Origin of the sequence: Gluconobacter sp. R75690 (assembly GCF_015244525.1) — a bacterium.
GTDB classification, from domain to species: domain Bacteria; phylum Pseudomonadota; class Alphaproteobacteria; order Acetobacterales; family Acetobacteraceae; genus Gluconobacter; species Gluconobacter potus.
This window is the reverse complement of record NZ_JABCQB010000003.1, coordinates 230,687-346,029: the sequence shown is the minus strand read 5'-3', so window position 1 is coordinate 346,029 and position 115,343 is coordinate 230,687. Positions and strand designations below refer to the sequence as shown.

Sequence of the window (115,343 nt, the reverse complement as noted above, 5' to 3'; positions counted from 1 at the left end):
GGCCCCGCCATAGTGCCGCTAGACATGGCCGGAACGGCAGGTGACTCACCCGGTGCCTGAGCAAATCCCTCTGACATGCTGATGAGCAGTGTCATGATCACGACACTCCCGCTCAAAAAGACGCGCCTCATGCTTTCTCCAACACGCCATCATCCTCGGCAAAGTTCATACCGGCCCGTTTTCCGGATGTCGTCAGGACACCACTTGTTACTATACGGGGGTATGGCATATTTTCCTTGATCTCGATCAATTATCCCAGCGGCATCTACTGTCGCGGCATCGGCATATCCATGTCGTGATGCATATGATGCCCGCCGGCTGCTTCTGCCCGAGCGACCAGCGCCTGGTAGGTGGAACTGTTCATTCCCGGAAGTTTCTCGAGAAACGCCACAATGTTCCAGAGATCGTCATCACCATGATCCGCCCAGGACGGCATGCCCGACATCTTGATGCCATGCTTGAGAATCCAGAACAGTTCGCCCGGCGTATAACGTTGCGCTACATCATTCAGAACCGGTGGCTTCGGATACATCCCCTCCGCCATATCCTCGGCCTCGACGCCCGGCGCCGAATGACATGAGGCGCAATGCATCGAAAAATGCGATGCACCACCGACGAGCCGTGCCTGCGTCTCAAGATCGACAGGTGCGGTAATGCCCTCGGCGTGATGCCGGATTGAATGGAGGCGTGCCGTTTCCAGAACACGATAGGTCAGCCGCCAATGCGGCGAGGTGGCGCCCACATCATACAGACCACCGAAAGCGACGGCCGTTCCCGCGCCGATCCCGACCAGCAGAATACCGGCGAGACTCCAGGCTAATCTTTTCATGCGTGCCTCCCTGGGCATCTCCAAGGGCGACGCTTATGGCGCCGCCCCGCTCCATCAGGAATCGATCAGCGCTGATGAACCGCGTCGGGCATGCTCTGCGGCCCCATCGGCATCTTCATGCCGCTTTCCTTGTCACCGCAGCCCATCTTCATCTTGTGATCTGACGGCGCCATGGCGTGGCCGTTCGACATATCCATGCCCTTCATCTTCATACAGCCTCCCATCTTTCCTTTCATTTTCATGCCCTTCTCCATGCCCTCCATGCCGGAACCGGACATGCCGTCCATTTTCATCTTGTCGTGGTCCATCCCCGACATACCGGACATGCCCTGCATCCCGGACATATCCTGACCCTGCGGCTGGGCCGGTGCCGGAGCGGGTGTCTGGGCATGCGCAACCGAGGCTGTGGCCAGAAGTGCTACCAGAGCGGCCGAGATCCTGAAATTGACAGTTAGCATTTGTAAGTTCCTTATCTTTTTTTATCTGAATCGGGACCGCACGGTGCGCCCCGCAACGACTTCACATCGGGCAGGAGCGGTCAGAACCACGTCCTGATCCCGAAGGTGAAATTCAGGTCCTGGACACGCTCATGCCTTGAACGTGCCATGTCGGCGGCCTGACCGAACGTGCCGGAATAACTCACGCCGATATAGGGCGCGAATTTCCGATGCCATTCGTAGCGAAGCCGCAATCCCGTATCGATATCGGACAGCCCGGTTCCGACGCCGCGCGCACGATCGGACGCGGAATAGAAGTTCATCTCGACCTGGGGTTGGAGAATCAGGCGATTGGTCAGCAGGATATCGTAGGAACCTTGCAGACGCCCCGCCGCGCCTCGGTCACTGAAATATGCCGTGGCCTCCACATTGAAGAAATATAGCGCCAGTCCCTCGACCCCGATCGCGCCCCAGGCCCGTGTGGGGCCGTTGTCAATATCGAGACGCACGCCAGTCTGGACATCGAAATACCGGGAGATGGCACGATCATAGAGGGCCTCATGATCTCCATCACCGAACTTGCCGTTTGTGCCGACCGTGCCTTCGGATTTCAGCCAGAGCTTGTCGTAGTCAGTGCCGAACCAAGCCTGCCCATCGTAACGGAACTGCCCGCCATCGGCACCAAAGCGCGCCTCGAACTGGTCGAGCAGCGCATGCATATAGATGTTATGGTCCATGACCGGCTGGATGCCGTTGACATAGACCACGGGCGCGGGAGCCGAGGCGGTCTGCGCTTCCTGGGTTCCTTCGCTCTGGCGTGCCGGGACTGACTGGGCGCGTCCCGTGCCAGGTACCGCGGTAGCCAGTCCAGCGGCAAGGACCGTGCCACCTATCAGACCCCGGATCACGACACCACCACCGTGCGGAACATGCCCACCTCCATGTGGTAGAGCAGGTGGCAGTGATATGCCCACAGCCCGGGTTCGTCCGCCGTGACCAAGTAACTCAGCCGCTCACCCGGCTTGACGGTAATCGTGTGCTTGTAGGGTCGGCAGTCACCCTGCCCATTTTCCAGTTCGCTCCACAATCCATGCAGATGGATTGGATGCTCCATCATCGTGTCGTTGATCAGGACGAAGCGCACCCGCTCGCCCAAAGTCAGACGAATCGGTTCCGCTTCCGAGAACTTCTTGCCGTCGAATCCCCAGATGAAGCGTTCCATGCTGCCGGTCAGGTGCAGGGTGATCTCGCGCGACGGCGGGCGTGGGTCCGCGCCCGGGATCGTGGCCCGCAGATCGGCATAGGTCAGAACGCGGCGACCATTATTCTCCAGCCCGTCGCCCGGCTCCGCCAGCCGGTTGATCGGCATCATGGCGACACTCTGCACCGCGACGCCGGGTTTCAACTCTGTTTTATGCCGCGACGCAGCCGCCATGCCCGGCATATCCATCGCAGCGGCTCCGGGTCTGTTAGCCTCCTTCATGTCCATGTGATCCATGTCCATGCCGCCGCCGGCAGGGGCATCACCGGGCTTCCCCGGCGAACTCCCCATCTCCATGCCCGCCATGCCGCCCTTCATGTCCATATTCCCCATACCCATGTCGGTCATGGTGCGCAGAGGGCGCGGGTCCATGGGGGGAACCGGCCCGGCAAGGCCCGAACGGGTGGCGAGCGTGCCGCGCGCGTATCCGGTACGATCCTCGGCCTGGGCAAAGACTGTGTACGGTCCATCGGCGGTGGGGCTGACAATTACATCGTAGGTTTCCGCTGGCCCGATGCGGAATTCATCGACCGGGATGGGCTCCACGTCATTACCGTCGGCCTGAACAACGGTCATCGTCAGGCCGGGAACCCGCACGTCGAACAGCGTCATCGCCGATGCATTGATGAAGCGCAGGCGAATGCGCTCGCCCGGTCGGAACAGGCCCGTCCAGTTCGCCCCGGGAGACTGGCCGTTGATCAGGTAGGTGTAGATGATGCCCGAAACATCCAGAATATCGGTCGGTGCCATGTTCATGGCACCCCATTGCAGACGATCCCGGATGGTCGCACCCAGCCCCTGTCGATGCGCGTCACGGAAGAACGTGCCCACCGTACGCTGGCGGAAATTGTAGTAATCGCTCTGGAATTTGAGGTTGGAGACGATGTCCTCGGGATCGACGTCGGTCCAGTCGGACAGGACCATCACATAGTCACGGTCGAAATGCTGCGCGTAACCATCCTTCGGATCGATGATCAGAGCCCCATACAGGCCCGTCTGCTCCTGGAAGCCGGAATGGCTGTGATACCAGTAGGTGCCGCTCTGATGCAGCGGGAAGCGATAGGTGAACGTCTCGCCGGGCGCGATGCCGCCGAAGCTGAGGCCGGGCACGCCATCCATGTGGGCCGGCACCCGGAGGCCGTGCCAGTGGATCGACGTGGGCTCATCCAACCGGTTGGTGACGTTCAGTTCGACCGTGTCACCCTGACGCCAGCGCAGGATCGGCGCGGGCGTGGAGCCGTTCACACCCACCGCGTGCATGCGCGCACCGGTGATATTGATCGGTACAGAACCGATCGTAAGGTCGAAACGGGTGCCAGGCAGCGGGTCGGGCCGACCCGACGCCGGCGCATAGACCGGAGCGTAGGCGCCCGCGCTGCCCTGCGGGACGGCCAGCGCCGCCCCCCACAGGCCCGTCCCGACGACGAAACGGCGGCGCGTGATCGCGCTCCGTCCCGCAAGGGATCGTATTGACATGAATAATAGTCCGCAAAAGAGAGAAGGCGGAACCGGTCATAGGTCAATGACCAGTCCTGAGACTGTCAGAACAGAATCAGGCCATCTGTCTGGGCGGTGGCAGCGCCGGCGCGAACCCATGACCGACGATGCGATCTGAGCGAGACAAGCCGAAAGGTGCCGTAACACCTGAGTAATCAAACGCCCTGGTCACGGAGGGCGGCATCAGCCAATTGGCGACGCAGGCACCCTGGGCGCAGCAATCGCCGCAATGATGACATGGATGATGGTCGTGGCACGGTTCATGATTGCAATGTGCGGTCGTCGTATCCGCACGGGATGGCATCTGCATCCCTGGCATGTCGGCCATCGGCTGGGTAACCACAGCAACTGTAGAGGGCAACGTGGCGGCATGACCCGGCATGACGGATGCCAGCATCAGCCCCACCTGCAGAAGCAGGCAGGCCAGCAACCGTCCCAACCGTATCGCGCCGATCTCTTGCACGTCTACCCCGTCATCTTGCTGACCGTTTCGATCAGTTCCCCGATTTTTTCCTGACGCTCCACCGGATCGCCGGATTCGATCGCCTCTACAACGCAGCCCGCGATATGTTCGCGCAGAACAAGCCCCTCGAGCCGATGCAACGCCGCCTTGGCGGCCCGAAGCTGAAGCAGAACATCCACGCAATAGCGGTCTTCGTCCACCATTTTCTGGATGCCACGCACCTGACCTTCGACCCGTTTCAGGCCCTGCGAAATCTTTACCCGTGACTGCCTCATTGCACTATACCCTACAGGGGCATACCTTGAAGTGCAAGCGATTATGGCATACTTCGACGCCGCGGCTGGCGGCCACAAGCAAGGGGGCTTCATGACGAACGACAATACAGCAGCTTGCGCGTCCCATCTCCATGGAGAGGGTCCCACCCCGGCAGCGACCGGAGTTGACGCGCACCTGGTCAAGGATCCTGTGTGTGGCATGACGGTCGATCCCGCGACGGCGACGCATCATGCCGACCATGATGGCCGGACCTGGTATTTTTGCAGCGCGCACTGCCAGACAAAGTTCGAGGCCGCCCCCTGTCATTACCTGCACAAGGCGGACACGACGCCCATCAAGCCTCAGCCCAGGCGGGCCGGGATGATCTGGACCTGCCCGATGCACCCCCAGATCCGACAGGATCACCCCGGCTCCTGCCCCATCTGCGGCATGGCGCTGGAACCGGAGGAGCCATCCGACGCCGACATGCCCAACCCGGAACTCGTGGATTTCAGCCGGCGCCTGTGGGGAGCGAGCATATTGGCGGTCCCGCTCGTCGTCATCGCCATGGCGGCGGATATGGGAGGGCTGGCATTTTTCGATGGCGGCCTGACGAACTGGATTCAGTTGGCGCTTACGGCACCAATCGTGCTGTGGGCCGGCTGGCCGTTCCTCGAACGCGGCTGGATGTCTCTCCGCACCCGGCATCTGAACATGTTTACGTTGATCATGCTGGGCGTCGGCGCGGGCTTTCTCTACAGCATCGCCGCGACAGTAGCCCCTGGCCTGTTCCCTGCTGCCTTCCGCATGCATGACGGGTCGGTCCCGGTCTATTACGAAGCCGCAGGTGTTATCGTGGCCCTGGTGTTGGCCGGGCAGGTCCTGGAACTGCGCGCCCGCGCCCGTACCAGTCGCGCCATTCGCGCCCTGCTGGATCTCGCACCGAAAATCGCACACCGGGTCGGCGCGCAGGATCGCGAGGACGACGTACCGCTGGCCCAGATCGTGCCCGGCAATCGGCTCCGCATCCGGCCGGGGGAAAGCATCCCGGTGGACGGCACCGTCATGGACGGGCGCTCCAGCGTGGACGAAGCCATGCTGACAGGAGAGCCAGCACCTGTCGCCAAGGGCCCGGGTGACAAGGTGACGGGCGGAACCATCAACGGCACCGGCAGCCTGCTGATGACGGCCGAGGCCGTCGGCTCGGACACAATGCTGGCCCGGATCGTCAGCATGGTAGCGGCCGCCCAGCGTACGCGCGCACCGATCCAGGCGGTGGCGGACCGGGTCTCCGGCTGGTTCGTGCCGCTGGTCGTGCTTGTGTCCCTGCTGACCTTCGTTGTCTGGCTTCTGGTCGGTCCGCAACCGCGCTTCGGACACGCACTGCTGAACGCCATTGCGGTCCTGGTGATCGCCTGTCCGTGCGCGCTGGGCCTGGCCACTCCGATGTCGATCATGGTCGGCATGGGACGCGGGGCGCGAGCTGGCGTGCTGGTTCGCAACGCCGAGGCCCTGCAGGCACTGGATACGGTCGATACGCTGGTGATCGACAAGACCGGCACCGTAACGGAAGGCAAGCCCCGGCTGATCGCGACCGAAACATCAGGTGCATGGGATTCCAGCATCGTCCTGCGACTGGCGGCATCACTGGAAACACAATCCGAGCATCCGCTGGCCCAGGCGCTGGTCGCCGCGATGACGGAGCAGGGCCTTCAGGCCGCGCCGGTCGGGGATTTCGCGTCTCAGACCGGCCTGGGCGTGACCGGCACCGTGGACGGGCATGCCGTCGTCGTCGGAAACCAGGCCCAGATGCGGCAGCAGGGCATCGATGCGTCGGCATTGATCCCTGTCGCGGACACCCACCGGGCGGAGGGCGCGGGCGTCATGTTCGTCGGCATCGACGGACAGGCCGCTGGGTTGCTGGTCGTGGCCGATCCGCTGAAGACCGACGCGAAGGAGACCATCGCGGCACTGCACGCAGCCGGCATGCGGATCGTGATGCTGACGGGTGACAATGCCCGGACTGCGGAAGTCGTGGCCCGGCAGGCGGGAATCGACGAGGTACATGCCGACCTCAAACCCGAGGATAAGGCCGCGATCATTCGTGACATGCAACAGAAGGGAGCCCGTGTCGCCATGGCGGGCGACGGCGTCAACGACGCGCCGGCCCTGGCCACCGCCGATATCGGAATCGCCATGGGCACAGGCACCGATGTCGCCATCGAAAGCGCCGGGATGACACTGGCACAAGGCAGCCTCGCCGGACTGGTACGCGCCCGCCGCCTGGCACAGGCGACGATGCGCAACATCCGGCAGAATCTGGCATTTTCTTTCCTGTTCAATGGGATCGGCATCCCACTTGCCGCAGGCGTACTGTATCCCGTCTTTGGCCTTACGCTGTCGCCCATGTTCGCGGGAGGCGCGATGGCCCTGTCATCCCTGGCCGTCGTGACAAACGCACTGCGGCTCAATGCCCTGAGACTTCGGTGAAAGCAGATTGCCTATTTCGTTCAGAAGGCAATGCCTATCCGGGGCCCGCTTGCAGAGGTCGACCAGGAAGACATCCGGTGACTGCTGCGCCAAGCTATGCTCTCTTAATTCGGCAACAGGAAAGTCGTCTAGGTTCCATGTGACGATTATCGGCGCGTCTGCCTCGATCGCGGTCGCGGCGACGGGACGGTCATCAGGATCGAGCAACGTATATGGTCGGAATTGCTGTTCGTAAGTAAGCTTCCGGTGTGAGACGCCTTGTGGATTTTATGGTGTGGTGATGTGTTCTGTTCATGACAGAGCGATCAGAACAGAATGATGCTTGTGTCGCAGCGACATTCGCTGCGACACAAGCATCGCGAGCCCTTCATCCGGTTATTGAAATTGTTGGCGAACGGCGCCGGGCCTATGATGACGCGTTCAGACGTCGGGTTGTGCTGGCTTCTTATGAAACTGGTCAGTCAGTCCGTGCTGTTGCGCGCCAGTTTGGTGTCCACGTCAGCGTCGTTTACCGATGGCGTCAGAGACTGGATTTCGTAAACCCGTCTGCGAAAGAGCAGCTTTCTTTTGTGCCGGTTCATATGACATCCCCTGTTGAAGGGCTGGGAGGAGACCAGTCCTGCGGGAGTGGACATGAAGCCAGCATTCTTTTTCCTGGTGGCGAGAAGCTGATGGTTGACAGCCGGATCGCGATTGAAGATCTGAGGAAACTCCTTCAGGTTTTACGCTCATGATCCCTCTTCCCTCTGGTCTGAAGATATGGCTGGCGGCAGGTGCGACAGACATGCGCCTTGGCATGCCCGGTCTGGCGCTGAGGGTTCAACAGTTTCTGGGGAGAGACCCCTATGCTGGTGATGTTTTTGTCTTTCGTGGCCGACGCGGCGATCTGGTGAAACTGATCTGGCATGACGGGATTGGAGTGTCCCTCTATGCAAAACGGATTGAACGTGGGTATTTCATCTGGCCCTCGGCAAAGGACGGGGCCATCCATCTGAGTGCGTCACAATTAAGTTGTCTGCTCGAAGGGATCGACTGGCGTAATCCGCAGAAAACATGGCGACCTGAACTGGCGGGGTAACAAAAAGGGGATCGTGATCCATAGTCCTGTACCCTTTTGAACGGTTTTGTGCTGAACTGTTTTTCATGACGGGAAGCATGGATGACATAACGGCCTTACGTGCGGCACTTGCCGCCGCCGAGACGCGTGCCCGTGCTGCCGAAACCCGGGCCACAGACGCTGAAGCCCGAGCAGTCAGCGCTGAAGCGCAGATTACCCATCTTAAACATCTTATTGCACGGATGCGTCAGGACCGCTTCGGGACGTCATCGGAACGGGGACGGCGCCTGCTGGACCAGCTGGAACTTGAGCTGGAGGAGCTGGAAACAACGCAAGCCGAAGACACGTTCGAAAATGCGGCGGACCTCGCTGTCCGTGCAACAGCACCGCGGAATAACCGGGGGCGGCAGCCCTTACCCGCCGACCTGCCACGCGAACGGATGGTTCTTCCTGCGCCAACACAGTGTCCGTGCTGTGGCGGGATGCGCCTGAGCAAACTGGGCGAAAGTATCACTGAGACGCTGGAAGTGATCCCACGCCAGTTCAAAGTCATCCAGACGGTGCGGGAGAAGTTCACCTGTCGGGATTGCGAGAGCATTACCCAGCCACCAGCGCCTTTCTACCCGATCTCACGGGGGCGTGCAGGGCCAGAACTGCTGGCGGGCATTCTGTGCGACAAGTATCTCCAGCATCTGCCGCTGAACAGGCAGAGTGATGCCTTTGCACGCGAAGGGATTGATCTCGACACGTCAACGTTAGCCGACTGGGTGGGAGCCTGCACAGCGACCCTGGCCCCTCTGAACGCGCTGATCCGGGTCCATGTGCTGGCAGCTGGTCGTCTGCATGCGGATGACACCACCGTGCCCGTGCTGGCGAAGGGCCGAACACGCACCGGTCGATTGTGGAATTATGTGCGCGACGATCACCCCTTTGGAGGCACAGCACCGCCAGCCGTGTGGTTCCGTTATTCACGGGACCGCAAGGGCGAACATCCTGTCGATCATCTTTCGGGCTGGACGGGGATCGTGCAATCCGATGCCTATGCCGGATATAACGCTCTGACAAAACCGGGCCGTCAGCCTGCACCTGTCGTGTCTGCAGGATGCTGGGCGCACGGACGAAGGGGGCTGTTCAAAATCGCGGAGAAGGACAAGGCCCCGCTGGCGATAGAGGCAGTGCGCCGCATCGACGCCATCTTCGAGGCTGAACGTGTGATAAACGGCACCCCAGACCAGCATCGGCTCGCGGTCCGTCAGGAAAGCAGTGCTCCCATGGTAGAGGACCTGTTCATGTGGATGCGTGACACGTGCCAACGCATGTCATCAAAAAATCCCATTGCACAGGCCATGAGCTATTTTCTCAGACGACCTGATATGTTCACACGGTTTCTACATGATGGGCGCATCTGTCTCACAAATAACGCCGCAGAGCGTGCGCTCCGTGGGATAGCCCTCGGCAGAAAAGCCTGGTTATTCGCCGGGTCAGACCGGGGCGGAGAACGCGCTGCCGCCATGTATTCCCTGATCGTCACCGCCCGTCTGAACCTTGTCGATCCCAAAGCATGACTCGCAGATGTCCTCGCCCGTATCAACGATATGCCAAATCCACGCCTCCATGAACTCCTGCCATGGCACTGGAAAACCCTTCACCACAGCAATAATACCATCAAAGCCTGATTACGCCCGCGGCTCTCTCCGGATGCTTACGTTCGTAACCGGTTACTGTCGCCTTCGGCAGCGCGGCGTTCATGAGTTGCTTCGTAGTCGCCAAGCGTTCGGCCGAAAGGTCCGGCGTGTTGGCCAGAAGGTTTCGTATCCACTCGTCATGAATCGCGTCGGTCCACCGCGCATCGACCGTCCGCCGCCGCCTGGACGACGATGTTCCTAAGGTGAAACGGGTAGAGGATACAGGCGTCGTAGATTGCGACAACGGGACTAAATGCCATAATGGAGATGGAGATTCTCGGAGTCGGCGGCCAAATCCTCCATGGCCTTCTGCCGAACATCGAGTTCCGTATTCAACGCCAGCACGTCCTTGAGCGACGCGCGGCGGTGCTTGCCGATATAGCGGAACGGAAGGTCGCCGCGATCCATCCGCAGTACGACGAGCGGTCGGGAGATACCGAGGATGGTGGACGCCTCGGTGGGGCTTAATTCCTGATCTTCCGAAAGGACCGCCACCCGCTCGCCGTTGAGCAGGTGGTCGATCAATGCCTCGACGGCACTGGCTGCCGCCGGCGGCAAGGACATGGTCTGATCCTGCCCGTTCCGGCGCCGGACATGCAACTCGAAACGATCGCCTTCTACCAGCTTCGGCAGAGGGGCGACCTTCTTGCGGTCCTGGTCGGACAGACCGGCGAACGTGACGACGTGGCTTGCCACGACGGGTTCTCCTACGCATCCAGTCGCGTGCGCCCTTAACTGCAATAACTGAAACCGGTCGGCGAGGTATTCCGGCCGCAAGTGGTCTTTGGTCCCCCCGATGCCGTCACGCTGCCAGCCCCTCAGCCCGGCCCGCCTTCTTCGCTCCATCCAACAGCAAAGCGATCTTGTCGCAGGTGCGGCTAACGGCCAACTTCAGGGCTTCGTCGATATGCACGTAGCCTTGGGTCACGCTTTGCGCGGCGTGGCCGAGAAGCGCCCTGATCGTTAATTCGGAGAAGCCGAGATCACCTGCGACGCTGCCGAAGGTGTGCCGCAGAGTATGTGGCGTGACATCCTCGATGCCGACCGAAGCGCAGAGTCTCTCAAGGCAGGCTTTCGCCGCTGTATAATGTCCTTCACTGATATCGGACGGGAAGACATATGGCGACTCCTTACGGATCGGCTGGTTCTGAAGAACCTGCATTGCGGCCGGTCCGATGGCTCGAATCTGGGCGCCGCTCTTGGTGTCGGCGAAGTCGATATAGCCGCCCTCGGGACGAACCCATGCGCGCCGCATCCCTTGCGCTTCGGAAATTCGGAAGCCGGTCAGTAGCAGGAAGCGTACGATTGCTAGTGCGATCGGGTTTTCACCGTTACGCTCAGCATGTCGCATGGCGTCGCCGAGCTTCCCAATTTCGAGGATATTCAGCCTCCGCTGCTTTTTCTTTCCCGCAAGCCGTCGCGCGCCTTGGCAGGGATGAGTAGCAATCTTATCAAGGCGCGCAGCGTGACCGAGGATACTTTGCAGAGTCGAAACCGCTCGCGAGGCAACACCTGGGCCGCCCGTCGTGGCGCCGCCTCGCTTGGTGCTGCGGGGCTTGGCCGTCTTGCCGGCCACAATGTCGGCCTGCATTCCCTCTATATCAACCACTTTCAGCGAGCGAACGAGCCTCTTGCCGAGAAGCGGTTTGACGTGTGTCTCGATTCGGCTCTTATCCATCGCGAGCGTCGAGGCTTTGATCGGCCGGTTCCGACGTCCGATGATCCGCCCGGCCGCAGCTTCTTGGAGATACCAGTCGCAAAGGGCGGCGACCGTGATTGCCTTATGCACCTCGACCTCTGCTGCCGGGTCTTTTCCGTGAGCGAGCAGGCCCAGCTTGATCTTCGCAAGATCACGGGCTTGTTCGACGGTGATGGCTCCGAATCGACCAAGCGCAATGCGACGGCTGCGATCGTCGGCATTGCGATATTGCAAGATAAAGGTCTTCAAGCCAGAGGGAATGATTCTGGCACCGAATCCTCGCAACTCGCTGTCCCAAAGGAACGCTTGCCCTTGCTTTGGAGCCTTCAGGGCATCGACAGCCCGTTTCGTCAATTTTGCCATGGGGCTTCCCCGTCACCGTGCTTCCTGCTTACATTATCGGGGGTAGCGACAGAATGTAAGCATTTTGTAAGCAGATGGTCGAAAACCGGAGCAAATCCGAGCGCATTACGGAGTAGGAGATTTCATGTAATATGTTGTTTTATAGTAAATTATGGGAGTCAGGCGCACCCCGGCGTATGGTTCTGCCAATTTTGCCAAGGTTGGGGTCGTGGGTTCGAATCCCATCGCCCGCTCCAGAAGATTTCCAGAACATTGAAAATTACGGACTGTTCCCTTCCGGGGCAGGCTTTCTGATGCCCTGTTGAGCGGTTTTCGAGAACGTCTGTTACGAAACGTCCCGCTCAGTTTCCGTTGTTTCAGCCATGCTCCGTTTCGCAGACGATCCTGTGGAGAAAAACGGCAGCATGTCCCCTTCAGACCGGCCTCTCATTGCCATCATCGGGGGCGGGGCCAGCGGAACGCTGCTGGCCTGGAACCTGCGCAGGCTACATGTTCAGGCGCGGATCATCGTAATTGATCCTGCGGAACGCCCTGCGGTCGGGCTGGCCTATTCCACGCTGTCTCCCTGCCATTTCCTCAATGTTCCAGCAGGCGGCATGAGTGCTGATCCCGATGATCCGGAGCATTTCCTGCGCTGGCTCCGCGTGCATCACGATCCGGACGTCACGCCCGGCCAGTTCATGCCGAGGGCCGTGTTCGGGCAGTATCTGTCCAGCCTCTGGGCGGAAGCGCGTCCTGAGTGGCGGCAGACCAGCGTCCTGTCCTGCCAGCGCGTCGCGGGGCGGCTGGAACTGGCGCTCGGTGATGGAGAGAGGCTTCAGGCAGATCAGGTTGTGCTCGCGACCGGCAATTTCGGCCCCGCGCCTGTCGCCCGGGTAGAGCCGAAGCTGGCTTTGAGCGGGCAGTATCATCCTTCGGGCTGGGATAACGGATTCTATGACCGGATTGCGCCCGATGCGGCCGTTGTCCTGATTGGAACGGGGCTGACCTCTCTCGACGTGCTGATGCGCCTGCGGGAGAATGGCCATCGGGGCCGGATTGTGGCCCTGTCCCGTCATGGCTGGTGTCCCGAGCGTCATGCGCCTTCCGCTCCCGCAAAAACGGACATCATCCCTCCGGAAACGCCTGCGACGGCGCGGGCGTATTTCCGGGCGTTCCGGGACAGTCTGTCCGAAGGGACCGGCTGGCGTAGTGCGGTTGATGCGCTGCGTCCGCGGATCAATCCGCTGTGGCAGGCTCTGGATCTGGCGGAGAAAAAGCGCTTTCGGCGACATCTTCAGCGACGCTGGGACATCGTGCGGCATCGCGTCGCGCCGGAGGTGGCGGATTTCATGGTTGCGGAACTGGAAAACGGCACGCTGGACTGTCGGCGCGGGCAGGTGACCCATCTGGGGCCGGAGGCCGGGCAGGTGCTGGTCCAGGCGCGTGACAGGACGGGCCTGTTCACGCTGTCTGCCGATCATGTCGTGAACTGTACGGGACCAAGCCGGGCTTACCGGCAGATGGCGGACACTCTTCCTCACGGGCTTCTGGAGGCCGGGATGGTGCGGGAGACCGCTCTGGGCGGATTGCACTGCTGCGAGAATGGCGCGCTGACCGACGCGGCCGGACGGTGTTCCGGAGATCTGTTTGCGCTGGGGCCGATGCGCTGGGGAACATTGTTCGAGACGACGGCCATTCCGGAAATCCGCAGGCAGGCGGCGGATCTGGCCGCCCTGCTGAAGGAGCGGTGCGGCCGGAACGTCCGGGAAGCATCGTGCGAGACGGTGCTTCCCGGATAGGGACTCAGAAGAACTGGATGTGGCTCTTGAAGCCGAGCATCGCGGCGTCCTTGAGGGCTTTCTGGGCGCCCGGTCGGAAGAAATACTGGAAGTCCGGCGCGAAGGTGACACCGCGCATGACATGGATGCGGTAGGTCGCTTCGAGAACTTCGCCGAATGTCTGAGGTGTCAGGGATCCTGCCATGAGTGGCATGCCGTACAGGGCCTGAAGCCGCTCGGTTTCGGTGGCGCTCTTGGAGACGCGGACGTAGGTAAAGTTGATGCCGATCGTATCCAGCGGGCGCGATGCCCAGAATCCGGTATCGATCAGGCCCGCGAAATACTGCTGTCCACGAAGCTGCGTCCGCGGGCTGTTGGCGTACATGCCCCCCAGCAGGATCAGGCCTGCATCGGGATTGCCCTTGACGTGATGCCGCAGCACCATCTGGTCCGCAAGCGCCCAGGCCGACCATGAATAGTGCAGGATGCGGGCAGGCAGGCCACTGATGACATAGGGCTGCCCGTTGATGTCATAGTAGTTGTCCTTGTGCGGCGCGTTGTCGATGGAATAGCCGAGCTTGTAGTGTCCCGGCAGCTTGTCCTTGCCGAACAGCGGTTCCCAGCCAGCTTCGACGGGGATCGCCTCGCCATGGATATCGGCGCCGTTGAACTTGAAGCCCGTGCGGTACTGCGTGTTGGCGTAAATGCCGGCCTGCGCGAAATATACGCCGGTCTGGATATAGGTGCTGGTGGTCGGACGGGTCCGGACACGGAAGGCCCAGCTTGCATCCGGGTAGGACGAGTGTGTCGTGTTGTCGGAAGATGCTTTCGGGTTTCCGCAGAACGCATTGTTCTGGAAAGTGCAGTAGAGCGGGTTGGACGAGAAATCGTTCAGGAATGGAATACGTCCTCCCGCCAGGTCCACACGGCCCTTGGCGATCGTCTCTTCCGCATAGGCGTAGACGAGATGGACGACCACGTTGCCGCCGGCGCCGTAGATTTCGGAGCTCGGGTTGAGGTTGTCGCCGAACATGCGACTTCCGGGGATGCCGTACCGGCCCACGACGAGCGCATGGGTCGAGAAGCCGCGTACATTGGCGAGCTTTTCCCAGTCGATATCGTTCTCAAGGCTGTACTGGCCGGCATTGCTGCTGCCCTGCTTCAGGCCATAGCCCTTGGTCGGACTGGTGATGGCGCCGGAAAACTCGTTGGTCGTGTCCATCGTCAGGGCGACGCCACGATCGCGCAGCCATGTGTTCCAGCCGAACGGGTTGGTCAGGAGCGCTTCCGGGTTCGGGAGGGGCGGCACCCATTCATTGCCGAAATAGATCTGGTTCAGCGGCGTGTTGACGCGTTCGCTCGGGAGTTCCGAGTTTTCGGACGGCCAGATGACGGGTGGAATGATCTGCTGGGGCGCCGTGACCTGGATCTGGGTCACTTTTGCGTTGGGGCTGTAGCTCTGGACGGTCGATGGCGTTGGGCTTGAAGCTGCTCCCGTGCTGGAGGGGGGAGAGTGCCGTGCAGTGCCATCCTGAGCTGTGGCGCTTGTGGCTCCAAGGCTCTGGGCGATTGCGCAGGACGGAAGAAATGTGACCAGGCAGAAAGCTGCGTGGAGATGGACTCGAGACAAGCCGCTGATTCCTTGGAAAGCAGGTTAGCATTGGCGAGATAACACACATTTACCGCTAAAGATCATAAAATAATGTTACTTGTATCATTAAATAATCACAAATTCATGTGATATTGGGCAAGAAAAAACCCCTGCCTCCGGGGGGAGGCAGGGGTTTTTGCAAAAGCATCAGACAGGGCCGTGAGCGGGGCGTATCCGCCCCGCCTGTGCCTGACTTGCCTGTTTACTTGGCGGCGGCGAGCGCTTCCATGATGACCTTGCCGGCTTCGGCCTTGTCAGCCCAGCCCGTGACCTTGACCCATTTGTTGGGTTCCAGATCCTTGTAGCGCTCGAAGAAATGCGTGATCGCCTTCTTCGTGATTTCCGGCAGGTCGTCCACGGAGTGCACGTTGGTGAACTGGGGATGCACCTTGTCGTGCGGGACGCAGATGATCTTCTCGTCCTGTCCGCTCTCGTCTTCCATCTTCAGCATGCCGATCGGACGGGCGCGGATCACGGAGCCCGGAACAACGGCAGCCGGCGTCAGGACAAGGGCGTCGGCCGGATCGCCGTCGGCGGCCAGTGTGCCCGGAATGAAGCCATAGGCGGCCGGATAGGCCATCGGCGTGAAGAGGAAACGGTCAACGACGAGCGCGCCGCTGTCCTTGTCCACTTCGTACTTCACCTGCGAGCCCTGCGGGATTTCGATAACGACATTGATGTCGTTGGGCAGGTCCTTGCCGGGCGAGATCTTGGAAACGTCCATGATGTCCATGTCCTGAACTGTTTGGAGAGGCGGAGATACTACCGGCGCCCGGAGCCTCTGCCCAGAGTGGAAAGGCAGAAGTCCGGTCCGGTGCGGGGAAGCAGACATAAAAAAGCTCCCCGTGCCGTCGGGCAGGGGAGCTTCTGAAGATACGGTCCTTGCGGAAAGGGCCTCAGAGCATCGGCTGTGCGGCCTTGACGGCGGCGTGACAGGCGGCGCGGCGATCGTCTTCGTTCGTGTAGGCCACGAGGTAGAAGCGCTTGCCGTTGCTGTCGAAATAGCCGGCGGTGCCGAGCGCATAGTCGAAGTTGCCGACCGTCTGTTCGGTGGCCTTGTACTTCTCGCTCAGCCCGTAGAGGACCGGGTTGCCTTCATCGTAGGAGACGTACTGCTGCTCGACGCAGTAGTTCATGATGCCTGCAAGGTTGGAGGGCGAAACGCCCGTGAAGTCCTTGCCAGGCGTACCCTGGACGGCCGGCGGGGGCGGGGGGGACTGTTCCTGTGCCATGGCAGCCTGGGAAGCCAGACCCAGCCCGAGGGCGAGGCCGAGGACGGGCACGATACGACGAAACATCACGGTATCCTTAGTTCTGAAACCCAGTAGGTCTTAAACCTGTCGTCCGCGGTCACCCGCGGTTGAAATCGAACAATTCTCCTGTTTCCCGGAAAAGGGAAGTGTGTTGCAGAACATTTCTTCGTGATCAGTTCGTGAGGTTTGTGTCAGCCGGGGAAATTTTCCGGGATCAGCCGGTGGACTCCAGCTCAGCGGGTGTAAGCGCAGGGTCGAAATACGGGCTCCGGGCATCGAAGAAGATGCGGTTCGTGTCCAGTTCCGTGGCGATGACGTCCAGACTGGTCAGAGCCGCGATCAGGACGAAGCGTTCCCGGGGACGGTCTTCGTTGCGCTCGCAGGTCCGCAGGCGGAGAATCGCGAGCTTGGTCGCCCGCAGGGTGCGACCGTAATGTCCGTGATAGCGGCCACTGAAATGGCTCATGCGTCCCATGACCAGTGCCAGCGCCTGTCCGGCTTCCGGATTCAGGCGCGTGTCACGCCGGATGGCCTGAAGCCGCAGCAGGTTGAGCATGACGCGCATGCCCGACAGGATTCCCGTCAGATAGGCCTGGATGACCGGCGACGGTGTCGAGCCCGAATTGGTCATGAGCCGGACGAAACGGTCCACGTTGCGCGACACCACGCTGTCCACCGTTTCCTGCGCCCGGCCATCGGCGATGCGGTGCAGGTCCCGCAGGATGTGTTCGCGCATGGTCCAGCGCTGGTGTGCGGGATCGTAGGGCAGGAAGACCCTGTACATCCACGAGGCATAGAGCAGCCCCAGCACCAGTGGCAGGGCCGTGTTGAAATAGACGATTTCGTCCGTTTTCGCCTGATTGGACGGCCCGATGAGGATGGGCAGGAACAGGTTGTAGGACACGGCCGGAAGGGTCAGGGGCGGGTAGGCGAAGGCCAGGCCGCCGATCATCATCGCCAGTCCGGACCACATCCCGAGCATCTCGAACGTCGTCGATTTGCCCATCAGCGCGAGATTGAGCACGCCCGCCGCGACGACCGCACAGCATGCGCCCCGCAGGAAGGCCTGTGTGGCCAGCGCAGGGCGTTCCAGCGTGGAGAACAGGCTGCACACGATGCAGACGAACATGATGAAGGTCAGTCCGCTCGGCCAGGCCGTGCAGATCCAGATCAGGCCCGCGCCGAAGACCGTGACGGAGGAGCGCAGGCTGTTGGTGATGGCCTGCTGCCAGTCGCGGTAGGACCGGATGGGCGAATGGAAATGGTCATGGGGCTGTGGATTGCGGCTGGCCTCGAACTGGGTCAGCGCCATGCGCAGCGCATCGATCAGCTCCACGAGGGCCTGCTGGAGCATGCCGTGGCGCAGGACGGCCTCACGGGCCGCATCGTCCGGCTGTGCGGTGCTGAAATCCGAGACGACCTTCTGGCGGCACTGACGGCGCAGGGTCAGCAGGTCGGCCAGGATGGAGGCCATGCTCTCCGTCCCTTCGAGCCGCGCGGGCAGCTTCAGGAACATGTCGCGGATGGCTTCGGCTTCCTGGCGGAACATGTCGTCCTGACTGAGCGGCAGGCGCATGAGGGTCGCAAGATCGAGCGCGCGGGCAAGAAGCACCGCGATGTCGGCCAGGGCCGCGCGGGCGTGGTCTCCGGCGTGGTCGTGACGGCCGAGCTCGACCTCCGCGAACTCCACCTGATCGCCGAGCGTCGTGATCTGGGTGAAGATGGCCTGCACGTTCTGCATGGCCCCTTTATTGCCGACCAGAATGCCTGCAATGGCGGTCAGGGCGGGCTTGAGCGTGTCCTCGAACGTGCTGGCGAGCTGGTGGCGCGTGCGTTTGGTCAGGCCGAGCTGGAACAGGCCCGAAATCGAGGCTTCGAGCACGATCCCCAGCAGGATGTAGGTGGCGCGCGACATCGAGATGGCGAAAATGTGGTGCGGGTCCGCGATGCCGTCGAGCGAGACGATGGCGTAGGTGAAGCCCGAGGCGCGCATGCCGTGGATGCGGTAGTTCGTCATCGATGCCGGACCGGGCATGAATGTGCCGATCATGCAGAACGTGCCGATCCCGACCGCCAGCAGGAGGATGAACATCAGCGGCGCCTGTGGGAAGGCCGCGACCAGCGTAATACCGCTGATGACGCCGACCACCATGCCGAACAGATGCCACTTGGCCTTTGCAAGGCTGCGTCCGCGCGTGCCCTGTGCGACCATCCAGACGGTCAGGGCGGCCCATTGCGGGCTGCCGAGCTCCATCCACAGGGCGATGCCGAGGGCGAGCAGGGACGTGCAGGTGGTCCGGAGCGCATATCCGGCCATGACCGGATCGGGGGCGTAAAGCCATCGCAGTTTGCGGATGAGCGCGACCGGCCCGGCCTGTATCATGTCAGATGGGCACCGCTGTGCAGTTTTGCAGTATGTGCAGGCATCGGACATTCCTTCGGGCAATACGGACCACTGGCGCCATCTCGCAACGGCAGCAAAGGTCGCCTGAACGGCCTTTCAGGAACGGGAAGGCGTGACACACTAACTTAAAAAGACATGTTCCACCATGTCGGCCCTTGCAAAAAGACCCGAGTTGGGCGATTTCGGACTGCACCCGCGCGCCTGTAGCTCAATTGGTTAGAGCCGGCCGCTCATAACGGCTTGGTTGGGGGTTCGAGTCCCTCCGGGCGCACGGTGTGTCGACCTGATTCATGCGGGACGGATGTTCCGCTTCTTCCCCGCCCATCCACCGATTGAGGAGACCTCCCATGGCCGCCTACCAGTACGTCTATGTCATGAAGGACCTCACCAAGTCCTATCCGGGTGGGCGTGAAGTCTTCAAGGGCATTACCCTGTCCTTCCTGCCGGGCGTGAAGATCGGTGTCCTTGGTGTGAACGGCGCGGGTAAGTCCACGCTGCTCAAGATCATGGCCGGCATCGAGAAGGAATATGGCGGTGAAGCCTGGGCCGCCGAGGGCGCGCGCATCGGCTATCTGGAGCAGGAGCCGAAGCTCGACGAGAGCCTGACGGTTGGCGAGAACGTCGCCCTGGGTTTCGGTGAGCTGAAGAAGGCCGTGGACCGCTTCAACGAGATCTCGATGAAGTTCGCCGAGCCGATGTCCGACGATGAGATGACGGCACTTCTGGCCGAGCAGGCCGATCTTCAGGAGAAGATCGACGCCGGCGATGGCTGGGAGCTGGACCGCAAGCTCGAGATCGCGCTCGACGCCCTGCGCTGCCCGTCCGCCGACAGCCCGGTGACGAACCTCTCCGGCGGTGAGAAGCGCCGCGTGGCGCTGTGCCGCCTGCTGCTCGAAAAGCCCGACATCCTGCTGCTCGATGAGCCGACCAACCATCTCGACGCCGAGAGCGTGAGCTGGCTCGAAAAGACGCTGCGTGACTATCAGGGCACCGTCATGGTCATCACCCATGACCGTTACTTCCTCGACAACGTCACCAACTGGATCCTCGAAATCGAGCGTGGCCGCGGCTATCCGTTCGAAGGTAACTACTCCTCCTGGCTGACCCAGAAGCGCAAGCGTCTGGCCCAGGAAGAAAAGGAAGAAAGCTCCCGCCAGCGTGCCCTTGCCGCTGAGCAGGAGTGGATTTCCAGCTCGCCCAAGGCGCGTCAGGCCAAGAGCAAGGCCCGTATCACGAAGTACGAGGAAATGCTGGCCGCCAATGCCGAGAAGGCTGGTGGTACGGCAGACATCGTCATCACGCCGGGCCCGCGCCTGGGTGGTACGGTCATCGAGGCCGAGAACCTCACGAAGGGCTTCGGCGACCGTCTGCTGATCGACAATCTCAGCTTCAAGCTGCCGCCGGGCGGCATCGTGGGTGTGATCGGGCCGAACGGCGCGGGCAAGTCCACGCTGTTCAAGATGATCACCGGCGACGACAAGCCCGACAGCGGCTCGCTGAAGATCGGCGAGACGGTGAAGCTGGGTTACGTCGACCAGTCCCGCAACACGCTCGATGACAGCAAGACGGTCTGGGAAGAAATTTCCGGCGGTACGGACGTCATCCAGCTTGGCAAGCGTACGGTTCCGTCCCGCGCCTATGTGGGGGCCTTCAACTTCAAGGGGGCCGACCAGCAGAAGCGCGTGGGCGTCCTGTCCGGTGGTGAGCGCAACCGCGTCCATCTCGCCAAGATGCTCAAGCAGGACAGCAACGTCATCCTGCTCGATGAGCCGACCAACGATCTTGACGTCGATACGCTGCGCGCCCTCGAAGACGCTCTGGCGGAATTCGCAGGCTGTGCCGTGATCATCACCCATGACCGCTGGTTCCTCGACCGTCTGGCCACGCATATCCTCGCTTTCGAGGGTGACAGCCATGTCGAGTGGTTCGAGGGCAACTTCCAGGACTACGAAGCCGACAAGCGTCGCCGTCTGGGTCCGGATGCGACCGAACCCGGCCGTATCAAGTACCGTCCGCTGGCCCGCTGATCCGGCGTTCTCCCCTCGGCGGGCGGGATATCCCGTTCGCTGGGGGTCTATGCTGAAGGCCTGGGGAGAGCTGCGTGCTGGGGCGTGAAATCCGTACCGCCCGGCTTGTCCTGACTCCGGTCAACTGGCCGGACCTCGAAGACATGGTGGCGCTCAAGGGCGATGCCGGTGCCTTCGCCAGGATGCTCGGTGGTGTTCGTAACCGGACCACGACCGAAGAGGAAATGGCGGAGGACGTCAGTTTCTGGGCCAGACGGGGTGTCGGGATCTTTGCCATCCGCGAGAACGGTCGCTTCGTCGGCATTACGGGCGTGCATGAACGCCCTGACGGACGCGGTCTCGGACTGCGCTTTGCCCTGTTCCCCTGGGCCACAGGGCGTGGCATCGCCCGCGAAGCCGCAGCGGCCGCCCTGCGCTATGTGCTCGACTGTGGCGAGAAACGGATCGTGGCGGTTGCGCGGGAAGACAATCTCGCGTCCCGCACGGTTCTGGGCAGTCTCGGCCTGCACCACACCCAGACCTTCGATCGCAACGGCGACACCATGCTGCTGTACGAAATCACGGCGGACTGACGCGTGGGCGCCCTATCGGGGGCGCAGGACGTGCAGGGACGGGAACCCCTCGACCGGCATGTAAAGGCTGGCCAGTCTTTCTCTGACACAGGCGAAAAACGGCCGGACGGTCAGCGACGCGGGATCGGTCTCGGGTGTGTAGACGATCAGGGGCGGCGGGTCCTTCAGCAGGCTCTGGCACAGATCATGCGGATAGCCCGGGATGGAGTGTTGGGCATAAACCCAGTCCCAGGGCAGATATTCGTAATAGCCATAAGGCGGCCGCCGGTCGGCCATCCAGTAGAATTCGGGCATGTAGGGCAGCATCAGGATGGGCTGTCCCGGTGGGACGAGGGCGCGGACCTTCTGGCTGATGGCATCATTGAGCGGCTGATAGAGCGTGTAAGGGGGCCTGTGGGTGGTGTCCCGGTAGGTCCAGCCGAAGGGAGTGTTGGTGGCCAGGTGGCTGCTGCCCCAGAACGCCAGCACCATTAGAATGGCGCAGGGTAAAGCCTTGCTGACCGTCTTGCCCGGCTCTCCCCGCTGTTCGAAAAACGCCATGAGCCCCAGTCCTGCCAGCGCAAACGCCACGATCAGGGTCTGCCCGTCCTTGAAGCCCACGGCGGCACGGGCATTGAGAAGGATAATGCCCACGAAGCCGATCAGGATGGCGATCCTGTTGCGTCCCGGCCGCCGGTAGAGCAGCAGGGGAAGCGAGCCGATGAGCAGGATATGGGCGAGGGTGGGGTAAAACGCCTCCCCCTGAAAAGAGGGCAGCAGCGAGAGCAGGAAGGTGCCCGGTCCGAAATGGATGAACGGGGCATAAGCGATCTGGTTGAAGAAGATATGGAAGACCACGAAACTTCCGAGATCCGCATATCTCAGGAACCACAGACCCAGCAGGAACACGCCAAGAAGGACACCCCCTGCGAAGGCCCGGATGGCCCGGTAGTTCTTCTGTCCGGCCAGAAGCCAGATGGCGGACGCCACGATCAGGAGCGCCCCCGGTCCATAGGCGTAGGCGCATGCCAAAATCAGGATCAGGCAGAAACCCGCAAGGGCTGAGGACAGGGAGGGCGGGCTTTTGCCGAACCATGCAGGGACGACGAACAGGGCCAGCAGTCCCACGGTCAGAAACCCGGCCACGGCGTAGAAACTGACCATGTAGAACGCGTCCATCAGCCAGTAGGACGCAAGCCCACCGACGAAGACCAGACTGGCGAGAAGACGCTGGCGGCGGCCGGGCAGGGCGGATGTGGCGCAGAGGGACGCGGTCGCCATGAGTGCCAGAACAGGCAGGAACAGCCGGGCACCCTGTGGGAAATGCCATCCGAAGAGGGCGCCATAGAGCTGGGACAGCATGAAGATGACCGGCCCGTGCGTGTCTACATAGGACACATACAGCCTGCCGCCCTCGTTCAGCATCCGGCCGCCCAGAAGATGTTCGCCCTCGTCGCAGAACGAGAGGAACCACAGACCTTTCCAGCAGGCCCACCCGAAAAACGTCAGACAGGCGAGCGTGAAGACCGCCAGAAGTCCGCCCTGAAGCCCAAAACCGGGAAAACCCTTTCTCCGTGCGGTTTGTCCAGCTTCTGGAAACGTCGGGTCTGTCATCCGGTCTTGTCTCATGGGGCGCTGGATAGCAGAACGGACGGCCTCCCGCTGGAAAGCCGTCCGTTTCAGGAGTTCACAACCGCCGAAGCAGTGCCTGGAGCGGTATCTTACTGGTGATGGATCAGCTGGCGCTCAAGGGCGGCGTTCAGCGCATCGACGTCGCCGTTATGGCGGGCCAGATAGGAGCTGTAATCGCCGCGCTGGTTCATGCGCAGGCTGGCACCTTCGCCATACATGTCCACGACCTTGGGCGGGTTGCCGCCGATGATGAGCTGCATGTTGACTTCCGGCTGGCCCGGACGGTCGATCAGCGCGTTGACGCGCTCGCCTTCCGGTGTCGTGCTGGTCGTCGTGACGCGGAAGCTCACGCCCTGATAGTTGCCGATCTGGTCCGTGATGGTGTTGACCAGCACCTGATCGAACAGGGAGATGTACTTGTCACGCTGGGCGGGAGTGGCAGTCCGCCAGTATTTGCCGAGGCAGTAGCGGCCGATCCCGGTGATGTCGACGTTCTCCTTGAGCAGCGGGAGAACTTCTTTTTTCTTCTCGTCCAGTGACTTGCCCGAATTGACCACAGCAGCCAGACGGCCACCGAAGGAGTTCACGAAATCCGTCGCCGTGCTGGCATGAGCGGCCCCCGTTGCAACGGCGAGGGAGACGACGGCACCAAGGATAGTGCGGCGCGAAAATACGTTGAACATGTCGTTCTCCTCAGTTGTACCAGTCAGGGGTTGTTGCGCGATCGTCGCCCTTGATGGTGTCGATCTGGCTCTGACGGTTCTGCTGCCAGGCACTCCGGATATAGGAGTACGGGTCCAGGCTGTCCTGTTCGAGATGGTCGATCTGGTCGATGGAGCTGGCATAGCCTTCCATCGTCCCGGCCACGTTGTAAGCCCAGTTGAAGGTTAGCAGATCATAGCCGCGAGGCACATAGTTGATCGGCGTGAGGCCCTGGCTGATGCCGTAGCCGATGCCGTCGCGGATGTTGGTCGGGCCGACAAACGGAACGAACAGGTATGGCCCGCTGGCCACGCCCCAGGTTCCCAGCGTCAGGCCGGGATCGGTCTCATGCTGTTTGTAGCCGACGAGACCAGCGACGTCGAAGAAGCCGGCCACACCGGCACTCATATTGATGGCAAAGCGCATGAAGGCGTCTCCGGCGCGGCGCGGCTTGCCTGCGCCGACGTCGGAGAAGAACACTGCAGGCTCGCGCCAGGTTTCATTCACGTTTGCAATGGAATGACGCACGGGTTTGGGAACCGCCCAGATCCAGGCCTTGCCCACCGGACGCAGGACCTTGTGGTAGGCCCACATCTGGAGGTTATACATCTTGCGGTTTGCAGGTTCGTAGGGGTCGTTGGCGGCCTTGTAGTCCGCCAGGTCGTCCGGATCCTTCGGCGGCGGGTTGCGCAGCGAGCCACAGGCTCCGAGCGTCAGCAGGGCGAGGGCCCCTGCGAGCGCCCTGCCGCGGCGTGACACACGACGTGACACACGACGTGAGCGCGTCTCCCGGATTTCGTTTTCGTCCTGCCGAAAGTCCATAACCATCCCCAAAATGCCCTTCCCGGCCCTGTGCTCACGAAGAAGTCACAGGAAAACGGAAATTTTCATAATCCGTTCCCTGCAGGACTCCATGAACCCCCATGGGCCACACGCCATCCGTCGCGGAAAACTGCGGAGGGGCGTAGTCATAACGTATCTTCCGATAGCGTGCATCCCTGTATGTCTGCAAATGCTGGTCGTTTGAAGAGGGGATCTGCTTTAACGATCCAGATGCTCTTCCGCCACTTTCCGGGCTTTGACCCCTCAGGGTTTTTGGGACCACTGTGGCCCCAACTCAACACCCGGGAGGTTTTCAATGTCCAGATTCTTCGGCTCCAGAAGCGCGCTTCTCGCGACAGTCGCGGCCCTCTCCGTGGGCGCCGGCGTGGCGCAGGCGCATCCTACCGTTGCAAGCCAGCCCTGGGGCAGCACGCCGGACGGCAAGCCTGTGCGGATCGTGACCCTCAAGAACGGTCTCGGCACGACGGCCCGCGTCATCACCTATGGCGGTATCATCCAGTCCGTCGAGACGCCGGATCGCGAGGGGCATGTCCAGGACGTGGTTCTCGGGTTCGACAACCTGAAGGGTTACACGGTCGACAGCGCGAAGGGCGGCCTGTTCTTCGGCGCCATCATCGGTCGCTACGCCAACCGTCTGGCTGGCGGCAATTTCCCTGTCGAAGGCAAGGTCTACCACACCGACATCACGGCTCCGCCCAATGCGCTGCATGGTGGCAAGAAGGGTTTCGACAAGAACGTCTGGACGATTGAAAAGACCGGCACCAATGCCAGTGGCGCGTATCTGACGCTCAAGCTCGTCAGCCATGACGGCGATCAGGGCTTCCCCGGCACGCTGACGACGCATGTGACCTATACGCTCGGCACGGATAATGCCCTGTCGCTGCATTATGTCGCGACGACCGATGCGCCGACGGTTCTGAACCTGACGAACCACAGCTACTGGAACCTGAACGGCGAAGGCTCGGGCTCCATCGAGCCGGAAGTGCTTCAGATCAACGCCGATGGCTTCACGCCGACGGGCGCAACGTCCATCCCGACCGGCCAGATCGCGCCTGTTGCCGGCACGCCGCTCGACTTCAGCAAGCCGACCGTCATCGGGGACCGTCTGCGCAGCAATGATCCGCAGATGATGTATGCCCGCGGCTATGACATGAACTGGGTCGTCAACGGGCCTTATGGTCAGGCACCGCGTCTGGCCGGCAAGATCTATGATCCGCGTTCGGGCCGCAGCATGGAAATCCTGACGAACCAGCCGGGACTTCAGGTCTACACGTCCAACTCGTTGGATGGCGGTTATGCCGGTGTGTCCGGTCATGCCTATCGTCAGGGTGATGCGATCGCCTTCGAGGCCGAGCACTATCCCGACAGCCCGAACCACCCGTCTTTCCCGACGACCGAACTGAAGCCGGGCCAGACCTTCGATTACACGACGACGTTCAAATTCTCGAACAAGTAACAGCCCTCAGGGTCCGGGGCGCTGGCTCCGGACCCTGAAATGCACATCAGGCCGGCCGGGGCACGGTTCCCACGATCCGGGCCGGGTTGCCGACCGCGGTGGAATAGGCCGGGATGTCTTCCAGCACCACGGACGCCGCGCCGATCCGGGCATATTCCCCGATGACGAGACGGCCCAGGACCTTGGCCCCCGATCCGATCATGACGCCGCGGCGCACGATGGGATGACGGTTGCCGGTCAGCTTGCCGGTTCCGCCCAGCGTGACTTCCTGGAACAGCGAGACGTCGTCCTCGACGATGCTGGTCTCGCCAATGACGATCCCCGTTCCATGATCGATGCTCAGCCGCCGTCCGAGACGGGCAGCGGGGTGGATGTCGATGGCGAAGAGTTCGTTGATCCGGCTCTGGAAATGATGCGCCAGATGCTGTCGCCCCTTCGTCCAGAGATGGTGCGAAATCCGGTAGGCCTGAAGCGCCTGCCATCCCTTGAAGAACAGGAAAGGCGTGACGAGGTCCGGGCAGGCCGGGTCGCGGTCATAGGTCGCGAGAATATCTGCCGCCGCTGCTTCCGCGATGTCGGGCTCGGCGCTCAGGATCGAGGCGACGAGGCGTGTGATCGTCGTCGCCGGGATGGAGCGGTCCGCAAGCTTCGTGCCCAGCAGGGAGGCCAGTGCAGACGCAAAATCCGGATGGTCGCCGATATTGGTGGAAAAAACATCCTGGATCAGCGGGTCATGGCAGCTGCATGCCTGGGACTGCATGTCCTTCCAGAAGGCCACGAGGTCCGATGATCTGTCGGTAATGGAGGTCTCCCCGGCCGCTCCCGTCATACGCCCATGGCCTTTCGCACGAAGGCCCGGCGCAGGGCGGGAAAGCGCTGGACGCCCGCGATGCCGATATCGCGCAGACGGCGCAGGACGGGGTTATCGTTGCCGAACAGGCGCTCAAGTGCATCCGTTGCGGCGAGCATGGCCATGTTGCCGGGGCGGGTGTTGCGCTGATAGCGGACCAACAGTTCGCGGCTTCCCATGTCCTTGCGGTTCCGGTGGGCCTCGATCAGCAGGTCTGCCAGCGAAATCACGTCCCGGAAGCCGATGTTCAGGCCTTGCCCTGCGATCGGATGGATGCCGTGCGCGGCGTCACCGGCCAGTGCCAGACGGGGGCCGATATAGCTCTGGGCGTACTGGGCGGAGAGCGGATAAATCCAGCGGCGTCCGACGGGCGTGATCTCGCCCAGATCCTCATCTGCCATGCGGGCCTTGATCTCGCGTCCGAAGATTTCGTCCGGCAGGGCATGGAAACGCTGGGCGCGGCCTTCGCCTTCGGCCCAGACAATGGCGGAGCGGTGCGGATGTTCGGCCGTGCCGGGCATGGGCAGACGCGCGAACGGACCTTCCGGCAGGAAATGTTCGAGCGCCACGCCGTGATGCGGCTTTTCATGGGCGATCGTCGCGACGATTCCATACTCATTATAGGGGATCTTTGTCAGCCCGATCCGCGCCTGACGACGTAGCGGGGAGCGCCGACCTTCCGCCGCCACGGCGAGCTTTGCCGTCACGGTTCTGCCCGAAGCCAGACGGATGGAGACATGATCCGGATGGAAGGTGAAGCTCCCCAGATCCGGCGCATGGACATCGAGGCTGTCATACTGTTTGAGCGTCCGGTTGATCGCCAGTCGTAGATCCCGCGCCTCGACCATCCAGCCGAAGCTCTGGCCTTCGGGTGCGTCTTCGGGGCCGAAATGCAGCGTCAGCGGGGACGGTGCCTCATGCGGGCGCCCGTCCGCCACAAGGATCTCATGGATCGGCTGGGCCACGTTGGGCAGATTGTCCCAGATCCCGGCATCGGCCAGCATCCGGCGGGAGCCTTCCGCGATGGCATAGGCCCGGCCGTCCAGCGCAGGGTCTTCCATGCCGGGCAGGGCGCTACGGTCGATGAGCAGGACGCGCACGCCCTCTGCCGCCAGACGACACGCCAGCGTGGCACCCACAGGTCCGGCGCCGTTGATGCAGAGGTCGTAATGGGTTTTTTTCATCGTACTCATCTCCCTGCCCCTGTCCTACTCCTGCGGCGGTTTGAGCGGAAGGGGGCGTGCGTTACGACCCGCAGCGCGCCAGCCGTAACTGCAGTAGTGCCAGAGCGGCCCGATGAAACAGCCGGTCCGGATGCTCCTGACAGTATTGCGCGAGAAAAATCTGATCTTCCCTGATGAATTCGGGTGTCAGGGGAAACGTCATGACCGATTTGCCGTCCTCGTATCGCATGGCATTCACGGCTGTGATCAGACCAAGATACCACTGGTAGAACATGAGACCGTCCAGTGTTTTGGAAGCTGCCACGGCCTTTGTGAATTTTTCGCAGGGATTGCAGCCAATGCCATAAGTGACCGGTCTCGGAGACGGAGGAGGGACGCTTTCGTCATGGACGACCAGCTTCCCGTTTTCATCCAGATCATAGCGTTCGCCGTTGTCGCCTATGACGATCGCGTTCAGCTTGCGGCTGATCCGGACCATTTTGATCATCTGGTGTTCGTCCGGATATTTGCAGATGACGTCGCCTCCGCCCCACACGAAAAACGTACCATGCGGTGCCTCTTCAGGTTTGGGGTGGGCAAGCCACTCGGCATCACAGGAGGGGTACTTCCGGGGTTCCGAGGAGAGGGCGAAGCAGAGTTCGTCATCGCGCTGGATGACGTTAAACCATTCTTCCAGTGTCAGGCTGTGGCCCGGGCGTCCTGTCCAGATGGGGTCGCGGGTAATACTGCGGTCATAACCCATGAGTGTTCCTGAAATCCGCAAACTATAGCGTTAAAGAGGGGCGACGGGATGCATAATTTTCGAAGTCAATCATGATGCCGAGAGCGTCTACGCTGAGAAAATTTCACTCAGGCTGCCATTGCTGTGCTTCACTGTCATCCTGTGGGAGAGATTTTTCTTCCGATAATTTTGCATAATGGCCGGATGGCAGGGAACAATTCATTCCCGCTGATGTTCTGTCCTGCGTCATCATGACTATTCGCGGAAGAAGGGCCTGAGCCTCTGCCGCACATCTCCCTTTCCTGACAGCGTACCGGGAAGGGACAGATTTTGAATATGCAGAGGAAAGGGAACCGCACAGCGCATGATCGAACATTCCTACGTCAATTCCATGAGCCGGGTCGGGCATCTTCTGAGCTGGCTTCCCGCTCCGCTGGGTTCGATCCTGCTGCTGCTTCTGGCGGCGGGAATTGCGCTGCTGTTCAGCCGCGTCATTACGGAGGCCCTGCCTCGGCTGCCGGGCCTGCGTCGCATCCAGTTCATTCATGCGATCATCGCGCGCCTGCGGACGACCATCCGCAACTTCCTGATGATCATCGCGGCCAGTGCCGCTCTTCAGGCCACGACCGGATTCACGTCCTCGACGATGACCTTTCTGGAACAGGCGTTCCTGTGCCTGTTCATTCTCAATCTTGGCTTCGGCATCATCAAGACGTTCCGCCTGCTGACGGATCAGTATCTCAACCGCATCACGGCCAAGGAGCACACGGACGACATCACCGCGCGCTCGCACCAGACGCAGATCCGCGTCCTGCGTCGCCTCATCGAAATCTCGTTCGGCGTGCTGACGGTCGCGTCCTCGCTGATGGTGTTCCACTCGGTGCAGAAATTCGGCGTGTCGCTGTTTGCCTCTGCTGGTGCTGCCTCCCTGATCGTCGGTCTGTCTGCCCGTCCGGCCCTGTCGAACCTGATTGCCGGTATCCAGATCGCCGTCACCCAGCCGATCCGCATGGAGGACATGCTGATCCTGAACGGGGACTGGGCCTGGGTTGAGGAAATCAACGCGACCTATGTCGTCCTGCGCACCTGGGACCGCCGCCGCTATATCGTGCCGATCTCGTACTTCCTTGAAAATCCGTTCCAGAACTGGACGCACAGCTCGCCTTCTCTGATCTGTTCGCTGTTCCTGTGGCTGGACTACCAGACCCCGGTCGAGCGCCTGCGGGAGATCTATTTTGAAGAACTCGCCAAATGCCCGGACTGGGATCAGGACAAGACCTCCATCGGCTGTCAGATTGCAGATACTAATGCGCAGGTCATTTCCATCCGCCTGATCGCGGGTGCGGCCGATGCGAACGGGATGTGGAACCTGGGCTGCGATATCCGCGAACGTCTGCTGCGTCGCCTGCGGACGGAAATGCCGGAATGTCTGCCGCGTGGTCGCACCGCCATTGTCTCCGGGACGCCGGACCAGAGCCCCTGGCCGGACAATCTGGTCGCCCCGCCGGTCAATCGCCCGCAGGATGGCCCCTATCGCGGCCCGGACATGCCGGCTTCTCCGCCCGCAGCGATGCCCGGACGGTCCTGAGGAGAAGCGTTTGGGCAACAGGCTCATTCGTTCAGGGAAAATTCACTGAAAACGGCACGGGCGGACTGCCAATATCATTATGAGACTGGCATGATCTGGGGCATACTCTGATACAGATTGCCAGACCGCAACGAGGATATGCCGTTCGTGAAGCTCGTTACTGCCATCATCAAACCGTTCAAGCTTGATGACGTCCGCGAAGCCCTGACCCCGCTTGGGGTGCAGGGTCTCACTGTTACCGAGGTCAAGGGTTTTGGCCGCCAGAAAGGCCAGACGGAGATCTATCGCGGCGCCGAGTATCACGTCAGCTTCCTGCCCAAGCTCAAGATCGAGGTCGCCGTTTCCGACACGATCGCCGAGGACGTGATTGAGGCTATCATGACCGCAGCCCGCACCGGCAAGATCGGTGACGGCAAGATCATGGTCTCCAGCCTCGACCAGCTCATCCGCATCCGTACGGGAGAAACCGGCGAGGGCGCTCTCTGATGGCCGCCCCTGCGCTGAGGCGCTCCGTACTTTCCCTCGCAGCCGGTGCCGTTGCGCTGCCCGCCATCGCCCATGCCGCTCCGGCTTCTGCCCCCATTGATACGGGTGACACGGCCTGGATGCTCGTCAGCACGGCCTTTGTCCTGATGATGACCATCCCCGGCCTGGCGCTGTTCTATGGCGGCATGGTCCGCAAGAAGAATGTGCTGGCGACGCTGATCCAGTCCTTCATGATCTGCTGCATCGGCAGTCTGGTCTGGATGGTCGCCGGGTACAGTCTGGCGTTCTCGACCGGTTCGCCCTGGATCGGGGATTTGTCGCGCGTCCTGCTGCGGGGGGTAGCGGACAACTTCCATGAGGGTGTTGATTCCGCCTTCACGCTTGGCGCCGGGACGCCTGCCGCCGTCACGATGACGATCCCCGAGAGCGTCTTCATGATGTTCCAGATGACGTTCGCCGTCATCACTCCGGCTCTCATCACGGGTGCCTATGCCGAGCGCATGAAATTCTCTTCCATGTGCCTCTTTACGGTGGCCTGGCTTCTGATGGTCTACGCGCCGGTCGCGCACTGGGTCTGGAGCCCGACCGGCTGGGTCGCGGGGCTGGGCGCCGTGGACTTCGCTGGCGGCACGGTCGTGCACATCAATTCCGGTGTGGCCGGTCTGGTCTGTGCGATCATTCTGGGACGCCGCAAGGGGTTTGGTACGGAAGACCTGTCTCCGTTCAACCTGACCTACGCTATCATCGGCGCATCTCTGCTCTGGGTCGGCTGGTTCGGCTTTAACGCTGGTTCTGCGCTGGGTGCCAATGGCCGCGCGGGCATGGCCATGCTGACGACGCAGGTCGCTGCCGCTGCGGGCGGTGTGGCCTGGATGGTCGTCGAATGGGCGCGTACGGGCAAGCCAACGGCCCTGGGGATCATCTCGGGGGCGGTGGCCGGTCTGGTCGCCATCACGCCGGCCGCAGGGTTCGTCCTGCCGGGCAGCGCGGTCCTCATTGGTCTAATCGCTGGTGCTGGATGCTTCTGGAGCGCCACCTGGCTCAAGCACCGCTTCAATTATGACGACAGCCTCGATGCGTTCGGCGTCCACGGCACCGGCGGCATCATCGGCGCCATCCTGACAGGCGCGTTTGCCTATGGCCCGCTTTCGGCCACGGCGTCCAACCCGGAAGGGACGGTCGCCAGTGTCCATCAGGTCGTGGCGCAGGCCGAGGCCGTGGGTGTGACGGTGGTCTGGTGTGTTATCATGACGACGCTGATCCTGAAGGTTCTGGATCTGGTGATGGGCCTGCGGGTCTCGCCGGAAGAGGAGCTTGAAGGTCTCGACATGGTTCTGCATGGTGAGCGCATCAACTGACTGCGCCCATCCGGCGGTTATGCTGCGGGGGCTGTTTTCTCCCGCCGATTTCAGAATGAAGGTTCTTTCTGCATGACGTTTACAAAAGCCTTTTCCGGCCTCTCCCTCGCGGCGCTTCTGGCCGGCGGTCTGAGCGCTGCCCCCGCGCATGCCATGACCGCCAAGGAATGCCACGCTGCATTCAAGACGGCCAAGCAGAACGGTTCCCTGAACGGCCAGTCCTACAAGGCCTTCAAGGCCGCCAGCTGTGGTGAAACGACCAAGGCTGCCGCTGCTCCGGCCGCCGCGGCTGAAACTGCCCCGACCGCTGCTGCAACCCCCACTGCCCCGGCCACGGCTGCAACTCCGGCCAGCACGGCTGCGCCGGTTGCTACGAAGGCTCCGGTTGCTGCGGTGGCCTCATCGGGCAATGTCGTGTTCCCGACCGCCATTTCTCCCGAGTTCAGTAAGCTTTCGGCTGGCCGCGCCCGTCAGAAGACCTGTGTGGCCCAGTACAACGCCAACAAGGCGAATGGCGGCAACGGTTCGCTGAAATGGATCCAGAAGGGCGGTGGCTACTGGTCGCAGTGCAATTCACGCCTCAAGGGTGAATGATCTTCCACATCATTCGTGTTTTATCGTTTCGAAAGCTCCTCCCTTACCGGAGGAGCTTTTTTGTTTCGGAGGATGCGGTTAGGTCCGGCTGGGCAATGTGTCGTGCCTCAGCAGGATTTTCCGGCTTTATTTGCAATGGTTTCAGAGTGTAACGTCCTGTCTGGTGATAGACAGCGAAGGGACGGGAACATGACATTGCGGTTCTGCAGAAAGATCGGAACGATCCCGTTTCTGGCCGCCCTTCTGTGCTGTGTTCCAGCGTCCGGCCGTGATCTGAATGCCGCGAGTGCAGTCGGCCTGTTCAGTCAAAGCTGTCTTGTCTTTACGGGTAATCCTTCCGGTTTGCGGGAATGGGCTGCACGGTATCATCTGCCTGAAGGGCCGCCTTCCAGCCGTGAAGGGTTTCTGCATGACAATGCGGGACGTGTTTATGTGGCCAGTACGGTCTATGGCCAGATGGTCCTCGTCTCACTGGACAAAGGGTATTGTCAGGTCGTGATGCGGCAGGGGAATATCGGGAATGTCCAGACGGAATTCCGGGATCAGCTTCTGGCCCGTCATGCCAGGCTTGAACTTCTCCTGCAGCAGCAGGATCAGAAGCGTGGTGCGGCCTAGAAAATTTTTTCCTATGAACAGGGTGCCCTGCATCTTCAGCTTTCAATCACGGCGCATAAGATTTCCGGACCTTTGGCGGAAGTGACCCTGACATCGACATTTCCCCCTCAGGGTTCGGCAGTGCCGGCCCGCTCTCCGGTGCCGTCTGGTAACGGATCGTAGCGTCATTAGCGATATTTACCGGAAGAAGAGCTGCTGTGTGGCGTAGGACAGCCAGATCTCGTGATGGGCGAACCAGTCCGAGCCCAGCAGCATGTCTGCCTGATCGTGAACCGGGGCGACTGTCAGGACCGGTCGCGTCCAGACGGTGCCTCCCAGTTCAAGGCGCCCGAAATGGTGCCAGTGGTACTCGCGCTCCTTCATGTCCACGCCCGCTGTCAGGCCACCCGGGTCGAGCGCGAGCTGGTCGTCGGTCAGGCCCAGGCGATGGGCGAAATCCGTACTCACGATATGTGAGCGTGCGCCGCTGTCCAGAAGAGCCGTGCCACTCAGGCCGTCCAGCGCGAAGGCCACGGTCAGACGTCCGGATTGCCGGTGTACGGGCGTGGTCGTCCAGTGTCCGGTCCAGGCGGGGGGCTGCTGACACAGGCGGGAGCCCAGGCGGATGGTCCACAAGGTCAGGAGCTGATGCGGGACATCGAATTCCAGATCGTAATCCGCCAGCACATCCGCGCCGAGCAGGCCCAGAACGGGGGGCGTGATCATGGGCGAACCCGGGAGCATCCCCACGGCCATTGTTCCGGGGCCAAGGGGAAGCTCGGCCGCAGGATGTGTACCAAGCCGGAGATCCTGAATCCGGACGTTCGGTACCAGGCGCGGGCTGCCATTGGGGCCCTGCATCATGGTCCGGTGTTCGGGATCGGTCGGCAGGCGCAGGGCGGCAACTCCGGCCGGCGTTATGAGGCTGCCTTCGGAGCCCGTATCCACGATCATAGAGGCCGCTCGGCCGTTCACCGTCACGGACACGCTCAGATACCCCCCGTCATCGCGAAGCGGCAGCACGACGGCACGGCTCATCTCGCAGACAGGGGCGGCATGAACTGTTGTCGCGTACAGCGCCATGCCCAGGATCAGGGCGGCTGGCAGAAGACGTCTCATGACTCCTGACCTGCCCGCGGGTGGGCTTTGCGCCAGACATCCAGCAGGTGCTTCTCGTCCGCCAGCGTATAGGCCTGCGTGGTGGAGAGGCTGGCATGCCCCATCAGTTCCTGAATGGTGCGCAGGTCGGCCCCGCCTTCCATCAGATGGGTCGCGAAGGAATGGCGAAGAGCATGGGGGGTTGCGGAATCGGGCAGGCCTTCGCCCTTGCGCCACGTCCGCATGGCGCGCTGGGCCACGCCGGGATTGAGCCGTCCGCTGCGCACCCCGCAGAACAGAGGCGCATCAGGTGTCGGAGACGGATGGGCAGCTTTCCAGCTTTCCAGCGCCTTGATTACGGCCGGAAGAAGGGGCACGAGCCGTTCCTTGCCGCCTTTGCCCACCACCCGGAGCATGTTTTGCCCTGCATTGGTCAGATCGCGGATATTGAGCGACAGCGCCTCGCCAATCCGCAGTCCGGTGCCATAGAGCAGCGTGAAAAGCGCGCGGTCCCGCAAGGCCGCCAGACTGGTTTCGGCATCATCGGAAATGCCTTCTGCCGCCGCCCGGGCAGCGTCTTCCCCGAGAGGACGCGGCAGGCGCTTTTTCGTGCGCGGCGTGGCGAGCAGTGAGGGCGCGGGGTTGGAGAGATCGTGCCGCAGTCCCAGATACCGGAAGAACGACCGCAATGCGGAGACATGCCGCGCCCGTGAGCGTGCCCGCGAGTCGGCGCTGGTAGTACGGCGGGTGGGCTGTTCGCTGCGGGCCGTTTCATGGGCGAGCCAGGCGCGCAGGTCCGCGAGTGAGAGTTTCCCCAGGTCCGCCAGCGTCACCTCGGCGCCCAGATGCTGCTGGAAAAACGTCAGCGCCAGCAGGATATCGTGCCGGTAGGCTTCGACCGTGCGTGGGCTCGAACGCCTCTCGTGAGTCAGCCATTCGGTCCAGTCCCGCAGGGCATCGAGCGCCATTAATGTGGCCGTCATGGCATTTCGGAGCGTGGAAGGTTAGATACGGTCATGGCATCCAGCAGCCTATCCAAGCCTGATCCCCGGCGAAAGCCACCTTCCACCGGAACGCGCGTTTCGGTGCTCGTGCCGCTGCCTTTTCCGGGGCCGCTCGATTACCTCGCGCCCATGCCGCTTGAGCCCGGAGACCTCGTCACGGTCCCGCTGGGCCGGCGCGAAACCGTGGGGTGCGTGTGGGAAACCGACCGCACCCTGCCGGCCGATTTTGCGTTGCCGGTCGGTCGTGAAGTTCCGCTTGCGCGTCTGCGTCCCGTGGCGGGAAAGCTGGATGTCCGTCCCCTGCCGCAGAGCCTGCGCCGCTTCATCGACTGGGTCGCGGCCTATACGCTCACCCCGCCGGGTCTGGTGCTGGCGATGGCGACGCGGATTCATCTGAAGGATGCGCCCAAACCCGCTTTGGGCTGGGTACGGACGGAGATGCCTGAGGGCGATCTGCGCATCACGCCGGCCCGTCGCTCCGTCCTCAATTTTGCCTCGTCCGTGCCCATGACGACTGCCGAACTGGGCTCCCAAAGCGGAGCAAGCGCCGCCGTGATCCGCGGCCTTGCTACGGCCGGTCTGCTGCGCGAGGCCGTTATCGCCGTGGCCGCCCCCTTCGCAACGCCGGACCCGAGCCATGGCGCGCCAAAGCTCTCCGAAGAACAGGCCGAGGTCGCGCAGGAACTCTGCGGGCCAGTCGAAGCCGGACGGTTTCAGGTCACGCTGCTGGAAGGCGTGACCGGATCGGGCAAGACGGAGGTCTATTTCGAGGCCGTGGCGGCTTGTCTGGCCAAGGGGAAGCAGGTGCTGGTCCTGCTGCCGGAAATCGCGCTTTCCGCCCAGTGGACGGATCGTTTCATCCGCCGCTTCGGCGCAGAACCCGCTGTCTGGCATTCCGATCTCGGAGCCAAGCGGCGACGCGAGACATGGCGGGCGGTGGCGGAAGGCAGCGCCCGCGTTGTAGTCGGAGCCCGCTCTGCGCTGTTCCTGCCGTTTTCCGATCTGGGCCTCGTCGTAGTGGACGAGGAGCATGAGAGCGCCTTCAAGCAGGAAGAGGGCGTGATGTATCATGGGCGCGACATGGCGGTTGTGCGCGCCCGTCTGGCGGATGCCCCGGCCATTCTCGTCTCCGCGACGCCATCGCTTGAAACGCTCGCGAATGTGGAAAGCGGCCGCTACCGGCATGAACTCCTGACCGCGCGGCATGGCGGCGCGACCCTGCCGGATGTTTCACTCGTGGATATGCGGGCCGATCCGCCGGAACGCGGCCTGTTCCTGTCGCCCAAGCTCTGCACCGCCATTGACGAGACGTTGGAGAAGGGGGAGCAGGCCATGCTGTTCCTCAACCGGCGCGGCTATGCGCCTCTGACGCTGTGTCGGGCGTGCGGACATCGGATGCAGTGTCCGAACTGCTCGGCGTGGCTGGTGGAGCATCGGGCGCGCGGCATCCTGACGTGCCATCACTGTGGCCATACCGAGCGGATTCCGAAGGACTGTCCGGAATGTCACGCCGAGAACTCGCTCGTGCCCATCGGGCCGGGAATCGAGCGCATTACCGAAGAGGCGAAGCTACGCTTTCCGGAAGCGAAACTGCTGGTGATGTCCTCCGATACGCTCGGCTCCCCCGCGGCTACGGCGGAGGCGGTCCGGAAGATTTCGGACGGGGAGGTCAACCTCATCATCGGCACGCAGATCGTCGCCAAGGGCTGGCATTTCCCGAAGCTGACGCTCGTGGGTGTCGTCGATGCCGATCTGGGGCTGGGCGGCGGCGATCTGCGGGCGGCGGAGCGGACCGTGCAGCTTCTGCATCAGGTGGCAGGGCGTGCAGGCCGTGCCGAGCATCGCGGGCGCGTGCTGCTACAGAGCTACGTGGGAGAGCATCCGGTCATGACGGCACTGGTTTCCAACGATTTCCAGACCTTCATGGAACAGGAAGCCGAACAGAGACGCCCGTCCTTCTGGCCGCCTTATGGACGGCTGGCCGCCCTGATCGTGAGCGCGCCGAGTGCCGAAGCTGCGGATGCGCTGGCGCGGGAGATCGCGCTTTCCGCGCCGGAGCGGGAAGGGGTGCAGGTTCTGGGACCGGCTCCGGCACCGCTCGCCGTCCTGCGCGGACGGCATCGCAGGCGCCTGCTGCTGCGGACGATGCGGGGCATCGCCGTGCAGCCGATCCTGCGTCAGTGGCTTGGGGATATCAAACCCACCGGCGGAGCAAAGGTCGATATTGATATCGACCCCATTTCCTTCCTTTAGGGTTGGAAAATCAACCCTTGCGCTTGCGGAAGAACTCGACCGTGGCGGTGACGACCGCAATGACGGCAAGGATCTGCTGGAAGTAGGGGCGGAAGCGCTTGGGCCCGAAGGTTGCCATGGCCGTCATGCCGGCAAGGCCGATTTCGCGAGCGCGCGTGGCCTTCTGACAGCAGGTCTTCATCTTGGAGCAGCAGCTCTTCTTGGCTTCGGCCTGGGGGATGGCGGTTGCATGGGCGGGGGACTGCTTGGTCATATAAAATCTCCTGAAAAAAGGAATCAGGGGATGAACACCCGGCAATACAAGGGGTTGCCAGAGCAACAGGTGGGCAGCACCGCCTGGAGCGTCAGTCCTGCTGGCCGTCCCGGGCCTGTTCCAGCGTCTTGAGCTGCTTGTCGGAATCGGGCGATTTGGGATTCAGCAGCAGCATCTGATGGAAGGCCTTGAGGGCGGCCTCAGGCTCATGCCGCTCATGCTCGGCTTCCGCGAGCATGCTCCAGGCCGTCGGATCACCGGGATCAGCCTGAAGCTCGACGCCCAGATCGGCGATGGCCCCGTTGCTGTCCCCCGCAGCCAGCCGGATGGCGGCGCGCTGGCGGTAAAGCACGGACTGGTCAGGCTGGATCGTGATTGCGGCCGTCAGATCGTCCTGCGCCTGCTGGAAATCATGTTTCTCCAGCGCATCATGCGAATCGCTGATGAGCATCTGCACGCTGCCGGTCAGGGCGCGGCTGCGGAGGGCCTCGGCACGTTCGGAAATTTCGCCGGCCTGCTTTTCATTCCCCGCCATGGCGAGAGCCTTTTCCGCATCCACAAGGCGGTCATGGAGCGTTTTGCGTGGCGGACGGGGGGAGGAAGCAGGGGGCGTGGCCTTTGCGGTTCCTGCCTGGGGGGCGGGAACGGCAGGCTGTGCAGCAGAAGGCACTGCGGGGCCGGACGCGGCAGGATCTGCGGCGCGTGCAGCCTGAACTGGCAGAAAAGTCAGGGCCGGGCTACAAAGCAGAACGGCGCCAGCCATCAGCCAGCGCCGCCCGTCCGTCATCCGGCAGACCAAGGGGTTCAGCCCTGGCGAGCCTTCATGCGCGGGTTCTTCTTGTTGATGATGTAAACGCGGCCGCGGCGGCGGACAACGCGGCAGTCCTTGTCGCGGACCTTGGCGGACTTCAGGCTGTTGCGGATCTTCATGGTGACAGGCTCTCGACGGGTAAGGCCCTTGCGGACCGGACAGCGGGCCGGAACGCCCGCGAAAGAATGGCCCCGATTACCCATCCCGCCCTGCAGAGTCAAGCTGGCAAGCCACGCAGGCGGCGGAATTCCTCGCTGCGGTCTGTTTGCAACAACCTGCAACAGCCTCGTTCTGGGTCTTTGTCCGCTCCGGATTTTCTCCTAACGTAAGAGTCATGATCAAGCGCCATTCCCGTCCCGCCCTGCTGCTGGCTCTTCTTCCTCTCGCTGTCGCCCTTGCCAGCCCTGTCGCGGCCCGGGCCGATGACGACGAGGCCAAGACCAATGACGACGATCCCACGATCAACCAGCAGGGTTTTGCCATCAACAAGATTCTGCGGGTGCTGCAGACCAACCCGGACGCGGCGGGCGATTCCTGCATCAATGCGCTCAAGGAAATGCATCAGGCCCAGACGGCGCTGGGCAAGGAAGAGGGCGTCGATCCGGAACACAATCAGGATATCGGCGTCGCGCGTGATGTTCTTTCCTCGGAAATGGAGGATGTCACGAATATGTGTGGTGCCGATGCCCGAACCTATTGCCGCACGGCCACAGCCCATTCGGATCCCAAGCTGACTGCGGCCTGCAACGCTCTCCCGCCCGAGGAAGACTAGTCTCCCGGACGGCGCAGATCCGAAAACGCCGTCTGTCAAAACGTGTCCAGAGGATTCGAGGACTAACTTTTCCGGGCAAGCGCTCCTAAGGTTGGACGTCTGATTCTGGTAATGAGGGCCGTGGGACTGTTTCTGATGAAGTCTGTGCCGGGTAAGGGGTATCGCTCTTGACCGCGGCACTACAGTCAGTTCTTCGCCCGGGGTGGCTCCAGTTCAGTCTCAGGACCTGGTTTGCACTTGTCCTGGCGCTCGGAACAGCCTTCTGGTCGCAGCTTGACTCTCCGGCCAGTGCGGGCGTGACCGTCATGATCCTGGCGCAGCCCCTGCGTGGTCAGGCGCTGTCCAAGGCGTTCTACCGCCTTGCCGGCACCGTGCTGGGTGTCAGCGTCTCCATCATTCTCGTCGCGATGTTCAACGAGGAACGCGCCCTGTCCCTCGGTGGCGCGGCCCTGTGGATTGCGGCCTGCGCGTTCGTAGGATCGCTGGAGCGCGACTTCCGCTCCTACGGGGCGCTTCTGGCGGGCTATACGGTCGCGCTGGTGGCCATCCCCACGATGGACGATCCGCAGAACATCTATCCCGTCAGCATCGCGCGTGCCTCTGACATCGCCATCGGCGTTGCGTCCATCGCGGTCGTCAATATCCTCTCGGGCTCTCCGGAAGCCTGGCGCAGACTGTCCACGGCGATGGAGACGCTGTCCCATCGTGTGCGGCAGACCGGCAAGTCCGCCATCATGGGCGAGCCGATCGCAACGCCGGAAGAGATGATCGGGCTGAGCGGCGAGATCCTCGCGCTCATGACCCAGATTTCCTATGCGCGGACCGAAGTCGAGCGCGGACGCCTGCGGATGGCGGGTGCGAGGCTCGGCATCATCGGCATGCTGACAGTCCTGACCACGAGCCGCGCCATTGCGTGGCTGCTGGAAACCGGCGGCATTTCCGATATCCTGATTCGTCATGTCCGGGCCTGGCATGAGCGCTCCGAGGACGGCACGACCCGCCTTGAGACGATGGACACGATTCTGGACGAAATCCGCGCGGAAGATCCGGATTTCGTTCCTTCGGCCCGTGAGGCCTGGTTTTTCGAGCGCTGCTCGACGCTTCTCAGCAACCGTCTGCATATCCGCACCGGCATGAACACGCTCCTGCGTGCGACACCCGCGGGCGATGCGCTCAAACTGGCGCAGCTCGAGAGCAATCCGGACTATGTGACGGCGTTCATCAATGCGATGCGTGTCCTGCTCGGTTTCAGTGTCGCGGCCGGATTATGTCTGGGATCCAGTATTCCGGCTTCCGTCACGGCCCTGTCCCAGACTGCGCTGGTCCTGACGCTGGCGTCCACGGCCATCGATACCGCCCAGTTCGGCAAGGGCGCGATCATCGGCATGCCCGCGGGCATTCTCGTAGCGGCGTGGCTGGACTTCATGATTCTGCCGCATGTGGAAAGCATGCTTAGTCTGGCGCTGGTGCTCCTGCCGCAGACCATCATTTCCTGCCTGCTGTTGATGAACCCGAAAACGAGCGCCATCGGCTTCAATTATGGCGTATTCTTTCTGGTGTTCATCGGGCTCGGCAATCACCACAACTACGACCCCCTGGCCTTCATCACGCGAAATACCTTCTATGCGATGGCGGCCGTCCTGTCCTTCGTGCTGCTGGTCCTGCTCTGGCCGCCCACGGCGCGGCGGCATCGGTTCCGGCTGGCGGTGTCCATCGCTTATGATCTGGAAACGCAGCTTGCCGGGCATGGCGAGCGGATGGGGCCGCCTCTTCTCAGCCGGAAATATGAACGGCTGAGCCAGTTCCTGATGTGGACGGACCGGATGCACGATCCTGGCCTGCGCTCGCGGCGTGTCTTCAACCGCTTTGTGGCCCTGGAAGATTTTTCCAGTACGATCGCGCGGGTGCGGCATTATCTGGATCAGGCGGGGCATCTTCATGGTCTCAGACCCATGGTCCGTCATGTCCGCCGCCTGCTGGCCCATGACAGGCTCGGTCTGCTGGAAGCCGAAATCCCCGAACTTCAGGCCATGTTCTTCGAGCGTCTGTCCGACGGTATCCGCGAAGAGCAGTCCATGATCATCAACTGTATTGGCGGTCTTGAGGCCGTGCGGACCATGGTGCGCCTGAACCGCTCGGCGGTGCATCATTATGGGATAGGACGCAAACGATGGTGACGAGACAGGTCGTTGACCTCGATGGCGTGCTGGTTTCGGCGTTCGTCATCAATCTGGCGCTGGCGCTTCTGACGCTGGCCATCCTGCGCTGGATCATGGGCTGGTTCGATCTGTGGCGTTTCGTCTGGGATCCGCCGCTGGCGCAGTTCGGCATCCTGATCTGCCTGATCGGCCTCTACACCCTGCTTCTCTGACCCTTTCCCCGAACCGAAAACCAAGGTGACCGTCCCGTGCTTGCCAGTGCCCATCGCCTGATCCGCTTGACCATCACGCTCTGCATTCTCGTGGTGGCGGCTCTCGTGGTCGTCATTCTGTGGGATTACTACACGGCCTCTCCCTGGACCCGGAACGGGCAGGTGCGTGCGCAGGTCGCCAATATCGCACCCCGCGTCTCGGGACAGATCCTCGAAGTGCGGGTGAAGGACAACCAGTTCGTCCACAAGGGGGACGTGCTCTATGTCATCGATCCGTTCGACTTCAAGGTGGCGCTCGATACCGCCAAAGCCCGTGTGGCCGAACGCAAGGCCGATCTGGAATTCCGTGTCGTTCAGGCCCAGTGGCGCAAGGCCATCCCCGGCACGGCTGTCTCGGTCGAGGAAAAGCGGCAGTATGAGGCCCTGTCCCAGCAGATGCAGGCCCAGTACGATGCAGCGCAGGCTGCCGAACGTCAGGCCGCGATCAATCTGGAGCGAACGGAAGTCCGCAGCTCCATCGATGGCATCGTAACCAACCTCATCATGCGTCCCGGTGACTTCGCAACGGCCGGCGTGGTCAACATCCACATCATTGACACCAGTTCCTACTGGGTGGACGGCTATTTCGAGGAAACCAAGGTTCATGACCTCGACGAAGGCGATCTCGTCCGCATGGATCTGATGGGCTACCACGATCCGCTCTTCGGCCATGTCGAGAGCATCACCCGCGGTATCGCCAGCAACAATGCACTGGTGAACAAGCAGGGCCTGCCGGAAGTGGACCCGGTCTATACTTGGGTGCGTCTGGCGCAGCGTATCCCGGTCCGCGTGAAGATCGACAAGATCCCTGATGACCTGACGCTCGCCGCTGGCATGACAGCCACCGTGACGGTCGTGTCAGAAGAAGGCAACCGCCGCCACCGTTCCACCCATGCCGCCTTCCAGCACTTTGGCGACGACATCCGCCATCTGTTCGGTCACAGATAAGTATTTTGGAATAAAAGTTTTTGGTGAAGCTTTTTCCAAAAAGCTTTGAGGCTCTCCGCCTTTTTGGAAAAAAGCGGAACCCAAAAACTTTTATTCACGGGGTCTTTTCAGGCCCGGTCGATTGCCCAAATCGCAAAGGCCTGAACCAGAGCGACTTCTTCCAGACGTTTAAAACGGCCGGACGAGCCACCGTGGCCGGCTTCCATGTTGATGCGGCACAGGAACGGGCCGCCGGACGTGACTTCCCGCAGTTTGGCGATCCATTTCGCGGGTTCCCAGTAGGTCACGCGTGGATCGGACAGGCCGCCCATCGCGAGAACCGGGGGATAGGCCTTTGCCGCGATGTTGTCATAGGGCGAATAGCTGGCGATCAGGTCGTAGGCGGCGGGATCTTCCAGCGGATTGCCCCATTCCGGCCATTCCGGCGGCGTCAGCGGCAGGGACACGTCGGACATGGTGTTGAGCATGTCCACGAACGGCACCTGCGCAGCGATCCCCGCGAAAAGCTCGGGCGCCATGTTCGTGATCGTCCCCATCAGCAATCCGCCAGCCGAGCCACCTTGTGCGACGATGCGTCCCGCCGACCCATAGCCTTCCGCGACGAGGTGCCGGGCGCAGGCGATGAAATCGATGAACGTGTTGGGCTTCTTCGTCCCGCGCCCGTCCAGGAACCAGTTCCAGCCCTTTTCGGACCCGCCGCGCACATGGGCGATGGCATGGATCCAGCCCCGGTCCACCAGACTGAACACGGTCGTGGAGAAATCGGCGTCCATGGCAATGCCGTAGGAGCCGTATCCATACAGAAGCAGCGGTGCCGAGCCGTCCAGAACCTGCCCTTTGCGCATCAGGACTGTGATGGGCACCTGTGCACCATCGGGGGATGTCGCAAACAGACGCCGCGTTTCGTAGCGGCTGGCATCATGGCCGGACGGGACTTCACGGATCTTGCGCAGAACGCGCTCGCCGCTTGCCATGTCGTAATCGTACCAGTGCGCCGGATTGGTGGGCGACTGATAGATGTAGCGCAGGATCGGGGCGTTATATTCCAGCGTACCCAGCATCGTCAGGTCATAGGCGGGCTCGTCCATGCCGATGGCTTTGGCCTGCGCACGGATATCGCCTTCCGTGCCTTCGGGGACAACGAGAATATGGATGTTGCCGTCCCGACGCTCGGCCCAGGCGAGATGCCCGCGCGAGGCGCTGGCGCCCAGAAGATAATGCCCCTCACGATACGGCACGAAGGGTTTCCAGTTCTCGCGTCCCGTGGCTGTGTCGGGTGTCTGCATGAACTGGAAGTCCACGGCCCCGCCTGCATTGGTCAGGATGATGAAGCGGTTGTTCCAGTGCGTCAGGGAGTAGCGCTCGCCCCGCACCAGAGGGGCCGCCACGACGGGCAGGGCCGTCGGATTGGAAGCCGGGATGAGCAGCGTTTCGTTGGTATCATGGTCGCCGCGCTCGATGTTGATCCATTTGCGGGATGCGCTGACGCCGATGCTGAGGAAGAACCCCGGATCGGTCTCGTCAAAGACCAGAACATCCTCGCCACCCGTCAGCGGACGGCGATAGATCTTCGACGGGCGGCCATTGTCATCCCGGTAGATCCAGAACAGCCACTGGCTGTCGGGAGAAATGGCGAAGCTGCCCGTCGTGCTCGGCACTGGTGGGGCGCAGAGTTCGCCCGTCTCCAGATCCTCGACCTGAATGCGATAGACCTCGGAACCCTGAACGTCCTCGGCATAGACGAAATAACGGTGATCGGGGGAATGATCGGTCTGCGATAGCGCATAATAGTCGTGCTGCTTCGCCAGAGCATCGGCATCGAGCAGAACCTGTTCCTCACCCCCCTCGCGCGGACGGCGGACCCGTAGCGGATGCTGCGCTCCGTCCTCGAAGCGGACATAATACTCCCACGGTCCATCAGGAACGGGGACCGAGGATTCCGCTGGCGGAATACGGCCGATCATTTCCTGAAGCAGTGTCTCGCGCAGCGGCTCCATGTCTGCCAGCACGGCCTCCGCATAGGCGTTCTCCGCCTTCAGATGCGTGGCGATGTCCTCGCGCAGAACGGACGGGTCTCGCAGGACCTGCTGCCAGTTCTCATCCTTCATCCAGGCATAGGAATCCGTGCGTGTCCGGCCAAGCTGCGTTGTGGTCAGCGGCTCACGGCGGGCGATGGGAGGAACGGGTGCGGCGGAGGGAGCATCGGGGGTCTGTGACATGGGCAAACTGTGACGCAGAAACCGTCGCCGTTCAATCCGCTCCTGCGGGGGAAACAGAGGTCCCTGATGCATTCGGTAAAACGTGATGATCCAAAAGTTCCCACATGACGGCCATGAGGAAAAAGGACAGCTCTCAAGAAACCACGTCTGGCTTCAAGTGTTACTCAAGGCAACGGAGCATCCTTCAAGATGTTCCAGACCGGATGATTTCTGTATCTCCTTCGCAGGGATAAGCAGGACATTCTGTATATGGAAAGAAGAGTGCCATGATTTCGAACAAGTATTTCTCTGTTCTTGCTGCTGCCGGCCTGACCATTTCGGGCGCAGCCTTTGCCCAGACAGTGCCGCCGATCCCGCAGAGCAGCCCCGTCCCGACGATTCCGGCCGGAACGCAGGCAACCCTGCCGTCCGCCAATCTCCAGGCCGTTGCCGGTGGCAAGAACATCCTGACCGCCGCATCGCCGGGTACGCTGGGCGCGGATGGCCTTCCGTCCATCGGGAACGCCCAGGCCGGCAACGTCGCGGGATTGAGCTACTACTGTGTGCACCAGAAGCTGGTGCTCGGCACATCGCCGATCGTGGCATCCCGCACGCTGGCAAAACGTCCGGATGTCCAGAACGACCAGTTCTATTCGCTCGGTGGAAAGGGCCTGCTCCAGACGGCTGGCGGCAATGTGTTCGACATCAGCACCCTGCCCAAAGACAAACGCGTCATGACGTGTAACGACGTCATCAAGAAGGCCCAGTCCCTCGGAGATTCCTCTGTCGTCGGACACTGAGGTCTCATCGCTTCAACGAAAAACGCCCCGGCTGTCATGGCCGGGGCGTTTTTTATGCCGTAAAGCGCTGGCGGTTTCAGGCCTTGAGCTGCTCCATGAGCTGGATGCCTTCGGGATTTCCCAGCACAGCGGCCTTCTCCTGACGGGAGAGGCGTTCCAGTGCGACCTGCAGGGATGGTGCCTCCCTCAGCTTGACCAGCCCGACGAGCAGATTGGCATCGATCGGGCTGCCCGGCTTGCGTGGCGGGGGCAGGGCGCCTTCATGGGCGGCGAGAAGGGTGGCGTTCTGGCGGAGTGCGGCAAAAGCCTCTTCCGGCGGAGCATTCGGCGCATGGGCCGCGCGTTCCCGTGCCGCGTCATTGGCTGCGGCAAGCTGAAGGATCGGTGGCGGTGCCGTTTCTTCTTCGATCAGCAGCAGACCGGCCCGGCGCAGGCCCAGCCCGACGTCCCGGCTCGCCGTCAGCGCTGCCAGCGGAATGGCAAGGACCAGCCCCAGCAGCACGGGCGTCATCCACAGGAACAGCGCCTGCGAGACCGACCAGGCCGCGATCGCCAGAAGCAGCCCGAACACTGTGTAGATCCAGTAGCCGTGCGCCACTTCCTTCAGCGACACCCGCCCATCGTCACGGTTCTGGGCGTTCCAGCCGGAATCCCGGCCCAGCAGGATCGAAATGACGCCGGAGGTCTGGATCAGCATGGCAATCGGCGCGATCAGGCCGCCGATCAGTGTCTCCAGCACGATGGAAACTGCCAGCCGGAAAATGCCGCCTGAACCCCGCAGAGCCGCGCGGTCGAACATCATGGCGATGAATGCGAGGGCCTTCGGGGCCAGCAGAATCCCCATCGTTCCGATGAAGACGAGCTTCGCCTGGACCGGATCGACCCGCGGCCAGTGCGGATAAAGCGTGGGTTTCGTGCCGAAATATTCGGGATGATAGAAATGGGACTGAAGCGAGATCAGGATGCCAAACAGGAGGAACAGCAGCCAGAGCGGCGACATGATGTAGGAGCCGATGCCGGTCAGCATGTGCACGCGGCTGACCCAGTGCAGGCCATTCGTGCCAAGGATCTTGCTGTGCTGAAGATTGCCCTGGCACCAGCGGCGGTCGCGGATGGCGACATCCGTCAGGGACGGCGGGCTTTCCTCGTAAGAGCCGAACAGGCCCGGCACCATGTGAATGGCCCAGCCCCCGCGACGCATCAGCGCGGCTTCCACGAAGTCATGGCTCAGGATGTGTCCGCCGAATGGCGCACGGCCCTTCAGATGCGGCAGACCGGCCTGTTCCGCGAAAGCCTGCGTACGGATGACGGCGTTATGGCCCCAGTAATTGCCTTCCGAGCCGTGCCACCAGGCAATGCCATGTGCGATCAGCGGTCCATAGACGCGGCCTGCGAACTGCTGCATCCGGGCAAAAAGCGTGCGGCCGCCCACGATGACCGGCAGGGTCTGGATCAGGCCCACACCGTCATGCTGCTCCATGGCCGCCGTAATACGCACGATCAGGCTGCCATCCATGACGCTGTCCGCATCGAGCGTGAGCATCTGCTGATAGGACGAGCCAAACCGCGTCACCCAGTCACCCAGATTGCCGGCCTTGCGGTCGATGTTCTTGTGACGGCGGCGGTAGAAGATCCGTTTGTCACCGTTCGTAGCCTTGCGGAACTCCAGAAAAGCCCGCTCTTCCTGCACCCAGACATCCGGATTGGTCGTGTCGGACAGGATGAAGAAATCGAAGGCGTCGATCTGCCCGGTTGCGAGAATGCTGTCATGAATGGCGCGCAGACCGGCGAGGACGCGCGTCGGGTCCTCGTTATAGGTCGGCATCAGGACGGCGGTGCGGCTTTTCAGCGCCGGTAGCGGTCCCGTGCGATGGATGCCAAGCCCCAGTCCGCCGCGCCGGATCAGCGAGACAAAACCACCCAGGCAGGACGTGAAGGACAGGGCAATCCAGAAGGCGAGAATGGCGAACAGGACCAGAATGATGACGCCGAGGGCCGAGACACCGAGCGAGTTGAAGACCTGGTTGATCCTGTACATGCCGTAGCCCGTCAGCAGCAGCGCGCCACCAAAAACGAACAGGCGCCGCAGCCATAGGAAGGACGGCGTCGTTGGCAGGATACGGAAAGGTCTGCCGTGCCGGTCCGGCTGCTGGTGAAGATTCTGCGCCTTCATGGCCAGCGGGGCTTCCGGCGGCAGGAACGGTGCTGGGGCCGGCCCGGCGGAAGGGGAGAATTCGGTCACGGCGTCCAACGATACATCCATTTTTCTGAAATCGGACCCTGATCGCCGGCGAGCTGGGCCTGGAGTTCACACATCTTCGCATCGCCGGGCACGAACTCGAATGTCGTGCGCCAGCCCTGGATCTCTGGGTTCGGCTCGACCACGACATTGCGGATCGTGCCGGGTGTGGTCTGCGAGATCAGATGGAAAGTCGTACCCTGCGGCACATTCTGGAACGGAGCCCCCGTGAAATCGATCACGAAAAAGCGCGCATCCGCATGGTCGGTCAGTCCCCCGATCCGGGTCGCCGCAACCCGAGCCATCTGGGTCGGCCACGGCGTGTCCCAGCCCCAGTACATCCGGTAGATGTAGCTGTATTCCTGGCCGCCCTTCATGGGCTGCTTGGGGCGCCAGAAGGAGACGATATTGTCGTTGACTTCGTTGGGCGTCGGGATCTCCACGAGATCGACCGCACCATCGCCCCAGTTGCCAATGGGCTCGATCCACAGTGACGGACGCTTCTGGTAGTTGAGCGCCAGATCCTCGTAGTCGTGGAAGGACCGCTTGCGTTGCATCAGGCCGAAACCGTGCGGGCTGCTGTCCTCGAAGGCTGAGAACTGGAGATCGGTCGGGTTGATGAGCGGCCGGTAAAGCTGCTGCCCCGCACCCGTCCAGATCTGGAGCGCCTCGCTGTCATGCGCGGCCGGACGCCAGTCATCGACGTGATTGCGCTCGTTGGCGTCGAAATAGAACATGCCCGTGAGCGGCGCGATCCCGGATTCCGTGATGTCCTGACGCGGGAACAGCGAGGACTGCACATCGAAGACGGTCGTATCGCCCGGACGGATGGTGAAGCGGAAGGCCCCGGTCAGGGACGGGCTGTCGAGCAGCGCGTGAATGACGATGGACTCCACGCCAGGCTCCGGCTTTTCAAGCCAGAACTCGCGGAACAGGGCGAATTCCTCGCCCTTCGGATTGCCGGTGCCATCCGCGAACGCACGGGCGGACAGTCCGTAATTCTGGCCCTTGGCCACGGCGCGGAAATAGGACGCGCCAAGGAAGACGGCGCATTCTTCCATGACACCCGGCGTGTTGATCGCATAGCGCAGGCGCAGGCCCGAGAAGCCGAGATCATCCGTGACGCGCAGGACGGGGTTGGAATAGGTGAAGAGATCGGGATCGTAGGGAATGGGCGTGGACTGCCCGCCCGTGACCTCATTCATGCCGATCCGCGGCTTGTACAGGAAGCCGCGCGGGAAGAACTCCACGTCGAACGCCAGGTTCTGACCGTGCCACAGCGCCTTCTCGGGATTGAAGGCAATGCTGCGGAACTGGTCGAAATCCATGTTTGCAACGGCATTCGGCAGCGTCGGAGACGGCGGGGAATAGGGCTTCTTCGACAGGCGCTGCGCCAGAAGACGAACCGTGTCGTTGTCAAAAGGCGTCGATTCCGGCGTGGGGGCTACGGTCGGTGGAGAAGTGGCTGTGGACTGGGCATGGGCCATACGGGAGGCTGTTCCCAGAAGGGTCAGTCCGGCCCCAAGCTTGACCAGATCACGGCGCAGGATACTCATACTCTTCCCAATATCCCAGTTTCTGTCGGCATCTCCGAAACGAAGTCCGATCTTCCAGCGATACGCCGGAAGCCCTTCGTTGCGAAGTGCCCTTCTATGATGAGGATGCCATTTCACAAGGTCTGGCGCGGTCTTTTTATGGCATGCACCCCGGATGACACATTATTGTGAAATCTGTTGCTGCAAGACATCAAGTAACGGAACATTGCCAGACAATTCGGCGACAGATGTTTCCGTTATTGCGTCGAGTTGCGGAACCCGGAACAGGATCTGTGTTTTGCCAAAGCGCGCCATGTCCCGCTCATTGCCGGAATTCGGCGGCCCGACAGGCACCACGCCAGCCACGGGAATGCCGCGCCGCCGCAGCGCCTCAAGGCTCAGAAGCGTGTGGTTGATCGTCCCCAGTCCGCTGCGCGTCACCAGCACGACCGGCAGGCCCAGACTTTCGATCAGGTCCACGATCATCATGTCTTCACGCACCGGCACCATCAGGCCGCCCGCGCCTTCCACCACCAGTGGCTCCTGAACCTGGGGCAGGACGAGCCGCCCCGGATTGACGGTTACGTTCTCCAGATCTCCCGCTGCAAGCGGGGCAAGCGGGGCCTGAAACGCATAGGCGGGGGGGATGATCCGCGCAGGAGACAGCCCCGCAAGGTCTCGGACCGTCGGCGTATCACCTTCCTCATCCGCAAGCCCGGTCTGAAGCGGTTTCCAGTAGGTGGCGTTCCAGGCGCGGCACAGAATGGCGCTGACCAGTGTCTTGCCGATCCCGGTATCCGTTCCCGTGACGAAAACCCCGCGTTGCCAGTGTGTCGAGATGTCCCTCATGGCCGTGTTTCCTCTCCGGATTTTACAAACGTCCCGATGCCGATCTGATAGGTCACGCTGGAATGCGTGCGGTCAAAATGCCGCATGGCCCGGCGCAGGGCCGCGGTACTGGCAGGCGTGCTGCCGGCGCGTGGAACCGATGCTCCGATCTGCCGCAGGCCCCGCAGGAACGCGCGCGCGCTGCCTACGGGATCATGCAGCGTCAGCACTTCCCATGTTCCCGTGTCGCTAGCGGGCCACTCGGTTTGCACCGTCGACGCGGATGGATAATCCGGCACACCACACGGCGCCCCTTCCGCCAGACAGGCCTGTTTCCATTCGTCCAGACTGCCCTGTAGCAGCGTCGTGACCATCAGACTCCCCTGTGGCGCCAGCAGATCGCAAAGGCGCCGCAAGCCGTCGCTCCGGTTCGAGAACCATTGCAGGCACAGGCTGGAGGCAATCAGATCGAACGGTCCGGATACGTCCGGATGTTCGGCGTCCATGACGTGAAAGCGGATGGTCTTACCCGAAAGCCGCTGACGTGCCCGGGCGATCATGCCGGGCGCCAGATCGGTTGCGAGGAGGCTGGCCTGCGAGAAATGATCCGCCAGCCGGGCTGTCAGGAAGCCGGTACCGCAGCCGAATTCCAGAATGGAGGCAGGGGCGTGGGCCGCTGTTGCGACCCGGATGCGGTCCATCAGCGCCGTGGCGCAGCGGCGTTGGATATGAGCGGCGGCGTCATAGTCCTCGGCCGCGTCAAATCGCGCGGCGATGCTGTTTCGGCGCAGGATGTCTTCGGGAGTATCAGCGCGGGTCATCAAGCCTCCGCCGGATAAAGGCCGCGCAGATTTTGGGTTGGGTCAACGGCAGAAGATGGCCCCCTTCAACCTTTTCTCCGGGTATCGCGAAACCCGCCTTCGCCGCGCCGAACGGATCGTCCGTGCCCGTCATCCAGTGCAGCCGGTCATTCCAATTTGCAGCCTGTGGGCGATGATCCAGAGTCTGAAGCGCTTCCAGCCCCCGATCCAGTGCATCCACATCCGGTGTGCCGGGAAGCGGCGCATCCGTTCCACAGAGAGCGCGGAAATCATGCAAAACGGCGGCAGGATCACGTTTCAGGCGTGCCCGCATCCGGGTCAGAACCCGCTCGGGTGTTCCATCCGGGAAATCTGGTGCGGCCGTGAAACGCGGAAAGCCGTTGAAGAACACCAGCCCCTCACATCCCGGCAGGTCCTGTCCCAACAAGGCCAGTGATCCCGCCGAGTGTCCGACAACCAGATAGGGTGTTTGCGGCAGGGCAGGGCGATGTTCCGCGCCGAAATACCCGCAGTCCACGACCTGCGCGCTCACATCCGGCAGATGTGTCAGCATTGGCGCCCAGAAAGAGGCGTCAAACCCCCAGCCATGCACAAGATAAAGCGCCCGTGTCATGCGACGTCTCTTGTCAGAGCAATGACAGCCTGTCCCAGACGATCGATTTCCGCATCGCTCAGCCCGGCATGGAGCGCCAGACGCAGCCGCGCGGTTCCGGTTGGCACTGTCGGCGGGCGGATCGCTACTGTCAGGAAGCCCGCCTCTTCAAGCCCTGCAGCTACGGCCATGGCACGTTCGGACTCTCCGATCAGGACAGGAACGATCTGCGTTGTGGAGTCAGCCGTGGACAGGCCAGCCCCATGCAGCATGTCCCGAAGCCGTTCTGCCTGTCCGAGCAGCTGGGCGCGCTCCTCATCCAGACCCGGTACAACATCCAGCGCTGCATCGATTGCGCCCAGAACCGCAGGGGGCAGGGCCGTGCTGTAAATGAAGCCCGACGCATGGTTTACCAGATAATCGCAGAGCGGTTTCGAACCCGCGATATACGCGCCCATCCCGCCAAGTGCCTTGCTGCACGTTCCCATCGTCAGATCGGCCATCCCGCAGGACAGGCCGCGACCCTTCGGCCCAAGTACGCCGGTCGCATGGGCTTCGTCCACATAAAGGAACGCCCCCGCCCGGTCCGCCAGCGCCCGCAAAGCCGGGATGTCGGCGCGGTCTCCGTCCATGGAGAACACGCTTTCCGTTACGATCATCCGCAGGCCGGGTTTTTCGGCCTCCCGGGCCAGCAGGCTTTCCAGATGGGACAGGTCGTTGTGCCGGAACCGGATCTGGCGCACACCGGCCGCCGCGCAGCCATGATGCAGGCTGGCGTGGTTCAGCCGGTCCGAAAATACCAGCATCGGCGCGCCCGTCCGGGCCACGGACAGCGCACAGAGTGCAGGCATGACGGACGCATTGGCCTGCCAGCCCGAGGCGAACAGGATCGCGTCCTCACAGCCCTTGAAGGCCGCCATTTTCGTCTCGACTTGGCGGTGCAGGTCCAGCGTTCCGCTGACCAGCCGTGAGGCCCGTGCGCCTGTCCCGAAGCAGAGTGCCCAGTCCGAAGCCCGTTCCCGCAGCAGCGGATGCTCCGCCAGACCCAGATAGTCGTTGGACGACACATCCAGCATCCGCCGCCCGTCGCGGACGATCATGCCGTCCTGCCGGACCACAGGGCGCAGGCTCCGACGTGTTCCGGCCGCCTCGCGTTCAGTCAGGGTGGCCGTGAAATGGCTGTCGAACAGGCTCATGCGCGCTCTCGCAGCACATCCACGATGGCCGTTGTCAGACGCGTGAGCTCTTCGGGGGGGATGGTGAAGGCAGGCGTCAGATAGACGATGTTGCGGAAGGGCCGGATCCAGACGCTACGTTCCACGAAGGCCCGGCGGAGCGCATCGGGATCGTTCAGCGTCTCAAGTTCCACCACGCCGATTGCACCAAGGACGCGTACATCCTTGACGCCGGGCAGCGTGCGGCAGGGCTCTAGCTCCCGCGCAAGCTGGACCGAGATGGCTGCGACCTGCTCCAGTCGTGGCTCGGTCTCGAACAGGTCCAGCGACGCATTGGCGACCGCACAGGCCAGCGGATTGGCCATAAAGGTCGGCCCGTGCATCAGGGCGTGCCCGGCGCTGTCGGACAGGAACGCTTCGAAGACACCCCGCCGGGCCACAGTAGCCGCCAGCGCCATGGTGCCGCCGGTCAGGGCTTTCGACAGCGCCACGATATCCGGCACGATCCCGGCCTGTTCGCAGGCGAACATCGTCCCCGTGCGGCCAAAACCGGTGAAGATCTCATCCAGGATCAGCAGGATTCCATGCCGGTCGCACAGTTCACGCAGACGCCGCAGGACCTCGGGGTCATGGAACAGCATGCCGCCCGCACCCTGAACCAGAGGCTCTGTGACCATGGCCGCAATACTGTCGCCGCGTTCCACCAGCAGGGCTTCAAGCCGGGCCAGACTGCCCGCATCCACAGGCAGATCGGCCAGAACCTGTTCGGGCAGCACGCCGGCGAACAGGCTGTGCATGCCTTCCTCGGGGTCGCAGATGGACATCATGCCCAGCGTGTCCCCGTGATACCCGCCCCGGAAGGACAGGATCTTCGTCCGGCCTGAAGTGCCGCGGTTGATGTGGTATTGCACCGCCATCTTGATCGCGACTTCCATCGCGACTGACCCGGAATCGGTAAAGAAGACCCTCTCCAGATCGCCCGGCAGCATCGCCGCCAGCCGCGCGGCCAGACGGATGGCGGGCTCGTGCACCATGCCGCCGAACATCACATGCGGCATCCGCTCCGCCTGCCGAACCAGTGCCTCATGAATATGTGGATGGCTGTAGCCGTGACACGCTGTCCACCAGGCCGCTACGCCATCCACAAGCTCGCGTCCGTCCGCGAGCGTGATCCGGCTGCCGGATGTGCTTATGGCTTTAACAGGGAAAGGCGCAGTCTGCATCTGGGTGTAGGGCAGCCACAGATGGGGCAGGCCAGCAGCAGTGTGGGGTGCGGAAGGGGCGTTGCGAGACATGGTTTGCGTTTTCCCGCATGGCCGGGGGTGAGTCCATCCCCCGCCTCTTATGGAGCCTTGGGAAAGGGGCAGGATCGTTCCGCAGACGGCACGCCGTATCATAAAATGGTCACGTTTCGTTAGGCAACGATGTGGCATGACCCCCGTTAGTGACGCGTTCCGGATCGGTGGAGCCCAGAAGTCGGGCCCGTGTGGAACGTGGAAACATTCTGTGCTCCCGACGCGGGAGCCATGACGAGGTTGAAGACCAATGCTGAGTTCCAAGGTCATTCATGTTGATGGCGTCTTTCTGGGAACGGCCATCATGTGTGGAAGCCTGAACACCCTGCGTTTCTATGCCACGCATGAGAGCGTGCGCGCGCTTCACAACGCCTGCATGCCGGATTTCGGCGCGCTGTATGCCCAGGTCAGAAGCCTGTTCAATCGCAGCCGTCTGCTGACACCGAAAGTCGCCTGATCCGGCAGTTCTGATCCTTTTTCCTGCGGCGCATCAGGTGCCGCAGAATGTATTCATGACCTTCTCATGAGGTGCCGGGGGCGCCTCGAACCCGTCTGCTGCATCATCAAACGGGTGTGACAGCGCCTCAACCAGACGGTGGAACGGCGCGTAATCGCCCGCCACCGCTGACTGGATCATCTCTTCGATCCTGTGATTGCGCGGAATGATCCGGGGATTCGTGGCCTGCATGTCCATGTAACTGGCTTCGGCCGGACGCTCTTCCCGACCCAGCCGCGCCTGCCAGTCCCCGATCCAGTCTTCAATCCCCGACCCCAGCCCGAACAGCGCCACGAGACTGTCCGTCTGTCCGGTCCGAACCACGTCGCCAAGCCGTCGGAATGTCAGCGTGAAATCTGCTTCGCCACGATGCATGGCGGTCAGCAGACGTCCCGTCAGCCGGGGATCTCCGTCTTCTTCCCGCGCCAGACCCATCTTCCGCCGCCAGCCGCCGAGATAGGTGTCGTTGAACACGTCATCAAAGCGCATCAGCGCGTCCCTGGCCTGTTCGATCGCCTTCTCGCGATCGCTGTCCAGCAGGGGCAGCAGCGCTTCCGCCAGTCGTCCAAGGTTCCACAGCGCCATGTCCGGCTGGCTCCCGTAGGCATAGCGTCCGTCCTGGTCGATGAAGCTGAAGACCTTTGCCGGATCATAGGCGTCCAGAAATGCGCAGGGACCGAAATCGATGGTCTCGCCTGCGATGGACATGTTGTCGGTGTTCATGACGCCATGAATGAAGCCGACCAGCATCCAGCGCGCCACCAGATCCGCCTGCCGTTCCGTCACGGCTTCCAGAAGCGCCAGATACGGATTTTCAGTCTCGGCCAGTTCCGGATACAGGCGCCCGATCACATGATCCGCGAGGATGCGCACCCCTTCGATATCGCCCTGTGCTGCGAAATACTGGAACGTGCCGACCCGCACATGGCTGGAGGCGACCCGCACGATAACGCCACCGGGTTGCATCGTCTCGCGGGCAACGCTCTCGCCCGTCGTCAGGGCGGCAAGGGCGCGTGTCGTGGGAATGCCAAGCGCATGCATGGCTTCACTGACCACATATTCGCGCAGAACCGGCCCCAGAGCTGCCCGCCCGTCGCCACGCCGCGAAAACGGCGTCGGCCCGGAGCCCTTGAGATGGAGGTCCCGCAGGCATCCGGACTGGTCCATTATTTCACCGACCAGCATCGCCCGCCCGTCGCCAAGACTGGGGACGAAATGCCCGAACTGATGCCCGGCATAGGCCATGGCCACTGGCAAGGCTCCATCTGGCCGCAGGCCCTGGCTCAGAAAGGCGATTCCTGCCGGGCTGCGCAGCCAGTTCGGGTCCATTCCGAGTTCACGCGCCAGAGGTTCGTTCAGCGCCACGATGCGGGGATTGCGAAACGGCGTCGGGCTGAGGGGGGCAGAGAAACGCTCGGGCAGGGAGGCATAGATGCGGGAGAATTGCATCAGAAATCCAATCGGGACTTGTGGAGTCTGTCTTCAGATGGGCCAGAGAGCTGCAAAAGGGAAGGGCTGCGGCCGGTTTCCGGGTTCAGCTTTCGGCATCTTTGGGAAAACAGTGCGCGTCCAGAAGCCCGGTCAGCCACTCCGTAAAGACTTCCAGCCTCCGCGAGAGATGCGTCCGGTGCGGGTATAACAGCGTCATCGGAAGCGGGGCAGGCCGCCATTGCGGCAGGATATCAACAAGTTCGCCCCGGCGGATGTGAGGGAGCACGTCATAGGCAGGAAGCTGCGCCAGCCCGAGCCCCGCCAGGCAGCAGGCCACGGCCCCTTCCGCGCTGTTGACCGTCACGCGCCCCCGGACCGGTCTGCTGTCTTCCCGGCCATCGCGCTCCCATTCCCAGTCTTCGATACGGCCCGTGGTGGGCGAGGCGTAGAGCACGGCCTGATGCGCCGACAGATCGGCGGGACTCTGCGGGGTACCATGCTGCGCCAGATAGGACGGACTCGCGACATTGAAGACCGGCAGCAGCCCCAGTTTCCGGCCGATCAGGCTCGAATCCTGCAAAGGCCCGACCCGCAGCACACAGTCCGTCCCGTCTTCAGCCAGGTTGATGCTGCGATCCGTCATGCCCAGTTCGATGTCCAGTCCCGGATAACGGTCCAGAAACTCAGGCAGGGCGGGCGCGACGATCAGCCGTCCGATCCGGCTGGGAAGATTGACCTTCACATGCCCGCGCGTCTGGGAACTGTGGAGCCGGAACTGGTTTTCAGCGTCTTCGAAGTCTCCAAGCAGCCGAAGGGCTGTCTGCTGGAACATCCGGCCATCGTCCGTCAGCCGGACCGATCGCGTGGTGCGGGCCAGCAGCCGGGTGCCGAGCCGGTTTTCCAGTTCCTGCACGGCGGTCGAGAGTGTGGAGCGGGGCATCTGGAGCGTATCGGCCGCATGCGTGAAGCTGCCACTTTCCGCGACCCGGATGAAAATGCGGAGCAGGTCGATGCGATCCATGATGTCTCCGGCAGAAGAGGAGAATTTGTTCGTCCATCCTGACAGATGATGTCAGGTTTTCATACTTTTTCCGGATTGTCTGACAAATCATAGTTCCTGTCATCATCCATACAGCGCTAGGGAATCCTCACCATGGTCGATCATAGCATCAAGGGAAAAACCGCTCTCATTACGGGGGGCGCCAAGAATCTCGGGGGGCTGATCGCTCTCGATCTCGCCGCTCAGGGCGCGACCGCCATCGCCATTCATTATAACAGCGCCGGCACGCGCTCCGATGCCGATGCCACGGTCGCGGCCCTGAAAATGCAGGGTGTGCGGGCGCAGGCATTCCAGGCTGACCTGACCACGGCCGCTGCGAACGAAAAACTCTTCACTGACGTCGTCGCAGCGTTGGGAAAGCCGGATATTGCCATCAATACGGCCGGAAAGGTTCTCAAGAAGCCGATTCTGGAAACGTCCGAAGACGAGTATGACGAGATGTTCGCCGTCAACTCCAAGGCTGCCTATTTTTTCATCAAGGAAGCCGGACGTCACCTGAACGACAACGGTAAACTCCTAACTATCGTGACGTCCCTGCTCGGCGCTTATACACCGTTCTATTCGACCTATGCCGGATCCAAGGCCGCCGTCGAGCATGTCACGCGCGCGGCCTCGAAGGAATTCGGAGCGCGGGGTATCTCCGTCAATGCGATCGGTCCGGGCCCGATGGACACGCCGTTCTTCTATGGTCAGGAGGCTCCGGAAGCCGTGGCCTATCACAAGACGGCCGCCGCTCTTTCGTCCCTGAGCAAGACGGGCCTGACCGATATCGAGGACATCGTACCCATCGTTCGATGCCTGGTTTCGGACGGCTGGTGGATGACCGGACAGACCATCCTCGTCAACGGAGGGTACACGACGAAGTAACGGTCCCTGAGGGTTCCGGCAGGAAAGCCAACGCTTTTCGAAAAGCTGGAACCCCCATGACGAAAAGGGAAAAGACAAAAACGTCTGCTCGGGAATAACAGGACACGGGATATGGTTTTCTCTGATCATATCCCGTGTTTTCAATAAAACGCTCTCGCGACGAGGGCGTCTATGCTTGAAGGCGTTAATGAGTTTTTGATCTGTCTGGACTATGCTGGCGTCAGGTATTTTTCAGTTCCTGCCTGCAGGGGTGGTGACGGAAAAGAGAGTCTTCTCTATTCATGAGAAGATGAACTGGCGTTCCTGCCTTTGGTGCCGCCCTTTGGTCCGCCTTGGCGCGACAACAGCATAGAGGACATTTCGTGGAGCATACCCAGAGCTTGTCAGGCCCCGACGGAAGAGTCAGTCCGACCGTCATCCGGCTTTACGCTGTCCTGGCCGCGGCCCGCTATCACGGCCTGGAACTGGATATCCGCGATTTTGCGGCGGAACCAGGTGAGGATTCGCCGTCTCCCGCCACCCTCGCGCGCTGGCTGAACGAGCAGGGTGCCGTTGCCAAAGGCATGCGCCTGCGGTGGCGTTATCTCGTCAAGATCCGCAATTCCCCGCCTGTCGTCCTGATGTTCAAGGATGGCTCGGCCGGTCTGATGGTCCGCGCCGATGCTGAAAAGGGCGTGGTGTGGCTCCGTGATCCGATGGGAGGCGAGGGCGACACACCGGTTCCCGTCGACGAACTGCGCCTCATGCAGGTCTGGACCGGCGATGTGCTGCTGGTCAAACGCCGGCGTGACGAATCCGAAGCCGACGCCAAGTTCGATCTGCTCTGGTTCGCGAAGATGGTGCTTCGTGAAAAGAAGGTGATGCGGGACATCGCCTTTGCTTCGCTGATTCTCAGTATCCTTCAGATCTTCCCCGCCCTGATCGTCATGCAGGTCGTCGACCGCGTGGTGAACTACCATTCCATGGCGACGCTGATTTCGCTGAGCGGCTTTGTCATCATCCTTTCGTTCTACGAAATCCTGCTGACCTATGCCCGGCGCGAGTTGTCCCTGATCCTTTCTACCCGGCTGGACGCCCGTATCTCGCTGCATGCCTTCAACAGGCTTCTCGCCCTTCCGCTTGAATTTTATGAGCGCGAACAGACGGGTGAAATCCTGGGGCGGTTCATGGCCGTCTTCAAGGTGAGGGATTTCCTCACCGGGCAGCTGATGAGTACCCTGCTGGACCTCTTTACCCTGATCGTGATCCTCCCCGTCCTGTTCGTGATGAGCCCGACCCTCGCATGGATGACGCTGGCCGCCGCAGGATGCATCGGTCTCATCGTGGTCGTGTTCCTGCCGCCTGTCACGCGTGTCGTCGGCCGGCAGGTGCTCGCCGAAATGAAGCGTGGCTCCGTTCTTTACGAGACAGTCGCTGGCATCCGGACGGTCAAGACCCTGGCCCTGGAAACGACGCGGCGTGAACTGTGGGATGAGCGCACGGCGGATGTCGTACGCTGGAAACTCGCGGCCGGACGCATGGCCAGCTGGCCGCAGACCCTGGTCATGCCTCTAGAGATCTTCATTAACCGGGGTATCATTCTGGTCGGGGCCTATCTGATCCTGACGAATGCCAGTTCAATGCAATCTGGCGCTCTCATGGGTTTCATGATGCTTGGTGGACGTGTCGCCAGTCCGCTCGTCAATCTTGCCAAGCTGATGGAAGCCTTCAACGAGGTCAGTGTTTCCCTGAACGAAGCTGGGATGGTGCTGAACCAGCCGACGGAAACCAAGGCCCTGACAACGGGCATGCGGCCCGTCGTCAAGGGGGCGCTGTCGTTCAGCCATGTCGATTTCTGCTATCCCGGCTCTACGACCAAGGCTCTCAACGACGTCACGTTCGACATTCCCGCTGGAACGATGCTGGGTCTCGTCGGGCGTTCAGGATCTGGTAAATCGACGATCACCCGCCTTCTGCAGGGCGTGAGCCGGAACTATACGGGGTATCTGCGGCTTGATGGCGTGGATCTGCGTGAAATCAACCTGACCCATCTGCGCCGCTCCTTCGGCGTAGTGCTTCAGGACAACTTCCTGTTCCGTGGAACGATCCGCGACAACATCACGGCGGGCCGTCCAGGACTGACGATTGATGATGCGATCCGCGCCGCGCGTCTTGCCGGTGCGGAAGAGTTCATCGAACGCATGCCTGCGGGTTATGACACCTGGATCGAAGAAGGCTCGACCAACATCTCGGGTGGCCAGCGGCAGAGGCTTGCCATTGCCCGTGCGGTGATCAGTGATCCGAAGCTGATGATCCTGGATGAGGCCACATCGGCGCTGGATCCGGAGTCCGAAGCGCTCGTGAACGCCAATCTGCAACGGATCGGCAAGGGCCGGACAATGGTCATCGTTTCCCACCGTCTGTCGTCTCTTGTAAACTGTCACCAGATCGCTGTCATGGACCAGGGCAAGCTGGTCGATATCGCGCCTCACCGGATCCTTCTGGAGCGCTGTGAAATCTACCGCATGCTCTGGCTGCAGCAGAACCGGCACATGACAGATAACGACGTTCCCGGTTCTGCCGGGCAGCTGACGGAAGGAGAGTAATCATGAGCTCTTCCGACATGATTCCCAATGAGGGCCAGCCTTCCGGCCAGTCCGATGAAGATTTCAACCAGCATGTTCCGCGGACGGCCACCGATCCTTTTGCGCCCAACGACATGCCGCTGGCGCTGCTTGAATTTCATTCGCCGACGGCAGGGCTGGTCAATCTTCCGGCCACGCCGGCAGCACGTTACATCATCCTGCTGATCGGTGGTCTGGTTGTGGCCTGTATCGCTGCCATGGCCCTGTTCCCGATCAATCGCGTTGTCTCGACGCCGGGCCGGCTGATTTCAACGCAGCCGACCATTGTCGTGCAGCCTCTTGAAACAGCTATCATCCGTTCCATTGATGTCCATGTCGGCGATTTCGTGAAGAAGGGCGATGTGCTCGCCCATCTCGATCCCACCATCACCAAGGCCGACATCACGAACATGCGCCTGCAGCGTGATGCCTATCAGGCAGAATATGATCGTCTGAAATCGGAAGCTGCGGGGCAGGACTATCATGTCAATCTGAACGATCCTGCGTCGGTCGAGCAGGGCGCAGCATTCCTGCGTCGTAAGACCGAATACCAGGCGCATGTCGAGAATTACGCCCAGCAGATCGCAGGACTCGAAAGTGATATTCAGGGCTACAGGGCCAATGCGGCCATGTATGGCAGCAAGATGCGTGTTGCATCCGAGGTCCTGCAGATGCGTCAGCGGGAACAGGCTGATCAGGTCGGTTCCCGTCTGTCGACCCTTGGTGCCCAGACGGAACTGATGGAAGCCGAGCGTGCGGAGATATCTGCCCAGCAGAGCGCCAACTCAGCAGAGAAGAAGCTGGCTGCCATGAAGGCCGAGCGCGACGGATATATCGGGAACTGGCAGGCCAAGATCTATTCGGATCTGACCGAAGCCGGGCACCATCTGGCCGAATACCGCAGCTCCTTTGAAAAAGCGCGTCTTCGTCAGGATCTTGTTCTGCTGCGCGCTCCGGAAGACGGTATTGTCCTGACCATTGCGCAGGGCTCCGTCGGCTCTGTTCTTCAGTCCGCCGGGCAGTTCATCACTCTCGTTCCCACAGGCTACGGTCTTGAAATGGAAGCCGTCCTGCGCTCGCAGGATGTAGGCTTTGTTCAGGTCGGCGATCATGCGCTGCTGAAATTCGCGACATTCCCGTACGATCAGTATGGCGGCGCGGAAGCGACGGTTCGCGTCATCAGTGCTGATGCTTTCACGCCGCAGTCACAGAATACCGGTGGTGGTGGCAACGGAAATGCACCGTCGGACGATGCCACCGCTTCGGGGGTCTATCGTGTCCGTCTGCGGATCGACCGTTACACCCTGCACGGTCAGCCTTCGTTCTTCCATCCGATGCCTGGCATGTCCCTGACGGCTGATATTGATGTCGGAAAACGGACCGTGCTGCAGTATCTGTTCAACAAAATTACGCCTGCCCTCACCAATGGTATGAGGGAGCCATAATAAAAGCATGGAGCGTCCCTAGAAGCGCTCAAAGAAACGCCCGGCGCAGACCGGGCGTTCTTGTATGACAGTTATTCAGGACCCGTGTCGCTCATGTCGTTCAAACGCCGCGTTGCCGCCCTTCTTTCCTCCAGGGGAAAGCTGGAATATGCGATCCATCTCACGGAAACCGGTCAGGCTGTTCAGGGCTTCGCGCTTCTCAGCCGTCTTGCCGCCGCAGGAGACACAGAGGCCTCATTCCGGGTTGGTCGCGCCTATCTGAACGGGCTTGGTGCACCACCCAGTCTCGAGGATGGCGCCCGGTGGATCTATCAGGCCGCCGAGGCAGGGCATATCGAAGCGGCCTTCGTTCTGGCCACGCTGTATACGGTAGGTCTGCCCGAGGGATTTGAAATCCGCACAGCCAGCGCGGGGCTGGATCTCTCGCACATGCCGCAGGTGGGCCCAAGACATCCGGATTTTCATCTTGGTCTGCGCTGGGCCAAAATTGCGGCGGAAGCCGGCTCTCCGGACGCACAGGCCCTTCTGGGATATATCCTGACCAATGGACCGGAAGACCTGCGCGATCTGACGCAGGCCCGGTCCTGGTACGACCGTTCCGCGGCCGCAGGGTGTTCGCAGGGCCATCTTGGCGTGGCGCTTTCCATTCTCCATGAGGCCCATACAGACGAGGACCTGTCCGCCGCGGCCCGGCATCTGACCGAAGCGACAAAAGGCGGCCTCGGCACGGCTTTCGATATTCTGGGCAGGATGTACGAGTCAGGCTCGGGTGTGCCCCGGGATCTCGGAAAAGCCGCCAGTTATTTCCACGAGGCGGCGGAACGCAATATTGTAACGGCCCAGGCGCGCTACGGGCTGATGCTGCTGGAAGGAACGGGCACGCCCCGGCATTACGGCCGGGCTGAAACCTGGCTCAAGCGCGCCGCTGCGAATGGTGACACGCAGTCCGCGGCCCTGCTGGGTGATCTGTGTGCCAATGGCGGCGATCTGCCCCCCAATCTGGTGGAAGCCGCCAAATGGTACCGTCTGGCTGCCGAGCAGAAACATGCCGGAGCCGCACGGGCCCTCGGGTTGCTCTATCTGACAGGAAATGGTGTCCACCAGGACCCCGATGTCGCGGCGCACTGGTTCAAGGTCGCGTCGGAAGCGGGAGACGCCCATGCGGATGCGGATTTTGGGAACCTGATTCTTGCCGGAGCGTCAGCAACTCCTGATGAAAAACAGGCCCTCCACGCCCGTTTCGAAAAAGCCGCCGAAAAGGGGGATCTGGTCGGGGCCTATAATCTGGGCGTGTGCTTTGCCGAAGGCGTGACTGGCACGAAGGACGGACGTGAAGCGGCCCGCTGGATGCAGAAAGCCGCCGATGGTGTCGTTAACGCGCAGTACTGGTACGGCAGGATGCTACTGGAAGGACGCGGCGTGCAGCCCGATCCCACGCAGGCGCTCTACTGGATGGAAAAGGCCGCTGATGCGGGCATGGCCGAGGCACAGGTCACTGTGGCGGGGCTGCTCGTGGACGGGAGCATCAACGGCCGTCAGGATCATGAAAAAGCCCTGACGCTGTACCGGAAGGCCGCCGAGAGCGGCAATGTGGACGCCATGTTCTCGCTGGCCGCGATGTATGGCGGCGGTCATGACGTCCCCGAGAACCGCCCGCAGGCGCAGATGTGGTTCCGCAAGGCCGCCCAGCGTGGAAACGGCCTCGCCCAGATGATGCTCGGCCGCTATCTCGTGCGTGGGCTGGCCGGCGTGACGGACCCGGTGGAAGGTCGCATCTGGCTGGAGCGGGCAAAAGCGCAGAATATCAGGGACGCTGAAGCGGAACTCGCCCTTCTGGACGAAGCGCAGCCGGACGACGAAGACTGATCTCCGTGTCTGCTGATCGTCCTCCCCCCGGTCCGAAGACTCCCAGCGCGGCATTTGCCGGGTTCGGGCGGACTGTCAGCGACGAGGAGCGCGCCCTGTGGCGTGAGGCCATGAGCCGCAGAGCGCAGGAAGCCTTTGCCCGGGGGCAGGCCGCCCTTCAGGCCGGCAACACATCGCTTGGCCTGTTCTGGCTGGAGCGGGCCGAACGGATGTCGCGGCATAACCCCAATCTGAAATGGTCCGTCGGGCTGGCCTGTCTTGCCGCGGGCAGGCTCATGGACTGCTTGGTCCGCATGGAAGATCTGCGTCAGGATTTCGGGCTGCGGGAAGCCGCGTTTCTCGAAGTCGTCTGTCTGACGCGGTTGCAGCGCATGGAAGAGGCCACCATCCGGATGCAGGCGGCCCTGTCTGCTTTTCATGCGACCCCGGAAACCTATCCTCTGGCGGAACAGATCTCAGTTTCCGCAGGGCTGCCGGGATGGATGACGGCGTCCAATGCGGGCACCGTCCATATCGGGACGTCGTGTCCGGTCCGTCTGTTTCTTGATGGGCGGGAAATCGCACGAGGTATCACGGGCGGCACCTATGATCTTCCGGAGGGCTGGCGCGCAGCCCGGCATCTGTCGGTCCGCGTCGGTCGGCGGCATGTTCTTGGCAGCCCACTGGATATCGCTGCGCTGACCCGGTGCGAGTCCTTTGTCGAGGCAACGGCGGACGGCCTGAGAGGCTGGATCTGGGCGCCGGCCGAACCCGAGCATGTCCCTGTGGTCACACTGTGGAACGGCGAGACCCTCCGGGCCGAGGCTTTCGCGCAGGACGTGGACAGCGACGTTCCCCTGGCGCGCTACCGGGTGTTTCACGTTCTCGCCACAGAGTGCCCCGAACGCGATGAGGGTCCCCTCGATCTGTGGAATGAAAACGGCCGTCTTCTGACGGGTGCTCCCGTTGATCCTCTGGTGGGGAAACTGGTTTCGGGACAGACACGGGGTCTGCCGGCACGGTTACGTCCTTTGAAGATCCAGCCGGGCAGGATGCGTCCGCATCTTCCGCGTCGGAGCCCAGGCTGTGCGGTCGTGATCCCGGTCTATGCCGACCGGGTCCGGACCGTGGCCTGCCTGCGGAGCGTTCTTGCGACCTGTCCGGCGGATGTGCTGGTGATCGTCGTGGATGATGCGACCCCGGAGCCATCTCTCGCACGGGCGCTCGATCAACTGGCGGAGGACGGACGGATTATCCTGATCCGTCATGAGCGCAACCGGGGCTTTCCGATCTCCGCCAATGACGGAATGCGTGCGGCGGCTGGCCGGGACATCCTGCTTCTCAACAGCGACACGCTCGTGCCTGCAGGCTGGGTCGAGCGGTTGCGGGCAAGGCTTGCAGGATCGGATGTCGGCACGGTCACGCCATTTTCCAACGATGCGACCATCCTGTCCTACCCGTCCACGGAGCGTTCCAATCCGGTTCCGTCTCTTGCGGAAATGCGCGCGATGGACCGGCTGTGCCAGAAGAATGGGGCCGTCTCCACGGAGATCGACCTGCCCACTGCCCACGGGTTCTGCATGGCGATTTCGGCGGACTGTCTGGCCGAAACGGGTCTCTTCCGCGAAGACCTGTTTGCCCAGGGCTATGGCGAGGAAAATGATTTCTGCCTCCGCGCCACGGCAAAAGGCTTCCGGCATCTGGCCGCGCCGGAACTTTACGTCGCCCATGTCGGCTCCGCGTCTTTCGGGACGGCGCGGAACTCGCTCGGGGCGCGGAATCTGGACATCCTCAATGCCCTGCACCCCGGCTATCATGCCCTCGTAGCGCGTTTCATCGCTGCCGATCCCCTGCACGAAACGCGGCGCAGACTGGATGCCGCATGGCTGCTCCAGCAGGGGGCGGGCCGGCCTGCCATTCTCATGGTGCAGCATGATGCCGGCGGCGGCGTCGGGCGGGTCGTGCGCGAGCGATCGGAGGCTTTCGAGGCGGATGGCGTGCTTGCCCTAGCGCTTCGCCCGCATGAAAGCGGCTGTCTGCTCGAATACGCCCTTGATGGAAAACGCTTTCCCAACCTGAAATACCGTCTCCCGGATGAACTGCCGTCCCTGCTGGACCAGCTCGCCGCCCTCCGTGTCCGGGCAGTGGAGTGGCACCATCTGATCGGTCATGCGCCCTGCATCCGGACCCTGCATGAGGCGCTCGGCGTCCCGTATGACGTCTTCATCCATGATCATGTCTGGTTCTGCCCGCGAATCTCGCTCTGTGACGGGGCAGGGCGTTACTGCGGCGAACCGGACCCGGCGGGATGTGAACTTTGTGTGGCACGATGGGGAAGCTATCTCGGCGAAGACCTCTCCATTGCCGATCTGCTGGCCCGCTCCACCCGGGAGCTATCCGGCGCGCGCAGGCTCATGGCGCCTTCCGATGATACGGTCCGGCGCATCTGCCGGCATTTTCCCGGTCTGACTATCGAGGCCCTGCCGCTGGAAGATGACGCGGCGCTTCACAAAGACATCATGTCCCATCGTCACGCGACCCGGGGGCAGCCGCTCAGGGTCTGTGTCGTGGGGGGAATCAGCCAGTGGAAAGGCTATGACGTCCTGCTGGCGCTGGCGACCGAGATCCAGACCCATCGCCTGCCCATCGTGCTGTCCCTGGTGGGCCATACGCATGACGACGAGGCCCTGATCTCGCGGGGTGTCCGGGTAACGGGGGAATATCGCGAAGACGAGGTCCAGGCTCTGATCCGCCAGCAGCAGCCGGATGTGGGACTGATTCCCTCCATCGCGCCCGAAACATGGTGCTACGCCCTGGGCCAGGTCTGGCGCAGCGGGCTGGAAGCAGTCTGCTTTGATCTGGGCGCGCAGGGCGAACGGGTCAGAAGAAGCATGACCGGTCTTGCGGTGCCACTCGGTGTCGCACCCTACCAGCTTGCCATGATTCTGTTGGGGCGATGGGGGGCAGTATGATGACGGGTGATTTACCTTTTTTATCGAAACAGGCCCCTATAATGCCGAAACGGAAGCCGGTATTTATGAAAACTGGTGCAACGCATCGTCGGGCTGCTGCTTGCAACTGTCATGACCACTCGCGACAGTTTATGAAACATGCCAGTATTATTGCCCGCAAGAACGGACGCAATTGGGAGTAGGGAATGTCTAACGCCGCCGAAGCACCACGACAGAACCGGGTCATCGACCTCAAGGCCGGTGCACATATGATGGTTCTGGATGCAGGAATTTTCTGCATCTTCCATGCTGCCGGTCAGGCGCCCGCGGGACCAGCCGGACTGCCGGGAGTCCGGATTTCGCGCGCTCCCGGGACGCCGCCGGGAATCGTGACGATCAGCACCTTTGAGGAAGATGGCTGGATTGGCGGTTCGAACGGTGCTGCCCTGGTCCGGGTGATGCGGGGCCCGGCCGCGGTTCTCGTGACGACCTATCAGGAGCCGGGTAGTCCCCATGCGGCACCGCGTCTACAGGTGGCCCAGCTTGCCGGCCCCTTAACTTCGGCTCCCGCACAGCCTGCGCCCCAGCCGGCGGGGGTGCAGGCTCCTGTGGCCGCGTCGGCTGCCTCGGAAGCAGTTGAGACCGTTGCGGAAGAGATCTCGAAGGATATTTCCGCCCATATCCAGCGCCGTGGCGATGTCACGAGCGGTATCGGACACTGGATGGGTGTCCCCGGTAGCCAGAGCTGGATCGAGGGCTTCAGCGTCGCTCCCGAAGAGAGCATTCCGGCGTCGGACATCGAATATCAGGCTGTTCTCGGCAAGGGCTGGCTGTCTCCGTGGGCTGAAGGTGGCCAGTACTGTGGTTCACGGGGCATGGCGCTCCCGATTCTGGGTCTGCGCGTCCGCCTGAAGGGCAAGTCCGCCGAGACGCACCGGGTCCGCCTGACGGCGACGTTCACGGACGGCACGCGTCTTGGGCCCGTGGACGGTTCCGAGGCGCTGGAAGCCGAAAGCCTGGCGCCGCTGGAAGCCTTCCTGCTGGAAATCCTGCCCGAGAGTGAGGAAACTGCAGAGTCCAAGGCTGCTCCCAAAGTAACCCGCGCCAAGGCAGCGACGAAGCCCCGCGCTCCGAAAGCCGCAGCAGCACCTGCCAAGGCGGCATCTCCCAGAAAGCGCAAGTCTACTCCGGCATCCTGATCCGTCGCTGATGCCCGACCAAGTGACCGGCGAGGGAACTTTCCCTTTCCGGTCGTCTTTGAAAACCGCTGTCATCTGCTGTCCTCTCCGTGTGCGAACAGGAAACCGCAGAGGCGTCCTGTCGCTCCGGAGAAGATGTGCGTTATCTATTCGTCCACCAGAATTTCCCAGGGCAGTTCCTGCATTTTGTCCGCCATCTTCTGGCGCAGGGCCATGAGATCGTCTTCATTTCCGAAGCGAACAGCAATCATATTCCCGGTGTCCGCCGCGCCATTTACCGGGTGCCGCGCCTGCCTTCGATGGAAACCCATCGCAGTCTGAGGGAGTTCGAATACGGTCTGCTCCGTGCCGAAGCCGTCGCAACGGCCGCCCGGACGCTCAAGGGACTGGGGTATGAGCCCGATATCATCATCGGCCATCACGGCTGGGGTGAACTGCTCAATCTGGTCGATGTCTTTCCGGACTGCCCAATTCTCGGATATTTCGAATTCTTCTATCACGCCGACCAGAACGACGTGGGGTTCGACCCGGAATTTCCGCCTTCACCGGACCTCGCCGCTTCCGTGCGTGTCAAGAACGCGATCAATCTGCAGGCGCTCTGCCTGGCGAACGGATATGGTCAGTGCCCCACGCAGTTCCAGCTCGGAACCTATCCCGCCTGGGCGCAGGAGAAGATTTCCCTGTTGCGCGAAGGCGTCAATCTGGAGCTGTGCTCTCCCGAGCCGCAGGCCAGGCGCCGCAACCTTGTCATCAAGGACGTCCGGATCACGCCCAAAACGCCGCTCGTCACCTATGTGGCCCGTGATCTTGAACCCTATCGCGGCTTTCACGTCGTCATGCGCGCGCTCCCGCGCATTCTTTCCGAACGCAAGGACGCGCATGTCATTCTCGTTGGCGGAGACAGGGTCAGCTATGGCACGCTGCCGCCGGATGGCGGAAGCTGGCGCGAAGTCATGCTCCGCGAATTGGGAGACAGGCTGGATCTCGATCGCGTGCATTTTGTCGGCAAGGTCGAATATGATGATTTCCGCGCTCTCCTGCGGCGTTCGGATGCCCATCTGTATCTGACCTATCCGTTCGTCGCCTCCTGGTCCCTGCGCGAAGCCATGGCCACAGGCTGCCCGATCATCGGAAGCGACACGGCGCCGGTGCGGGAGTTCCTCACGGATGACGTTACGGGCCAGCTGGTGCCGTTTCTGGAGCCCGAAAAGATCGCCGAAGCCACGCTTGCGCTTCTGGACGACCGCAGGGCGGCCCGTCGTCTGGGACAGGAAGCCCGGCGTTATGCCGAGGCTGAGCTCTGCCTGAACGACTATCTGAAACGTTATGACGATCTGGTCGATCGAATCACCAAAACGCACCGGCCCTGACTAAAAAGGCAGGCGGGTTCAGCCTCGCCTGTCGCCTCAGGCGCTATGCCAGCTTGAGCCGAGATGTTTGTATGAGACTTCATATTCCTCGATCGTCTCATGGAACCGGTGCTGGTCGTCGATCTGAAGGTCGCAGAGCGGTCTGTGGCTCTGCAGCGCATTGTAGATCGCACGGCTGACAGCCCTGTTGAGGACGCCGGGGCCGGTCTTGAAAGCAATATATAGTCCGCAATGTTCAAAGGTGTTGACCAGCGCCATCATGGCGGCGTTGGAAACAATGGCATTGCTCGGGGCGGCACCGAAAAAATCATTATGCAGCACGTAATTATGTGTCGTGAAAAGATGACACTCCTTGATGCTGCCGGTGGTGAGCTTCTTCCAGGCGTCCAGCGACCGGATCCGCAGATCGGCATCAAGCCACCAGCCGCCATTGGCCATGATGACATAGAGGCGGAGCAGATCGGCGCCTTCGGCAGGATGGCGGACCTTCCGAAAGATCTCGGAAATTTCTCTGCCGTAATGATCATAAAGCCATTTTGCGGCGGAGTCGCGATCGAAGATCGTAAACCGAGTGCCGAGCAGTTCCTGATGGTAACGGATATTGTCCCTGATTTCTTCCGGCGGGTTACAATCCCAGTACATGTAAAGATGAGAGGGGATCGGGTTCGTGCTGGCGATATCTTCCCCGGTCCTGAGGCCAACAGGCGGGTATCGCAGGGCCAGTTCCAGATAAAGTCTGTCTATTTCTTCTCCGGAATGAAATATCTCGAAGGCATTTCCGATGAGATCAAGCCCCTGTCCGACTTTCCCATCCTGCCATGCGGTCTGGATGCCACGGATGTAATCGGCGAGAGCCTGAGAATACGTCTCCAGTTCCCCAAGTTCTTCCGGTGGCGGCACATTGGAAGATTTCAGGAGGCACAGCAGTCTGACCTGAAGAAGTGACTGGGGCAGGGGGAATTCCGTCTGAGTCTTGCCGTGCATATCGAAAGCCACCCTGTAGAAATAGGAGGCTTCGAGAACGTTGCTGTGAATATGAAGGATATTAGCGATGGCAAAGGCATGCTCGACTGTCGATGCACCATGTTTCTCGTAATAGGCAACCGCCTGATGGTCATGGCAGGAATGAAGTATATTGACATATGTCGAATCTGGTGAGCTAATAGCTTCTGAATTAAGCATTTATTAACCATTTATACTGTAATGTCTGCGGGTCGCTGGTGTTGATCATAATGTAACGCCACTGTATCTATCAATGGCTCTGGTGTGATTTCGGATATTTCCCGTCTTTTTCAGGGTTTTTCTGTATTCCAAAGGTCCGACCGACTGACGTCCGGGCAGGGAATCGGGCAAAATGAGGGCAGGGAGAAGTTACAATGGCGAATGATGTCGTATCGGTTTTGAAAAGCGCTCTGGGCCGATGGGTGTGCAGAAAAGACGTGCCATCCCATCCCTCCCTGCTTACGGAACCGGATCTGCATGCTCTTGTTGTGGCGACACAGGCAGGGATGTCGAGCCCGCCCTCGCCGGAGGGAGAACGGGAATGGGGCAATCTGAGGGAACTGACGAAGGACTGGATCGTACAGCAGAAACCAGGCGTCGCGCCGGGGCCGTTGCAGACCCATGACTTCGAACATCTTGCGGCCCTGATCTCACCGGTACTTCCAGATGAGTCAACGCCTCAGGCGGTCTTGGAACCTGCCGTGTCACAACAGGAGCCGCCACAGACCGATATTCAGCCGGAGGTGGTGGAACGCTGGACGCGCGAGGCCCCGGAACTGGTGTTTGCCCGCGAGCATCTCGAACGCTGTCTCTGAACAGAAAAACGCCCCGCAGGAGACCCGCGGGGCGCTGGAAGGCTCAGTCGGGATCGGGGGTGATCAGCCCCGGCTTCCTTTGTGATCGCCGTCGCGCATCTGGCCCGTCGGCTCCTGGACATGCGCCTCAAGGAACCAGAGATGCTTGTCGAGGCCACGGGACACTTCCGTAAAGACGTCGGCCGTATCGTCGTCGCCAGCCTCGTCCGTCACCTTGATGGACTCACGCATGTTGTTGGCAACCGTCGCGTAACGGTCGATCAGTGCCGCCAGATGGTCGGCCACGCGATAGATGTTGTTCGGATAAGGCTTGCAGGCGCTGTTCTTGGCAACATCCTGCACGGTCCCCAGTGCCGTCCCGCCAAGCTGGACAGCGCGTTCGGCGACCGTGTCGGAAAAGCCATCAATGCTGGAGCGGAAGCCATCGAGCATTTCATGAACGCCGATGAACTGCGGTCCCTTGAGGTTCCAGTGGGCCTGCTTGGTGATCAGCGCCAGGTCGATCAGGTCGGAAAGACGGGCGTTCAGCGTCTCGATGGAAACATTCTTGGTGTTGTCCGCCGTGTTGTTCTGCGTCACGTGGCGGTCGGTTCTGGAAACCATTGGACTACTCCTGAACATCGGAATGCGACCCGAAGCTTGGATTCAGGTCGTGAAAATCTTCTCGCGCCCCTTAGCGTTTCGGGGCCGGCGTTCATTCAAACGTGTCATCCGTGCCACGGTTGCCTTGCGAATTCAGGTTTGGACCGGCAATTTCATGATCTGCCGTCGGACGCGGTTTTCGGCGCGGGTGCCTGCCCGTTCCATTGACCGTTCAGGGCGGTTTGTAACGGCCATGGCCTGTGGGGATGACATAAATCTTTCATCCCGTGTCGTTCCTGTTCCGGTTGTTCTTCCATGACAGGACGGCTAATGCACTGGTGTGGTGGCTGTAGCTGCCGGATAATGCCCGTTTTTCAAGTCAGAGCTCCTCACGCATGACCCTTGCCACAGCCACGCAGCCCGAAGAGGCCCGCGACAAGGCCGGTGTTTCCCACAGTGGAAGCCGCCGCAGCGGGCCCGATACCGTATTTCACCTTCTGGTCGCCGCTTCGGCGCTTCTGGTTCTGGTGGTGCTGGGTGGTCTCGTGGTCCTCATGGGCCTGGGGGGCAGTCAGGCTTTCCGGACCTTTGGCCTTGGATTTGCCTTCCATGATGTCTGGAATCCGGTCGCCGACCAATACGGGGCCTGGGCACCGCTGTTCGGCACTATCGTCAGCACGCTGATTGGTGTGGCGATTGCCCTGCCGCTGGCGTTCGGGACGGCGTTCTGGTTGACGGCGATGGCTCCCCCCCGGGTTGCCGCGATCGTTGGAACGGCCGTGCAGCTTCTGGCTGCCGTGCCCTCCATCATCTTCGGTATGTGGGGCTTTTTCACGATCGTCCCCTTCATGGCGCGGACGGTCCAGCCCTTCCTGACCCACCATTTCAGGCATGTTCCGGGGATCAGATTCATTATTCATGGTGCACCTTTCGGCACTGGCCTCATGACGGCCGGTCTGGTGCTGGCGGTCATGATCGCCCCCTTTATGACCGCCGTGATGCGCGACGTGTTCGCGGCCATGCCCAACATGCTGCGTGAAAGCGCCTATGGCTTGGGCGCCACGCGATGGGATGTGATGTGGAAGGTCGTGGTGCCATGGTCCCGTTCGGGCATGATCGGTGCGATCGTCCTCGGGATGGGGCGTGCCCTGGGTGAAACCATGGCCGTGACCTTCGTGATCGGAAACGTGACGGCGGTCGGCTGGTCGCTGTTTGCGCCCCGCAGCACGGTGGCGTCCCTGATCGCCCTTCAGTTCCCGGAAAGTCCAGCCGGGTCGCTGCGTCTGTCCGCGCTGCTGGCGCTGGGTTTCATCCTGATGCTGCTGTCCTTTGCCAGCCTGGCGCTGGCGCGGATGCTGCGGGGAGATACGAAATGAGCGGAACCGTCGTCTCCACAACCGGCTGGAAGCCCAATCCACGCGCGGCCCGCCGGCGCCGTGCCGATCATCTGGCGACCGCTTTTGGCATGGTGATGGCCGGCATTCTGGTGCTGGTGCTGGCGTCCATTCTGTGGACGCTGCTATCACGCGGCCTTGCCGGCCTGTCCGCTACCGCGATCATGAAGCCGATGGGACCGCCTGGCTCCTCCTCAGGGCTGGCGAACGCGATCGTGGGCAGTCTGATCCAGACCTTCATGGCGCTGCTGATGGCGACGCCGCTCGGTCTTGGATGCGGGATCTATCTTTCGGAATACGGGACAGAAACCAATAAATTCGCGTCCTGCGTCCGCTTTGTGTCCGACGTGCTGATGTCGGTGCCGTCCATTCTGGTGGGCCTGTTCGTCTATCAGGTCCTGGTGGCGCCGTTTGGCCACTTTTCCGCGCTTGCGGGCTCCGTTGCGCTGGCGATTCTGGCGGTGCCGATTATCGTGCGTACGACCGAGGATATGTTGCGGCTTGTCCCGACGTCCATGCGCGAGGCCGGAGCGGCTCTGGGCGCGACGCGCTGGCGGGTAACGCTTTCTCTGTGCCTGCGTTCCGCCAAGACGGGCGTTCTGACGGGTATTCTTCTGGCTCTGGCCCGGGTGAGCGGTGAAACGGCGCCGCTGCTGTTCACGTCGCTCGGCAACCAGAACTGGTCTTTCAGCCTCAACCGGCCGATGGCGAGCCTGCCGGTGACGATCTACCAGTATGCCGGTGCATCTTATGAAGACTGGGTACAGCTTGCCTGGGCCGGCGCGCTGCTGGTGACGATGGGTGTGCTGGCCATCAACATTGCCGTCCGCGTTTCGGCGCGACGCGGATGACCCCGGGAACAAGGCAGGGGATGATACAGGATTCCATGATGACCGAGACTGATCCGCAGGTGGCGAAAAGCCCTGAAGTGGCGCTGGCTGTCCGCAATCTGAACTTCTACTACGGCGAAAATCACGCCCTGCACGACATTTCGATCGACTTCCCGGCCCGTCGGGTCACGGCCATGATCGGGCCGAGCGGATGTGGCAAATCGACGCTGTTGCGGGTCTTCAACCGCATGTACGATCTGTATCCCGGCCAGCGCGCGACGGGCGAGGTGATTTTCGACGGGCGCAATGTTCTGGAGCGCGATCTGGACCTGAACATCCTGCGCGCCCGCGTGGGCATGGTGTTCCAGAAGCCGACACCGTTTCCGATGTCGATCTATGACAATATCGCCTTCGGCGTGCGGCTGCATGAGAAGCTGAACAAGGCGGAGATGGACGCGCGTGTTCAGGACGTTCTGACCCGCGTGGCGCTGTGGAACGAAGTCCGGGACCGTCTGCATGCGCCGGCTTCCGGTCTTTCGGGTGGCCAGCAGCAGCGCCTGTGCATCGCACGTTCGATTGCGACGCGGCCGGAAGTGCTGCTGCTTGATGAGCCGACCTCGGCACTGGATCCGATTTCCACGGCACGCATCGAGGAACTTCTCGATGAGCTTAAGGAAGAGTTCACGATCGCGATCGTGACACACAACATGCAGCAGGCTGCGCGCTGCGCGGACCAGGTGGCATTCTTCTATATGGGACGGCTGATCGAAGTGGACAGCGCGGACCGGATGTTCACCAATCCGAAGCAGCAGCAGACCCAGGACTACATCACCGGCAGGTTTGGATAACGCGTCATGGCTGACAGATCTCACATCGTCAAAAGCTACGAGCAGGAGCTGGGCCAGCTCCGGTCCATGATGGCGCAGATGGGCGGCATCGTGGAAAACCAGGTGGCCCTCGCGCTTTCCGCCATCGCGGATCGCAATGAGGAAGCCGCCGATGCGGCTGCGCGGCAGGACCCGGAAGTGGACCAGCTCGAACGCGAGGTCGAAAGCCTTGCGATCCGCCTGCTGGCGCTCCGAAGCCCCATGGCCGGCGATCTGCGCGAGATCGTGGCAGCCCTGAAGATTACCGGCGATCTGGAGCGGATCGGTGATTACGCTTCGTCCATCGCACGGCGTTCCCTGCGGATCAGGATGCCGGAAAACCAGATTTCGCTCTCGGGCCTGCGCAGCATGGGCCGTCTGGTGCAGGAAAACCTGCGCCGGTCGATCGATGCCATCACGCAGCAGGATTCCAACCGCGCCATGGAAGTCTGGCATTCGGACCGCGCCGTGGACGAGTATTACACGGCGCTGTTCCGCGAACTCGTGACGTACATGATGGAAGATGCCCGCAATATCCGCGCCTGCACGGAACTGCTGTTCATCGCCAAGAACCTTGAACGGATCGGCGATCATGCGACCAACATCGCCGAGCGCGTCTTCTATGCCGTGACGGGCGACAACCTGCCGTCCCTGCGTCCGCGCGGGGCTCCGGCGTCGGCCCTGACGGTAGCAGAGACGATGCAGGAGCCTGACGTCCGGTGAAGGGACCATCGTCTGCGCGCGCCAAGGGGCTTGTTCTTCTGGTCGAAGATGATCCGGCCCTGCTTCTGATGACCTGCTACAATCTCGAGCAGCGTGGATACCGCGTCGAGACGGCGGAGGACGGAGAAGCCGCCCTTCTGGCGCTGGAAACGTCCCGTCCGGACGCCGTAGTGCTGGACTGGATGCTTCCGGGACTGTCCGGGCTGGATGTGTGTCGCCGGATCCGCGCCAATCCCGCATTGCGTGATGTGCCGGTCCTGCTCCTGACTGCGCGTTCGGCCGAGCAGGATGCGATCCGCGGGCTCGATACGGGTGCGGACGACTATCTGATGAAGCCGTGCAGCATCGATACGCTCGATGCGCGTCTTCGGGCGCTGCTGCGCCGGCATCAGTCTTCCTATGACCGCCTGTCCTTTGCGGACATCACGCTGGACCCGGAAACGCATCGCGTGGAGCGGGCCGGGCGGATGCTCTCGCTCGGGCCGACGGAATACCGCCTGCTGGACCTGCTGATCCGTAATCCGCGCAAGGTGTTCTCCCGCGAGGATCTGCTGCGCCGGATCTGGGGCCAGAACATCCATGTCGAGATCCGGACGATCGACGTCCATATCCGGCGTCTGCGCAAGGCCATCAACGGTCCGGGAGAGGTCGATCTGGTGCGGACCGTGCGTGCGGCCGGTTATGCCCTGGATGACGGCCCGACGACGGACGGCGGCTGACGCGTGCCGTCGGGGGGATTGCCGCCTGCAGCAGATACGCTGCCACTGCAGGTTGGCATGGTCCTCGTCTGCGTGGCGCTGGCCGGGTGGGTGCTGGCAGTCTGGCTCCTGCTGCGCCAGCCCCGGGTTCCGACGTCCCCGCCTGACGATTATCTGAAACCCGTGTCTCGGGCCGACCTGCCGGTCGATCCGCTGCCAGCCTGCGCCGTGGTACTGGACGGGCTTGGAGCGATCGTGCAGGTCAACGAGGAGGCAGCGTCCCAGTTCGGGGAAACGGTTGGCGCCATCCTGCGTCATCCCGCAGCGCGCGCTGCACTTTCCGCGGCGTTGCGGGCACCGGTTCTGGCCAGTCCATCGGGCAGCAGCAATCGGGGGGATCTGCCGCCGGTCTGCTCCACGACCTTTACGCTCGATGTGCCGGTTCCGCGCACGCTTCACCTGATGCTGCGCCGGCTCCCGGGCGGGAAGGGGCAGGACAGGCGTGTTCTGGTGGTGCTGACCGACCGGAGCGAGGCGCAGGCTGCGGACAGGATGCGTATGGATTTCGTAGCCCATGCCAGCCACGAACTGCGCACGCCGCTTGCCTCGCTGAGCGGGTTCATCGATGCGTTGCAGGGGGCGGCCGGGGAAAACCCGGTCATGCGGCATCAGTTTCTCGACATCATGCGCCAGCAGTCCGAGCGGCTGAAACGGCTGATCGACCGTCTGCTGTACCTGTCGCGCGTGCAGGCGCATGAGCATCAGCGCCCCCGGGACGTGGTGGACGTGGCCGATCTCATGGCGGTGGTGCTCGGGGAAGTTGCGCCACGTTTCGAGCAGGAAGGGCGCACTCTGAAGCTGGAGATCGAGGACGACCTGCTGGTTCGCGCTGACGAAGATGAGATGGTGCAGGTCCTGCTCAACCTGATCGAAAATGCCCTGCGTTATGGCGCGCAGGAGGGCGATCCGCTGACCATCACCCTGTCCGCACGGCGTGCGGCCAGTCCGGATGATCGCTGGCCTGCTGATGGAGGCGTCATTCTCGGGATCGAGGACAATGGCTGCGGGATGGAAGCGCATCATCTGCCTCGCCTGACCGAGCGTTTCTATCGCGTGGGCGCGCCGACGGACGGTGCGGGGCAGGGGACAGGGCTCGGTCTGTCCATCGTGCGCCATATTCTGGACCGGCATGGCGGGCGATTGCGGATTGCGAGTGCGCCGGGAAAAGGGACGACCTGTCTGGTCTGGCTGCCGCCTGCGGGGGCGACACTTGCGGTTTCGGTGGTGGAATGACAGTTTCCTTCTGAAACAATCAGAAGGTGTTGCGACAGTGAGAGTTCTCCGCAGTTTCCGCCGTGTCGGTCTGGCCGCTCTGCTGACGGGTAGCATGTTCACGCCGCTTCATGCGGCCGATGCCCCCGACACCATCCCCGCCTGGCTGAGCGATATCAATGGCGCGCAGGCCATGTCCTGGGTGAAGGCACAGAACGACCGGACCCTGCGTCTTCTGGGTCATGGGCCGCTTTATCAGGGCCTGTACGATACCTCGCTGAAGCTGCTTCAGACGCATGACCGTCTGGCATCGCCGATCCAGATTGATGGGATGATCTATAATTTCTGGCGTGATGACCGGCATCTGCGCGGCATCCTGCGCCGGACGACACCGGATTCTTATGCGACCGAGCATCCGGAATGGACGGTGGCGCTGGATCTCGATGCGCTGGCGGCGAAGGAAAAGCGCAACTGGGTCTATGGAGGCGTGGACTGCCTGCACAGTCAGCAGAATCTCTGCCTGCTTTACCTTTCCGACGGTGGCGAGGACGCCAAGACCGTCCGGGAATTCGATCTGCGGACTGGAAAGTTTGTCGAAGGCGGGTTCAGCCTGCCCCATGCCAAGCAGGATTCCAGCTGGCTGGACCGGGATACGCTTCTGGTCAGCTATCCCTGGACGGATGCCGATCTCACGGAATCGTCCTATCCGTATATCGTGAAGCTTCTCAAGCGCGGGCAGTCTCTGGCCGAAGCGCAGGCGGTCTTTACCGGCAACCGCAAGGACGTCGAGGTCGGGCCGGAAGTCCTGCATGATGGAGCCGGGCATCAGGTCACGCTGATCCGCGAAGGTCTGGATGCGTTTTCGTCGAAACTGTTCCTGTATCGCGATGGTCAGGTGACGCCGGTCGCCATTCCCCTGAAGGCAGACGTGGCGGGGCTGTTCAATGGCCGTCTGGTGGTACAGTTGAAGGAAGACTGGAAAGTCGGAACGCAGACTTTCCCGCAGGGCAGCGTGGTGCTGGTCGATCCGGCCGCCGCAACCGTTGCGCCCCAGCTTCTGCTGGCACCGACCGGCAAGCAGATGATCGAGGGAGCATTCACGAGCCATGGCCATCTGATCGTCACGCTTTACGACAACGTGCGGGGCCGGATCTCGATCTATACGCCGTCCGGTACGGGCTTTACGCACCGGGACCTGCCGCTGCCGCAGAACATGTCGGTGGATCTGGCCAGCGTCGACGAGGACAGCCCGGTGGCCTATGCCGTCTCGACCGGATTTCTGAGCCCGACCACCTTGTGGGAAATCAACAGCGATACAGCTTCGGTGCAGAAGCTGCATACGCTGCCGGCACAGTTCGATGCCTCGGATATGACGGTGGAGCAGCAGGAAGTGCGCTCGACGGATGGAACCAGTGTCCCGTATTTCATCGTGCATCGGCGGGACATGAAGCTGGATGGCACCAACCCGACGCTGCTTTATGCCTATGGCGGCTTTGAAGTGCCGCTTTTCCCGTTCTATTCGGCCGGGATCGGCAATAACTGGCTGTCACGGGGCGGCGTTTATGTGCTGGCGAACATTCGCGGTGGCGGTGAGTTTGGACCGGCTTGGCATGATGCGGGGCTGAAGACGCATCGCCAGCGGATCTATGACGACTTCGCTTCCGTGGCGAAGGATCTGATGGACCGGAAGGTGACGTCTCCGCAGCATCTGGCGATCCAGGGCGGCTCCAACGGTGGTCTGTTGATGGGGGTCGAGTTCACGCAGCATCCGGATTTCTGGAAGGCTGTTGATATCGAGGTCCCGCTGCTCGACATGATGAATTACGAGCACATGTCGGCGGGTGCGTCCTGGGTGGGTGAATATGGAACGGTCTCCATCCCGGAGCAGAGGGCGTTCCTGCGCGGGATTTCGCCGCTTCAGAACCTGAAGCCGGATGTGAAATATCCCGTGCCGTTCATCGAGACGACCACCAAGGATGATCGCGTTGGTCCCGTTCATGCCCGTCGTTTTGCATGGCGCATGAGCGAGCTGAAGCTGCCGTATTATTACTGGGAGCAGGTGGCGGGCGGTCATGGTTTTGGTGCGAGCCAGAAGGAAATCGCCCAGACTCAGGCGCTGAGCTATGCCTATCTGTGGTCCGAACTCGGCGGGACGCATTGAGGCTTCGCATCATGCGGATATGAAAAAGGGCGCTCCGAGGAGCGCCCTTTTTTGTGCCGGAAGGAAGGAGATCAGCCGTGGCGGCGACCGCGATCCAGCAGGCACCAGCCGCCAATCAGGATGGCGCCGATCAGGGGGATGGCGCCGATCGTGATCGTGCCGTCCGGGTAGTCGAAGGCCATCATGATCAGGACGAAGCCCAGAAAGCCCAAGGTGGCCCAGGTCGTATAGGGCGCGCCGGGCATGTTGAAGCCTGTCGGCGCGATGTCCCCGCGGTTGATCGCAGCCCGGAGGCGGAGCTGGCACAGCAGGATGAAGCCCCAGGTGCTGATGATGCCCAGTGCCGAGAAGTTCAGGACGATTTCGAACACGCGCGACGGGATGAGGTAGTTCAGCATCACGCCGACCAGATAGACGGCCAGCGTGGTAAGGATGCCGACATAGGGCACGGAGCTGCGGTTCAGCTTGCCCAGGGCCTTCGGGCCGGAGCCGCCAAGGGACAGTGCGCGCAGGACGCGGCCGGTGGAATACAGGCCGGAATTGAGGCTGGAAAGGGCGGCCGTCAGCACCACGATGTTCATGATGGTGCCGATGCCCGGAATGCCGAGCGCCTGAAAGAACGTCACGAACGGGCTCGTGCCGGCATGATATTCTGTCCAGGGCAGCAGGCAGACCAGCAGGATGACCGAACCGACATAGAACAGGGCGATCCGCCAGATGACGCTGTTGATGGCGCGCGGAAGGATCTCACGCGCGTCTTCGCACTCACCGGCCGCCGTGCCCAGCAGTTCGATGCCCGAATAGGCGAACACCACGCCCTGAAGCAACATGAGGGCGGAGAACAGGCCATGCGGGAAAATACCGCCGTTTTCGGTAATCAGGTGAAAGCCGGTCGTATGGCCCGCCACCGGCATGCGTGTCCCCAGAATGATGGCACCGGCAATGAGAAAGAGCGCCAGTGCCACGACCTTGATGAGGGAGAACCAGAACTCCATTTCGCCGAAATAGCGCACGCCGATCATGTTCATGGTGCCGACGATCGCCAGGGCTGCAAGCGCGAAGGCCCATTGTGGAACCGGCAGGAACACCGCCCAGTAATGCATGTAAAGCGCGACGGCCGTGATATCGACGATGCCGGTCATGGCCCAGTTCAGGAAGGACAGCCAGCCCGCCATATAGGCGGCCCGCTCGCCAAGGAACTCACGCGCATAGGTCACGAAGCTGCCGCTGGTCGGGCGGTACATGACCAGTTCGCCCAGTGCCCGCAGGATCAGGAACGAGAAGACGCCGCAGATCGCATAGATGATCGCAAGGGACGGCCCGGCCACCTGAAGCCGTGAGCCCGCGCCCAGAAACAGTCCTGTTCCGATGGCGCCACCGATGGCGATCATCTGCACATGACGGCGTCCGAGGTCCTTGTGATAGCCTTCCTCACTGATGGCCCCTGCATGGGTCGGGGTGTGATCGGGAGCCGGGCTTGTCGTCATCTGCGCGTCCTGGGAAGTCGTCGTAAAAGGTGTCGGTAAAGCTGTATGGGGCATGACGAGAGGCCGGGCCGTGAGGGCCTACGCTTCATGCGCGTCAGCTATGTGTGGCATGCATGGGAACATAGGCGAAAGTGACCGCATTGCCAACGCGGATTGCTTCTGGGGCCGAAACTGTTCCCCGGACTGTGCCTTCAATGTCCCGGCGGGACCGCCATGCAGGCCATTCCTTGTCCGGAAAGAGTCGAGCAGGCCTGCGCCGCTCCGACACGGCTGATCCCCGTCAGACGGGCACGCCAGACCGTGGTGCCATGGCTGGGGGTGGGATGCACTTCGATTCGGGCGGACTGCAGCGACGTAAATGCGGCCTGTCGTGCCATGGTGGCCGCAAACTTCGCCTGTCCGATGCTGCCGAAGGCCCCCACCTGAACCGCCCACGGGCCATAGCTTCCGGGACGCCTGTAGCCGACCACCATGGTGGTCGATTCTGTTGGCTGTGTCGGCAGCGTATGGGGCGTCGGAATGGCGGGGGCGGGCGGGAGCGGGCGGGAAGAGACCGGCTCCTGAATGGTCAGCGTATCGCCAGCAGGTCTGGAAACAAAGGTTGGGGACGGTGCGGCGAGGGGAGGCGTGCTGACGGGCTGGACGGCGCACGGTACATCGGGATCGTAAGCGTCGTCCGGGTTGCACGGAACGGCGCTGGGGGCGGCGATGGGTGTCTGGGCGGCGGCGCTCGTGACATGCCGGCTGGCCCAGACCTGCCCCACACTGCGGGCTGACGCCGTCATGACCGGCGCAGGCGCTGTCTGGGCCGGGGCCAGACCTGCAAGGGCCGTGCCGGACTGCGAGGCGTTCAGCTGATCGGCGGTGGCATAGGCCGCCAGCGGACCCGTCATGGCGACCTGCGTGCCGAGATGCGGCGTGATGCTCGCAACGTAATTGACGGTTTCGTTGGGCAGTTGCCGCCCTTCGTAGAGATAGTCCTCAAGCCGCTGCGGACCGGCATTGTAAGCGGCCAGAAAGGCCGGAGCTCCGTATTTCCGGGCGAGGATGCTGATATAGCCCGTGCCTGCCATGATATTGTCATGCGGCTCGTAAGGATCCGAACGCAGACCGTAGCGCGAGCGCATGTCGGCATAGGTCTGGGGCATGAGCTGCATCAGGCCCATTGCCCCGGAATGGGACGTGATGGGCCGTCCGTCCAGAAACTGGTGACCGCCCGATTCCTGATGGATCACGGCACGGATCCAGTCCTGGGGAATCGAGAAGCGGTTTGCGGCCTGGATGATGTACGGACCCCACGGATCACTGGCCGGACCGGGCGCGCGATAGGCGCCGCTTGAGGAATAGTACCGGTCGTACGGAGAACGCTGGGACGCGCAGCCTGCAAGGGCCGCAAGGCTCAGAATGATGGTTCCCGTCTGAAGGAAGACTCGCCTTTTCCTGAGCATCATAAACCCACTGTTAATCTTTTATGCCGATGATGAGCGCTGTCCGAAAGAGAAGGCAGACAAACGGTGACGACGGAGACTCCGGAAAACGAAACCCCGGTCAAGAAGGGGGGTAAGCGCAAGATCATCATCCTTGCAGTGCTGGCATGCCTGCTTCTGGCTGGTGGTGGAGCCTTTGCATGGAAGCATTTTCATCATGCGGCAACCCCGGTCGCCAAGACTGCCCCTCAGCCGGTGAAGTGGACCACCATCACCATTCCGACCATTCTGTCCAATCTCGACTCCGGGACGGATCGCACGCGATACGTCCGGATCGGTGCCCGGCTTGAGGTCGAGGACGGCAAGAACGCCGCCAATATCGCGGCCCTGATGCCGCAGATCCAGGATGCGTTCCAGACCTGTCTGCACGGAATGCAGCCTTCGGAGCTTTCCGGCAGCGGTATCTACCGGCTGCGCGAAACGATGCTGGCACAGATCACCAATATCGTGGCGCCCCTGCGTGTGAGGGATCTCTTTTTCGTAGAGGTGCTGGTGCAGTGAGTGACGACCGACAGGCTGATACCGCTTTCGCGGACCAGGGCACGGACATACCCGCCGCCGCCTTTCCCCTGTCTGGACAGGGCATGGCAGGGCTGGGCCATAACAGCGATGAAGACCATGTTCTCAGCCAGGCCGAGATCGACAGCTTTTTTGGCAAGGATTCTGTGGTCACGGGTGCTGCTGACAGCAGCGGTATCGAGCGCGTGGTCAGCACATCGGGTGTCTCGTCCGAGCGGCTGCCGATGCTTGAAGTGGTCTTCGACCGTTTTACCAGAATCCTGACGACAAGCCTGCGCAATTTCACCAGCGACAACGTCGAGGCGTCCATGGACCGCCTGGGCTCCCAGCGTTTTGGAGATTACCTCGAAAACGTGCCGGGACAGGCCATGTTCGCGGTTTTCAAGGCAGAAGAGTGGGACAATTACGGCGTCGTCGTGCTGAGTTCCTCACTGATCTACAGCATCGTCGATGCCCTTCTCGGGGGGCATATCCGTGGCGACAGTGCTCTCACCGCTCCGGCCAGCCGCCAGACCGGACGGCATCATACCGCCATTGAGCGCGCGCTGATCGAGCCGATGGTCAGGATTATCCTTGATGATCTGGAAACGAGTTTCAGCCCGCTCTGCGCCGTCAATTTTCATTTCGAGCGACTGGAGATGAATTCACGTTTCGCGATGATCTGCCGGGCCGGAAACGGGGTGGTTACCGCACGGTTCGGCATCGATATGGAAGGCCGCGGCGGAGACGTGGATATCGTACTCCCCCACGCTACGCTCGAGCCTGTGAGAGACATTCTGCTCCAGCAGTTCATGGGCGAGAAATTCGGTCATGACGGCATCTGGGAAAACCATCTCGCCCGAGAGCTCTGGCAGACGGATCTGACCCTGGATGCCGTTCTGGAAGAGCAGACCATGAATCTGAAAGACATCATGAAGCTCGCTCCGGGGGATCAGCTTGTCCTGCGTCGCAAGCCGGATGCTCCCGTCAGCCTGCGGTGTGGCGAACACGTGCTTTTTACGGGGCGGGTCGGGCGAAAGCAGGGGCAGGTCGCCGTCAAGATCGAAGACGTTCTTAACCAGAAACCCGGCACGGATCGTGCCACATCCTATAGCTGAGCGGAGCATATTTCATGGACAGATTTCAGCTTGGGATCGAGATCGCCCTGTCAGTGCTGCTGCTGGTGACGATTTTCTACAGTCTCTATCTGGGGCGTGCCCTCTCCGTCCTGCGGCGTGACCGCGGACAGCTCGATGCCCTGATCGCCAGTCTCCAGTCCAGCAGTGCACAGGCTCAGTCCGGCATTGATCATCTGCGCCAGACGACGGAACTCGTCGGGCGTGCCCTGGGGAAAACCGTTGAGTCCGGCAAGAGCCTGAAGCGGGATCTGGCCATGCTGTGCGAACGCTCCGAGACGCTCGCCCAGCATCTGGAATCTCTCCTTCCCGCCGGGCGTGTCGCCACCGCAGGCATGAAGGCCTCTTCCCGTGTCGAGGAACGGCCCGAGGAAGCCCCGTTCCGCTCTGCGCTTCGCCTGAAGCCGGACGAAGTGCGGACCATGAAGCCCAGTGGCAGCAAGAGTGCTGCCGAGCGTGAACTTCTGCGCGCTCTTCGTCAGAAGCAGGGATAAGACGTCATGTTTTTCCGTATCCTGCATCTTGCCTGCGGTCTCATGATCGTTCTTCTCGGGGTCAAGATCTACGCGATCGCGGGTGATCTGATGGGTGACGCGGATTCTCCCTCTTCGTCTCTGACAACTGTTGCGATGGCCCAGCCGCAGCCGCAGCCGCAGCCGCAAGCCCAGCCCGCTGCGCCGACAGAAGCTACACCGACGGCTCCAAAGCCCGCGGGAGCTGAGCCCACCCTGGCGACGGCTGTTCCGAAAACGGATGATCTATGTGCGCACGGGGGTTGCAAGGGACCCGTGCCAGCTGCGCCAGCACCAACGGCTCAGCCAGCAGATCCCGCACTCGTGGAACAGCTCGCTACCCGGGAAAAGGAGCTGGATCGGCGTGATGCAGCACTGAATGACCGCCAGCGCCTTGTTGATGCGGCTGAGGAAGAGCTGCAGCGACGGATGACAGCGCTGGAAAATTCCCGGACTGCCCTTGAGAACAGCGAACAGCATACGGACCAGCTGCGCAATGATGATGCTGACAGGCTGGTCAAGATCTATCAGACGATGAAACCCGAAGATGCCGCAGCAATCTTCAATATCCTTGATCTGCGGGTTGGCGTAGCGCTGCTCAACAGGATGAATCCGCGCAAGGCATCCGCAATCATGGAGGCCATGTCCCCCCAGCGCGCCATTCTCGCCACGCAGCTCCTTGTGAACTCTCATGCGCGGCCTGCCACCCGGATCGGTGGTAACGGATGAAACGGGCGTTTCTGGCCACTGCACTGACCCTGTCGCTGCTTGAAAGTGCTGTGGCCGCGCCCCCGCCCCCGCCCCCGCCCCCGCCCCCGCCTAAAGTTGTCAGCGCCAAGCCGGAAAAGGTAGACGCAGGCCCTGCAAAAGCCCCTGATGAGAAGCTGTTGCCTGCTGGCTGGGCTTTCCTGAACGATCCGTCGCCGCTTTTTCCGCATCCTGAAAAAGCAGTACAGGAAAAACGGGTTTCTGCTGGAGCGGCCTTAGGCACAGGAACGCAGTCACAGGCCACGACAGCTCCCACTTATGGAACGTCCGTGCAGGTGCCCGGCGCAACCGGACTGTGGCTGCCTCTGGGTGAGCTGACGCCTGTCGCGGCGTTCCGCAATGGGCAGAATATCGTGCTCGTGGCGGCGGGGCGGCATGTCCTGGATACGGCGGGCCTGGCCGGGATCGGACCTTTCGAATCTGTTTCCAGCCGGATCCTGTCAGATGTGACAGTCATTACCGTAACGTTGTCCGACGAGCGCGATCCTGTTCTTCGTCCTGTCGGGGCCGGGTGGACGCTGTCAGTTGCGGCGGACGTAAAGCCTCAGGCCGATATGCTGCTCGGGCAGGATGCAAACGCCTTGACGTTCACGCCGCCGGTTGCGGAAGGTCTGCCCCAGGTTGTCGCGCTGGATGATCCTGATTCAGGACGAAGGCTGCTGCTTGGAATGACGCGCTCAGGCCGCATTCAGCAGTCCATGCGGCGTCTGGGAACCGGGTTCGCGGTCCGGAGCAGTCTGATCGGTGTCGTGGTTGCGGCTGATTCCGACACCATAGAGCTGCGTCAGGCGGGTGGGAAACTGATCCTGGATACGATGGGGCCGGACAGTTTTCCGCTGATGGCATCCAACCGGCTTCAACCCTATGGCTCGTCCCTGAGCGGTGTCAGTCTGGGGCCGGGAACCCCAGAAGAACTGCGGGAAGCGCTCAGGCGGAGTGTGGCCTCTGCTGCCATGGCGTCTTCGGGGGATCGTTTTGGTGCCCGGATGCGGGTTGCGCAGGCGGCAGCACGGGCTGGCAATGGTCCACTTTTGGGCGAAGTCATGGACGTGGCTTTGCAGGACTGGCCTGAGGGTGTGGAAAAGCCCGAAGCACGCCGGCTGCAACAGATATCGGCGGTGCTCAATGCCCGGCCGGGTTCTTCCTCGCTGGCAGAAGATGGTGGGAGTACGCCGGAAGACCAGCTCTGGCGCGGAATGATGCGGATGCTTCTGCCATCTTCCCGTCGGGTTGGACAAAGCGCATCAGGGTCTCCGGAAAGCGACCGTCTTCAGACGGCGGATCTGATTGCGACAGGACTTCCTGTTCTTCAGGCCTATGCAGCTCCGCTGAAGGAGCGGCTATTGCCTTTGGCGACCCAGTGGATCGCGCGTTATGGAAGTGATGGCGCCACGAAAGTGCTCGATCAGTTTCCCAACGGACCGCAGGTGGCTCTGGCGAAGGCTCTGCTGGCAGCGCGACGGAATATGCCGGATGCAGAAGCGAAACTTTCTATTCTTGCACATGACCCATCGCCGCTGATCTGGCCGGTGGCTCGTGAAGCTTCGCTCCGGCTGGCATTGGAAAAAAAGACTCTCTCCCCGCAGGCTGTTGCGGATCAGGTGGATGGCATCCTGCCTGCTCTTCGGATTGCGGAACGCGAGAAGGATGGGCGTCTTCTACAGATCAAAGCCCTGATGGAAGGCGGAAACCTCGAAGGGGCCGCTGCGGCAGTGCAGGAATGGGGGCGTCTGTATCCGGATGATGCTGCCAGGGTCGCTGTGCAGGAAACGGACATTATCCGGCAGATGGCGCAGTCTGCGTCTTCGGGCGCGCGGCAGAATATGAACGAGGTTGCCTTTCTGAAAGATGCGCTGCTCAAAGCGTCAGACAGTGCCTTGCGCGGTGACATTCTCGATGGTCTGGCGCGCCGCTACGAGGCACTTGGTTTGCCGGATCAGGAGCGTGAGGCCCTGCGGGATCTTCTGGCATCCGGGAATAATGCCCAGGAGATGAATGTCCGGATCCGGCTGGCGACGCTTGAGCTCAATATGGGAGACCTCAAGGCGGCACGACAGGATCTTGGGGTTTTTGTGGAAGGATCTCCGGATGCTGCCCTGGCGCTTCCGGGTGGAAGCAGCAGCCAGTCCGTGGAGGTGGCGCTTCTGAAAGCGCGTATTGCACTGGCGGATCATCATCCGGAGGAAGCGGTGTCAGAGCTGGCGACCATTCGCGATCCGCGGGCCTGGACCTTGCGGGCACAGATGGCTGAAAAGGCCGGGGACTGGCCTCATGCGGTTGAGGCGCTTGTGCCCATGCTGGACAGTCTCCCGCGAGCCGGTGGCGCTTCGAAGGGAGTGCTTTCGCCTGAACAGCAGGCTCTCGTCCTGCGAATCGGTGGGGATGCGTCGAGAGCGCAGGATCAGCAGACGCTTAAAAACCTGCAGACCCGCTTTGGGGCACTGATGAATGGAACGCCGTCTGAAAGTGTTTTCCGTCTGCTGACAGGGGAGCGTGAGGATGCCTCGCCGCCGGTTTCCGCAGGGGGATAAGTTTTTGTCAGGTCGGAGTGACCGGACGATGGCCTTCGAGGAAAACCCTGATGCCATACGCCATGAATTTTTCGAGGTTTTCTTTTGAACGGTGGGGTTTGCAGTGGGTGAGCCGTCCCAGCATGGGGCCGCCCAGCGTCATGCCGAAGAGCAGATCCGAGGCTTCGGTAATGTCGGGAATATCCAATCTTCCGGCTTCGGACTGTGCAGCCAGCCAGTTCTGGATCGGCAGGACACGACCCGAAAGCTGGAAGAGATCTGCGACGAGCTGGCGGACGGCCGGGTTGCGGCTGGTTTCCGTGATGACGGAGCGGAGCAGGCTCAGGCGCTCGTCGCAGAACATACAGGCAGCGATACTGGTCATCAGGCCCAGAAGCTGTTTCTCCATGGGATCTGTGGGCAGCGGCGTATAATCTATGGGGGCGAAAAGCCGTTCCAGGATCAGGGTCTCGAAAAGAACTTTCTTGGAGTCGAAAAACTGATAGAGGGTTTTTTTGGACATCCCCGAGCACGCTGCGATGCTGTCCATCGACGCGGCATGATAGCCGTGGGTGGTGAGAACCGCACTGGCCGCATCCAGGATCCGGATGCGTCTTTCGGCTTCATCGAGCTGCGCTGGACGGCCACAGCAGGGCTGTTTCCGGTCTTCGGACTGGCTGCTCGACGGACTGTTCAAGATCAACTCCGATATTATTTCACAGACTGAATTGACGTCTGTCAAAGAAACCCGCTAGTTTCCGTCCTCGCGGGAAACTAGCGGGTTTCTGTATCACAGGATAGCGGCCGTATCATGCCTTCTTTTCAGAAAATGTCTTTGAATTCTTCTGCCGCCCTGTCTCCGGTCGGTCCGTGGGGTGGGAAGGGAACTTTTCTGGTGCCGCTTCTGGCACTGCCGCTGCTGGTGGCGGGATGTCAGAAAAAAACTCCCCCTCCCCAGATGCCGCCGCAGCCTGTCGATGTGGTGACGCTGAAGACGCAGCCTGTTACGCTTGAGACGTCCCTGCCGGGTCGGACGGATGCCTATGAGCAGGCACAGATCCGGCCGCAGGTGAATGGTGTCATCGTCTCGCGTGATTTCGAGCAGGGTGCGGACGTCAAGGCGGGGCAGCAGCTCTTCCAGATCTATATTGCACCGTATCAGGCAGCTTACGATCAGGCGAAGGCGCAGCTTCTCAACGCACAGGCCGCGGCTGCCCGGGCAAATGGTCAGCTGAAGCGGTATCGTCCGCTGGTGGCTGCCCATGCCGTGAGTTCGCAGGATTTCGACAATACGCTGGCGACGGCGCGTGAGGCTGAAGCCCAGGTGGCCCAGGCCCAGGCTGCCGTGGAAGCAGCGGCCGTCAATCTGAACTACACGCATGTTCGTGCACCCATCAGCGGCCGGATCGGCCGCACGCTCTATACGCCGGGCGCGCTGCTGACGGCGGGTCAGAGCCAGGCGATTGCAGTCGTGACGCGGCTTGATCCGATCTATGTGGACGTCAATCTTGCGGCGGCCGATATGCTGCGCCTCAAGCGGGAGCTGGCGAACGGGCAGGTCGAACGCAGTGGTGCGGATGCGGCTGCCGTCAGCCTGAAGCTGGAAGACAGCTCCGATTATCCGACGCGCGGCAAGCTCCAGCTTTCCGAAGTCACGGTTGACCCGTCGACCGGAACGCTTGTCATGCGCGCGGTTTTCCCGAACCCCGATCATCTGCTGCTGCCCGGAATGTTCGTTCATGCGCATATTCAGGAAGGCATTGATCCGAATGGTCTTCTGGTGCCGCAGGTTGCGGTCGCGCGTGACGCCAAGGGCAATCCTTACGTCATGATCGTGGATGGTGAGAACAAGGTCACCCAGCGTTCCATTCAGGTCTCGCGGACGGTGGGGGATTTCTGGCTTGTTTCGGACGGGCTGAAGGCAGGTGAGAAGGTGATCGTCAACGGTCTGCAAAAGGTGCAGCCAGGTGCGAAAGTCACGCCTCACGATGTCCCGGCTGACGCCCCAGCGGGAAAGGCGGAGTAACCCCGCATGTCATTGTCCCGCTTCTTCATTGACCGGCCCATCTTTGCTTGGGTCATCGGTCTGATCATCATGCTCGTCGGTGCCGTGTCGATCACGCGCATGCCGATCGCGCAGTATCCGAACATCGCGCCGCCGCAGATCGCCATTTCGGTCATGTATCCGGGTGCGTCTGCCGAGACGGTGAACAACACGGTTGTGCGCCCGATCCTGCAGCAGATGTATGGTCTGGATCATCTCGAATACCTGTCGGCCTCGTCCTATGCGAGCGGACAGATGGAGATTGACCTGACGTTCGAGCAGGGCACAAATCCTGACATCGCGCAGGTTCAGGTCCAGAACAAGCTCCAGCTGGCCCAGCCGCGTCTGCCGTCGGAAGTGACGGCTCAGGGTCTGAGCATCACGAAGGCTACCAAGAACTTCATGATGGTTCTGGCCTTCATTTCCGAAGACGGCAGCATGTCCGGGCAGGACATCGCGGATTATGTGGCGTCCAACATCTCCGATCCGCTGTCGCGTGTGTCGGGCGTGGGCGATCACACGCTGTTCGGCTCCGAATATGCGATGCGCGTCTGGCTGGATCCGTCCAAGCTGTACAATTTCGGCCTGACGGTCGGGGATGTTCAGGCGGCGATCTCGGCGCAGAACATTCAGGTCTCGTCTGGTGAACTCGGCGGTCTGCCGGCCAAGAAGGGCATTGGTTTCGATGCCACGATCATTGGTCCGACACGTTTGAGCACGCCGGATCAGTTTAAAGAGATCCTGCTCAAGGTGCAGCAGGATGGCAGCCAGGTGCGTCTGAAGGACGTGGCACGGGTTGAACTCGGCGCGCAAAGCTATGCGTTGGGCTCGGTCTATAACGGCCATCCCGCGTCCGCGATGGCGCTCAAGCTGGCGCCAGGCGCGAACCAGCTCAAGACCGAGGCCGCTGTGCGGGCGCGTCTGGGTGAGCTGAGCCGGTATTTTCCCCCGGGGCTGAAGCTTGTCTACCCGCTCGACACCGAGCCGTTCATCACGCTCTCCATTCATGAGGTGGTCGAGACGCTGATCGAGGCCATTGTCCTCGTATTCATCGTCATGCTGATCTTCCTGCAGAATTTCCGTGCGACGCTGATCCCGACAATCGCGGTGCCGGTGGTGCTGCTGGGGACGTTCGGGCTGATGTCCATCCTGGGCTACAGCATCAATACCCTGACGATGCTGGCCATGGTTCTGGCAGTGGGTCTGCTGGTCGATGACGCGATCGTTGTGGTCGAGAACGTCGAACGAGTGATGACGGACAAGGGGCTGTCTCCCAAGGAAGCGGCCCGTGTCTCCATGGACGAGATCTCGGGCGCGCTTGTGGGCATCGTACTGGTGCTGACGGCGGTGTTCCTGCCGATGGCGGCCTTTGGCGGTTCGACGGGTGTGATCTATCGTCAGTTCTCCATCACGATCGTTGCGGCCATGTGGCTGTCGGTTCTGGTGGCGATGGTCATGACGCCTGCGCTTTGCGCGTCCATGCTCAAGCCAACGCACAAGGGCAGTGAGCGTGGTCCCGCGGCCTGGTTCAACCGGACGTTCGATCGCCTGACGAACGGTTATATCGGTGGTGTGAAGTGGATGATCCGCGTACCGGCGATCAGCATGATCGGATTCGTGCTGCTGACGGGGCTTGTCGCGTTCCTGTTCATTCGGGTGCCTGGCGGCTTCCTGCCGGATGAGGATCAGGGGATCATCTTCGGCCAGGTGACGATGCGTAACGGGGCGACCCAGGAGCAGACGGCGGCCGTCAACCAGAAGATCACCGATTACGTGCTCAAGACCTATGGCCAGTATGTGGAATCCGTCTTTACCATGTCGGGCTTCAGCTTCGCGGGTCAGGGGCAGAGTGCGGGTGCGTTCTTCATCCGCATGAAACCCTGGGATCAGCGGCCGGGATCGGCACATACGACCATGACCGTGTCGCGCGAGATCATGATGCATTTCTGGATGGACCCGGAAGCACAGATCTTCGCCGTCAATCCGCCGGCCGTGATGGAGCTGGGCAATGCGACCGGCTTTGATCTGGAACTGGAAGACACCGGACATCTGGGTCACGACGCCCTGCTGGCGGCGCGGAACCAGATCCTGAGTGAAGCAGCACGGAACCCGCTCCTTCAGGCGGTTCGCCCGCTGGGTATGGAGGATGCGCCGCAGTTCAGTCTGGACATCAACCGCGAGCGTGCCAACGCACTGGGTCTGACCAATGCGGACATCAACACGACCCTCGAAGGGGCTCTGGGCTCGATCTACGTCAACCAGTTCATGCGCAATGACCGCGTCAAGCAGGTCTATATCCAGGGCGAACCCTGGGCACGCATGACGCCGGAGGATCTGAACCGCTGGTATGTCCGCAACGCGATCGGGACGATGGTGCCATTCAACGCCTTCGCCTCAGGACACTGGGTCAATGGTCCGCAGAAGGTCGAGGACTATAACGGTCTGAACTCTTACGAAATTCAGGGCCAGCCAGCCGTGGGGGCGAGCTCGGGGCAGGCCATGGCGGAAATGGAGAAGCTGCTGGCCAAGCTGCCGCGCGGTATCGGCTATGAATGGACGGGACTGTCCTTCGAACAGCTTGCTTCGGGGGGATCCACGGCGCCGCTTTATGCGCTGGCCACGGTGGTCATCCTGTTCTGTCTGGCGGCGCTGTATGAAAGCTGGGCCATCCCGTTCGCAGTGCTGCTGGTGCTGCCTCTGGGTGTGCTCGGGGCTATCGTGGCGACGCTGGGCCGCGGGTTGTCCAACGACGTCTATTTCCAGGTGGGGCTGCTGACGACGGTTGGTCTGTCGGTGAAGAACGCGATCCTGATCGTGGAATTCGCCAAGGCCTTCTTCGAGAGCGGCGAAACTCTGGAAGACTCGGTTCTGGAAGCCGGGCGCGAGCGTCTGCGTCCGATCCTCATGACTTCGATCGCCTTCGTCTGCGGTGTGTTCCCGCTGGCGATTGCGACGGGTGCGGGATCGGCGGCGCGTGTGGCGATCGGCACCTGCGTGGTGGGGGGCATGCTCTCCGCGACGCTGCTGGCGATCTACTTCGTGCCGGTCTTCTTCGTGGTGGTGCTGCGTCTGTTCCGCGTCACGCGGGTGCGTGACCGCCAGGACCCATATGCTCATCTGGACAACAAGGCGGCGCCTGTCGCCGAAGGGGAGCACGGCGCATGAAGGCCCGTCTCGGACTTACTCTCGGGGTTCCCGGCCTGCTGCTGGTGTCGGGGTGCAATCTGGCCCCTACCTATCATCAGCCGACGCAGGCGACTCAAAACAGCTATCCTGCCGATACGGGCGCGAAGAACGTGGCGTCCGCAGCCAAGGTGGCTGATCTGGGATGGGAGGATTTCTATACCGATCCGCGTCTGAAGGCGCTGGTGCAGCTTGCGCTACGGAACAACCGCGATATTGCGGCGCAGGCGGCGGCCGTCACGGTGTCGCGTGGTCAGTACGAGATCCAGAACGCATCCCTTTTCCCGATCATTTCGACGGCTGGGCAAGGCATGTTCCTCGGCCCGTCCGATACGGCGGGTTTCTCCTTTGCACCGGGTCTGGGCACGAACATTTCAACGCTGCGTCTGTATCAGACGTCGATCGGGTTTTCGTCCTACGAGGTCGATCTGTGGGGGCGTATCCGGAACCTGACGCAGCAGCAGAAAGAGACCGTCCTCAACAGCGTTGAGAACACCCGCAATGTTCTGCTCACGACGGTTTCACAGATCGGTACGACCTACATCCAGTGGCTTGCGGATCGTGAAGAACTTCGGGTGACGCGTGACACGCTGAAATCCGAAACCGACACGCTGCGTCTGACACAGCTTGCGTATGACAACGGGGAAGCGGATGCGCTGACGCTGGCGCAGGTCAAGACGCAGGTCGAGCAGGCCTCGGCCTATGAGGCGCAATATGTCCGGGCGGTGGCGGATGACGAACATGCGTTGCAGCTTCTGGTGGGCACACCGCTGCCCGCCAATCTGCCGGCCCCGGCTCCGTTCGGTGCGCAGACCATGATCAGCGACCTGCCCGAAGGCCTGCCGTCGGATCTGCTGGCCCAGCGCCCGGATATCCGGGCGGCCGAGCATACGCTGATCGGTGCGAACGCCAATGTAGGTGCGGCCCGTGCAGCGTTTTTCCCGCGCGTGACGCTGACGGCATCGGAAGGTACGAGTTCGCTCCAGTTCCGCAAACTCTTCACGCCGGGCGCGGAAACCTGGACCGTCTCGCCATCCATCAGTCTGCCGATCTTCACCTGGGGGCAGAGCGAGGGAAACCTCATGATGGCGAAAGGGCAGAAGCTGCAATATGCCGCGCAGTACGAAAAGGCGGTGCAGACGGCGTTCCGCGAAGTGTCCGACGCCCTGACGGCGCGGGAAACCTATACGGCGCAGGACCGTCATATGGTGGCACTGGTCGAGCAGTCCCAGAAGGCGTTCGATCTGGCCATGATGCGGTATCGGGCCGGAATCGACAGCTACCTGACGACCCTGACGCAGCAGCGCACGCTGTTTCAGGCGCAGCAGAACGCCATCACGGTCAAGGCCGCGCGGTTCCAGAACATTGTGACATTGTATCGCGCGCTCGGAGGTGGGTGGAGCCAGAAGACGGTTTCGCCTAAGGTGCCCTCATAAACGCACTGACCGGAGAGCCTCATGCGCAGGTTGATTGTCCCAGTACTGGCCGCCCTTGCCGTTTCCGGCGCGGCCCTTGGCACGGCTGTGGCGCAGGATGCGGATGACGGTCCCAAGAAGCCGAGCATGAACGACCTGTATCACAACTCGTCGCTGCCCAAGAGCCATGCCGACTTCAGCCGCTATCGGTATCGTCCGCCGGGGGACAGGGTGATCGAGCAGCCGGACGCGTTCCGGCTGCTGTTCCAGACGAAGGACGGGCAGCCCGACGGCTATGCCGAGCGGCGCGGAACTTCGGTTTTCTACTATGACCGCTACGGGAAGCTGCGTCAGATCCAGCCCCTGCCGGAAGATCCGGCTGTCGATTGATGATCTGACGCCCCGTTCCTGAAGCCCGGAAGCGGATTTTAGGAACGGGTCTCGGTTTCGGCCCGGGACGCGGCTTTTCCCGGCCGACTGCTTTCCCGGGGACTTTCATGAAAAATCAGCTCCTGCTCTTCCCGCTCCGCGCACTGGCATCATGTGCTGTTGTGGCGGATCCATCATGAGCATGGCTTCCGTGCGGGAATTTCTGGAGACGCGTCAGATCGCGTTGTATTTCCTTGCCGTTCTTCTGGGCGGGGTAACGGCCTTTCTGGTGGCGGGAACGGCCTCGTGGGAAGCGGTTATCAACCCCGCGCTGGGCATGATGCTGTTTGTGACCTTCCTTCAGATCCCGCTTGCGGAACTGGGGCAGGCTTTCCGGAAAGTTCGGTTCCTTGCAGCGCTTCTGGTCACGAATTTCGTGGCCATTCCTGCAATGGTGGCGCTGCTGCTCCCGTTTGCGCCTGCCGACGACATGATCCGGCTGGGTATTCTGATGGTCCTGCTCTGCCCGTGTATCGACTGGGTGGTGACGTTCGCCCAGATGGGGCGGGCAGATGCTGCACTCCTCCTGGCGTCTACGCCCGTCCTTCTGGCCGCGCAGATAGTGCTGCTTCCGGTCTGGCTGCGTCTCTTTCTGGGTGAGGGCATGTCCCGGCTGGTTCAGGCCGGGCCTTTCCTGCAGGCGTTCGTGTGGCTGATCGTCATTCCGCTTCTGCTGGCATGGCTGGTCCAGTTCTGGGCACATCGGGCTTCAACGGGCGAACGCGTTGCTTCGGCGCTGGGTCTGCTGCCGGTGCCGGTGACGGCGCTCGTCCTGTTCATCGTTATTGCATCCATGCTGCCACATCTGGGCCATGAGACGACTATCGTGCTGCATGTCGTGCCGGTGTATGTGGCCTTCGCTCTGCTCGCGCCATTTCTGGGCTGGGGAGTCTCGAAACTGTTCGGGCTGGAGGCGCCCTCAGGCCGGGCGCTCGCCTTCAGCGGGGCGACGCGCAACTCGCTGGTCGTGCTGCCGTTGGCGCTCGCCGTGCCCGGGGCTGCGCCTCTGCTGCCCGCCGTGATCGTCACCCAGACGCTGGTCGAACTGGCAGCAGAACTGCTTTTCATCCGGGTGATGCCCCGGCTGGGAGCACGCCGCCCCTAGTCTGCCTGGCTCGAAAATCCTGCTCGCATCTGCGCCATCAGGTCGGATAATGTGATCCTGTCCTGCGGACGGTCCCTGTCGCCGAAAATGTCCGGATTCGTCTGCGGTTTTTCTACAGATGCAGAGCGACACATCATGCCGAATATTCATTCCGTGTCCCGCTGGGCCTTTGCGGGCGCCAGTGCACTCCTGATCCTGCTGGCGAGCTTTCTGATCCTCTCGGGCGGCATTGGCCTGGTGGCCGCCTTCGTGGCGTCTCTGAGCGAAGGTCGGGAGGAAATCCTTCAGGCCATCAGCTATGTCGTGATCTCGATTGCTGTCTTCGACGTGGCGAAATACTTCATCGAGGAAGAAGTCCTGCGGCCCAAGGGCAAGCAGTCCATCGCCGAGGCCCGGGTCAGCCTGACCAAATTCATGACCACCGTCATCATCGCCGTCTTCATCGAAGGGCTGGTCGGCGTGTTCGAGCGCAGTGGTAAAGCGCCCAGCGATATTCTCTATCCCGCCGCCCTTCTCGTGGTGGCGACGGGTATGGTCGTTGCCCTGGGGATCTATCAGAAGCTCAGCATCGGGGCGGAGCGTGAGAAGAAGGAAAAGGACATGATCGGCTAAGGGTATCAGCCGAAGCCTGTTCCCTCAGTCGTGCTGGAGGCGACGGGGAAACGCGGCGGGATTGAAGGCCGCCAGTAGGATGCCGCCCAGCGCGATCACGACGGAAGCCGGGCACAGCACTGCAAATCCCAGTGTGCTCAGAAGATGTCCACCAATCGCAGATCCCAGGAGGATGCCAAAATTGCTGCTGCTGTTAATGGCCGCGCCCGCCACATCCGCGCTGGTTGCACGGGCGCGGATGGCGCCGGACATGACGAAGGGGATGATGGCAGCATAGCCCATGCACCACAGTCCGACGGCGCCGACGCTCGGCCATGCGGAAATCAGATGTCCGTAAACCAGGATCATGCCCGTGAGCATGGCCAGGCCGCCGCCGAACAGTCCGGCCGCCGGCCAGCGGTCCACCACCTGTCCCGCTCCCCACAGACCGAAAATGCTGACGCCGCCGGTAATAAGCAGCGCGACACTCAGCAGATGCTCCGGCAGGCCATGCACCAGAAGAAGCGGGGAGACATAGGTGTAGAGCAGGTTATGCGCGAAGAAAAACACGGCGTTCACACAGATTACCACGCCGAAAATGCGTGCGGCCTGCGGGGAGCGGATGGTCGGAACCTTGAGCGCCTTGGTATCGGCCCCGCGAACGGGCGGAAGATACAGCGCGATGAAGATCGTCAGTAGTGCCGCCAGTCCGGCAATGACGTAAAGCGCCACGCGCCAGCTTGCGAAATGGCTGATCGCCGCTGCGCCCGGAACGCCCAGAACCGATCCCAGCGACGTGCCGCCGAAGACAAAGGAAATCGCCCGTCCCGTCATGCGTTCGGGCACCAGATGGGCAGCATAGGCGGCCGCAATGGACATCAGCAGCGCGTGGGACAATCCGCCAAGGGCGCGTCCCGCGCAGACGATGACGAAGCTCGGCGCCAGGGCGGAAATCAGGTTGGAGATGACGTATCCGGCCAGGCAGAGCAGCATGAGCATCTTGCGGTCCATGCGGCTTGTGGCGATCGTGATGGGCACGGCTCCGAATGCGACGAGCAACGCATAGGCGCTGACGGCCAGCCCGGCGTGACCTTCCGTAATGTTGAAGGACTTGGCCATGTCGATCAGCAGACCAACCGGCGCGACCTCGGTTGTCACCGCAATGAAGGTCGAGGCGAACAGGGCGCAGAGGCCTGCGATCGCCGGACCGGAGAGCGTTTTGAACACGACGGACTTCCTGACTGGAACGGCGACCTGAGCGTCCCGAACGCGAGGGCTTTTGGCACTTTGGTCGCATCACGGAAACCCAAAAATTCAGGTCAGGACGATCATCGCTCCCAAAGAGGCGGAATGCTCCGGGAAAGTCTGTTTTTCAGGGAGTTACGAACATAATAATTTTCATTTTTCTGCCTCATATCACGGATTCGGGAAGTCGCCTCAGGCCCCCTCCAGAATGTCGTTTCGCCGTCCCAGCTCACTCGAAATGATGATGAGACATCCCGTAATGCTGGAGAGGAGCAGGCGGAGATTTCTGTTGGTCTCCACCGTCTCCATCGTGGAAAAACTTTCCAGGGCATCGCGGGACTGGAGTTCCAGAGCCTCGGGGCCGGTAAAGGGGCTGGCAAAGCTCTGGCACAGGCGGGAGAGGATGGCCCGTGCATTCTCGGGCAGGCTGTTCTGGCCGCGATAGGCCTGAATCTGGAGCAGGTTGCGCCCGACCGTCATCATCGAAAAGGCAGCGTGAAGCCATCGGTCGTTGGAGCCGGAACTGGTGGCTTTGGTATGGGCGATCAGCTGCTCCATGCCGAGGACGATCCGCCCGACCCAGACGGCTTCAGTCATGGACCTGCGGTTCCTGCCGATCAGCCGCAGGTCGGACAGCAGGTCCAGCCGGAAATTCCGGTAAAACCGTGTCAGCTGGAACGGAAAGACATAGCGGAACACGAGAACGCCGAAGCCGAGCCCGCTCAGCAATGCGAACACCGTGTTGAACCACTCGGCCTCGTTGATGCGGCTGTGGTTGTCCAGACCGATCAGATACGGGAAAAAGTTGCTGAAGGATGCCGCCCGCGCGGCCAGGGCGGGCGTGCGCGTTGCGAGCCCTCCGATCAGCATCGGAACCGAAATCGTCAGGCACAGCATCGCATAAGACGCTGTGGCCGGCATGACCAGAAAGACGGGAATGATCGCCGCGATCGCGGCCCAGACCGCACCTGAAAAGAACGCGCTGCTCGCCAGCACGGTGTTGCTGAAGGACGCGAAACGCGCACAGACCACAGAGACGAACGTGATGAACAGCGGTCCGTCCGGCCATGCCGTCACTTCCCATACATAGGCCGCCGTCAGCACGGCAACGCAGGAGCGCAGGCCGTTATGGATGGCGGCATACTAGTTCCGTGGGCGCGCCAGCCTGTAGCTTTCGGATTCGGGATCCTCGTCGGGATCGCCTGCCAGACAGCCCAGAAGATGCTGAAGCTCCGTCAGCGTCAGTTGCAGCCCCTGGATCAGGATGCGGTCGTTGAAAACGGTGCCGCTGTCACTCTCCTCGCGGGGCAGGCTCACGGTCTGTTCGACGTTCTCCTGACATCGTCCGATCAGGGCAAGAACCGCCTGGCGCAGGGCCTGAAGCGCCTTTCCGTCATCAATATCCGCACGCAGCCGATCCAGAAGCCCGGCTGCGTCATGCAGCAGGTCTTGGGTCCGTGCGGACCGTCTGGTCACGGCGTCCAGACGGCTGCGCATGCCAAGGGCCCGCGACATCAGGCGGGAGGCCAGGCCAAGCGTGGCCCGCGCGTAATCGACGATGCCCTTTGTGCGCCCGACCTCGATCGCACTGAACTCGATCCGGTCGCTCAGGCTGAGGGACAGCGAGAAGATGTTGTGCAGATCGCTCTCGGGCGTGCCGTGTTCGAGCAGGATATCGCGCGAGGCATTGGCGGCTTCGAGCACGATCTGCTGAAGCTGGCTGCGGATGGCGGCGCGGGCCTTGCCGGGAACATTGCTCCGGCATGCCATATCCGCCACCGTGCCACAGATCACGCCCAGAAGAATGTAGGTGCCCCGTGCCATCGCGATGCTGAACACCTGATCGGGCTGCGCCTGTGCGCTCAGGGATACGATGGAGCAGGTATAGGCCGTCAGCACGAACGCGTAGCTGCGGAAGTTATGGACCAGCGTTCCCAGCGCCGTGCACAGCCCGATCCACACGGCCAAAGCCGGAAAGAACAGCCAGGGCGCCTGCGGAAAGGCCGAGGCCAGAGCGATCGCCGAGACGATCCCACCCAGTGTCCCGGCCACGCGCCAGCGTGCCTTGGAAAGACTTTCGCCCAGGGTGCCCTGTGCTACGATCCAGACCGTCATGGGCGCCCATTGGGGCTGTCCCAGTTCCATCCATAATGCGATGGCCAGGGCCACCAGTGCAGCAATTGTCGTGCGGATCGAAAAACCGAGAGCGGAAAGACGAGGGGCATATAACCAGGACAAATCACGAAAAAACACAGTAAATGATGACTGTATTTCCTGTGCCGCCCGGTTGAAGAATGGCCCCATGAAACCCCGCTTCCAGTAAAACAGATTGGACGGGCTGATATGTGTCCTTCGAGGACAGGAAAATCAATTGTAATAATTATTCATATTTCTGGACACATTTCTCCGGATCACTGCCGCAGGCCTCAGGTTTCATGTCCGGTCTTCAGGCCTGATGAGCGGTCCTGTCGACCAGGGAGATATGCTGGGCCGGGGCAGGCGTTTCGTCCCATGGGGCGTGAACCACCCGGTTCCGGCCGGACTGCTTGGCGATGTAGAGCGCATGATCGGCCTGGGCCAGATGCTCCGTGCGCGGGATTCCCCGGCCGGGACACAGCGCTGCACCAATACTGAGCGTTGCCGTAACGGCTCCGCCCCCGATCAGGCGCGTTTCCGTCGAAAAGGCTTTTCTGAGGCGCTGTGCGGTCGCGAGCATTTCATCAAGGCTGTCACACTGGAACACCACCACGAATTCATCGCCGCCGATGCGAAACAGGACCGTCTGGGGATAAAGGATGTCCGTACAGACACGGCCCATGGCGATGATGATCTGGTCCCCGACCGCATGGCCATGGACGTCATTGATGGACTTGAAATGATCGATATCGACCATGAGCAGGGCTTCGTGCGCGCAGATCTTGCCACCGTTTTCCAGCCATGCCTGGAATGCCCTGCGGTTGCTGCCGCCTGACAGGGGATCCTGCAGGATCAGTTCCTGCTGCCGGAACGCCAGCTGTTCCCAGGGAATGGCAATCATCGCCAGTGCAAACAGCGCCACTTCAATGATAACCAGGAAATTGTAGGTCGCCACGGCCCAGATGGTGGCCGGCGCCGCACCGAGGGGGGCCGGCATCCAGAAGACCAAGGGCACCAGAAGGAGATGGAAGGCGGCATAAAAGTGAAGCAGCCTCAGCAGGCTGCGTCTTGCCGGGGTTTTGATCGGGGCTTTCTGCTGGAGGTCATGCGCCGCGAATGCGTGAAAGGCCGCGATGATTGCCAGACGAAAGGCCGTACTGATCACATGAAACAGGCCAGTCGATCCGGCCAGAACCGAAAGCGTGAAAGACAGGCCGCAGGCAGACATAAGCAGCACAAGGCGCGCCTGACATCCCAGCATGACGCGCAGCGCCTGCCATGCGGCTCCATAGGCCATGATCATGCACAGGGCGCCCAGCCGCAATGGCCACAAGCCGGGAAGCATGGTCGGGACAATGAAAAACAGACCGGAAGCCGACCCCAGAAGAAACGGGGCCGCGTACCAGGCCATACGCGACCATCTTCTGCTGGAGAATTCAGACAGGATGAAATGAACGCCCAGAAGCAGGAAAATAACCGCGCTGCATCCAAGCAGGGTAGGTGGATCAGGAGTCATTGATGGCGCATAGGCTATTGAACAGGCTGTACAGGCCACTCCCGTTAAAGGCAGGCAGACGCTCGTCGACTCCCTGAACCGTAATAAACACAGCCCGACCTTACCTCCGGGTTAATGGCATTTTTCGGGCTGCCTCTGTTCTGCGCTCTCCATTGGACGGGCCGGCTGTTGCCCGGCATAAGGGCATTTCTGTCATCTTCACCAAGATGAGTCGAATGTCTCCTGAAAAATACCTTTTTCCCCCGGTTCCGTCCCGATGATGACACGCCTGTTTCCCTTCTGGGCCATTCTGGTGTCCGGCCTGGCTCTTCTTCTGCCCGGACCGTTCCTGACGCTGGTCCCTGTCATCACGCCGCTTCTGGCCTTCGTTATGTTCACGATGGGCGTATCGCTGACGCCCGCCGATTTCGGCCGGATCCTGCGCCGTCCAGCACCGGTTCTGGCCGGGGTGGGGCTGCACTATCTCGTTATGCCGCTCGCGGCCTGGGGGATTGCGCATCTGCTGTCGATGCCGCCCGCACTGGCCACAGGCATGGTGCTGGTTGGCTGCGTGTCGAGCGGCACGGCCTCGAATGTCATGATCTATCTGTCGCGCGGGGATGTTGCGCTTTCCGTCAGCATCAGCGCGTTCTCGACCCTTGTCGGGATCGTCGCGACGCCGCTTCTGGTGCGGTTCTATGTGTCTGCGGGTGTTGCCGTGGATAGCTGGGCGCTGTTTCGCAGCATCCTGACGATGGTGGCGCTTCCCGTGCTGGCCGGTGTGACGCTCAACACACTATGCCATCGCGCGGTGAAGCGCGTGGAACCCGTGCTCCCGCTGGTGGCCATGGTGTCGATCCTGCTCATTATCGGGGCGATTGTTGCTGGCGTAGGGCCGTCTCTGAAAGAGACGGGTCCGATCATGCTGCTGGCGGTCATCCTGCATAACGGGATCGGGCTTCTGGGAGGCTATTGGGGCGGGCGTCTGCTTGGTTTTGATGAGAGCATCTGCCGCACGCTCGCGCTTGAAGTCGGCATGCAGAACTCGGGCCTCGCCGCCACGCTGGGGCGGCTTTATTTCTCGCCGCTGGCGGCGCTGCCGGGAGCAGTCTTCTCCATCTGGCACAATGTCTCAGGGTCCATTCTGGCGTCGCTATGGGCGTCGCGGCCTATCGTGCGGAAAGACCCGCCGTGTTGACGAGAAACACCATGTCAGTCGCGCGCGTCACGGCTACATAGCAAAGCTGCTGCGTCTCCAGCGGGTTCTGGCGGGCGCGGCGGCCGATATCGCCGAGATCCACGAACACGTTTTTAAACGTACTGCCCTGCGCCGTATGGACCGTCATGGCATAGATCGCCTGAAGCTGGAGCAGCGCATTGTGAAACGCGAAACGGTGGCTCCAGCGCCGGTGCTGCTGTTTCGCTTCCTGCACCAGACGCCGGTCCACGGCCTCCAGATCCTTCGGGTTCTGCACGATGTGGCCGGTGATTTCCTCGCCCGCCATCGTCAGCAGTGTCACTTCCCATGATGCGAGATCCGCAACCCAGGCCGGAACGTCCTTGCAGAGCTCGAACTTGTACGACAGCCGCCCGGGTTTGATGTCCATGACGAGGACTTCCTCGTTCGTGGCGATCGCCTGACGCGGGCCGCCTTCTTCCTGCTGAACGGAGAAGGGCGCGCGCGACACCACACGCTCGCCGGGCATGAAGGGCGTCGGTGTCTCACCCCCATAGCGCCAGAGGCGAACCATCCGGTTGATCTGATGCACGCGCGCATTCGTCCAGCACAGATAGCGGCACCAGTCGTTGTCTTCGGCGAAAGCGTCGGACAGGAACGCCTTGCGGACCCAGTTTTCCACGTCCTTGGGCAGGAAAAGCCCCGTTTGCTCCTGACGCGCATCGCGGACCCAGCTCCAGTCGGCTTCACCGCCCTGGCTCTTGCGGATGATGGTCGCGGCTTCGAGGATCGGATTGCCCGCCGCCTGCCGCACGACGGTCTCCAGATGGGAGCGTGACGGCACGGAAAAGGACGGGGACGCAGTTTCTCCCACGGGTGGAAGCTGGGCCGGATCACCCACGAACAGCACGAAGCAGTAACGCAGCAGATCGCGGATCCAGTTCATCAGCTCCGCGGAGAGCATCGAGCACTCATCGACGATCACAATGCCATCGGCAATCGTCTGCGGCCGCTTGGAGCGCACGAGGGTGGTCCTCGTACCCTGCGAGGATGGCTGAAGGCTCAGCAGGCTCTGGATGGTCCGGCAATCGACGTCCCGATCGACTTTCGAGCGCAGGACGGCGGTGGCCTTGTGGGTGGGCGCCGTGATGACCACCACCTTCTTTTCGGCCATGAAATGCCGCGCGACCGCCTGCATCAGCGTCGTCTTGCCGCTGCCCGCATATCCCGTCAGAAGATGCGTCGGCCGTCCTGCGGCCTGTGCGGCAATGATTTCATCAAGTGCCTGCCGCTGGGAGGGGGTGAGCATGACCATGAGCGGCTTTTCTCATATTTTCCCGACACATGCCATTGCCTCGCCAGCAGAACCCGGCACAGTCTCAGCCGGGAAAAGCAGGGAGAAAGCCAGACTTATGGATGCAGGAGCGAATGCCGTTTTCTGGCAGGAAAAATGGGAGCGCGGCGAGACGGGCTTTCATGAACCGCAGGCCAATCCACTCCTGACCCGTCATATCGCGGCTCTGGATCTTCTGGCGGGAGCGCAGATTTTCGTCCCTCTGTGCGGCATGAGCCAGGACATGGTCTGGTTGGCGGGGCAAGGCTTTCATGTGACCGGATGTGAGCTGAGCGATATCGCCGTGCACCGGTTCTTCAGCGACCTTGACCTCACGCCCGACATTGCAGACGCAGGGCCATTACGCTGTTTTTCTGCCGGGACCATCCGTATTTTTGCAGGTAATATTTTCGACCTGATACCGGATCTGCTCGGCCCGATGGACGCCATCTATGACCGCGCCGCATTGATCGCCCTGCCGGAAGACCTGCGCCGGGCCTATGCGGCGCATCTCCTGTCCCTGACCGGCCCGGTGCCTGAGCTCCTCGTGACGCTCGACTACGACCAGTCCTGCCTGAAGGGACCGCCTTTCTCCGTCACCGAGGCGTCCCTGCGCTCGTATTACGGGAAGGCTTACGCGCTGACGCTTCTGGAAAGCCGGGCGGTCGAAGGCGGCCTGAAAGGCCGGTGCCCGGCGTCCGAAAACGTCTGGCGCCTCAGCCCGCTCCCGCCATTGTCCTGACCGTTACTCCGCGGCTGCGGCTTCCGCTCCCATGCGGGTCTTGTCCACGAAGCCTTCTGTCGCATCATCAAGTGCGCGCGTGCGGCGTCCGCCGGGGCCGTGGACGTAGAGCGCCTTGCGATCGATCTTGTCCACGACATCCGGCTGGAGTGGCATCTCGTAGCGCGGTTTGCGCATGTGGTCGGACAACTGGAGCTTTGGATCGAAGACCGAATTGAACTTCCACAGCATTTTCACGAAATTCGTCTGCCCGTGCATCAGAAGGCGCGTCGCAATCCCGACGGTGCCCTTCAGCGCTTCCCAGCCCATATGCTTGGTGTTGAGCACCTGCTGCGTCTTGACAAGTTCCTTGTAGAATTCGGGCAAGGGCAGAGTGGTCGGCAGGACGGCGTGCTGGATGTCGAACAGGCGATAGTCGCGCGTCGTCAGGCGCCGGGCCTCGCGGTGCCAGATTTCGGTGCCGGGATAGGGCGTCGTGACGGAAATATTCACGATATCCGGGATTTCGAGGCACCACTGACGCACGGCCTCGAAACGCTCACGCGTCCAGGACGGATCGGCGATGATGTTGATCGCAACCGTCAGACCAAGCGAACGGGCATAGTCCAGTGCTTCGAAATTGGCGTCCAGCGAGACGCGCTTGCGGAACTGCTTGAGCCCTTCCTCATCCACGGCCTCAAGCCCGATGAAGATGTAGGTCAGGCCGATTTCGCTCCAGGTCTTGAAGACTTCCTTGTTGCGCAGCAGCACGTCCGCGCGGGTTTCAAGATAGTATTCCTTCTTGATGCCGCGCTTCTTGATTTCATTGGCAATCGCCATGCCATGCTCTTCATGAACAAAGGCGACATCATCAACAATAAAGATCCCCGGTTCCTTCAGGGCTTCAAGCTCATCGGCAATGACCTGCGGGCTGACGGTCCGGTAGGAGCGGCCATAGAAGGTCCAGGCGCTACAGAACGTGCAGTCCCACGGACAGCCACGGGCGAATTCGATTGAAGCCGCCGGGTCCAGCGTGCCGATGAAATACTTGTTGCGATGGCGCAGCAGATCACGCGCCGGGCGCACGGTATCGAGGCTTTTCACGAAGATCGGTGGCGGTCCTTCGCCATCCGCCGTAATGGCGCCGGGGACCTTCAGCAGGTCCGTCTTCTTTTCGATGGCTTCCAGCAGCAGGCCGACGGTCGCATCGCCTTCACCCTTCAGGATGCAGTCGATGGCGCCTTCGGAAAGCTGGAGCACGTCAGGCGCAATGAAGGAAACCGAGTGACCGCCCACGAAGATGAACTTCCCGGGCATCCGCTGTTTCGTTTCCTTGCACAGGTCGAGGATCTCGGGAATGTTCGCGAGATAGCTTCCTGAAAAACAGATCGCATCCGGTTTGAAGTCAGCAAGACGCTTCCAGTAGTCTTCATGCGTCTCGACCTGGAGATCGATGATCTGAACGTCATGTCCTTCATTGCGCGCGGCACCTGCCACAAGTTCAAGACCAAGTGGTTCAAGCCTCAGGAACACACGCGTGTACATCAGGGCACTTGGGTGAACGGCCAGAAGTTTCATGAAGTCATCCCATTCTCTTGTGGCGTGTCGCGTCACAACTTCGACACAGGGAGACATAGGCGCTCAATTTGCTGCAATCAAATGACACACTTCCGTGATGGCATCCTGTTGCGCTGATATGGGGTGGAGAATGCACGCTTCTTCAAAAGAGCGAGATGTCCGCAGGCCCCGGCAAACCTGCATTCTTCAGACCGCCCTCGGGTTCAGAGGACAGCGGGAAAATTTCTGGCTTCACGACTGCGTGATCTGAGGTGTTCAGCAGGGGTGAACGGCGGGACTCTTGCCGGCATGAAAAAGCCTCTCCCCCCACAGCGGGAGGCTGTGCGGGGAGAGGCTCTGGGCTTGATACGGGTAAAGTGCCGGGTTCAGAAGGCTGCGGAGACCGTTCCGAAGAACATGCGCGGTGCTGTCGGATAGCCGGTATAGGTGCTGGCATCGCCTGCGGAGATCGAGGACCACGACCGCGCATTCGTCAGGTTGCTGGCGTTGAACTGAAGCTTGAGGCTGTTCATGTGCGGGATCTGGTGGAACGTGTAGCTGGAACTGAAAGCGAGCAGCACACGCGGCGGCACCATGACGCTGTTGGTGATCGTGCCCGGACGGACTCCCATATAACTGCCGCTGAACTGGGCATTGAAGCCGCCCTGATTGTAGTTGACGGCGAACTTGTCGGACCAGGCGGGAATGGCCGGAACCTTCTTGCCCTGCGTGGCATAGAGTGTCGCGCCATCCATGAAGTCGTTGCCGTAGATGCTGCTGACATAGGACACGGCATCATAGATCGAGAAATGCGGGCCAAAGCGCAGCGTGAAGGACAGGTCCATGCCGTTCGTCGAGACGCTGCCGAGGTTCGCCACCGTATTGCCGACGCCCGAAATGCCCTGACCCGGCGGGGAGATGGTGCCGAGACGGTTGTAGAAATCGACGTGATAATATTCGAGCTGCCCGCTGATCCCGGTCAGGATCCGCGTATTGACCGGATGGCTGGTGCGGATGCCGGTTTCATACGTCCATGAGGACTCAGGCTTGCCGCTGCGCTTGAACTTCTCGAAATCCGCCTGACTGGAAACGGCCCAGGGAGAAGTCGAGCCGTATCCGGTGGACGCAAAGGAGTCCATGTTCTCCTGGATATTGGCAAAAAGCTGCTCGTGCTGCGTGAAGTTCCACAGCGCGCCGAAGGCCGGCAGGAACGGATTGTAGGAGGGGATCGTGCCGCCTGCGATGGTCTGGGTGCTGGTATCGACGATCGTCTTCGCGCCCTTCACCGATGAAGCCAGGGACTGCGGCAGGGCGGCAATCGGCAGCGTGCCGTTCGTATAGACCAGTTCGGACTTGAAACCCGCCGTCAGGGTCAGGCGCGGCGTCACCTTCCAGCTGTCCTGCAGATGGGTCACGAATGTGTTGGTATAGAAATTGTTCTGCCACTGCGTGAAAAGCGGGTTGGTGGGGCGTTCGTAGGGCGTCAGGGTATTTGTGGCGGTCAGCGGATACCAGCGACGGGCCTGCATGTTGTTGTTGCGCTCATACCAGCCGCCCAGTTCAATGTTGTGATGGCCGAGATGGTAATGCAGCGTGCTGGTCAGGCCACCACGATAGTCGTTGTATTCCGTGGTGCGGACAGCGAAACCCGTGCCGCCCGTTGCGTTCCAGACCTTCGGGTCAATCCCCGCGACACTGTAGGTGAACTGTCCGTTCTTGATGTATTTCGTGCCGGTCGGGTCGAGATACGTGCCCAGAATGGTCAGGATCGCATTCGTGCGGATGGACGTCGCCACCACGCCCGCGCCGTCGTCGTAATGGAAGTAAAGCTGGTTGTCCCAGGTCAGGTTCGGGCTGAACCGGTGGGAAATTTTCAGATAGGTCAGGTAATCGGTCCGCTGTGCGGCGGAGAAGTAATATTTGTTGTTCGGCGTTGCCGGTCCGGCTTTGGTCGAGCTTTCAGCCGGATATCCCGCCATGGCGGCGTTCAGATCCGGGAAGAACGCACCGCGGGCATACAGATCGGTAGGCGCCGTCAGGCCCTGCGTGTTCGGCTCGGCCTTGTTCTGCCAGTCGAAATAGGCGGTGATGGTGGTGTTTTCGCCCTTGTGGACGAATTTTCCGTTCACCTGATATCCACCCTGCCGGTTGGCGTTCCCGAGGTTCCACGGACGGGCATCCTGACGGGCGAACGCCATATAGGCCGAATTGCCGTTGCCGAAATTGCCCGTATCAACGCGCGCGAATGTTCTGAATGTGGAATAACTGCCGAAGGTCTGATTGATCGTGGCGCCAGCCTTCTGCTTCGGGTCGCGCGTGGTGAACTCGATCGTCCCACCCAGATTGCTGGTCGAGGCCGTTCCCAGCGCACCGGCGCCAGAGGACAGGGACGTCGATCCGATGTCCTCACTGATGGCCGCGCGCTGCGGGGACAGGCCGTTATAGTTGCCGTAAGCCCCGGCGCCGAGCGGCACGCCGTCCATCGTGTAGCCGAGCTGATTCTGGTTGAAGCCGTGAACGTAAATGCTGGAGTTCTGCTCGTTATTGCCCCAGGGATCGACGTTGGTGAACGTCACGCCTGGCAGCAGGTCCAGCGCCTGCATCGGGCTCTGACCCGGCATGAGTGTCTGCATTTCGTCACCGCTGACACTCATGACCGAACGTGTGCGGTGGCCGGTTGCGACGATCTGCTCGATCTCATGCGCCTGCGTCTCACGCAGGCGCTGCGGCTTTGGGCGGGGGGATGCGCCCTTGCGAATGATGACGCCGCCATCCGGCATGGCTTCGGCTTTCAGTCCGCTGCCGCGCAGCAGGCGCTTGACGGCTTCATCCGGCGACAGGGTGCCATCCACGGCCGGGGCACGGAGATTGGCCACCGCATCGGACGTGAAGATGATGTTGCGACCCGTCTGCTGCCCCAATGTCACGAGGGCCTGCCCCATGGGCTGCGGTGCGATATGCACGCTGGATGCGGGGGCAGCGAAGGCGCTGGAGAGCGTCTGCGTCAGAATGGTCGCGCCTGCCGACAGAAGCAGAACGGTGCGGCGGGGGTAACGGGTGGGCGGGGTCATGGGGCTCGTTTCCTGTCGTCGGGCCTGAATGCGGTCTCGACAGGAAGACAGATGAAAAACCGGAACCCTCAGCGTGGTGTGACGGTTTTCATCGAAACGTCACAAAGCAATGATTTCGTAAGCGTTATGGGCGGATCGGATGCGCAGTGGCAGCAGATGGGGAAGCATCTGCAAAAACGCATCGGCCTGCCGCACATGATAAACGCCGCTCAGACGCTGTGAGGCCAGACGCGGCGCGGAGAGTACGATCTGGCGCGAGGCATAGCGGTTGATTTCCTGGATCACGTCCGCCAGCGGCTGGTTGCGGAACACCAGTTCTCCGCCCTGCCAGGACAGAAGCGTTTCCAGATCGGGATAATCGATGTTCCATCCGCCATTGCGGTACATCCGCAGGCGCTGCCCCGGCATGACCCAGCGCCCCGCCGCCCGCAGAGCCGCGGCACTCAGGAACACCTTGCCCCGGACAGCCGTGACTTCCGTATCGCCGCTGTTGATCCGGATATCGGCGGCCGTCTGTCCGTGCAACTGCACCGTCATGCCGTCGGCGGAGAGATGGAATGCGTCCGGCCCCGACGTCGAGAGCATGACCTGCCCATGACACAGCCGTGCCTGCTGTCCGCTGTGTCCCACTACAAGGCGGGTCTGGGTGTCGAGGCGGCAATGGGTATGGGGCGTGATGCGGATATCGCGGATGCTGCCGGTTCCCGTTTCCTCGATCCGGCTGGCATGGGCGTCTTCCCAGGGGGGCACTGCCAGAAAAACCGTCGCGACCAGCCCGGCCAGCGCATGGCGCCGGCTGAACGCACGACGACGATGTGCTGTCTGGTGCGCAATTGTAACGGATGGTTCTGCGACGCCACCTGCCAGTTCCCACAGTTCGGTCAGATGTTCGAAGACCGGACCGTTCCGGGGATCGCTCGCCAGCCAGTCCCGGAACCTGTCATGATCAAGTTCCGTGCAGTCCTCGGCATGCAGGCGTGCAATCCATTCTGCTGCACGGGTTTTGGTGACATCCATCAGATCGGTATTTCAATGATCCATCCATGTTGAAAGGAAGACCAGCGCCTTTGCGATATGTTTTTCAACACTGCTTTCACTGATCGCTAGTGATTTCGCAATATGGCTGTACTTCATTTTTTCAACACGGTTCATCAGAAAGATCTGACGGGTCCTGTCCGGAAGCTGTTCGCAGCCCGCACGGAAATGCGCCAGTTTCTGACCCGATTCATAGATATCTTCCTGCGACGGCGCAGGGTCCGGGGTCTCGAGGAGCGTCTCGAACCCTTCCGCCGCCTGGACGTATCCCTGCTGCTCGCGACGGATCGCATTGAGCGAGGAATTGATGGCGCTGCGGGTGATATAGGCTTCCTGATGCTGCACACTGCCTTCAGGCCGCTCGAAATAGCTCATGAACGCGTTCTGAAGATGATCATCCGCATCGTCCCGGCGGGTCCGGGAACGCACCCTGCGATAAAGACGCAACCATTCCTGCTGACAGCGCATCCATGTTCCCGTTGCTGGACGTTTCCGAATCACAGCCGCACCGAGGAGCTTGTCCGAGCGGCGGCGGATCAGCGTTTAGGGAATTCATGCGCGCTCATTCGTGACAGTTTCATGAAATGCCGTTTCGGGGTGTGGGCAAAACCCTCTGCCATGTGTCCACACAATGGAGGGCGTGTGTCCCAAGACCTCTGAGAGCCCGGTTCCGCTGCGGACCGGGCTCTGTTGGAAAGAAGTGCTGCATGGTGTTCATGAAACGTAGAAGCCTGCTGACCGGCCTTGGCGCGGGTCTCCTCCTGTCCACGCGCGTCCGTGCCCTGCGTGCGGCTGTCCCGCGTGATCTGGAAAAGAACCCGAGCTTCAAAGCCTCCCCGTTCCAGCTCGGTGTGGCCTCCGGCGATCCGGCCTCCGACGGGCTGGTGCTCTGGACGCGGCTGGCACCGGATCCGCTGCAGGAGGCGGGGGGCATGGATGTTCTCAAGCCGGTTCTGGTGAATTGGGAGATCAGCGAGAATGGGAATTTCTCGAAGCCCGTGCAGAGCGGACAGACGCTGGCGCATCCCGAGCTTGGCCATTCGGTTCATGTCGAGGTGGCCGGCCTGAAGCCGGACCGTCCGTACTGGTACCGCTTCCATATCGCAGGTTACGAAAGCGCCGTTGGCCGTGGCCGCACGCTCCCGCTGCCGGGTGCGCCGATGTCGCGCGTGCGCTTTGCCGCGGCGGGCTGCCAGCATTACGAATATGGCTACTACACCGCCTGGCGCGCCATCGCGAACGAGCCGATCGACTTCGTGTTCCACTATGGCGATTACATTTACGAAGGCCCGGACAGTGGGGATCATCTGCGCGACATCGACGGCCAGAAAGCGCATGTCCTGCGCCGCCATGTCGGGCCGGAATGTTATTCGCTGGACGAATATCGCCGCCGTTATGCCCAGTATAAAATGGACCCGGATCTTCAGGCTGCGCACGCGGCGACGTCCTGGATCGTCAGCTTTGACGACCACGAGATCGACAACAACTGGGCCGGAGATACGGATCAGGACGGCACGCCGCCGGAGATTTTCCGTCTGCGCCGGGCGTCGGGGCTGCAGGCCTATTACGAGAACATGCCGCTGCGGGCGACGTCCATTCCCGATGGCAGTCACATGCAGCTCTATCGCAGCTTCCGCTTCGGCGACCTGATGAACATGTTCGTGCTGGATACGCGCCAGTATCGCAGCGATCAGGCTTACGGCGACACGAATGCGGCGCAGGGCAAAGACGTCTGGTCGCCCGAGCGTACCATGATGGGGGCGCAGCAGGAGCAGTGGCTGTTCGATGGTCTGGGCCGGTCGGATGCGAAGTGGAACCTGCTGGCGCATCAGGTCATGGTCATGGACCTGGCGCATCGCAAATCCGCCCATTCCGAACTGACCTACAGCATGGATCAGTGGTCGGGCTATCTCTACAGCCGCAAGCGCCTGCTGGATTTCATTGGCACGCACTGTCCCGGCAACGTGGTCAACGTGACCGGAGACGCGCACCGCCATTTCGCCGGGGATCTGCTTGTCGAACCGGGATGGGGCAAGCCGGTCTCGGTCGAGTTTCTGGCGACGTCTATTTCATCCGGCGCGGATGGGCTGGGCGATGATGATCATTTCAGCCGGATCGTCCGTAGCGAGAACCCGCATCTGAAGGTCACGACGGACAAGCGCGGTTATGTGCTGTGCGATGTGGGGCCGGATGTATGGCATGCCGATCTGAAGATCATCGACCGGGTCATGGTGCGGGACGGCGCACTGTCCACCTATGCCAGCTTTGCCGTCGAGCGCGGTAATCCGGGCCTTCAGAAAGCCTGAGGCCTGGAGGTGACTGCCCTAGTGGCAGCCGCCCTTGCCCGAGCGGTCACAGCCCGTGCACCCGCCGCAGCCCTTGCCGATGGTGGGTTGCGGTGCAGGGGCGAAGCCCACGGCCGTGCGCAGGCGGCCCCAGCCCTGGGGGAAGAGACGCGCATACCAGTAAATCGCGGCGGCGCAGACGATCAGCAGGGCAACAGCAACTTCGATCATCAGGGAACTCCCGTAATGGCGCGGGTGATGTGATAGGTCAGGAACGCCGCCAGATAAGCCAGTCCGAACAGATACGCCGCAGCCCATAGAACGGTTTTGATGGACCCGGTTTCCCGCCGCATGACAGCCAGCGTGGAAATGCATTGCGGCGCATAAACATACCATGCCAGCAGCGAGAAAGCGGTGGCCATGCTCCACTGCGTCGAGAGCAGCGGCAGGAGCTTGTCAGCCGCGCCATCATCCGTGGCCCCGATGGCATAGACGGTGGCCAGTGAACTGACGGCCACTTCACGCGCCGCAAGTCCGGGGATCAGCGAGACGCAGATCTGCCAGTTGAAGCCTATGGGCGCGAACACCCACTGCATCAGATGGCCAATTCGTCCGGCCAGACTGTAATCGATGGCGGCACCCGGAGCGCCTGCGGGCGGCAGCGGGAAGCTCGACAGCGCCCAGAGCAGCACGTTCAGCGAGACGATGATCGTCCCCACGCGAGAGAGGAACATCACCGCGCGCTGCCACAGGCCGAGTGCCAGGCTCTTGAGGTTCGGGCGGCGATAGGGCGGCAGTTCGAGCAGCAGCGGATGTTCTTCGGACTTCACACCGCGTGTCATGACACGGGCGGCGATCACGCCGCTGACAATGGCCACGGCATAGAGCCCGAACAGTACCAGCCCCTGAAGCCCGAAAATCCCCAGGATGGTCCGGTGCGGCACGAACGCGCCGATCAGCAGCGTATAGACCGGCAGACGCGCCGAGCACGTCATGAGCGGCGCGATCAGGATCGTGACGAGCCGGTCCCGCGGGTTCTGGATGGTCCGGGCTGCCATGATGCCCGGAATGGCGCACGCGAAACTCGACAGCAGCGGAATGAAGGACCGGCCGCTCAGCCCGGCCAGCGCCATCAGCCGGTCCAGCAGGAAGGCGGCGCGGGGCAGATAGCCGGATTCCTCAAGGGCGAGAATCCACAGGAACAGGATGAGGATTTGCGGCAGGAACACGATGACCGTGCCCGCACCCGCGATCACACCATCGGCCAGCAGGCTGTGCAGAATGCCGTCCGGCAATGGCTTGAGGACGATCTGCCCGAAGGTTGAGATCCCGCTGTCCAGCCCGTCCATGAGCGGCTGTGCCCAGGCGAAAACGGTCTGGAACATGACGAACAGCACGACCAGAAGAATGACCGGACCCCAGACCGGATGCAGGAACAGCCGGTCCAGCCGGTCGGTCAGGCGGTCCGTTCCCGCGGAAGGATCGACGACATAGGTCGCCAGAAGCCGCCGCACTTCCATGTGGGGATCGATCCCCGTCGGGAGCGGGTCCGGTGGCGCGGGAAGGGGCAGATCGAGGGCCTGAAGAAGCGGCACGACGCCCGCGCGGTTGAGACTGACAACAGGCACGATGGGCATACCCAGATCGGCCTGCAATCCCGCTATGTCGATCTGAAGTCCGTTGCGCCGGGCTTCGTCCATCATGTTCAGCGCGACGATGACGGGCAGGCCGAGCTGTTTGAGTTCCAGCAGAAAGCGCAGATGCAGCCGCAGATTGGTCGCCGAAATGACG

At 61.7% G+C, this 115,343-nt stretch carries 96 protein-coding genes, 1 tRNA gene and 2 pseudogenes (2 of these 99 running past the window's edge); 50 read left to right on the top strand and 49 right to left on the bottom strand.

Annotated features, from left to right (window positions below):
- The 7 genes from HKD27_RS05490 to HKD27_RS05460 form a co-directional block, all read right to left on the bottom strand.
- A protein-coding gene (locus tag HKD27_RS05490; protein ID WP_156478031.1) for a 2Fe-2S iron-sulfur cluster-binding protein crosses the window boundary here: on the bottom strand, positions 1-95 show its beginning. It extends 2,005 nt beyond the left edge of the window; the window shows 95 of its 2,100 coding nt (coding positions 1-95); the start codon lies at positions 93-95; the stop codon falls past the left edge of the window.
- Positions 96-265: 170 nt separating this feature from the next.
- Positions 266-829, bottom strand: a complete 564-nt coding sequence (locus HKD27_RS05485; RefSeq protein ID WP_029604279.1) for a cytochrome c — start codon at positions 827-829, stop codon at positions 266-268.
- A gap of 65 nt (positions 830-894) precedes the next feature.
- Positions 895-1,287, bottom strand: coding sequence for a hypothetical protein (locus HKD27_RS05480; protein ID WP_062497143.1), 393 nt, complete (start codon positions 1,285-1,287; stop codon positions 895-897).
- Positions 1,288-1,367: 80 nt separating this feature from the next.
- Positions 1,368-2,174: a copper resistance protein B gene (locus HKD27_RS05475; RefSeq protein ID WP_062497145.1), complete on the bottom strand. Its 807-nt coding sequence runs from the start codon at positions 2,172-2,174 to the stop codon at positions 1,368-1,370.
- Positions 2,171-4,003, bottom strand: a complete 1,833-nt coding sequence (locus HKD27_RS05470) for a copper resistance system multicopper oxidase (protein ID WP_062497147.1) — start codon at positions 4,001-4,003, stop codon at positions 2,171-2,173. The genes HKD27_RS05475 and HKD27_RS05470 overlap by 4 nt, the downstream gene beginning before the upstream one ends.
- A gap of 76 nt (positions 4,004-4,079) precedes the next feature.
- Positions 4,080-4,487, bottom strand: coding sequence for a hypothetical protein (locus HKD27_RS05465; protein ID WP_236748168.1), 408 nt, complete (start codon positions 4,485-4,487; stop codon positions 4,080-4,082).
- Between the two features lie 2 nt (positions 4,488-4,489).
- Positions 4,490-4,762, bottom strand: a complete 273-nt coding sequence (locus tag HKD27_RS05460; protein WP_007284529.1) for a metal-sensitive transcriptional regulator — start codon at positions 4,760-4,762, stop codon at positions 4,490-4,492.
- A 43-nt stretch (positions 4,763-4,805) separates the two neighbouring features.
- Between HKD27_RS05460 and HKD27_RS05455 the strand changes: the two genes are divergently transcribed.
- The 4 genes and pseudogenes from HKD27_RS05455 to tnpC all read left to right on the top strand — a co-directional run bounded on the left by HKD27_RS05455 (position 4,806) and on the right by tnpC (position 9,965).
- The gene (locus tag HKD27_RS05455) at positions 4,806-7,232 is read left to right on the top strand and encodes a heavy metal translocating P-type ATPase (protein WP_077813805.1); all 2,427 of its coding nucleotides are present in this window, start codon (positions 4,806-4,808) and stop codon (positions 7,230-7,232) included.
- A 293-nt stretch (positions 7,233-7,525) separates the two neighbouring features.
- Positions 7,526-7,966: an IS66-like element accessory protein TnpA gene (tnpA, locus tag HKD27_RS05450; RefSeq protein WP_010515588.1), complete on the top strand. Its 441-nt coding sequence runs from the start codon at positions 7,526-7,528 to the stop codon at positions 7,964-7,966.
- Complete coding sequence (tnpB, locus tag HKD27_RS05445) at positions 7,963-8,310, top strand: IS66 family insertion sequence element accessory protein TnpB (RefSeq protein ID WP_010515587.1); 348 nt, start codon at positions 7,963-7,965, stop codon at positions 8,308-8,310. Before tnpA ends, tnpB begins: the two co-directional genes overlap by 4 nt.
- Before the next feature lie 65 nt (positions 8,311-8,375).
- Positions 8,376-9,965: pseudogene (gene tnpC / locus HKD27_RS05440) on the top strand (IS66 family transposase).
- A gap of 258 nt (positions 9,966-10,223) precedes the next feature.
- On the opposite strand, the gene HKD27_RS05435 reads toward tnpC, so the two are convergent.
- Entirely contained in the window at positions 10,224-10,670 is a 447-nt protein-coding gene (locus HKD27_RS05435; RefSeq protein WP_029329636.1) for a helix-turn-helix domain-containing protein, read from the bottom strand.
- A gap of 106 nt (positions 10,671-10,776) precedes the next feature.
- Positions 10,777-12,036: a site-specific integrase gene (locus HKD27_RS05430; RefSeq protein WP_010515582.1), complete on the bottom strand. Its 1,260-nt coding sequence runs from the start codon at positions 12,034-12,036 to the stop codon at positions 10,777-10,779.
- Between the two features lie 404 nt (positions 12,037-12,440).
- Here HKD27_RS05430 and HKD27_RS05425 point away from each other — a divergent pair, with 404 nt between their 5' ends.
- Positions 12,441-13,817 carry an FAD/NAD(P)-binding protein gene (locus HKD27_RS05425; RefSeq protein WP_194688622.1) on the top strand — a complete coding sequence of 459 codons (1,377 nt, stop codon included), beginning with the start codon at positions 12,441-12,443 and terminating at the stop codon, positions 13,815-13,817.
- Positions 13,818-13,821: 4 nt separating this feature from the next.
- On the opposite strand, the gene HKD27_RS05420 is transcribed toward HKD27_RS05425, so the two are convergent.
- The 4 genes from HKD27_RS05420 to HKD27_RS05405 form a co-directional block, all read right to left on the bottom strand.
- Entirely contained in the window at positions 13,822-15,426 is a 1,605-nt protein-coding gene (locus tag HKD27_RS05420) for a carbohydrate porin (RefSeq protein ID WP_194688623.1), read from the bottom strand.
- Positions 15,427-15,649: 223 nt separating this feature from the next.
- Positions 15,650-16,171, bottom strand: a complete 522-nt coding sequence (gene ppa / locus HKD27_RS05415) for an inorganic diphosphatase (RefSeq protein ID WP_062497205.1) — start codon at positions 16,169-16,171, stop codon at positions 15,650-15,652.
- A gap of 172 nt (positions 16,172-16,343) precedes the next feature.
- Positions 16,344-16,745 (bottom strand): alcohol dehydrogenase subunit III, encoded by a 402-nt coding sequence (adhS, locus tag HKD27_RS05410; protein ID WP_062497149.1) that lies wholly within the window; start codon positions 16,743-16,745, stop codon positions 16,344-16,346.
- Positions 16,746-16,914: 169 nt separating this feature from the next.
- Positions 16,915-19,083, bottom strand: a complete 2,169-nt coding sequence (locus HKD27_RS05405; protein WP_194688624.1) for an FUSC family protein — start codon at positions 19,081-19,083, stop codon at positions 16,915-16,917.
- 218 nt (positions 19,084-19,301) lie between these two features.
- Between HKD27_RS05405 and HKD27_RS05400 the strand changes: the two genes are divergently transcribed.
- From HKD27_RS05400 to HKD27_RS05390, 3 genes are all read left to right on the top strand, one after another.
- A tRNA-Ile gene (locus tag HKD27_RS05400) sits at positions 19,302-19,375 on the top strand.
- A 76-nt stretch (positions 19,376-19,451) separates the two neighbouring features.
- Entirely contained in the window at positions 19,452-21,131 is a 1,680-nt protein-coding gene (ettA, locus tag HKD27_RS05395; protein WP_194688625.1) for an energy-dependent translational throttle protein EttA, read from the top strand.
- Between the two features lie 74 nt (positions 21,132-21,205).
- Positions 21,206-21,703 (top strand): GNAT family N-acetyltransferase, encoded by a 498-nt coding sequence (locus HKD27_RS05390; protein ID WP_062497153.1) that lies wholly within the window; start codon positions 21,206-21,208, stop codon positions 21,701-21,703.
- Between the two features lie 12 nt (positions 21,704-21,715).
- On the opposite strand, the gene HKD27_RS05385 is transcribed toward HKD27_RS05390, so the two are convergent.
- From HKD27_RS05385 to HKD27_RS05375, 3 genes are all read right to left on the bottom strand, one after another.
- Positions 21,716-23,296 (bottom strand): hypothetical protein, encoded by a 1,581-nt coding sequence (locus HKD27_RS05385; protein ID WP_194688626.1) that lies wholly within the window; start codon positions 23,294-23,296, stop codon positions 21,716-21,718.
- Positions 23,297-23,403: 107 nt separating this feature from the next.
- Complete coding sequence (locus HKD27_RS05380) at positions 23,404-23,997, bottom strand: phospholipid-binding protein MlaC (protein WP_062497157.1); 594 nt, start codon at positions 23,995-23,997, stop codon at positions 23,404-23,406.
- Between the two features lie 10 nt (positions 23,998-24,007).
- Positions 24,008-24,838, bottom strand: coding sequence for a VacJ family lipoprotein (locus HKD27_RS05375; RefSeq protein WP_228518327.1), 831 nt, complete (start codon positions 24,836-24,838; stop codon positions 24,008-24,010).
- A gap of 316 nt (positions 24,839-25,154) precedes the next feature.
- Between HKD27_RS05375 and HKD27_RS05370 the strand changes: the two genes are divergently transcribed.
- Positions 25,155-26,315: an aldose epimerase family protein gene (locus HKD27_RS05370; RefSeq protein WP_194688627.1), complete on the top strand. Its 1,161-nt coding sequence runs from the start codon at positions 25,155-25,157 to the stop codon at positions 26,313-26,315.
- Between the two features lie 46 nt (positions 26,316-26,361).
- Here HKD27_RS05370 and cysE read toward each other — a convergent pair whose 3' ends face one another.
- From cysE to HKD27_RS05355, 3 genes are read right to left on the bottom strand one after another with little or no spacing between them, the layout of a single operon-like run.
- Entirely contained in the window at positions 26,362-27,144 is a 783-nt protein-coding gene (cysE, locus tag HKD27_RS05365; protein ID WP_194688628.1) for a serine O-acetyltransferase, read from the bottom strand.
- A complete protein-coding gene (locus tag HKD27_RS05360; protein ID WP_194688629.1) occupies positions 27,141-28,358 on the bottom strand; it encodes a UbiH/UbiF/VisC/COQ6 family ubiquinone biosynthesis hydroxylase in 1,218 nt (405 codons plus the stop codon). Before HKD27_RS05360 ends, cysE begins: the two co-directional genes overlap by 4 nt.
- Positions 28,359-28,410: 52 nt before the next feature.
- Positions 28,411-29,091 (bottom strand): hypothetical protein, encoded by a 681-nt coding sequence (locus HKD27_RS05355; protein WP_194688630.1) that lies wholly within the window; start codon positions 29,089-29,091, stop codon positions 28,411-28,413.
- 343 nt (positions 29,092-29,434) lie between these two features.
- Between HKD27_RS05355 and HKD27_RS05350 the strand changes: the two genes are divergently transcribed.
- The 5 genes from HKD27_RS05350 (at position 29,435) to HKD27_RS05330 (ending at position 33,711) form a co-directional block, all read left to right on the top strand.
- The gene (locus tag HKD27_RS05350; RefSeq protein ID WP_228518328.1) at positions 29,435-30,658 is read left to right on the top strand and encodes a mechanosensitive ion channel family protein; all 1,224 of its coding nucleotides are present in this window, start codon (positions 29,435-29,437) and stop codon (positions 30,656-30,658) included.
- Positions 30,659-30,805: 147 nt separating this feature from the next.
- Positions 30,806-31,144 (top strand): P-II family nitrogen regulator, encoded by a 339-nt coding sequence (locus HKD27_RS05345; protein WP_024716650.1) that lies wholly within the window; start codon positions 30,806-30,808, stop codon positions 31,142-31,144.
- Positions 31,144-32,502, top strand: coding sequence for an ammonium transporter (locus tag HKD27_RS05340; protein ID WP_304601945.1), 1,359 nt, complete (start codon positions 31,144-31,146; stop codon positions 32,500-32,502). The genes HKD27_RS05345 and HKD27_RS05340 overlap by 1 nt, the downstream gene beginning before the upstream one ends.
- A gap of 72 nt (positions 32,503-32,574) precedes the next feature.
- Positions 32,575-33,096, top strand: a complete 522-nt coding sequence (locus HKD27_RS05335) for a hypothetical protein (protein ID WP_194688631.1) — start codon at positions 32,575-32,577, stop codon at positions 33,094-33,096.
- A gap of 189 nt (positions 33,097-33,285) precedes the next feature.
- The gene (locus tag HKD27_RS05330) at positions 33,286-33,711 is read left to right on the top strand and encodes an NMCC_0638 family (lipo)protein (RefSeq protein ID WP_194688632.1); all 426 of its coding nucleotides are present in this window, start codon (positions 33,286-33,288) and stop codon (positions 33,709-33,711) included.
- Between the two features lie 177 nt (positions 33,712-33,888).
- Here HKD27_RS05330 and HKD27_RS05325 read toward each other — a convergent pair whose 3' ends face one another.
- Together HKD27_RS05325 and HKD27_RS05320 are read right to left on the bottom strand one after the other, a co-directional pair.
- Positions 33,889-34,809: a retroviral-like aspartic protease family protein gene (locus HKD27_RS05325; RefSeq protein WP_194688633.1), complete on the bottom strand. Its 921-nt coding sequence runs from the start codon at positions 34,807-34,809 to the stop codon at positions 33,889-33,891.
- On the bottom strand, positions 34,806-35,771 hold the full coding sequence (locus HKD27_RS05320) for a tyrosine recombinase XerC (protein ID WP_194688634.1): 966 nt from the start codon (positions 35,769-35,771) through the stop codon (positions 34,806-34,808). The genes HKD27_RS05325 and HKD27_RS05320 overlap by 4 nt, the downstream gene beginning before the upstream one ends.
- A gap of 33 nt (positions 35,772-35,804) precedes the next feature.
- Between HKD27_RS05320 and HKD27_RS05315 the strand changes: the two genes are divergently transcribed.
- Positions 35,805-38,045 (top strand): primosomal protein N', encoded by a 2,241-nt coding sequence (locus HKD27_RS05315; protein WP_194688635.1) that lies wholly within the window; start codon positions 35,805-35,807, stop codon positions 38,043-38,045.
- A 10-nt stretch (positions 38,046-38,055) separates the two neighbouring features.
- Here HKD27_RS05315 and HKD27_RS05310 read toward each other — a convergent pair whose 3' ends face one another.
- From HKD27_RS05310 to ykgO, 3 genes are all read right to left on the bottom strand, one after another.
- The gene (locus tag HKD27_RS05310; RefSeq protein WP_194263932.1) at positions 38,056-38,298 is read right to left on the bottom strand and encodes a hypothetical protein; all 243 of its coding nucleotides are present in this window, start codon (positions 38,296-38,298) and stop codon (positions 38,056-38,058) included.
- A 91-nt stretch (positions 38,299-38,389) separates the two neighbouring features.
- Positions 38,390-39,061, bottom strand: a complete 672-nt coding sequence (locus HKD27_RS05305; RefSeq protein ID WP_194688636.1) for a hypothetical protein — start codon at positions 39,059-39,061, stop codon at positions 38,390-38,392.
- Positions 39,062-39,102: 41 nt separating this feature from the next.
- On the bottom strand, positions 39,103-39,228 hold the full coding sequence (ykgO, locus tag HKD27_RS05300) for a type B 50S ribosomal protein L36 (RefSeq protein ID WP_007281615.1): 126 nt from the start codon (positions 39,226-39,228) through the stop codon (positions 39,103-39,105).
- A 215-nt stretch (positions 39,229-39,443) separates the two neighbouring features.
- Between ykgO and HKD27_RS05295 the strand changes: the two genes are divergently transcribed.
- The 4 genes from HKD27_RS05295 to HKD27_RS05280 all read left to right on the top strand — a co-directional run bounded on the left by HKD27_RS05295 (position 39,444) and on the right by HKD27_RS05280 (position 43,239).
- Positions 39,444-39,881, top strand: coding sequence for a hypothetical protein (locus HKD27_RS05295; protein ID WP_062493636.1), 438 nt, complete (start codon positions 39,444-39,446; stop codon positions 39,879-39,881).
- Between the two features lie 167 nt (positions 39,882-40,048).
- Positions 40,049-42,058 carry an FUSC family protein gene (locus HKD27_RS05290; protein ID WP_194688637.1) on the top strand — a complete coding sequence of 670 codons (2,010 nt, stop codon included), beginning with the start codon at positions 40,049-40,051 and terminating at the stop codon, positions 42,056-42,058.
- A complete protein-coding gene (locus tag HKD27_RS05285; protein ID WP_062493633.1) occupies positions 42,052-42,252 on the top strand; it encodes a DUF1656 domain-containing protein in 201 nt (66 codons plus the stop codon). Before HKD27_RS05290 ends, HKD27_RS05285 begins: the two co-directional genes overlap by 7 nt.
- 36 nt (positions 42,253-42,288) lie before the next feature.
- Complete coding sequence (locus HKD27_RS05280; protein WP_062493631.1) at positions 42,289-43,239, top strand: efflux RND transporter periplasmic adaptor subunit; 951 nt, start codon at positions 42,289-42,291, stop codon at positions 43,237-43,239.
- A gap of 107 nt (positions 43,240-43,346) precedes the next feature.
- Here the strand turns inward: HKD27_RS05280 and HKD27_RS05275 are convergent, their stop codons facing one another.
- On the bottom strand, positions 43,347-45,458 hold the full coding sequence (locus HKD27_RS05275; protein ID WP_194688638.1) for a S9 family peptidase: 2,112 nt from the start codon (positions 45,456-45,458) through the stop codon (positions 43,347-43,349).
- Positions 45,459-45,724: 266 nt separating this feature from the next.
- Between HKD27_RS05275 and HKD27_RS05270 the strand changes: the two genes are divergently transcribed.
- Entirely contained in the window at positions 45,725-46,237 is a 513-nt protein-coding gene (locus HKD27_RS05270) for a DUF2501 domain-containing protein (protein ID WP_194688639.1), read from the top strand.
- A 76-nt stretch (positions 46,238-46,313) separates the two neighbouring features.
- Here HKD27_RS05270 and mdoH read toward each other — a convergent pair whose 3' ends face one another.
- The 7 genes from mdoH to HKD27_RS05235 all read right to left on the bottom strand — a co-directional run bounded on the left by mdoH (position 46,314) and on the right by HKD27_RS05235 (position 54,722).
- The gene (mdoH, locus tag HKD27_RS05265; protein WP_194688640.1) at positions 46,314-48,500 is read right to left on the bottom strand and encodes a glucans biosynthesis glucosyltransferase MdoH; all 2,187 of its coding nucleotides are present in this window, start codon (positions 48,498-48,500) and stop codon (positions 46,314-46,316) included.
- Complete coding sequence (locus HKD27_RS05260) at positions 48,476-50,032, bottom strand: glucan biosynthesis protein (protein ID WP_194263925.1); 1,557 nt, start codon at positions 50,030-50,032, stop codon at positions 48,476-48,478. The genes mdoH and HKD27_RS05260 overlap by 25 nt, the downstream gene beginning before the upstream one ends.
- 162 nt (positions 50,033-50,194) lie before the next feature.
- Complete coding sequence (gene bioD / locus HKD27_RS05255) at positions 50,195-50,860, bottom strand: dethiobiotin synthase (protein WP_228518329.1); 666 nt, start codon at positions 50,858-50,860, stop codon at positions 50,195-50,197.
- The gene (locus tag HKD27_RS05250; protein WP_194688641.1) at positions 50,857-51,660 is read right to left on the bottom strand and encodes a methyltransferase domain-containing protein; all 804 of its coding nucleotides are present in this window, start codon (positions 51,658-51,660) and stop codon (positions 50,857-50,859) included. Before HKD27_RS05250 ends, bioD begins: the two co-directional genes overlap by 4 nt.
- A complete protein-coding gene (locus tag HKD27_RS05245; protein ID WP_194688642.1) occupies positions 51,647-52,273 on the bottom strand; it encodes a biotin synthase in 627 nt (208 codons plus the stop codon). Before HKD27_RS05245 ends, HKD27_RS05250 begins: the two co-directional genes overlap by 14 nt.
- Positions 52,270-53,448 carry an 8-amino-7-oxononanoate synthase gene (locus HKD27_RS05240; protein ID WP_194688643.1) on the bottom strand — a complete coding sequence of 393 codons (1,179 nt, stop codon included), beginning with the start codon at positions 53,446-53,448 and terminating at the stop codon, positions 52,270-52,272. The genes HKD27_RS05245 and HKD27_RS05240 overlap by 4 nt, the downstream gene beginning before the upstream one ends.
- Positions 53,445-54,722 carry an adenosylmethionine--8-amino-7-oxononanoate transaminase gene (locus tag HKD27_RS05235; protein ID WP_194688644.1) on the bottom strand — a complete coding sequence of 426 codons (1,278 nt, stop codon included), beginning with the start codon at positions 54,720-54,722 and terminating at the stop codon, positions 53,445-53,447. Before HKD27_RS05235 ends, HKD27_RS05240 begins: the two co-directional genes overlap by 4 nt.
- A 250-nt stretch (positions 54,723-54,972) precedes the next feature.
- Between HKD27_RS05235 and HKD27_RS05230 the strand changes: the two genes are divergently transcribed.
- Positions 54,973-55,179, top strand: a complete 207-nt coding sequence (locus HKD27_RS05230) for a hypothetical protein (RefSeq protein WP_062494333.1) — start codon at positions 54,973-54,975, stop codon at positions 55,177-55,179.
- Positions 55,180-55,212: 33 nt separating this feature from the next.
- Here the strand turns inward: HKD27_RS05230 and HKD27_RS05225 are convergent, their stop codons facing one another.
- A complete protein-coding gene (locus HKD27_RS05225; protein ID WP_194688645.1) occupies positions 55,213-56,667 on the bottom strand; it encodes a YdiU family protein in 1,455 nt (484 codons plus the stop codon).
- Between the two features lie 85 nt (positions 56,668-56,752).
- On the bottom strand, positions 56,753-57,670 hold the full coding sequence (locus HKD27_RS05220) for a LysR family transcriptional regulator (RefSeq protein WP_194688646.1): 918 nt from the start codon (positions 57,668-57,670) through the stop codon (positions 56,753-56,755).
- Positions 57,671-57,802: 132 nt separating this feature from the next.
- Here HKD27_RS05220 and HKD27_RS05215 point away from each other — a divergent pair, with 132 nt between their 5' ends.
- The 7 genes from HKD27_RS05215 to HKD27_RS05185 all read left to right on the top strand — a co-directional run bounded on the left by HKD27_RS05215 (position 57,803) and on the right by HKD27_RS05185 (position 69,989).
- Positions 57,803-58,576, top strand: a complete 774-nt coding sequence (locus tag HKD27_RS05215) for an SDR family oxidoreductase (protein WP_062494339.1) — start codon at positions 57,803-57,805, stop codon at positions 58,574-58,576.
- A 434-nt stretch (positions 58,577-59,010) separates the two neighbouring features.
- Entirely contained in the window at positions 59,011-61,161 is a 2,151-nt protein-coding gene (locus tag HKD27_RS05210) for a peptidase domain-containing ABC transporter (protein WP_194688797.1), read from the top strand.
- Between the two features lie 2 nt (positions 61,162-61,163).
- Positions 61,164-62,624 carry an HlyD family type I secretion periplasmic adaptor subunit gene (locus HKD27_RS05205; RefSeq protein WP_062494341.1) on the top strand — a complete coding sequence of 487 codons (1,461 nt, stop codon included), beginning with the start codon at positions 61,164-61,166 and terminating at the stop codon, positions 62,622-62,624.
- A gap of 93 nt (positions 62,625-62,717) precedes the next feature.
- Complete coding sequence (locus HKD27_RS05200; protein WP_194688647.1) at positions 62,718-64,490, top strand: tetratricopeptide repeat protein; 1,773 nt, start codon at positions 62,718-62,720, stop codon at positions 64,488-64,490.
- Positions 64,491-64,495: 5 nt separating this feature from the next.
- Positions 64,496-67,441: a glycosyltransferase gene (locus HKD27_RS05195; RefSeq protein ID WP_370544236.1), complete on the top strand. Its 2,946-nt coding sequence runs from the start codon at positions 64,496-64,498 to the stop codon at positions 67,439-67,441.
- Between the two features lie 185 nt (positions 67,442-67,626).
- Positions 67,627-68,619 (top strand): hypothetical protein, encoded by a 993-nt coding sequence (locus tag HKD27_RS05190; protein ID WP_194688648.1) that lies wholly within the window; start codon positions 67,627-67,629, stop codon positions 68,617-68,619.
- A gap of 137 nt (positions 68,620-68,756) precedes the next feature.
- Complete coding sequence (locus HKD27_RS05185) at positions 68,757-69,989, top strand: glycosyltransferase family 4 protein (RefSeq protein WP_194688649.1); 1,233 nt, start codon at positions 68,757-68,759, stop codon at positions 69,987-69,989.
- Positions 69,990-70,025: 36 nt separating this feature from the next.
- Here HKD27_RS05185 and HKD27_RS05180 read toward each other — a convergent pair whose 3' ends face one another.
- Positions 70,026-70,973, bottom strand: coding sequence for a hypothetical protein (locus tag HKD27_RS05180; protein ID WP_194263914.1), 948 nt, complete (start codon positions 70,971-70,973; stop codon positions 70,026-70,028).
- 455 nt (positions 70,974-71,428) lie between these two features.
- On the opposite strand from HKD27_RS05180, the gene HKD27_RS05175 reads away from it, so the two are divergent.
- The gene (locus HKD27_RS05175; RefSeq protein WP_194688650.1) at positions 71,429-71,806 is read left to right on the top strand and encodes a hypothetical protein; all 378 of its coding nucleotides are present in this window, start codon (positions 71,429-71,431) and stop codon (positions 71,804-71,806) included.
- A gap of 63 nt (positions 71,807-71,869) precedes the next feature.
- On the opposite strand, the gene dps is transcribed toward HKD27_RS05175, so the two are convergent.
- Complete coding sequence (dps, locus tag HKD27_RS05170; protein ID WP_062494354.1) at positions 71,870-72,409, bottom strand: DNA starvation/stationary phase protection protein Dps; 540 nt, start codon at positions 72,407-72,409, stop codon at positions 71,870-71,872.
- A 374-nt stretch (positions 72,410-72,783) separates the two neighbouring features.
- Between dps and pstC the strand changes: the two genes are divergently transcribed.
- From pstC to HKD27_RS05135, 7 genes are read left to right on the top strand one after another with little or no spacing between them, the layout of a single operon-like run.
- Complete coding sequence (gene pstC / locus HKD27_RS05165; RefSeq protein ID WP_062494360.1) at positions 72,784-73,764, top strand: phosphate ABC transporter permease subunit PstC; 981 nt, start codon at positions 72,784-72,786, stop codon at positions 73,762-73,764.
- Positions 73,761-74,633, top strand: coding sequence for a phosphate ABC transporter permease PstA (pstA, locus tag HKD27_RS05160; RefSeq protein ID WP_062494362.1), 873 nt, complete (start codon positions 73,761-73,763; stop codon positions 74,631-74,633). Before pstC ends, pstA begins: the two co-directional genes overlap by 4 nt.
- A 38-nt stretch (positions 74,634-74,671) precedes the next feature.
- A complete protein-coding gene (pstB, locus tag HKD27_RS05155; RefSeq protein WP_062494365.1) occupies positions 74,672-75,460 on the top strand; it encodes a phosphate ABC transporter ATP-binding protein PstB in 789 nt (262 codons plus the stop codon).
- Positions 75,461-75,466: 6 nt separating this feature from the next.
- Positions 75,467-76,201, top strand: a complete 735-nt coding sequence (gene phoU, locus HKD27_RS05150; protein WP_194263911.1) for a phosphate signaling complex protein PhoU — start codon at positions 75,467-75,469, stop codon at positions 76,199-76,201.
- Entirely contained in the window at positions 76,198-76,920 is a 723-nt protein-coding gene (locus tag HKD27_RS05145) for a response regulator (protein WP_062494369.1), read from the top strand. The genes phoU and HKD27_RS05145 overlap by 4 nt, the downstream gene beginning before the upstream one ends.
- 18 nt (positions 76,921-76,938) lie before the next feature.
- Positions 76,939-78,192, top strand: a complete 1,254-nt coding sequence (locus tag HKD27_RS05140) for a cell wall metabolism sensor histidine kinase WalK (protein WP_228518330.1) — start codon at positions 76,939-76,941, stop codon at positions 78,190-78,192.
- Between the two features lie 37 nt (positions 78,193-78,229).
- Positions 78,230-80,332 (top strand): prolyl oligopeptidase family protein, encoded by a 2,103-nt coding sequence (locus HKD27_RS05135; protein ID WP_370544235.1) that lies wholly within the window; start codon positions 78,230-78,232, stop codon positions 80,330-80,332.
- A 71-nt stretch (positions 80,333-80,403) separates the two neighbouring features.
- Here the strand turns inward: HKD27_RS05135 and HKD27_RS05130 are convergent, their stop codons facing one another.
- Together HKD27_RS05130 and HKD27_RS05125 are read right to left on the bottom strand one after the other, a co-directional pair.
- Entirely contained in the window at positions 80,404-81,819 is a 1,416-nt protein-coding gene (locus HKD27_RS05130) for an amino acid permease (protein ID WP_194688651.1), read from the bottom strand.
- 191 nt (positions 81,820-82,010) lie between these two features.
- Complete coding sequence (locus tag HKD27_RS05125) at positions 82,011-83,270, bottom strand: lytic transglycosylase domain-containing protein (RefSeq protein WP_194688652.1); 1,260 nt, start codon at positions 83,268-83,270, stop codon at positions 82,011-82,013.
- Positions 83,271-83,333: 63 nt separating this feature from the next.
- Here HKD27_RS05125 and HKD27_RS16740 point away from each other — a divergent pair, with 63 nt between their 5' ends.
- The 5 genes from HKD27_RS16740 to HKD27_RS05100 all read left to right on the top strand — a co-directional run bounded on the left by HKD27_RS16740 (position 83,334) and on the right by HKD27_RS05100 (position 88,751).
- A complete protein-coding gene (locus tag HKD27_RS16740; protein WP_194688653.1) occupies positions 83,334-83,807 on the top strand; it encodes a flagellar basal body-associated FliL family protein in 474 nt (157 codons plus the stop codon).
- Between the two features lie 83 nt (positions 83,808-83,890).
- Positions 83,891-84,922, top strand: a complete 1,032-nt coding sequence (gene fliM, locus HKD27_RS05115) for a flagellar motor switch protein FliM (RefSeq protein ID WP_194688801.1) — start codon at positions 83,891-83,893, stop codon at positions 84,920-84,922.
- A 14-nt stretch (positions 84,923-84,936) separates the two neighbouring features.
- A complete protein-coding gene (locus HKD27_RS05110) occupies positions 84,937-85,434 on the top strand; it encodes a DUF6468 domain-containing protein (RefSeq protein ID WP_194688654.1) in 498 nt (165 codons plus the stop codon).
- A 6-nt stretch (positions 85,435-85,440) separates the two neighbouring features.
- A complete protein-coding gene (locus tag HKD27_RS05105; protein WP_194688655.1) occupies positions 85,441-86,181 on the top strand; it encodes a MotE family protein in 741 nt (246 codons plus the stop codon).
- On the top strand, positions 86,178-88,751 hold the full coding sequence (locus tag HKD27_RS05100; protein ID WP_194688656.1) for a lipopolysaccharide assembly protein LapB: 2,574 nt from the start codon (positions 86,178-86,180) through the stop codon (positions 88,749-88,751). Before HKD27_RS05105 ends, HKD27_RS05100 begins: the two co-directional genes overlap by 4 nt.
- 7 nt (positions 88,752-88,758) lie before the next feature.
- Here HKD27_RS05100 and HKD27_RS05095 read toward each other — a convergent pair whose 3' ends face one another.
- Positions 88,759-89,427 (bottom strand): TetR/AcrR family transcriptional regulator, encoded by a 669-nt coding sequence (locus HKD27_RS05095; protein ID WP_228120103.1) that lies wholly within the window; start codon positions 89,425-89,427, stop codon positions 88,759-88,761.
- Positions 89,428-89,541: 114 nt separating this feature from the next.
- Between HKD27_RS05095 and HKD27_RS05090 the strand changes: the two genes are divergently transcribed.
- From HKD27_RS05090 to HKD27_RS05065, 6 genes are all read left to right on the top strand, one after another.
- Positions 89,542-90,756, top strand: a complete 1,215-nt coding sequence (locus tag HKD27_RS05090; protein ID WP_062497658.1) for an efflux RND transporter periplasmic adaptor subunit — start codon at positions 89,542-89,544, stop codon at positions 90,754-90,756.
- A 6-nt stretch (positions 90,757-90,762) separates the two neighbouring features.
- Positions 90,763-93,939 carry an efflux RND transporter permease subunit gene (locus tag HKD27_RS05085; protein ID WP_304601927.1) on the top strand — a complete coding sequence of 1,059 codons (3,177 nt, stop codon included), beginning with the start codon at positions 90,763-90,765 and terminating at the stop codon, positions 93,937-93,939.
- Positions 93,936-95,393: an efflux transporter outer membrane subunit gene (locus HKD27_RS05080; protein ID WP_062497660.1), complete on the top strand. Its 1,458-nt coding sequence runs from the start codon at positions 93,936-93,938 to the stop codon at positions 95,391-95,393. The genes HKD27_RS05085 and HKD27_RS05080 overlap by 4 nt, the downstream gene beginning before the upstream one ends.
- Positions 95,394-95,414: 21 nt before the next feature.
- On the top strand, positions 95,415-95,762 hold the full coding sequence (locus HKD27_RS05075) for a hypothetical protein (protein ID WP_062497661.1): 348 nt from the start codon (positions 95,415-95,417) through the stop codon (positions 95,760-95,762).
- A 175-nt stretch (positions 95,763-95,937) separates the two neighbouring features.
- Entirely contained in the window at positions 95,938-96,906 is a 969-nt protein-coding gene (locus HKD27_RS05070; RefSeq protein ID WP_197436600.1) for an arsenic resistance protein, read from the top strand.
- Between the two features lie 135 nt (positions 96,907-97,041).
- On the top strand, positions 97,042-97,518 hold the full coding sequence (locus HKD27_RS05065; RefSeq protein WP_062497792.1) for a hypothetical protein: 477 nt from the start codon (positions 97,042-97,044) through the stop codon (positions 97,516-97,518).
- Between the two features lie 24 nt (positions 97,519-97,542).
- On the opposite strand, the gene HKD27_RS05060 is transcribed toward HKD27_RS05065, so the two are convergent.
- The 3 genes and pseudogenes from HKD27_RS05060 to HKD27_RS05045 all read right to left on the bottom strand — a co-directional run bounded on the left by HKD27_RS05060 (position 97,543) and on the right by HKD27_RS05045 (position 102,289).
- The gene (locus HKD27_RS05060) at positions 97,543-98,724 is read right to left on the bottom strand and encodes an MFS transporter (protein WP_062497663.1); all 1,182 of its coding nucleotides are present in this window, start codon (positions 98,722-98,724) and stop codon (positions 97,543-97,545) included.
- Between the two features lie 210 nt (positions 98,725-98,934).
- A pseudogene (locus HKD27_RS16350) lies at positions 98,935-100,980 on the bottom strand (FUSC family protein).
- Between the two features lie 208 nt (positions 100,981-101,188).
- Positions 101,189-102,289: a diguanylate cyclase gene (locus HKD27_RS05045; protein ID WP_194688659.1), complete on the bottom strand. Its 1,101-nt coding sequence runs from the start codon at positions 102,287-102,289 to the stop codon at positions 101,189-101,191.
- Positions 102,290-102,650: 361 nt separating this feature from the next.
- Here HKD27_RS05045 and HKD27_RS05040 point away from each other — a divergent pair, with 361 nt between their 5' ends.
- On the top strand, positions 102,651-103,571 hold the full coding sequence (locus HKD27_RS05040; protein WP_194688660.1) for a bile acid:sodium symporter family protein: 921 nt from the start codon (positions 102,651-102,653) through the stop codon (positions 103,569-103,571).
- Here the strand turns inward: HKD27_RS05040 and HKD27_RS05035 are convergent.
- The gene (locus tag HKD27_RS05035) at positions 103,543-104,865 is read right to left on the bottom strand and encodes an ATP-dependent RecD-like DNA helicase (RefSeq protein ID WP_194688661.1); all 1,323 of its coding nucleotides are present in this window, start codon (positions 104,863-104,865) and stop codon (positions 103,543-103,545) included. The two genes, HKD27_RS05040 and HKD27_RS05035, sit on opposite strands and share 29 nt — an antisense overlap.
- Positions 104,866-104,962: 97 nt before the next feature.
- On the opposite strand from HKD27_RS05035, the gene tmpT reads away from it, so the two are divergent.
- Complete coding sequence (tmpT, locus tag HKD27_RS05030; protein ID WP_194688804.1) at positions 104,963-105,625, top strand: thiopurine S-methyltransferase; 663 nt, start codon at positions 104,963-104,965, stop codon at positions 105,623-105,625.
- A 3-nt stretch (positions 105,626-105,628) separates the two neighbouring features.
- Here tmpT and hpnR read toward each other — a convergent pair whose 3' ends face one another.
- The 4 genes from hpnR to HKD27_RS05010 all read right to left on the bottom strand — a co-directional run bounded on the left by hpnR (position 105,629) and on the right by HKD27_RS05010 (position 111,735).
- Positions 105,629-107,182 carry a hopanoid C-3 methylase HpnR gene (gene hpnR, locus HKD27_RS05025; protein ID WP_194688662.1) on the bottom strand — a complete coding sequence of 518 codons (1,554 nt, stop codon included), beginning with the start codon at positions 107,180-107,182 and terminating at the stop codon, positions 105,629-105,631.
- A 365-nt stretch (positions 107,183-107,547) separates the two neighbouring features.
- Positions 107,548-110,232, bottom strand: coding sequence for a TonB-dependent receptor (locus HKD27_RS05020; RefSeq protein ID WP_197436599.1), 2,685 nt, complete (start codon positions 110,230-110,232; stop codon positions 107,548-107,550).
- Between the two features lie 99 nt (positions 110,233-110,331).
- Positions 110,332-111,249: a FecR domain-containing protein gene (locus HKD27_RS05015; RefSeq protein ID WP_194688664.1), complete on the bottom strand. Its 918-nt coding sequence runs from the start codon at positions 111,247-111,249 to the stop codon at positions 110,332-110,334.
- 12 nt (positions 111,250-111,261) lie between these two features.
- Complete coding sequence (locus tag HKD27_RS05010; protein ID WP_194688665.1) at positions 111,262-111,735, bottom strand: RNA polymerase sigma factor; 474 nt, start codon at positions 111,733-111,735, stop codon at positions 111,262-111,264.
- Between the two features lie 239 nt (positions 111,736-111,974).
- On the opposite strand from HKD27_RS05010, the gene HKD27_RS05005 reads away from it, so the two are divergent.
- Entirely contained in the window at positions 111,975-113,573 is a 1,599-nt protein-coding gene (locus HKD27_RS05005; RefSeq protein ID WP_194688666.1) for an alkaline phosphatase, read from the top strand.
- A gap of 18 nt (positions 113,574-113,591) precedes the next feature.
- Here the strand turns inward: HKD27_RS05005 and HKD27_RS05000 are convergent, their stop codons facing one another.
- The gene (locus tag HKD27_RS05000; RefSeq protein WP_024716813.1) at positions 113,592-113,783 is read right to left on the bottom strand and encodes a hypothetical protein; all 192 of its coding nucleotides are present in this window, start codon (positions 113,781-113,783) and stop codon (positions 113,592-113,594) included.
- Positions 113,783-115,343, bottom strand: the 3' portion of a protein-coding gene (locus tag HKD27_RS04995) for a ferrous iron transporter B (RefSeq protein WP_194688667.1). Its footprint extends 308 nt past the window's final position; 1,561 of the gene's 1,869 nt are visible here — the last part of the coding sequence; its start codon lies beyond the right edge, outside the window; it ends in the stop codon at positions 113,783-113,785. The genes HKD27_RS05000 and HKD27_RS04995 overlap by 1 nt, the downstream gene beginning before the upstream one ends.

What these genes read in the sequence shown, in the direction of transcription:
- HKD27_RS05485 (WP_029604279.1), bottom strand. Translation starts at nt 829, where the DNA reads ATGAAAAGATTAGCCTGGAGTCTCGCCGGTATTCTGCTGGTCGGGATC.
- HKD27_RS05480 (WP_062497143.1), bottom strand. Translation starts at nt 1,287, where the DNA reads ATGCTAACTGTCAATTTCAGGATCTCGGCCGCTCTGGTAGCACTTCTG.
- HKD27_RS05470 (WP_062497147.1), bottom strand. Translation starts at nt 4,003, where the DNA reads ATGTCAATACGATCCCTTGCGGGACGGAGCGCGATCACGCGCCGCCGT.
- HKD27_RS05460 (WP_007284529.1), bottom strand. Translation starts at nt 4,762, where the DNA reads ATGAGGCAGTCACGGGTAAAGATTTCGCAGGGCCTGAAACGGGTCGAA.
- HKD27_RS05455 (WP_077813805.1), top strand. Translation starts at nt 4,806, where the DNA reads ATGGCATACTTCGACGCCGCGGCTGGCGGCCACAAGCAAGGGGGCTTC.
- tnpA (WP_010515588.1), top strand. Translation starts at nt 7,526, where the DNA reads ATGACAGAGCGATCAGAACAGAATGATGCTTGTGTCGCAGCGACATTC.
- tnpB (WP_010515587.1), top strand. Translation starts at nt 7,963, where the DNA reads ATGATCCCTCTTCCCTCTGGTCTGAAGATATGGCTGGCGGCAGGTGCG.
- HKD27_RS05430 (WP_010515582.1), bottom strand. Translation starts at nt 12,036, where the DNA reads ATGGCAAAATTGACGAAACGGGCTGTCGATGCCCTGAAGGCTCCAAAG.
- HKD27_RS05425 (WP_194688622.1), top strand. Translation starts at nt 12,441, where the DNA reads ATGTCCCCTTCAGACCGGCCTCTCATTGCCATCATCGGGGGCGGGGCC.
- ppa (WP_062497205.1), bottom strand. Translation starts at nt 16,171, where the DNA reads ATGGACGTTTCCAAGATCTCGCCCGGCAAGGACCTGCCCAACGACATC.
- adhS (WP_062497149.1), bottom strand. Translation starts at nt 16,745, where the DNA reads ATGTTTCGTCGTATCGTGCCCGTCCTCGGCCTCGCCCTCGGGCTGGGT.
- HKD27_RS05405 (WP_194688624.1), bottom strand. Translation starts at nt 19,083, where the DNA reads ATGATACAGGCCGGGCCGGTCGCGCTCATCCGCAAACTGCGATGGCTT.
- ettA (WP_194688625.1), top strand. Translation starts at nt 19,452, where the DNA reads ATGGCCGCCTACCAGTACGTCTATGTCATGAAGGACCTCACCAAGTCC.
- HKD27_RS05385 (WP_194688626.1), bottom strand. Translation starts at nt 23,296, where the DNA reads ATGACAGACCCGACGTTTCCAGAAGCTGGACAAACCGCACGGAGAAAG.
- HKD27_RS05380 (WP_062497157.1), bottom strand. Translation starts at nt 23,997, where the DNA reads ATGTTCAACGTATTTTCGCGCCGCACTATCCTTGGTGCCGTCGTCTCC.
- HKD27_RS05375 (WP_228518327.1), bottom strand. Translation starts at nt 24,838, where the DNA reads ATGGACTTTCGGCAGGACGAAAACGAAATCCGGGAGACGCGCTCACGT.
- HKD27_RS05370 (WP_194688627.1), top strand. Translation starts at nt 25,155, where the DNA reads ATGTCCAGATTCTTCGGCTCCAGAAGCGCGCTTCTCGCGACAGTCGCG.
- cysE (WP_194688628.1), bottom strand. Translation starts at nt 27,144, where the DNA reads ATGACGGGAGCGGCCGGGGAGACCTCCATTACCGACAGATCATCGGAC.
- HKD27_RS05360 (WP_194688629.1), bottom strand. Translation starts at nt 28,358, where the DNA reads ATGAGTACGATGAAAAAAACCCATTACGACCTCTGCATCAACGGCGCC.
- HKD27_RS05355 (WP_194688630.1), bottom strand. Translation starts at nt 29,091, where the DNA reads ATGGGTTATGACCGCAGTATTACCCGCGACCCCATCTGGACAGGACGC.
- HKD27_RS05350 (WP_228518328.1), top strand. Translation starts at nt 29,435, where the DNA reads ATGATCGAACATTCCTACGTCAATTCCATGAGCCGGGTCGGGCATCTT.
- HKD27_RS05340 (WP_304601945.1), top strand. Translation starts at nt 31,144, where the DNA reads ATGGCCGCCCCTGCGCTGAGGCGCTCCGTACTTTCCCTCGCAGCCGGT.
- HKD27_RS05335 (WP_194688631.1), top strand. Translation starts at nt 32,575, where the DNA reads ATGACGTTTACAAAAGCCTTTTCCGGCCTCTCCCTCGCGGCGCTTCTG.
- HKD27_RS05330 (WP_194688632.1), top strand. Translation starts at nt 33,286, where the DNA reads ATGACATTGCGGTTCTGCAGAAAGATCGGAACGATCCCGTTTCTGGCC.
- HKD27_RS05325 (WP_194688633.1), bottom strand. Translation starts at nt 34,809, where the DNA reads ATGAGACGTCTTCTGCCAGCCGCCCTGATCCTGGGCATGGCGCTGTAC.
- HKD27_RS05320 (WP_194688634.1), bottom strand. Translation starts at nt 35,771, where the DNA reads ATGACGGCCACATTAATGGCGCTCGATGCCCTGCGGGACTGGACCGAA.
- HKD27_RS05315 (WP_194688635.1), top strand. Translation starts at nt 35,805, where the DNA reads ATGGCATCCAGCAGCCTATCCAAGCCTGATCCCCGGCGAAAGCCACCT.
- HKD27_RS05310 (WP_194263932.1), bottom strand. Translation starts at nt 38,298, where the DNA reads ATGACCAAGCAGTCCCCCGCCCATGCAACCGCCATCCCCCAGGCCGAA.
- HKD27_RS05305 (WP_194688636.1), bottom strand. Translation starts at nt 39,061, where the DNA reads ATGGCTGGCGCCGTTCTGCTTTGTAGCCCGGCCCTGACTTTTCTGCCA.
- ykgO (WP_007281615.1), bottom strand. Translation starts at nt 39,228, where the DNA reads ATGAAGATCCGCAACAGCCTGAAGTCCGCCAAGGTCCGCGACAAGGAC.
- HKD27_RS05295 (WP_062493636.1), top strand. Translation starts at nt 39,444, where the DNA reads ATGATCAAGCGCCATTCCCGTCCCGCCCTGCTGCTGGCTCTTCTTCCT.
- HKD27_RS05285 (WP_062493633.1), top strand. Translation starts at nt 42,052, where the DNA reads ATGGTGACGAGACAGGTCGTTGACCTCGATGGCGTGCTGGTTTCGGCG.
- HKD27_RS05275 (WP_194688638.1), bottom strand. Translation starts at nt 45,458, where the DNA reads ATGTCACAGACCCCCGATGCTCCCTCCGCCGCACCCGTTCCTCCCATC.
- HKD27_RS05270 (WP_194688639.1), top strand. Translation starts at nt 45,725, where the DNA reads ATGATTTCGAACAAGTATTTCTCTGTTCTTGCTGCTGCCGGCCTGACC.
- mdoH (WP_194688640.1), bottom strand. Translation starts at nt 48,500, where the DNA reads ATGGATGTATCGTTGGACGCCGTGACCGAATTCTCCCCTTCCGCCGGG.
- HKD27_RS05260 (WP_194263925.1), bottom strand. Translation starts at nt 50,032, where the DNA reads ATGAGTATCCTGCGCCGTGATCTGGTCAAGCTTGGGGCCGGACTGACC.
- bioD (WP_228518329.1), bottom strand. Translation starts at nt 50,860, where the DNA reads ATGAGGGACATCTCGACACACTGGCAACGCGGGGTTTTCGTCACGGGA.
- HKD27_RS05250 (WP_194688641.1), bottom strand. Translation starts at nt 51,660, where the DNA reads ATGACCCGCGCTGATACTCCCGAAGACATCCTGCGCCGAAACAGCATC.
- HKD27_RS05245 (WP_194688642.1), bottom strand. Translation starts at nt 52,273, where the DNA reads ATGACACGGGCGCTTTATCTTGTGCATGGCTGGGGGTTTGACGCCTCT.
- HKD27_RS05240 (WP_194688643.1), bottom strand. Translation starts at nt 53,448, where the DNA reads ATGAGCCTGTTCGACAGCCATTTCACGGCCACCCTGACTGAACGCGAG.
- HKD27_RS05235 (WP_194688644.1), bottom strand. Translation starts at nt 54,722, where the DNA reads ATGTCTCGCAACGCCCCTTCCGCACCCCACACTGCTGCTGGCCTGCCC.
- HKD27_RS05230 (WP_062494333.1), top strand. Translation starts at nt 54,973, where the DNA reads ATGCTGAGTTCCAAGGTCATTCATGTTGATGGCGTCTTTCTGGGAACG.
- HKD27_RS05225 (WP_194688645.1), bottom strand. Translation starts at nt 56,667, where the DNA reads ATGCAATTCTCCCGCATCTATGCCTCCCTGCCCGAGCGTTTCTCTGCC.
- HKD27_RS05220 (WP_194688646.1), bottom strand. Translation starts at nt 57,670, where the DNA reads ATGGATCGCATCGACCTGCTCCGCATTTTCATCCGGGTCGCGGAAAGT.
- HKD27_RS05215 (WP_062494339.1), top strand. Translation starts at nt 57,803, where the DNA reads ATGGTCGATCATAGCATCAAGGGAAAAACCGCTCTCATTACGGGGGGC.
- HKD27_RS05205 (WP_062494341.1), top strand. Translation starts at nt 61,164, where the DNA reads ATGAGCTCTTCCGACATGATTCCCAATGAGGGCCAGCCTTCCGGCCAG.
- HKD27_RS05200 (WP_194688647.1), top strand. Translation starts at nt 62,718, where the DNA reads ATGTCGTTCAAACGCCGCGTTGCCGCCCTTCTTTCCTCCAGGGGAAAG.
- HKD27_RS05190 (WP_194688648.1), top strand. Translation starts at nt 67,627, where the DNA reads ATGTCTAACGCCGCCGAAGCACCACGACAGAACCGGGTCATCGACCTC.
- HKD27_RS05180 (WP_194263914.1), bottom strand. Translation starts at nt 70,973, where the DNA reads ATGCACGGCAAGACTCAGACGGAATTCCCCCTGCCCCAGTCACTTCTT.
- dps (WP_062494354.1), bottom strand. Translation starts at nt 72,409, where the DNA reads ATGGTTTCCAGAACCGACCGCCACGTGACGCAGAACAACACGGCGGAC.
- pstC (WP_062494360.1), top strand. Translation starts at nt 72,784, where the DNA reads ATGACCCTTGCCACAGCCACGCAGCCCGAAGAGGCCCGCGACAAGGCC.
- pstA (WP_062494362.1), top strand. Translation starts at nt 73,761, where the DNA reads ATGAGCGGAACCGTCGTCTCCACAACCGGCTGGAAGCCCAATCCACGC.
- pstB (WP_062494365.1), top strand. Translation starts at nt 74,672, where the DNA reads ATGACCGAGACTGATCCGCAGGTGGCGAAAAGCCCTGAAGTGGCGCTG.
- phoU (WP_194263911.1), top strand. Translation starts at nt 75,467, where the DNA reads ATGGCTGACAGATCTCACATCGTCAAAAGCTACGAGCAGGAGCTGGGC.
- HKD27_RS05130 (WP_194688651.1), bottom strand. Translation starts at nt 81,819, where the DNA reads ATGACGACAAGCCCGGCTCCCGATCACACCCCGACCCATGCAGGGGCC.
- HKD27_RS05125 (WP_194688652.1), bottom strand. Translation starts at nt 83,270, where the DNA reads ATGATGCTCAGGAAAAGGCGAGTCTTCCTTCAGACGGGAACCATCATT.
- fliM (WP_194688801.1), top strand. Translation starts at nt 83,891, where the DNA reads ATGGCAGGGCTGGGCCATAACAGCGATGAAGACCATGTTCTCAGCCAG.
- HKD27_RS05110 (WP_194688654.1), top strand. Translation starts at nt 84,937, where the DNA reads ATGGACAGATTTCAGCTTGGGATCGAGATCGCCCTGTCAGTGCTGCTG.
- HKD27_RS05105 (WP_194688655.1), top strand. Translation starts at nt 85,441, where the DNA reads ATGTTTTTCCGTATCCTGCATCTTGCCTGCGGTCTCATGATCGTTCTT.
- HKD27_RS05100 (WP_194688656.1), top strand. Translation starts at nt 86,178, where the DNA reads ATGAAACGGGCGTTTCTGGCCACTGCACTGACCCTGTCGCTGCTTGAA.
- HKD27_RS05090 (WP_062497658.1), top strand. Translation starts at nt 89,542, where the DNA reads ATGCCTTCTTTTCAGAAAATGTCTTTGAATTCTTCTGCCGCCCTGTCT.
- HKD27_RS05085 (WP_304601927.1), top strand. Translation starts at nt 90,763, where the DNA reads ATGTCATTGTCCCGCTTCTTCATTGACCGGCCCATCTTTGCTTGGGTC.
- HKD27_RS05080 (WP_062497660.1), top strand. Translation starts at nt 93,936, where the DNA reads ATGAAGGCCCGTCTCGGACTTACTCTCGGGGTTCCCGGCCTGCTGCTG.
- HKD27_RS05075 (WP_062497661.1), top strand. Translation starts at nt 95,415, where the DNA reads ATGCGCAGGTTGATTGTCCCAGTACTGGCCGCCCTTGCCGTTTCCGGC.
- HKD27_RS05070 (WP_197436600.1), top strand. Translation starts at nt 95,938, where the DNA reads ATGAGCATGGCTTCCGTGCGGGAATTTCTGGAGACGCGTCAGATCGCG.
- HKD27_RS05065 (WP_062497792.1), top strand. Translation starts at nt 97,042, where the DNA reads ATGCCGAATATTCATTCCGTGTCCCGCTGGGCCTTTGCGGGCGCCAGT.
- HKD27_RS05045 (WP_194688659.1), bottom strand. Translation starts at nt 102,289, where the DNA reads ATGGCCTGGTACGCGGCCCCGTTTCTTCTGGGGTCGGCTTCCGGTCTG.
- HKD27_RS05040 (WP_194688660.1), top strand. Translation starts at nt 102,651, where the DNA reads ATGATGACACGCCTGTTTCCCTTCTGGGCCATTCTGGTGTCCGGCCTG.
- HKD27_RS05035 (WP_194688661.1), bottom strand. Translation starts at nt 104,865, where the DNA reads ATGGTCATGCTCACCCCCTCCCAGCGGCAGGCACTTGATGAAATCATT.
- tmpT (WP_194688804.1), top strand. Translation starts at nt 104,963, where the DNA reads ATGGATGCAGGAGCGAATGCCGTTTTCTGGCAGGAAAAATGGGAGCGC.
- hpnR (WP_194688662.1), bottom strand. Translation starts at nt 107,182, where the DNA reads ATGAAACTTCTGGCCGTTCACCCAAGTGCCCTGATGTACACGCGTGTG.
- HKD27_RS05020 (WP_197436599.1), bottom strand. Translation starts at nt 110,232, where the DNA reads ATGACCCCGCCCACCCGTTACCCCCGCCGCACCGTTCTGCTTCTGTCG.
- HKD27_RS05015 (WP_194688664.1), bottom strand. Translation starts at nt 111,249, where the DNA reads ATGGATGTCACCAAAACCCGTGCAGCAGAATGGATTGCACGCCTGCAT.
- HKD27_RS05010 (WP_194688665.1), bottom strand. Translation starts at nt 111,735, where the DNA reads ATGCGCTGTCAGCAGGAATGGTTGCGTCTTTATCGCAGGGTGCGTTCC.
- HKD27_RS05005 (WP_194688666.1), top strand. Translation starts at nt 111,975, where the DNA reads ATGGTGTTCATGAAACGTAGAAGCCTGCTGACCGGCCTTGGCGCGGGT.
- HKD27_RS05000 (WP_024716813.1), bottom strand. Translation starts at nt 113,783, where the DNA reads ATGATCGAAGTTGCTGTTGCCCTGCTGATCGTCTGCGCCGCCGCGATT.